The 111,500-nt window shown below is 70.9% G+C and carries 105 protein-coding genes, 1 rRNA gene and 3 pseudogenes (1 of these 109 running past the window's edge); 59 read left to right on the forward strand and 50 right to left on the reverse strand.

Features of this window, described 5'->3' with window-relative positions; genetic code table 11:
• The first annotated feature begins 156 nt into the window (after positions 1 to 156).
• The 10 genes from rrf to ACZ4UV_RS14095 all read left to right on the forward strand — a co-directional run bounded on the left by rrf (position 157) and on the right by ACZ4UV_RS14095 (position 8,400).
• A 5S ribosomal RNA gene (gene rrf, locus ACZ4UV_RS14050) occupies positions 157 to 273 on the forward strand.
• A gap of 72 nt (positions 274 to 345) precedes the next feature.
• The gene (locus ACZ4UV_RS14055) at positions 346 to 990 is read left to right on the forward strand and encodes an HAD family hydrolase (RefSeq protein WP_390042986.1); all 645 of its coding nucleotides are present in this window, start codon (positions 346 to 348) and stop codon (positions 988 to 990) included.
• Between the two features lie 93 nt (positions 991 to 1,083).
• Positions 1,084 to 1,815 (forward strand): VC0807 family protein, encoded by a 732-nt coding sequence (locus ACZ4UV_RS14060; RefSeq protein WP_390042988.1) that lies wholly within the window; start codon positions 1,084 to 1,086, stop codon positions 1,813 to 1,815.
• A gap of 81 nt (positions 1,816 to 1,896) precedes the next feature.
• A complete protein-coding gene (locus ACZ4UV_RS14065; RefSeq protein WP_351502863.1) occupies positions 1,897 to 3,117 on the forward strand; it encodes an MFS transporter in 1,221 nt (406 codons plus the stop codon).
• The gene (locus ACZ4UV_RS14070; RefSeq protein ID WP_467837983.1) at positions 3,068 to 4,240 is read left to right on the forward strand and encodes an acetoin utilization protein AcuC; all 1,173 of its coding nucleotides are present in this window, start codon (positions 3,068 to 3,070) and stop codon (positions 4,238 to 4,240) included. The genes ACZ4UV_RS14065 and ACZ4UV_RS14070 overlap by 50 nt, the downstream gene beginning before the upstream one ends.
• Positions 4,241 to 4,641: 401 nt before the next feature.
• Entirely contained in the window at positions 4,642 to 5,457 is an 816-nt protein-coding gene (locus ACZ4UV_RS14075) for a phosphatase (protein ID WP_451022664.1), read from the forward strand.
• Between the two features lie 130 nt (positions 5,458 to 5,587).
• Positions 5,588 to 5,797 (forward strand): helix-turn-helix domain-containing protein, encoded by a 210-nt coding sequence (locus ACZ4UV_RS14080; protein ID WP_067299677.1) that lies wholly within the window; start codon positions 5,588 to 5,590, stop codon positions 5,795 to 5,797.
• A gap of 130 nt (positions 5,798 to 5,927) precedes the next feature.
• Positions 5,928 to 6,026: a 30S ribosomal protein bS22 gene (locus tag ACZ4UV_RS14085; RefSeq protein WP_003948845.1), complete on the forward strand. Its 99-nt coding sequence runs from the start codon at positions 5,928 to 5,930 to the stop codon at positions 6,024 to 6,026.
• 170 nt (positions 6,027 to 6,196) lie between these two features.
• Complete coding sequence (locus ACZ4UV_RS14090; RefSeq protein WP_451022663.1) at positions 6,197 to 7,282, forward strand: NAD-dependent epimerase/dehydratase family protein; 1,086 nt, start codon at positions 6,197 to 6,199, stop codon at positions 7,280 to 7,282.
• 14 nt (positions 7,283 to 7,296) lie between these two features.
• Entirely contained in the window at positions 7,297 to 8,400 is a 1,104-nt protein-coding gene (locus ACZ4UV_RS14095; RefSeq protein ID WP_467837987.1) for a lysophospholipid acyltransferase family protein, read from the forward strand.
• 131 nt (positions 8,401 to 8,531) lie between these two features.
• Here the strand turns inward: ACZ4UV_RS14095 and ACZ4UV_RS14100 are convergent, their stop codons facing one another.
• From ACZ4UV_RS14100 to ACZ4UV_RS14110, 3 genes are all read right to left on the reverse strand, one after another.
• Complete coding sequence (locus ACZ4UV_RS14100) at positions 8,532 to 9,776, reverse strand: DUF5667 domain-containing protein (RefSeq protein WP_467837989.1); 1,245 nt, start codon at positions 9,774 to 9,776, stop codon at positions 8,532 to 8,534.
• A 234-nt stretch (positions 9,777 to 10,010) separates the two neighbouring features.
• The gene (locus tag ACZ4UV_RS14105; RefSeq protein ID WP_390043002.1) at positions 10,011 to 10,856 is read right to left on the reverse strand and encodes an ECF subfamily RNA polymerase sigma factor, BldN family; all 846 of its coding nucleotides are present in this window, start codon (positions 10,854 to 10,856) and stop codon (positions 10,011 to 10,013) included.
• 421 nt (positions 10,857 to 11,277) lie between these two features.
• Complete coding sequence (locus ACZ4UV_RS14110; RefSeq protein ID WP_351486201.1) at positions 11,278 to 12,201, reverse strand: HAD family hydrolase; 924 nt, start codon at positions 12,199 to 12,201, stop codon at positions 11,278 to 11,280.
• 148 nt (positions 12,202 to 12,349) lie between these two features.
• Between ACZ4UV_RS14110 and ACZ4UV_RS14115 the strand changes: the two genes are divergently transcribed.
• The 5 genes from ACZ4UV_RS14115 (at position 12,350) to ACZ4UV_RS14135 (ending at position 18,017) form a co-directional block, all read left to right on the forward strand.
• Positions 12,350 to 12,625 carry a glutaredoxin family protein gene (locus ACZ4UV_RS14115; protein ID WP_390043003.1) on the forward strand — a complete coding sequence of 92 codons (276 nt, stop codon included), beginning with the start codon at positions 12,350 to 12,352 and terminating at the stop codon, positions 12,623 to 12,625.
• A gap of 280 nt (positions 12,626 to 12,905) precedes the next feature.
• On the forward strand, positions 12,906 to 13,661 hold the full coding sequence (locus ACZ4UV_RS14120; protein ID WP_390043005.1) for a redox-sensing transcriptional repressor Rex: 756 nt from the start codon (positions 12,906 to 12,908) through the stop codon (positions 13,659 to 13,661).
• Positions 13,658 to 15,358: a glutamyl-tRNA reductase gene (locus ACZ4UV_RS14125; RefSeq protein WP_390043006.1), complete on the forward strand. Its 1,701-nt coding sequence runs from the start codon at positions 13,658 to 13,660 to the stop codon at positions 15,356 to 15,358. The genes ACZ4UV_RS14120 and ACZ4UV_RS14125 overlap by 4 nt, the downstream gene beginning before the upstream one ends.
• Positions 15,355 to 16,314 carry a hydroxymethylbilane synthase gene (hemC, locus tag ACZ4UV_RS14130; RefSeq protein WP_390043007.1) on the forward strand — a complete coding sequence of 320 codons (960 nt, stop codon included), beginning with the start codon at positions 15,355 to 15,357 and terminating at the stop codon, positions 16,312 to 16,314. Before ACZ4UV_RS14125 ends, hemC begins: the two co-directional genes overlap by 4 nt.
• On the forward strand, positions 16,311 to 18,017 hold the full coding sequence (locus ACZ4UV_RS14135) for a bifunctional uroporphyrinogen-III C-methyltransferase/uroporphyrinogen-III synthase (RefSeq protein WP_351486209.1): 1,707 nt from the start codon (positions 16,311 to 16,313) through the stop codon (positions 18,015 to 18,017). The genes hemC and ACZ4UV_RS14135 overlap by 4 nt, the downstream gene beginning before the upstream one ends.
• A 100-nt stretch (positions 18,018 to 18,117) precedes the next feature.
• On the opposite strand, the gene ACZ4UV_RS14140 is transcribed toward ACZ4UV_RS14135, so the two are convergent.
• Genes ACZ4UV_RS14140 through ACZ4UV_RS14150 form a run of 3 tightly spaced genes read right to left on the reverse strand, consistent with a single transcriptional unit; the run spans position 18,118 to position 19,691 of the window.
• Positions 18,118 to 18,492 (reverse strand): roadblock/LC7 domain-containing protein, encoded by a 375-nt coding sequence (locus ACZ4UV_RS14140; RefSeq protein ID WP_451022292.1) that lies wholly within the window; start codon positions 18,490 to 18,492, stop codon positions 18,118 to 18,120.
• A 57-nt stretch (positions 18,493 to 18,549) separates the two neighbouring features.
• Positions 18,550 to 19,344: a hypothetical protein gene (locus tag ACZ4UV_RS14145; protein ID WP_451022293.1), complete on the reverse strand. Its 795-nt coding sequence runs from the start codon at positions 19,342 to 19,344 to the stop codon at positions 18,550 to 18,552.
• Positions 19,341 to 19,691, reverse strand: a complete 351-nt coding sequence (locus tag ACZ4UV_RS14150) for a hypothetical protein (RefSeq protein ID WP_451022294.1) — start codon at positions 19,689 to 19,691, stop codon at positions 19,341 to 19,343. The genes ACZ4UV_RS14145 and ACZ4UV_RS14150 overlap by 4 nt, the downstream gene beginning before the upstream one ends.
• A gap of 162 nt (positions 19,692 to 19,853) precedes the next feature.
• On the opposite strand from ACZ4UV_RS14150, the gene ACZ4UV_RS14155 reads away from it, so the two are divergent.
• Positions 19,854 to 20,219, forward strand: a complete 366-nt coding sequence (locus ACZ4UV_RS14155; RefSeq protein WP_451022295.1) for a hypothetical protein — start codon at positions 19,854 to 19,856, stop codon at positions 20,217 to 20,219.
• Between the two features lie 110 nt (positions 20,220 to 20,329).
• On the forward strand, positions 20,330 to 21,322 hold the full coding sequence (gene hemB, locus ACZ4UV_RS14160; RefSeq protein ID WP_451022296.1) for a porphobilinogen synthase: 993 nt from the start codon (positions 20,330 to 20,332) through the stop codon (positions 21,320 to 21,322).
• Positions 21,323 to 21,381: 59 nt separating this feature from the next.
• Here the strand turns inward: hemB and ACZ4UV_RS14165 are convergent, their stop codons facing one another.
• Entirely contained in the window at positions 21,382 to 21,600 is a 219-nt protein-coding gene (locus ACZ4UV_RS14165) for a hypothetical protein (RefSeq protein ID WP_467837999.1), read from the reverse strand.
• A gap of 333 nt (positions 21,601 to 21,933) precedes the next feature.
• Between ACZ4UV_RS14165 and ACZ4UV_RS14170 the strand changes: the two genes are divergently transcribed.
• The gene (locus ACZ4UV_RS14170; protein WP_467838002.1) at positions 21,934 to 23,127 is read left to right on the forward strand and encodes an aminotransferase-like domain-containing protein; all 1,194 of its coding nucleotides are present in this window, start codon (positions 21,934 to 21,936) and stop codon (positions 23,125 to 23,127) included.
• A gap of 109 nt (positions 23,128 to 23,236) precedes the next feature.
• Here the strand turns inward: ACZ4UV_RS14170 and ACZ4UV_RS14175 are convergent, their stop codons facing one another.
• Both ACZ4UV_RS14175 and ACZ4UV_RS14180 read right to left on the reverse strand, forming a co-directional pair.
• Entirely contained in the window at positions 23,237 to 24,010 is a 774-nt protein-coding gene (locus tag ACZ4UV_RS14175; protein ID WP_390043023.1) for a DUF4253 domain-containing protein, read from the reverse strand.
• Positions 24,011 to 24,138: 128 nt separating this feature from the next.
• Positions 24,139 to 24,990 (reverse strand): helix-turn-helix transcriptional regulator, encoded by an 852-nt coding sequence (locus tag ACZ4UV_RS14180; protein WP_467838005.1) that lies wholly within the window; start codon positions 24,988 to 24,990, stop codon positions 24,139 to 24,141.
• Between the two features lie 85 nt (positions 24,991 to 25,075).
• Between ACZ4UV_RS14180 and ACZ4UV_RS14185 the strand changes: the two genes are divergently transcribed.
• Positions 25,076 to 25,867 carry an SDR family NAD(P)-dependent oxidoreductase gene (locus ACZ4UV_RS14185; protein ID WP_467838008.1) on the forward strand — a complete coding sequence of 264 codons (792 nt, stop codon included), beginning with the start codon at positions 25,076 to 25,078 and terminating at the stop codon, positions 25,865 to 25,867.
• Between the two features lie 166 nt (positions 25,868 to 26,033).
• On the opposite strand, the gene argS is transcribed toward ACZ4UV_RS14185, so the two are convergent.
• A complete protein-coding gene (gene argS / locus ACZ4UV_RS14190) occupies positions 26,034 to 27,791 on the reverse strand; it encodes an arginine--tRNA ligase (protein ID WP_467838011.1) in 1,758 nt (585 codons plus the stop codon).
• Between the two features lie 360 nt (positions 27,792 to 28,151).
• Between argS and lysS the strand changes: the two genes are divergently transcribed.
• On the forward strand, positions 28,152 to 29,891 hold the full coding sequence (gene lysS, locus ACZ4UV_RS14195) for a lysine--tRNA ligase (RefSeq protein WP_451023314.1): 1,740 nt from the start codon (positions 28,152 to 28,154) through the stop codon (positions 29,889 to 29,891).
• A 69-nt stretch (positions 29,892 to 29,960) separates the two neighbouring features.
• Here the strand turns inward: lysS and ACZ4UV_RS14200 are convergent, their stop codons facing one another.
• The 3 genes from ACZ4UV_RS14200 to ACZ4UV_RS14210 all read right to left on the reverse strand — a co-directional run bounded on the left by ACZ4UV_RS14200 (position 29,961) and on the right by ACZ4UV_RS14210 (position 33,272).
• Positions 29,961 to 31,304, reverse strand: coding sequence for a DUF2637 domain-containing protein (locus ACZ4UV_RS14200; RefSeq protein WP_451021411.1), 1,344 nt, complete (start codon positions 31,302 to 31,304; stop codon positions 29,961 to 29,963).
• Between the two features lie 99 nt (positions 31,305 to 31,403).
• A complete protein-coding gene (locus ACZ4UV_RS14205) occupies positions 31,404 to 32,303 on the reverse strand; it encodes a DUF3558 domain-containing protein (protein ID WP_451021412.1) in 900 nt (299 codons plus the stop codon).
• A gap of 132 nt (positions 32,304 to 32,435) precedes the next feature.
• The gene (locus ACZ4UV_RS14210) at positions 32,436 to 33,272 is read right to left on the reverse strand and encodes a DUF3558 domain-containing protein (protein WP_467838018.1); all 837 of its coding nucleotides are present in this window, start codon (positions 33,270 to 33,272) and stop codon (positions 32,436 to 32,438) included.
• Between the two features lie 228 nt (positions 33,273 to 33,500).
• Between ACZ4UV_RS14210 and ACZ4UV_RS14215 the strand changes: the two genes are divergently transcribed.
• The gene (locus ACZ4UV_RS14215; RefSeq protein WP_451021414.1) at positions 33,501 to 34,694 is read left to right on the forward strand and encodes an RtcB family protein; all 1,194 of its coding nucleotides are present in this window, start codon (positions 33,501 to 33,503) and stop codon (positions 34,692 to 34,694) included.
• 214 nt (positions 34,695 to 34,908) lie between these two features.
• On the opposite strand, the gene ACZ4UV_RS14220 is transcribed toward ACZ4UV_RS14215, so the two are convergent.
• From ACZ4UV_RS14220 to ACZ4UV_RS14230, 3 genes are all read right to left on the reverse strand, one after another.
• Positions 34,909 to 35,079 (reverse strand): hypothetical protein, encoded by a 171-nt coding sequence (locus ACZ4UV_RS14220; protein WP_451021415.1) that lies wholly within the window; start codon positions 35,077 to 35,079, stop codon positions 34,909 to 34,911.
• Positions 35,079 to 35,837, reverse strand: coding sequence for an SDR family NAD(P)-dependent oxidoreductase (locus ACZ4UV_RS14225; RefSeq protein WP_467838022.1), 759 nt, complete (start codon positions 35,835 to 35,837; stop codon positions 35,079 to 35,081). Before ACZ4UV_RS14225 ends, ACZ4UV_RS14220 begins: the two co-directional genes overlap by 1 nt.
• 174 nt (positions 35,838 to 36,011) lie before the next feature.
• Positions 36,012 to 36,344 carry a YnfA family protein gene (locus ACZ4UV_RS14230; RefSeq protein WP_451021416.1) on the reverse strand — a complete coding sequence of 111 codons (333 nt, stop codon included), beginning with the start codon at positions 36,342 to 36,344 and terminating at the stop codon, positions 36,012 to 36,014.
• 113 nt (positions 36,345 to 36,457) lie between these two features.
• On the opposite strand from ACZ4UV_RS14230, the gene ACZ4UV_RS14235 reads away from it, so the two are divergent.
• Positions 36,458 to 36,940 carry a hypothetical protein gene (locus tag ACZ4UV_RS14235; protein ID WP_467838026.1) on the forward strand — a complete coding sequence of 161 codons (483 nt, stop codon included), beginning with the start codon at positions 36,458 to 36,460 and terminating at the stop codon, positions 36,938 to 36,940.
• Positions 36,941 to 37,246: 306 nt separating this feature from the next.
• Here ACZ4UV_RS14235 and ACZ4UV_RS14240 read toward each other — a convergent pair whose 3' ends face one another.
• The gene (locus tag ACZ4UV_RS14240) at positions 37,247 to 38,104 is read right to left on the reverse strand and encodes an alpha/beta fold hydrolase (protein ID WP_451021418.1); all 858 of its coding nucleotides are present in this window, start codon (positions 38,102 to 38,104) and stop codon (positions 37,247 to 37,249) included.
• Positions 38,105 to 38,250: 146 nt separating this feature from the next.
• Positions 38,251 to 39,273 (reverse strand): thaumatin family protein, encoded by a 1,023-nt coding sequence (locus tag ACZ4UV_RS14245; RefSeq protein ID WP_467838030.1) that lies wholly within the window; start codon positions 39,271 to 39,273, stop codon positions 38,251 to 38,253.
• Between the two features lie 274 nt (positions 39,274 to 39,547).
• Here ACZ4UV_RS14245 and ACZ4UV_RS14250 point away from each other — a divergent pair, with 274 nt between their 5' ends.
• The 5 genes from ACZ4UV_RS14250 (at position 39,548) to ACZ4UV_RS14270 (ending at position 44,537) form a co-directional block, all read left to right on the forward strand.
• The gene (locus ACZ4UV_RS14250) at positions 39,548 to 40,228 is read left to right on the forward strand and encodes a glycosyl hydrolase (RefSeq protein WP_451021420.1); all 681 of its coding nucleotides are present in this window, start codon (positions 39,548 to 39,550) and stop codon (positions 40,226 to 40,228) included.
• A 95-nt stretch (positions 40,229 to 40,323) separates the two neighbouring features.
• Positions 40,324 to 41,445, forward strand: coding sequence for an LLM class flavin-dependent oxidoreductase (locus ACZ4UV_RS14255; protein ID WP_451021421.1), 1,122 nt, complete (start codon positions 40,324 to 40,326; stop codon positions 41,443 to 41,445).
• Complete coding sequence (locus ACZ4UV_RS14260; protein WP_451021422.1) at positions 41,442 to 42,032, forward strand: FMN reductase; 591 nt, start codon at positions 41,442 to 41,444, stop codon at positions 42,030 to 42,032. The genes ACZ4UV_RS14255 and ACZ4UV_RS14260 overlap by 4 nt, the downstream gene beginning before the upstream one ends.
• Positions 42,033 to 42,326: 294 nt before the next feature.
• Positions 42,327 to 43,079 (forward strand): response regulator transcription factor, encoded by a 753-nt coding sequence (locus ACZ4UV_RS14265; RefSeq protein ID WP_451017172.1) that lies wholly within the window; start codon positions 42,327 to 42,329, stop codon positions 43,077 to 43,079.
• Complete coding sequence (locus ACZ4UV_RS14270) at positions 43,080 to 44,537, forward strand: sensor histidine kinase (protein WP_451017173.1); 1,458 nt, start codon at positions 43,080 to 43,082, stop codon at positions 44,535 to 44,537.
• 96 nt (positions 44,538 to 44,633) lie between these two features.
• Here the strand turns inward: ACZ4UV_RS14270 and ACZ4UV_RS14275 are convergent, their stop codons facing one another.
• Positions 44,634 to 44,771 (reverse strand): hypothetical protein, encoded by a 138-nt coding sequence (locus tag ACZ4UV_RS14275; RefSeq protein ID WP_451017174.1) that lies wholly within the window; start codon positions 44,769 to 44,771, stop codon positions 44,634 to 44,636.
• A 254-nt stretch (positions 44,772 to 45,025) separates the two neighbouring features.
• Between ACZ4UV_RS14275 and ACZ4UV_RS14280 the strand changes: the two genes are divergently transcribed.
• On the forward strand, positions 45,026 to 50,200 hold the full coding sequence (locus ACZ4UV_RS14280; protein ID WP_451017187.1) for a DUF6531 domain-containing protein: 5,175 nt from the start codon (positions 45,026 to 45,028) through the stop codon (positions 50,198 to 50,200).
• Positions 50,172 to 50,609 (forward strand): hypothetical protein, encoded by a 438-nt coding sequence (locus ACZ4UV_RS14285; protein ID WP_451017175.1) that lies wholly within the window; start codon positions 50,172 to 50,174, stop codon positions 50,607 to 50,609. The genes ACZ4UV_RS14280 and ACZ4UV_RS14285 overlap by 29 nt, the downstream gene beginning before the upstream one ends.
• Positions 50,610 to 50,702: 93 nt before the next feature.
• Here the strand turns inward: ACZ4UV_RS14285 and ACZ4UV_RS14290 are convergent, their stop codons facing one another.
• Both ACZ4UV_RS14290 and ACZ4UV_RS14295 read right to left on the reverse strand, forming a co-directional pair.
• Positions 50,703 to 52,502: a phosphatidylglycerol lysyltransferase domain-containing protein gene (locus tag ACZ4UV_RS14290; RefSeq protein WP_467838037.1), complete on the reverse strand. Its 1,800-nt coding sequence runs from the start codon at positions 52,500 to 52,502 to the stop codon at positions 50,703 to 50,705.
• Between the two features lie 130 nt (positions 52,503 to 52,632).
• Complete coding sequence (locus tag ACZ4UV_RS14295) at positions 52,633 to 52,914, reverse strand: hypothetical protein (protein ID WP_351486265.1); 282 nt, start codon at positions 52,912 to 52,914, stop codon at positions 52,633 to 52,635.
• 77 nt (positions 52,915 to 52,991) lie between these two features.
• Here ACZ4UV_RS14295 and ACZ4UV_RS14300 point away from each other — a divergent pair, with 77 nt between their 5' ends.
• On the forward strand, positions 52,992 to 53,822 hold the full coding sequence (locus ACZ4UV_RS14300; protein ID WP_451017177.1) for a M55 family metallopeptidase: 831 nt from the start codon (positions 52,992 to 52,994) through the stop codon (positions 53,820 to 53,822).
• Positions 53,823 to 53,837: 15 nt separating this feature from the next.
• Here the strand turns inward: ACZ4UV_RS14300 and pstB are convergent, their stop codons facing one another.
• The 9 genes from pstB to ACZ4UV_RS14345 form a co-directional block, all read right to left on the reverse strand.
• The gene (pstB, locus tag ACZ4UV_RS14305; protein WP_467839353.1) at positions 53,838 to 54,665 is read right to left on the reverse strand and encodes a phosphate ABC transporter ATP-binding protein PstB; all 828 of its coding nucleotides are present in this window, start codon (positions 54,663 to 54,665) and stop codon (positions 53,838 to 53,840) included.
• A 95-nt stretch (positions 54,666 to 54,760) separates the two neighbouring features.
• A complete protein-coding gene (locus ACZ4UV_RS14310) occupies positions 54,761 to 55,675 on the reverse strand; it encodes a sortase (RefSeq protein ID WP_451017178.1) in 915 nt (304 codons plus the stop codon).
• A gap of 77 nt (positions 55,676 to 55,752) precedes the next feature.
• Positions 55,753 to 57,750: an Ig-like domain repeat protein gene (locus ACZ4UV_RS14315; protein WP_467838041.1), complete on the reverse strand. Its 1,998-nt coding sequence runs from the start codon at positions 57,748 to 57,750 to the stop codon at positions 55,753 to 55,755.
• A gap of 159 nt (positions 57,751 to 57,909) precedes the next feature.
• A complete protein-coding gene (locus tag ACZ4UV_RS14320; RefSeq protein WP_467838044.1) occupies positions 57,910 to 60,522 on the reverse strand; it encodes a hypothetical protein in 2,613 nt (870 codons plus the stop codon).
• Positions 60,519 to 62,222, reverse strand: a complete 1,704-nt coding sequence (gene pstS, locus ACZ4UV_RS14325) for a phosphate ABC transporter substrate-binding protein PstS (protein WP_451017180.1) — start codon at positions 62,220 to 62,222, stop codon at positions 60,519 to 60,521. Before pstS ends, ACZ4UV_RS14320 begins: the two co-directional genes overlap by 4 nt.
• Positions 62,222 to 63,784, reverse strand: coding sequence for a phosphate ABC transporter permease PstA (pstA, locus tag ACZ4UV_RS14330; RefSeq protein ID WP_467838048.1), 1,563 nt, complete (start codon positions 63,782 to 63,784; stop codon positions 62,222 to 62,224). Before pstA ends, pstS begins: the two co-directional genes overlap by 1 nt.
• A gap of 2 nt (positions 63,785 to 63,786) precedes the next feature.
• A complete protein-coding gene (pstC, locus tag ACZ4UV_RS14335; RefSeq protein WP_351486277.1) occupies positions 63,787 to 64,761 on the reverse strand; it encodes a phosphate ABC transporter permease subunit PstC in 975 nt (324 codons plus the stop codon).
• 403 nt (positions 64,762 to 65,164) lie between these two features.
• Entirely contained in the window at positions 65,165 to 65,827 is a 663-nt protein-coding gene (locus ACZ4UV_RS14340) for a hypothetical protein (RefSeq protein WP_451017182.1), read from the reverse strand.
• Between the two features lie 187 nt (positions 65,828 to 66,014).
• Positions 66,015 to 66,533 carry a hypothetical protein gene (locus ACZ4UV_RS14345; RefSeq protein ID WP_451017183.1) on the reverse strand — a complete coding sequence of 173 codons (519 nt, stop codon included), beginning with the start codon at positions 66,531 to 66,533 and terminating at the stop codon, positions 66,015 to 66,017.
• Positions 66,534 to 66,686: 153 nt separating this feature from the next.
• Between ACZ4UV_RS14345 and ACZ4UV_RS14350 the strand changes: the two genes are divergently transcribed.
• Complete coding sequence (locus tag ACZ4UV_RS14350) at positions 66,687 to 67,685, forward strand: cytochrome c oxidase assembly protein (RefSeq protein WP_451017184.1); 999 nt, start codon at positions 66,687 to 66,689, stop codon at positions 67,683 to 67,685.
• A 42-nt stretch (positions 67,686 to 67,727) separates the two neighbouring features.
• On the opposite strand, the gene ACZ4UV_RS14355 is transcribed toward ACZ4UV_RS14350, so the two are convergent.
• Positions 67,728 to 68,150 (reverse strand): TOBE domain-containing protein, encoded by a 423-nt coding sequence (locus tag ACZ4UV_RS14355; protein WP_451017185.1) that lies wholly within the window; start codon positions 68,148 to 68,150, stop codon positions 67,728 to 67,730.
• 95 nt (positions 68,151 to 68,245) lie between these two features.
• Positions 68,246 to 68,602 carry a MarR family transcriptional regulator gene (locus tag ACZ4UV_RS14360; RefSeq protein ID WP_451017186.1) on the reverse strand — a complete coding sequence of 119 codons (357 nt, stop codon included), beginning with the start codon at positions 68,600 to 68,602 and terminating at the stop codon, positions 68,246 to 68,248.
• A 211-nt stretch (positions 68,603 to 68,813) separates the two neighbouring features.
• Here ACZ4UV_RS14360 and ACZ4UV_RS14365 point away from each other — a divergent pair, with 211 nt between their 5' ends.
• On the forward strand, positions 68,814 to 69,935 hold the full coding sequence (locus ACZ4UV_RS14365; protein ID WP_467839356.1) for a Ppx/GppA family phosphatase: 1,122 nt from the start codon (positions 68,814 to 68,816) through the stop codon (positions 69,933 to 69,935).
• A gap of 76 nt (positions 69,936 to 70,011) precedes the next feature.
• Here the strand turns inward: ACZ4UV_RS14365 and eno are convergent.
• Positions 70,012 to 70,452 (reverse strand): annotated as a pseudogene (eno, locus tag ACZ4UV_RS14370) (phosphopyruvate hydratase); the annotation flags it as partial.
• Here eno and ACZ4UV_RS14375 point away from each other — a divergent pair.
• From ACZ4UV_RS14375 to ACZ4UV_RS14400, 6 genes and pseudogenes are all read left to right on the forward strand, one after another.
• Positions 70,453 to 70,669: pseudogene (locus ACZ4UV_RS14375) on the forward strand (hypothetical protein); the annotation flags it as partial.
• Positions 70,659 to 71,348 (forward strand): M24 family metallopeptidase, encoded by a 690-nt coding sequence (locus tag ACZ4UV_RS14380; protein ID WP_467838055.1) that lies wholly within the window; start codon positions 70,659 to 70,661, stop codon positions 71,346 to 71,348. The pseudogene ACZ4UV_RS14375 and the gene ACZ4UV_RS14380, both read left to right, overlap by 11 nt.
• A gap of 116 nt (positions 71,349 to 71,464) precedes the next feature.
• Complete coding sequence (locus ACZ4UV_RS14385) at positions 71,465 to 72,253, forward strand: SAM-dependent methyltransferase (protein WP_467838057.1); 789 nt, start codon at positions 71,465 to 71,467, stop codon at positions 72,251 to 72,253.
• A 173-nt stretch (positions 72,254 to 72,426) separates the two neighbouring features.
• Positions 72,427 to 72,825 (forward strand): (2Fe-2S) ferredoxin domain-containing protein, encoded by a 399-nt coding sequence (locus tag ACZ4UV_RS14390; RefSeq protein WP_467839359.1) that lies wholly within the window; start codon positions 72,427 to 72,429, stop codon positions 72,823 to 72,825.
• A 50-nt stretch (positions 72,826 to 72,875) separates the two neighbouring features.
• Complete coding sequence (locus tag ACZ4UV_RS14395; RefSeq protein WP_467838060.1) at positions 72,876 to 73,535, forward strand: MSMEG_1061 family FMN-dependent PPOX-type flavoprotein; 660 nt, start codon at positions 72,876 to 72,878, stop codon at positions 73,533 to 73,535.
• Positions 73,532 to 73,663, forward strand: a complete 132-nt coding sequence (locus tag ACZ4UV_RS14400; protein ID WP_467838062.1) for a hypothetical protein — start codon at positions 73,532 to 73,534, stop codon at positions 73,661 to 73,663. The genes ACZ4UV_RS14395 and ACZ4UV_RS14400 overlap by 4 nt, the downstream gene beginning before the upstream one ends.
• A gap of 106 nt (positions 73,664 to 73,769) precedes the next feature.
• On the opposite strand, the gene ACZ4UV_RS14405 is transcribed toward ACZ4UV_RS14400, so the two are convergent.
• From ACZ4UV_RS14405 to ACZ4UV_RS14430, 6 genes and pseudogenes are all read right to left on the reverse strand, one after another.
• A complete protein-coding gene (locus ACZ4UV_RS14405; protein WP_467838065.1) occupies positions 73,770 to 74,882 on the reverse strand; it encodes a S8 family peptidase in 1,113 nt (370 codons plus the stop codon).
• Positions 74,883 to 75,236: 354 nt separating this feature from the next.
• Positions 75,237 to 76,364 (reverse strand): catalase family protein, encoded by a 1,128-nt coding sequence (locus ACZ4UV_RS14410; protein WP_451021208.1) that lies wholly within the window; start codon positions 76,362 to 76,364, stop codon positions 75,237 to 75,239.
• 57 nt (positions 76,365 to 76,421) lie between these two features.
• Positions 76,422 to 77,774: a Dyp-type peroxidase gene (locus tag ACZ4UV_RS14415; protein ID WP_451021215.1), complete on the reverse strand. Its 1,353-nt coding sequence runs from the start codon at positions 77,772 to 77,774 to the stop codon at positions 76,422 to 76,424.
• 121 nt (positions 77,775 to 77,895) lie between these two features.
• A complete protein-coding gene (locus ACZ4UV_RS14420; RefSeq protein WP_467838068.1) occupies positions 77,896 to 78,483 on the reverse strand; it encodes a hypothetical protein in 588 nt (195 codons plus the stop codon).
• Between the two features lie 262 nt (positions 78,484 to 78,745).
• Positions 78,746 to 78,871 (reverse strand): annotated as a pseudogene (locus ACZ4UV_RS14425) (GNAT family N-acetyltransferase); the annotation flags it as partial.
• A 47-nt stretch (positions 78,872 to 78,918) separates the two neighbouring features.
• Entirely contained in the window at positions 78,919 to 79,602 is a 684-nt protein-coding gene (locus ACZ4UV_RS14430; RefSeq protein WP_390043120.1) for a hypothetical protein, read from the reverse strand.
• A gap of 536 nt (positions 79,603 to 80,138) precedes the next feature.
• Between ACZ4UV_RS14430 and hemL the strand changes: the two genes are divergently transcribed.
• The 8 genes from hemL (at position 80,139) to ACZ4UV_RS14470 (ending at position 88,225) form a co-directional block, all read left to right on the forward strand.
• Complete coding sequence (gene hemL, locus ACZ4UV_RS14435; RefSeq protein ID WP_451021207.1) at positions 80,139 to 81,467, forward strand: glutamate-1-semialdehyde 2,1-aminomutase; 1,329 nt, start codon at positions 80,139 to 80,141, stop codon at positions 81,465 to 81,467.
• Complete coding sequence (locus ACZ4UV_RS14440; protein WP_390043124.1) at positions 81,464 to 82,165, forward strand: histidine phosphatase family protein; 702 nt, start codon at positions 81,464 to 81,466, stop codon at positions 82,163 to 82,165. Before hemL ends, ACZ4UV_RS14440 begins: the two co-directional genes overlap by 4 nt.
• A gap of 142 nt (positions 82,166 to 82,307) precedes the next feature.
• Positions 82,308 to 83,561 carry a polysaccharide deacetylase family protein gene (locus ACZ4UV_RS14445; protein WP_467838072.1) on the forward strand — a complete coding sequence of 418 codons (1,254 nt, stop codon included), beginning with the start codon at positions 82,308 to 82,310 and terminating at the stop codon, positions 83,559 to 83,561.
• A gap of 67 nt (positions 83,562 to 83,628) precedes the next feature.
• Positions 83,629 to 84,219, forward strand: a complete 591-nt coding sequence (locus ACZ4UV_RS14450; protein WP_451018619.1) for a TlpA family protein disulfide reductase — start codon at positions 83,629 to 83,631, stop codon at positions 84,217 to 84,219.
• Position 84,220: 1 nt separating this feature from the next.
• On the forward strand, positions 84,221 to 84,994 hold the full coding sequence (locus ACZ4UV_RS14455; RefSeq protein ID WP_351486316.1) for a cytochrome c biogenesis CcdA family protein: 774 nt from the start codon (positions 84,221 to 84,223) through the stop codon (positions 84,992 to 84,994).
• Between the two features lie 3 nt (positions 84,995 to 84,997).
• On the forward strand, positions 84,998 to 86,710 hold the full coding sequence (gene resB / locus ACZ4UV_RS14460; RefSeq protein WP_467838077.1) for a cytochrome c biogenesis protein ResB: 1,713 nt from the start codon (positions 84,998 to 85,000) through the stop codon (positions 86,708 to 86,710).
• On the forward strand, positions 86,707 to 87,801 hold the full coding sequence (gene ccsB / locus ACZ4UV_RS14465; RefSeq protein WP_390043131.1) for a c-type cytochrome biogenesis protein CcsB: 1,095 nt from the start codon (positions 86,707 to 86,709) through the stop codon (positions 87,799 to 87,801). The genes resB and ccsB overlap by 4 nt, the downstream gene beginning before the upstream one ends.
• A 25-nt stretch (positions 87,802 to 87,826) precedes the next feature.
• A complete protein-coding gene (locus ACZ4UV_RS14470; protein WP_390043133.1) occupies positions 87,827 to 88,225 on the forward strand; it encodes an SRPBCC family protein in 399 nt (132 codons plus the stop codon).
• A gap of 99 nt (positions 88,226 to 88,324) precedes the next feature.
• Here the strand turns inward: ACZ4UV_RS14470 and ACZ4UV_RS14475 are convergent, their stop codons facing one another.
• The 4 genes from ACZ4UV_RS14475 to ACZ4UV_RS14490 all read right to left on the reverse strand — a co-directional run bounded on the left by ACZ4UV_RS14475 (position 88,325) and on the right by ACZ4UV_RS14490 (position 93,476).
• Positions 88,325 to 89,872 carry a type 1 periplasmic-binding domain-containing protein gene (locus tag ACZ4UV_RS14475; protein WP_467838081.1) on the reverse strand — a complete coding sequence of 516 codons (1,548 nt, stop codon included), beginning with the start codon at positions 89,870 to 89,872 and terminating at the stop codon, positions 88,325 to 88,327.
• A complete protein-coding gene (locus ACZ4UV_RS14480; protein ID WP_467838084.1) occupies positions 89,872 to 91,968 on the reverse strand; it encodes a hypothetical protein in 2,097 nt (698 codons plus the stop codon). Before ACZ4UV_RS14480 ends, ACZ4UV_RS14475 begins: the two co-directional genes overlap by 1 nt.
• Positions 91,969 to 92,062: 94 nt before the next feature.
• Positions 92,063 to 93,031: an isopenicillin N synthase family dioxygenase gene (locus ACZ4UV_RS14485; protein WP_451018623.1), complete on the reverse strand. Its 969-nt coding sequence runs from the start codon at positions 93,029 to 93,031 to the stop codon at positions 92,063 to 92,065.
• A complete protein-coding gene (locus tag ACZ4UV_RS14490; RefSeq protein ID WP_390043141.1) occupies positions 93,024 to 93,476 on the reverse strand; it encodes a nucleoside deaminase in 453 nt (150 codons plus the stop codon). The genes ACZ4UV_RS14485 and ACZ4UV_RS14490 overlap by 8 nt, the downstream gene beginning before the upstream one ends.
• Before the next feature lie 111 nt (positions 93,477 to 93,587).
• Between ACZ4UV_RS14490 and ACZ4UV_RS14495 the strand changes: the two genes are divergently transcribed.
• Together ACZ4UV_RS14495 and ACZ4UV_RS14500 are read left to right on the forward strand one after the other, a co-directional pair.
• Complete coding sequence (locus ACZ4UV_RS14495) at positions 93,588 to 94,928, forward strand: PucR family transcriptional regulator (protein WP_451018624.1); 1,341 nt, start codon at positions 93,588 to 93,590, stop codon at positions 94,926 to 94,928.
• A 121-nt stretch (positions 94,929 to 95,049) separates the two neighbouring features.
• On the forward strand, positions 95,050 to 96,027 hold the full coding sequence (locus ACZ4UV_RS14500) for a magnesium transporter CorA family protein (protein ID WP_451018625.1): 978 nt from the start codon (positions 95,050 to 95,052) through the stop codon (positions 96,025 to 96,027).
• Positions 96,028 to 96,142: 115 nt separating this feature from the next.
• On the opposite strand, the gene ACZ4UV_RS14505 is transcribed toward ACZ4UV_RS14500, so the two are convergent.
• The 3 genes from ACZ4UV_RS14505 to ACZ4UV_RS14515 form a co-directional block, all read right to left on the reverse strand.
• Positions 96,143 to 97,534: a purine-cytosine permease family protein gene (locus ACZ4UV_RS14505; RefSeq protein WP_467838089.1), complete on the reverse strand. Its 1,392-nt coding sequence runs from the start codon at positions 97,532 to 97,534 to the stop codon at positions 96,143 to 96,145.
• 153 nt (positions 97,535 to 97,687) lie between these two features.
• Positions 97,688 to 97,930, reverse strand: a complete 243-nt coding sequence (locus ACZ4UV_RS14510) for a chaplin (protein WP_390043147.1) — start codon at positions 97,928 to 97,930, stop codon at positions 97,688 to 97,690.
• Positions 97,931 to 98,056: 126 nt separating this feature from the next.
• Positions 98,057 to 98,707, reverse strand: a complete 651-nt coding sequence (locus ACZ4UV_RS14515) for an FMN-dependent NADH-azoreductase (RefSeq protein ID WP_351486342.1) — start codon at positions 98,705 to 98,707, stop codon at positions 98,057 to 98,059.
• Positions 98,708 to 98,835: 128 nt separating this feature from the next.
• On the opposite strand from ACZ4UV_RS14515, the gene ACZ4UV_RS14520 reads away from it, so the two are divergent.
• Positions 98,836 to 99,186, forward strand: coding sequence for a winged helix-turn-helix transcriptional regulator (locus ACZ4UV_RS14520; RefSeq protein WP_351486343.1), 351 nt, complete (start codon positions 98,836 to 98,838; stop codon positions 99,184 to 99,186).
• Positions 99,187 to 99,351: 165 nt separating this feature from the next.
• Complete coding sequence (locus ACZ4UV_RS14525) at positions 99,352 to 101,049, forward strand: protein kinase domain-containing protein (protein ID WP_467838094.1); 1,698 nt, start codon at positions 99,352 to 99,354, stop codon at positions 101,047 to 101,049.
• 6 nt (positions 101,050 to 101,055) lie between these two features.
• On the opposite strand, the gene ACZ4UV_RS14530 is transcribed toward ACZ4UV_RS14525, so the two are convergent.
• On the reverse strand, positions 101,056 to 101,322 hold the full coding sequence (locus tag ACZ4UV_RS14530) for a PLD nuclease N-terminal domain-containing protein (protein ID WP_390043152.1): 267 nt from the start codon (positions 101,320 to 101,322) through the stop codon (positions 101,056 to 101,058).
• Between the two features lie 107 nt (positions 101,323 to 101,429).
• Here ACZ4UV_RS14530 and ACZ4UV_RS14535 point away from each other — a divergent pair, with 107 nt between their 5' ends.
• Positions 101,430 to 101,894: a DUF3515 family protein gene (locus ACZ4UV_RS14535; protein WP_390043154.1), complete on the forward strand. Its 465-nt coding sequence runs from the start codon at positions 101,430 to 101,432 to the stop codon at positions 101,892 to 101,894.
• A 15-nt stretch (positions 101,895 to 101,909) separates the two neighbouring features.
• On the opposite strand, the gene ACZ4UV_RS14540 is transcribed toward ACZ4UV_RS14535, so the two are convergent.
• Positions 101,910 to 102,470 (reverse strand): TlpA family protein disulfide reductase, encoded by a 561-nt coding sequence (locus ACZ4UV_RS14540; protein WP_451018628.1) that lies wholly within the window; start codon positions 102,468 to 102,470, stop codon positions 101,910 to 101,912.
• 63 nt (positions 102,471 to 102,533) lie between these two features.
• Here ACZ4UV_RS14540 and ACZ4UV_RS14545 point away from each other — a divergent pair, with 63 nt between their 5' ends.
• The 8 genes from ACZ4UV_RS14545 (at position 102,534) to ACZ4UV_RS14580 (ending at position 109,142) form a co-directional block, all read left to right on the forward strand.
• The gene (locus ACZ4UV_RS14545; RefSeq protein WP_467838098.1) at positions 102,534 to 103,991 is read left to right on the forward strand and encodes a menaquinone biosynthesis decarboxylase; all 1,458 of its coding nucleotides are present in this window, start codon (positions 102,534 to 102,536) and stop codon (positions 103,989 to 103,991) included.
• On the forward strand, positions 103,988 to 104,890 hold the full coding sequence (gene mqnP / locus ACZ4UV_RS14550) for a menaquinone biosynthesis prenyltransferase MqnP (protein ID WP_390043160.1): 903 nt from the start codon (positions 103,988 to 103,990) through the stop codon (positions 104,888 to 104,890). Before ACZ4UV_RS14545 ends, mqnP begins: the two co-directional genes overlap by 4 nt.
• Before the next feature lie 85 nt (positions 104,891 to 104,975).
• The gene (locus tag ACZ4UV_RS14555; protein ID WP_467838102.1) at positions 104,976 to 105,620 is read left to right on the forward strand and encodes a UbiX family flavin prenyltransferase; all 645 of its coding nucleotides are present in this window, start codon (positions 104,976 to 104,978) and stop codon (positions 105,618 to 105,620) included.
• An 83-nt stretch (positions 105,621 to 105,703) separates the two neighbouring features.
• Positions 105,704 to 106,159, forward strand: coding sequence for an Lrp/AsnC family transcriptional regulator (locus ACZ4UV_RS14560; protein WP_093499807.1), 456 nt, complete (start codon positions 105,704 to 105,706; stop codon positions 106,157 to 106,159).
• Positions 106,160 to 106,197: 38 nt separating this feature from the next.
• Positions 106,198 to 107,361, forward strand: a complete 1,164-nt coding sequence (gene mqnE, locus ACZ4UV_RS14565; RefSeq protein ID WP_451018629.1) for an aminofutalosine synthase MqnE — start codon at positions 106,198 to 106,200, stop codon at positions 107,359 to 107,361.
• 188 nt (positions 107,362 to 107,549) lie between these two features.
• Positions 107,550 to 108,074 (forward strand): GNAT family N-acetyltransferase, encoded by a 525-nt coding sequence (locus tag ACZ4UV_RS14570; protein WP_467838106.1) that lies wholly within the window; start codon positions 107,550 to 107,552, stop codon positions 108,072 to 108,074.
• Positions 108,075 to 108,164: 90 nt separating this feature from the next.
• Positions 108,165 to 108,464: a DUF4229 domain-containing protein gene (locus ACZ4UV_RS14575; protein ID WP_390043167.1), complete on the forward strand. Its 300-nt coding sequence runs from the start codon at positions 108,165 to 108,167 to the stop codon at positions 108,462 to 108,464.
• Positions 108,465 to 108,503: 39 nt separating this feature from the next.
• Complete coding sequence (locus ACZ4UV_RS14580; RefSeq protein WP_351502763.1) at positions 108,504 to 109,142, forward strand: TetR/AcrR family transcriptional regulator; 639 nt, start codon at positions 108,504 to 108,506, stop codon at positions 109,140 to 109,142.
• A gap of 13 nt (positions 109,143 to 109,155) precedes the next feature.
• On the opposite strand, the gene ACZ4UV_RS14585 is transcribed toward ACZ4UV_RS14580, so the two are convergent.
• Positions 109,156 to 110,448 carry a DUF6716 putative glycosyltransferase gene (locus tag ACZ4UV_RS14585; protein ID WP_467838109.1) on the reverse strand — a complete coding sequence of 431 codons (1,293 nt, stop codon included), beginning with the start codon at positions 110,446 to 110,448 and terminating at the stop codon, positions 109,156 to 109,158.
• Positions 110,449 to 110,661: 213 nt separating this feature from the next.
• Positions 110,662 to 111,500, reverse strand: the 3' portion of a protein-coding gene (locus tag ACZ4UV_RS14590; protein WP_467838112.1) for a MaoC family dehydratase. 1 nt of this gene lie beyond the right edge of the window; 839 of the gene's 840 nt are visible here — the last part of the coding sequence; only part of the start codon is in view: it crosses the right edge, with 2 bases visible at positions 111,499 to 111,500; it ends in the stop codon at positions 110,662 to 110,664.

The raw sequence follows: 111,500 nt of genomic DNA on the forward strand, positions 1-111,500 counted from the left end.
GTTGATAGGCCGGATCTGGAAGCCAGGTAACTGGTGGAGGTGACCGGTACTAATAGGCCGAGGGCTTGTCCTCAGTTGCTCGCGTCCACTGTGTTGGTTCTGAAACCACGAACAGCCCCGCTGTTGAAAGCGGTTCGGTTGTCTGTTTCATAGTGTTTCGGTGGTCATAGCGTGAGGGAAACGCCCGGTTACATTCCGAACCCGGAAGCTAAGCCTCACAGCGCCGATGGTACTGCAGGGGGGACCCTGTGGGAGAGTAGGACACCGCCGAACAAATATTGGGAAAGGCCCACGCCGTCACGGCGTGGGCCTTTCTGCGTTTACGGGTTCGTTTAGGCTCAGGACATGCGCTACGACCTGGTTATCTTCGACAACGACGGCGTCCTTGTCGACAGTGAGCCCATCTCCAACCGGCTCCTGGCCGGCTATCTCACCGAGTTGGGGCACCCGACCTCCTACGAGGACTCCATACGGGACTACATGGGGTCCGCGATGCACCGGGTCCACGACCTGGTCCTGGAGCGTACCGGGCAGCGGCTGCCGGACGACTTCGACGACGTCTTCCACGCGCGGGTGTTCGCCGCCTTCGAGGAGGAGTTGAAGCCCGTGGCGGGGGCCGCGGGGGTGCTGGAACAGCTGGCGGCGGACGGGGTGCCGTACTGCGTGGCGTCGTCGGGCAGCCATGAGCGGATTCGGGTGGGGCATCGGACGACCGGCCTCGACCGGTGGTTCGACGAGTCGCGGATCTTCAGCTCGCAGGATGTGGGGCGGGGCAAGCCGGCACCGGATCTGTTTCTCTACGCGGCCGAGCGGATGGGGATCGCGCCGGGGCGGTGTGCCGTGGTGGAGGACAGTCCGCTGGGGGTCCGGGCGGCTGTGGCGGCCGGGATGGACGTGTACGGGTTCACCGCCATGACGCCGGCCGAGCGGCTGCGGGGTGCCACCCAACTCTTCTCGGACCTGGGGCAGTTGGCTGACCTGCTGGAATGACCGGGGGCATGACGGCGGCGCTGACAATTGTCATGCCGAGCTCCGGACGTTCGTTTCTACTGGGGGACCCCGGCCGGACGCGAAGCTGGGGGCATGACGAAGACGACGAACACCGGGTCCCAGAGCAAGCAGCAGCCCAGCGTGCTGGAGAACCTCCGGCCGCTGATCGTGGACGTGGCGGTGCCCCTCGGGTCGTACTACTTCTTCAAGGGGGCCTTCGGGATGAGCACCTTCGCGGCGCTCGCCTGGAGCAGCGTGGTGCCGGCCGTGCGGACGGTCTGGAGTGTGGTGAAGGAGCGCCAGGTCAACGGGCTGGCAACGCTGATCCTGGTCGTGAACGTGGTCGGACTGGCGCTCAGCTTCGTCTCCGGTGACCCGCGGCTCATGCTCGCCAAGGACGGTGCGGTCAGCAGCACCGTCGGGATCGGGATCCTGGTGTCGGTGGCGCTGGGCAGGCCGATGATGACGGCGGGGCTGAGGCCGTTCCTCCTCAAGGGGGACGCGGCCCGGGAGGCCGCCTGGGAGCGGCTGGCGTCCGGGACCGCGGCCAGGTCGGCGGAGTTCCTGCACAAGGAGCGGGTCTTCTCCGTGATCTGGGGGCTGGTCCTGGTGGTGGAGTGCGTCGTCCGGGTCGTCGGCGCCTACACGATCCCCGTGGACACCATGGTCTGGCTGAGCTCGCTGCTGCTGGTCGTCGCGATCACCCTCGGGATGGTGGTCTGCGGAGGTGCCGCCGCCGAGCCGATGGCGTGCCTGATCACCGACGAGGTGAAGCGCCAGGAGGCCGCGCAGAAGCAGGAACAGGAGCTCGCGGTCGCCGCCTGAGCGGCCGGAAGGTAAAGCTGAAGGAAATTCATCTTTGGCTGGATCTACCCACGAGTACGCCGGGGCCCTACGCTCGCCGCCATGACAGATGTGCTGCGGCGCGGTAGGGCCTCACTGGCGTTCAGCTTCTTCACTCAGGGTGCCACCTTCGCGCTGCTGGTGACGCGCATCCCCGCCATCCAGGACCGGTACGGCGTCTCCGACGCGCTGCTGCCGGTCTTTCTGGCTGCCGTGCCCATCCTGGCCGGTGTCGGCAGTGTCACCACCGAGCAGCTGGTGAAGCGAATACGGCCCAGCCGGCTGCTGCGCTGGTCCCAGCCCGTGGTGATGCTGGCGCTGCTCGGGGTCGGGTCCGGCGGGGTGATGGCCGAGCTGGCGGTGGCGCTGGCCGCGTTCGGCCTGGCCGTCGGCGCGCTGGACGCCTCGATGAACATGCTCGGGGTGAGCCTGCAGCGGACGTACGGGCGCAGCATCATGCTCAGCTTCCACGCGGCGTACAGCCTGGGCGGGATCCTCGGGGCCTCGCTGGCCTGGGTGGGGGCGCACTGGCATCTCGCGCTGTGGGTGTCGTACCTGCCGGTGGTCGCGGTGCTGCTGCCGGCCGCGCTGGTGGGGAGCCGGTGGTACGTGGACGGTGACTCCGCGCCCGTGGAGGAAGAGGCGGCCGGTGGTGGCGCGGGCGGTGGTGTCGTCTTCAAGGTGCTGTTGCCGCTGTGCCTGGTGATGACCTTCGCCTACATCGGGGACTCGACCGTCTCCAACTGGAGTGCGAAGTACCTGAAGGACGTGCTGGGCAGCAGTGAGCAGCTCGCCACCGTGCCGTACAACGTGTACATGGTGACCACGCTGGTCGGGCGGGGCATCGGGGACTTCGGGGTACGGCGGTTCGGTGCCGTACCCGTCGTACGGCTGGGGGCGGTGGTGGCGGCCGCCGGGTTCGCGGTGGTGGCGGGGGCGCCGGGGGCGTGGGTCGGCATGGTCGGGTTCACTCTGCTGGGGCTGGGGTTGTGCGTGCTGGTGCCGCAGACCTTCGCGGCGGCGGGGCGGCTGTTTCCGGGGGCTTCGGATGCGGCCATCGCGCGGCTGAATGTCTTCAACTACGTCGGGTTCTTGATCGGTTCGCCGTTGGTGGGGGCGCTCGGCGATGCGTGGAGCTATCGCGGGGCGATGCTGGTGCCGATGGTGTTGGTGCTGGTGACGTTGGTGTATGCCCGTTCGTTCGCGACCAGGTCGGACCGATACGGTGGCGGGCATGAGCGGCCGCGCACAGCTGATGTGGGACGAGGCAGTAACGAGCTATGACTTCGGTCCGGGGCATCCGATGGACCCGGTCCGGCTGGCGTTGACCCGGAGTCTGGTCGGTGCCTTCGGGCTCGACCGGGCGGTGGACGTCGTGGCGGCGAAGCCGGCCGGGGAGTCGACGCTGCGGCTGGTGCACCGGGAGGACTACATCGAGGCCGTGAAGGCGGCCTCGGCGGATCCGTCGGCGGCCGACCAGTCGTACGGGCTGGGGACGATGGACGATCCCGCCTTCGCCGGGATGCACGAGGCGTCGGCGCTGATCGCCGGGCAGTCGGTGGGGGCCGCCGAGGCGGTGTGGCGGGGGGATGCCGATCACGCCGTGAACTTCGCGGGCGGGTTGCACCATGCGATGCCGGGGGCCGCGTCCGGGTTCTGCATCTACAACGACGCCTCGCTCGCCATCGCGCGGTTGCTGGAGCTGGGGGCCGAGCGGGTCGCGTACGTGGATGTGGACGTGCATCACGGGGACGGGGTGCAGGCCGCGTTCTGGGAGGACCCGCGGGTTCTGACGATCTCGCTGCACGAGCATCCCCGTACGTTGTTCCCGCAGACCGGGTGGCCGGAGGAGGTCGGTGCCGGGGCGGGGGAGGGGGCCGCGGTGAATGTGGCGCTGCCGGCGGGGACCGGGGACGCGGGGTGGCTGCGGGCGTTTCACGCCGTCGTGCCGGAGCTGGTCGCGGACTTTCGGCCGCAGGTGCTGGTGACGCAGCACGGTGCCGATACGCACTTCGAGGATCCGCTGGCTCATCTGGCGGTTTCGCTGGATGCGCAGCGGGCGGTGCAGGTGGCGTGTCATGAGCTGGCGCACGAGTTCGCCGGGGGGAAGTGGGTCGCGTTGGGTGGGGGCGGGTACGAGGTGGTGGATGTCGTGCCTCGGTCGTGGACGCATCTGGTGGGGGTTGCGGCGGGGCGGGAGGTTGCGCCTGAGGCGCTGGTGCCTGAGGGGTGGCGGCAGGAAGTGTTTGCTCGGACTCGGCAGTTGGGGCCTGGGCGGATGACGGACGGGCGGTGGCCGGTGGGGTGGGCGCGGTGGGACGCGGGGTACGACCCCGCTGATCGCTTGGATCAGGCGGTGCTGGCGACTCGGCGCGCCGTGTTTCCGCTGCGGGGGTTGCTGGCGTAGGGGTTTTCTCGCCCCCGCCGCCCCTACCCGTCCCGTCCTTCCAGGGGGTGGGCCCCCTTCGACCGCCCGTTTCGGGGGCTGCCGCCCCCGGACCCCCGCTTCGGCCTGAACGGCCTCGTCCTCAAACGCCGGACGGGCTGGAGGGGGTGCGGGCCGGCTGTCGTCCTCAAACGCCGGACGGGCTGGAGGGGGTGCGGGCCGGCTGTCGTCCTCAAACGCCGGACGGGCTGGTGGGGGTGCGGACCGGCTCTCGTCCTCAGTGCGGGCCGGCTCTCGTCCTCGAACGCCGGACGATGAGAGGTGGTATCGGTCGGCCTTCGTCATCGGGTGCATTACGCCGACTGTGCGGTTTTTGTCTGTTCTGGGGGTCTGGTGGGGGTTGGGGCCTCAGGATCTCTGGTGTGGCGAGTGGTGGTGGGCTTCGGGACTATTTGGTGGCTGCCGGGCTGGCGGGGGTGGTGGGGACCTCGCGGGAGCGGAGTCTTCGGAGTTATCGGTTGTTCGCGGCTCGGGATCCTCGGGTGTTGATCGGGATTGATCCGCAAGGGGGGTGGGGAGAGGCGGAGTTGATTCGGTTGATGGCCGCCAAGTGCGGGGTTTCGGACGATCCTCGGCGTGTTTCAGGGCATGATGTGATCGATCCCGACTTGACGGTCGCGGGGCTGGACGCGTTCGCCGAGCGGGTGGGGGCGGTGGCCCGGCGGCGGGCTGCCGTGTTGTTCGGGACCGGGCATCCGCACCGGCTGATCGGGTTCTACGCCGGTCTCGCGGACGCGCTGTCGGCGGCGGGGTGTGAGGTCCTCACCCCCGCGCAGGGTCACTGTGTCGACATAACGACCCGGTTCGGTCTACGTACGTGCAAGCTCGATTACGTACGAGGCGTCGGGTTCGTGAGAGAAGTGGGCCGTGAACGCCCCGGTTGTGCGCCGGGTGCGCACACGCATTCGCCGCTGCCGGTTCGGGTGGCGCTGGATGCGGCGGCGGAGGGCGGCGGGCCCCTGCCGGAGCTGGTGGTCGGGGACCATGGGTGGGTCTGCGGTGCAGGTCAGCTCGGGTTTGAGGCCATTGGGCTCGCGGATACGGATGACCCTGCGCTCTTCGTGGGGGAGGCCGAGGGGGCGGTGTCCGTGGCCGTTCCGGTTGATGACGGCGTGCGGTCTGATTGCTACACGCCGCTCACCCGCTACGTACTCAATCGAGCGTGTCTGTCACAGTAGGCCGCCGGTGGGTGCACCTCTTCCCCACTCGCATCACCCGCCCCTACATTGGGGAGTGAGCACGCAACGACGAAGAGTCACCGGAAGGGGAAGCCGGTGGCCCGTCGAGTGCGGAAGGTTCAGGTGTGTCATGGCAGCTGGCGAGAGGCCTCTGAACGAGGTTGTGTTCCTGACCGTGGCGGAGGTCGCCGCGGTGATGCGAGTGTCGAAGATGACCGTGTACCGGCTGGTGCACAGCGGTCATCTGCCCGCGATCCGGGTGGGGCGGTCCTTCCGCGTCCCCGAGCAAGCGGTACACGAGTACCTTCGCGAGAGCTATGTGGGGGTGGAGACCGCCTGACGACGGTTTCGGGATAACCCGGAGCACCTCGATTACGAGCTCAGCGCTCGGGCGGGTAGGCTAGCCCCTCGTAGGTCGTATGGGCCCATGATGCCCAGCACCGAGTGATGAGAAGTGAGCGAGGGTAGTCGTGGGCTCTGTTATCAAGAAGCGGCGCAAGCGGATGGCCAAGAAGAAGCACCGCAAGCTGCTCAAGCGCACGCGTGTTCAGCGTCGTAACAAGAAGTAATTACGGCGCCGAGCCGCGAGAGCTTGTGTGTGGCCCCCCACCAGTACGGTGGGGGGCCACTGCATTTTCCGGCCGTTGCGGCTTGTCGTGGCCTGCTGGGGGTCATGCCAGCGCAACATCGACCCGCTAAGTTGGCCCGCATACGGGAACACGGAAGAAAGGCGCTGATCTTGGGGAAGGTCGTGCTCGTGACCGGAGTGGCCCGTCAACTCGGAGGCCGGTTCGTACGGCGCATTCAGCGTGACCCCGAGGTGGACCGGGTGGTCGCCGTGGACGCGGTGCCGCCGGAGCATCATCTGGGCGGGGCGGACTTCATCCAGACCGACATCCGGCAGCCCACCATCGCCCGGGTGCTGGCCGAGAGCGGCGCCGACACCGTCGTCCACATGGACGTGACCGGGACACCGCTCGGCAGCGGGAGCCGGGCCACCGTCAAAGAGACCAACGTCATCGGGACCATGCAGCTGCTCGGCGCCTGCCAGAAGTCGCCGAACGTCAAGCGGCTGGTGATCAAGTCCAGTACGAACGTGTACGGCTCGGCGCCGAAGGATCCGGCCGTCTTCACCGAGACCACCCCGCCGAAGTCCCTGCCCAGTGGGGGGTTCGCGAAGGACACGGTGGAGGTGGAGGGGTACGTGCGGGGGTTCGCCAGGAGGCGGCCCGACGTGGCGGTGTGCGTGCTGCGGTTCGCCAACATCCTCGGGCCGACCGCGGACACCCCGCTCGCCTCCTATTTCTCGCTGCCGGTGCTGCCCACCGTCCTCGGGTACGACCCGCGGCTGCAGTTCGTGCACGAGGACGACGTGATCGACGTGCTGCGGATCGCCTCGCACGAGCCGGAGCGGGGCACGCTGAACAGCGGCACGTTCAACATCGCGGGTGACGGGGTGCTGTTGCTCTCGCAGTGCTCGCGGCGGCTGGGACGGCCCACCGTGCCGCTGCTGCTGCCCGCGGTCACCTGGGCCGGGTCCCTGGTGCGGACGCTCGGCATGAGCGACTTCTCGCCCGAGCAGATCCGGCTGCTGACGCACGGCCGGGTGGTGGACACGGTCCAGATGCGCGAGACGCTGGGATTCCGGCCGAAGTACACGACGGCGGAGACCTTCGCGGACTTCGTGCGCGCCCAGGTCCCGGGGCTGCTGCCGCCCCAGGCCGTGGCCGCGGCCGTCGACCGGATCGCCGCGCTGCCCGCCCTGAGCGGCGGGCGGACGCCGGCGGGGACCCCGACGCAGAACCCGACCCAGAGCGCCAACTGAGGAGCGCAGCAACGATGGCGGACGCCAAGGTCATTCCGTTCGACGACGACCGGTCCCGCGGGGCTGCCGTGCAGCGGCCGGCCGCCCGGCGCCGGGGTGCGGGAAGCCGGCGCAAGGGCGGCGGCGAGCAGGCCGCGGTGCGTGAGCCTGCGGCGGGGCGCGAGTCCGCGGTGGTGCGTGAGGTCCAGCCTCTCGCCGGGCGGATCCCCGCGCAGGAGGATGTGCATGTGACCCGGGAGAACCCTGAGACGGGCGTGAAGCAGCCGCCGCACGACGAGGCCGGCCTGGAGCAGCGTGTCGCACGCGGACTCGCGTTTCTGCGGCGGCGGCTGACCGGGGAGTACGAGGTCGACGACTTCGGGTACGACGAGGAGCTGACCGACCAGGTCCTGATGTCCCTGCTGCGGCCGGTGTACGAGAAGTACTTCCGCGTCGACGTGAAGGGCATCGAGAACATCCCGGCCCACGGTGGTGCGCTGATCGTCGCCAACCACTCCGGGACGCTGCCGCTGGACGGGCTGATGATGCAGGTCGCCGTGCACGACCGGCATCCGGCGAATCGTCACCTCAGGCTGCTGGCGGCGGATCTGGTCTTCGTGCTGCCGGTGGTGAACGAGCTGGCGCGGAAGCTGGGGCACACGCTTGCGTGCGCGGAGGACGCCGAACGGCTGCTGGCCCAGGGTGAGCTGGTCGGGGTGATGCCGGAAGGGTTCAAGGGCATCGGGAAGCCGTTCGGCGAGCGGTACAAGCTCCAGCGGTTCGGGCGGGGTGGGTTCGTGTCCACGGCGCTGCGGCAGGGGGTGCCGATCATTCCCTGCTCGATCGTGGGGGCCGAGGAGATCTACCCGATGATCGGCAACGCGAAGACGCTGGCGCGGGTGCTGGGGATTCCGTATTTTCCGCTGACGCCGACGTTTCCGTGGCTGGGGCCGCTGGGGGCGGTGCCGTTGCCGACGAAGTGGACGATCCAGTTCGGGGAGCCGATCCCTACGGACGGGTATCCGCCGGAGGCGGCCGAGGATCCGATGCTGATGTTCAACCTGACGGATCAGGTGCGGGAGCAGATTCAGCACACGCTGTACAAGTTGCTTGTGCAGCGGCGGTCGGTCTTTTTCTGAGTCGCGATGCGTTGAGTGGTGCGTGCGGGTGCGTGGGGGCTGGTCGCGCCCACGCGGCGGCAGCCGCACATCGAATACAGCCCCGCGCCCCCAGACGGCGGCTTCGCCGCCGCCCCGGGGGCGCGGAGTCCTTAGTTGCTCGTGTCCTCGCTGTCGATGCCCAGGCCCGGGAGCAGGCCCGGCAGGAGCGGGGGCAGAGTCACGTCCGGGGCGCTGGATGCGCTCTTGGACGGAGAGGGGCTGGTCGAACCGGTCTTCGGCGGGTCCAGGAGGCCGCCCGTGGTGCCGCCGAGCAGGCCGTTGTCGGCGCTGCCGGAGGCGGAGCCGCTGGGGCCGCCGGTGCCGGTGTCGTGGCCCGAGGAGGAGCTTCCGGAGGAGGACGGGGCCGTCGACCGGTGCCTGCCGGAGGAGCCGGTGGACGCCGTGCCGGAGTCCTTGCTGCCGGTGCCGCCGCCGGTGTTCTGGGACGGCTGGGGGAGCAGGGACTGCAGCGGGGCGACCTCTTGGTCTATGGCGTCGAAGACCGACGACACCTGCTGACTGACGTCCCCGAGCTGGACCGGGAGCCTGCTGCGCAGGGCGCCCCAGGCCTCGCGGTGGGACTGGGCGAAGGCGGACAGGGCCTGGATGGGGCCCAGGGAGTTCGGGTCGCGCTCGTACGCCTCGTGGAGCAGGCGGTGGCCCTCGGTGACGTCGTGCTGCATCCCGGACAGGGTGCGGCGGATCTCGCCGATCGACTCGTGGTCGAGGTGGCCGCCGCGGTCCCGCTCCATGAGCCGGCGGGCCTCCATCAGCCTGGTCGAGGCCTGGTCGAGGTAGGTCTGGCCGCGCTGGTCGTCACCGTCGGACAGATAGTTGAGCTTGAAGTCCTCGATGCCGCGTTTGAGGCCGTACAGGGAGTCGCCGGGCAGGGCGTCGGAGCTGGCGGCGGCTACCCCGCCGAAGGCTCCGGCGGCCACGCCGACGCTCAGGCCGCCCGCGGCGAGCCCCTTGGTGAGCCGGGAACGCGGACGCAACTTGCCCAGCGGGCCGGCCCGGTGCGCGCCCTTGGCACGGGACGCACGCTGCTCGGGTACCGAAGCGTCCGCCGCCCCGCCCAGGGTGCCCTCCGCCAGCATGGCCTCCATCGCGGCCACCAGCTGGGCCCGCTGGACGACCTTGACCTCCGGGTCGAGCTCCGGTTTGGGCAGCGCGGCGAGCCCTGTCGCCAGGGCCAACAGCTCGCCTTGCTCGGTCCGTTCGGCCCGGTCAGGGGCGGCCGGTGGATCGCCCGTGGGTCCTCCGGACGGCTCGGCCGCCGGGTCCCGGTCGGGCTGCTCCTCCAGAGCCTGGGCGAAGGCGTTCGCCCGCCGGTGGGCCGATACGTTCGCGATCACTGGCGGCACCTCCTCTCGTCATGACGGTCGACTCCCCAGGGGGTCCTGAGGGTTGCACGCCCCCGACCAGTCCACACGATCGGGTGACCGGGGTCTGGTCGGACGTGACCACAGGGAGCCTGTATCCCGCACAACGAGCGGCTCGGCACTTGGGTTACGGACGGCCGGGGATCGGCTGAGAAAGGCAACGTGCTTTGACGGAGCGTGAGTTGAGCGTCGCCCAGGGTGGCCGGTTCAGCGGGCGTCGTCGGGGAGGAGCCGGGCGAGAGTGCGCACGGCCCGGTACTGGAGGGTCTTGATGGCGCCCTCGTTCTTGCCCATCACGCGGGCCGTCTCGGCGACCGAGAGGCCCTGGAGGAAGCGGAGCGTCACGCACTCCTGCTGCTGGGGGTTGAGGCGTCGTACGGCGTCGAGCAGGGCCGCGTTGGAGAGGGACTCCAGGACGGAGTCCTCGGGGGAGCGCTCGACCTCGTTGGCGTCGAGCATCTCGCCGGTGGTGACCTCCAGGCGGAAGCGGCTCGACTTGAAGTGGTCGGCGACCAGGTTGCGGGCGATCGTGACCAGCCAGGCGCCGAAGTCGCGGCCCTGCCAGGTGAAGGTGCCGATCCTTCGCAGCGCCCGCAGGAACGTCTCGCTGGTCAGGTCCTCGGCGGTCGCCTTGCCGCCGACGCGGTAGTAGATGTAGCGGTACACGGTGTCGCTGTACTGGTCGTAGAGGCGGCCGAAGGCGTCGGCCTCGCCGGCCTGGGCGCGCTCCACGAGGTCCATCATCCGGGCGCTGTCACTGTCTGCGGCCGGGCGGCGGGCGGTGGTGGCACCGGTGCCGGTGCCGGTGGTGCGGCCGCGTCTGCCCACGCCGCGTCCGTCGCCGGAGCGGCGGCCCTCGACGACGGCGCTGCGCGCCGGCGCCTGTTCCATGCCGTCGGCCAGTGCGTAGCACGGGCCGACGGGGGCGGCGGTGGCGAAGGCGGGGACGGCGTACGCGGTCGGGACAAGGCCGCGCAGCGTCTCTTTGACCGTCGCGACTGTTGCGCGCAGCGTAGCCAGGCCCGAGGCGTCAACCCCGACGTGTGGGTACACGGGACTCCCAGAGGCAGAGCTTCCATCACGTGCAGTACGGAACCTTTCACCCGTCGTAGCGACGGAGGGGTACCGGTTTGCGTCTGAGGAGAATAACGCTTCGTGCAGGCACTGCTACACCGAGTTGCTCAAATCATCGATTGCGTCGCTTCTGTAACCGTTTGGCGGTCGCTCAAGAGCCTTAGGCTGACCGGTTGTTGAACGAAAACGTGCGGGTTTCGGCGATGTGCGGGGCGTGTTGGGGTGACCGAGCGATAATTCGGGGCGCGCGGCGGGTGGGGACCGGGGTGGGGACGCTCACTGGCGCTGGGGGTGCCCCGGCCGAAGGCTGGGGGAGGAACTGCGCGACCGGCCACGACGTGCCGGCGGCTGAGAACCGGCCCGCGGTGCTGCGGCGATGTCCTGCCCGGCCGACGCCGGACTATCGACGCCGTCGGCTCAACGCGATCGCGGCCGCGGTGCCACCGGCCACCGCGCCGACGCCGGCCGCCGCCGGGATGCCCACCTTCGCCGCCTTGCGCCCCGTCCGGTAGTCGCGCAGGCGCCAGTCCAGCTCGCGGGCGTGTTTGCGCAGCTTCGTGTCCGGGTTGATGGCGTAGGGGTGGCCGACCAGGGAGAGCATCGGGATGTCGTTGTGGGAGTCGCTGTAGGCCGCGCAGCGGGAGAGGTCGAGGCCCTCGGCGGCGGCCAGGGCGCGTACCGCCTCCGCCTTGGCGGGGCCGTGCAGGGGCTCGCCGACCAGTTTGCCCGTGTAGACGCCGTCCACCGACTCGGCGACCGTGCCCAGCGCGCCCGTCAGGCCCAGTCGGCGGGCGATCACGCCGGCGATCTCCACCGGGGCCGCTGTGACGAGCCACACCTTCTGGCCCGCGTCCAGGTGGGCCTGGGCGAGGGCGCGGGTGCCGGGCCAGATGCGCTCGGCCATGTACTCGTCGTAGATCTCCTCGCCGATGGTCTGGAGCTCGGCGACGCGGTGGCCCTTGACGATGGAGAGGGCCGAGTCGCGGGCGTCCTGCATGTGCTCGGGGTCCTCGACGCCGGCCAGCCGGAACCACGCCTGCTGCCAGGCGAACCGGGCCAGGTCGCGGGTCTCGAAGAACTTCCGTTTGTACAGGCCACGGCCGAAGTGGAAGATGGCGGCGCCCTGCATGACGGTGTTGTCCAGGTCGAAGAACGCGGCGGCCTTGTCGTCGCCGAGCACCGGGAAGTCCGGCTCCGCTGCCTCGTCGAGCGGCGCCGTCGCTTCCTGGTTCTTGCGCGCGGCCTCCGCCGAGGCCTCGCCTGCCAACACGCTCCGCGCCGTGGCGGAGCGCCTACGGGGAGTGAGCCATCCGAGAGCGGCCATGTCGTGAGCATAGCCAGTTTGTTCGGGAGTTCCGGAGTCACGGGAGTTGGCTCGGTGTGAACTCTCCGCGACCGGGTCGTTAAACAAAGCGAAGAACCCGTGCAGAAGACGGCGGACATGCCCTCCCAGGGGCGGGACAATGGACGTCATGAGTCCCCTCTTTGGCCGGAAGGCGCCCGCGCCGAGTGCGCGATCGGTCACCCTCATCCGTAAACCCGGCTGCCATCTGTGTGATGACGCACAGGTCGTGGTCGAGAAGGTGTGCGGCGATCTCGGAGTGCCCTGGGAGCAGAAGGACATCACCCAGGATGCCCGGCTTCACGATCTCTACTGGGAACAGATCCCGGTGGTACTCGTCGACGGCGAACAGCACACCTTCTGGCGCGTGAACGAGGAACGGCTCCGCAAGGCACTGACCGACTAGTCCAAACCGGCTGGAAAAGTCGCTTAGGATCGAGCCGGCTTGGTCTCGGGGGCGGGATTCGTGAGGAGTGTGTACGGTTTTGCCCCCATCGGAGAGGGAGCGCGGGCGCTTGTGCGCCGGTTCCGCACGACTGCGCCGGGGGTGCGTGACCCCGGTCACGTTGGCCGGGCAAATCGGACACCATCTTTGTGCACGCGTTCACAAAGACATAGCCTGCTGTCGACGGGGCGGTCTGGGTACGTGTGACCGTCCGCAGCCCCGCTCAACCCGTTGGAGCACCGTGGCAACTGGCCGAACTCACCGACCGGCGACCCGCAGCCGAGGGATCCCCGAGGCCACCGTCGCCCGGCTTCCGCTGTACCTCCGCGCTCTGACCGCACTGTCGGAGCGCTCGGTCCCCACGGTCTCCTCGGAGGAGCTGGCCGCGGCCGCGGGGGTCAACTCCGCGAAGCTGCGCAAGGACTTCTCCTACCTGGGTTCGTACGGAACGCGCGGTGTCGGCTACGACGTCGAGTATCTCGTCTACCAGATCTCCCGCGAGCTGGGCCTGACCCAGGACTGGCCGGTCGTGATCGTCGGTATCGGAAATCTGGGCGCCGCCCTCGCCAACTACGGCGGGTTCGCCTCCAGGGGTTTCCGGGTCGCCGCCCTCATCGACGCCGACCCGGCGATGACCGGACGGCAGGTCGCCGGGATCGCCGTGCAGCACAGCGACGACCTGGAGAAGATCATCTCCGACAACGGCGTCTCCATCGGCGTGATCACCACCCCGCCGGGCGTCGCCCAGCAGGTCTGCGACCGCCTGGTGGCCGCCGGGGTCACCTCCATCCTGAACTTCGCGCCGACCGTGCTGTCCGTCCCGGACGGCGTCGACGTACGCAAGGTCGACCTCTCCATCGAGCTGCAGATCCTCGCCTTCCACGAGCAGCGCAAGGCGGGCGAGGAGCACGAGGGCGTGGCCGCGCCCGTCACCGCGCACCAGGAGGCCGGCGAGCAGGGGCCCGACGGGGACGTACCCGCCGTGATGCCGGCATGAGTCTCCTCGTCGTCGGGCTGAGCCACCGCAGCGCACCGGTCAGCGTCCTGGAGCGGGCCGCGCTCGGCGCGGACGCCCAGGTCAAGCTGGTCCAGGACACGGTCGCCGCCGAACCGGCCACCGAGGCAGCGGTCCTCGCCACCTGCAACCGCATCGAGCTCTACGCCGACGTGGACAAGTTCCACGCCGGGGTCGCCGAGCTGTCCACGCTGCTCGCCCAGCACAGCGGGGTCGGGCTGGACGAGCTCACCCCCTATCTCTACGTGCACTACGAGGACCGCGCCGTCCACCACCTGTTCTCGGTGGCCTGCGGGCTCGACTCGATGGTGGTCGGCGAGGGGCAGATCCTCGGGCAGATCAAGGACTCGCTGGCCCGCGCGCAGGAGCTGCACAGTGCCGGTCGGCTGATGAACGACCTGTTCCAGCAGGGGCTCCGGGTCGGCAAGCGTGCCCACTCCGAGACCGGGATCGACCGGGCCGGACAGTCCCTGGTCACCTTCGGCCTGGAGCAGCTGGCCGCCGGCACCGACGTCGAGGCCTGGGCCAAGGGCAAGAAGGCGCTGGTCATCGGCGCCGGATCGATGTCCTCGCTGGCCGCTGCCACGCTGGCGCGGGCGGGGGTCTCGGAGATCGTCGTCGCGAACCGCACGTACGACCGTGCGGAGCGGCTCGCGCAGATCCTGAACGACGCCGACGACACGGACGTGACGGCCCGCGCGGTACCGATGGATGCGGTGCCGGGCGAGCTGACACGTGCCGACGTCGCCGTCTCCTGCACGGGCGCGACCGGACTGGTGCTGGGCGCGGAGGCGGTTGCGGCGGCGGTCGAGGGCCGTACGGGTGAGCCGGTCGCCGAGATCGACGCACCGACGGCGCCGAAGCAGCCGCCGGCCGTCACCGGCCCCGGTGGCGGACTCGGCGCCGACGACAACTGCCCGCTCGACCGCACCGCCGAGCAGAGCGGCTTCTCGGTCATGGGGGAGGCCGCCGTCGCCGGGATGGCCGCGGCCGAGCTGGAGCAGCACGCGGCCTGGGTGGACAACGGGACCGTCGACCGACGGGACGCGGCCCGCCGTACGCCGGAGGCCGAGGCCGAGCTGATCGGGGCGCTGGCCGAGGCCGCCGCCCGGGTCGGCCGGATCCCGGAGCGGCGCAGGCCGGAGCCGGTCGCCGGGTTCGTCCGGCCCGCCCCCGCGCTCTTCCTCCTCGACCTCGCCATGCCCCGCGACATCGACGCGGCCGTGCACCGGCTGGCCGGGGTGCGGCTGGTGGACATCGAGTCGCTGGCGGAGGCGTCCGCGGACGCGCCGATGGCGGCCGACGTCGACCAGGTGCGGCGGATCGTTTCGGACGAGGTCGCCGCCTTCGGCGCGGCCCAGCGGGCGGCGCACATCACGCCTACCGTGGTAGCCCTGCGGACGATGGCCGCCGACGTCGTCGCGAGCGAGATCGCGCGGCTCGACGGGCGCCTGCCCGACCTGGACGAACGGCAGCGCGGGGAGATCCGGCAGGCCGTGCACCGGGTCGTCGACAAGCTGCTGCACGCGCCGACCGTACGGGTCAAGCAGCTCGCGGCCGAGCCCGGCGGCGCCGGGTACGCGGACGCGCTGCGGACCCTGTTCGACCTCGACCCCGAGACGGTGGCCGCCGTCTCCCGGGCCGTGGACAGCACAGACAAGAAGGACCGACCGGCATGAGTGACATTCCACTGCGACTGGGGACCAGGCGATCCAGACTCGCCATGGCCCAGTCCGGACAGGTGGCGGAAGCCGTGAGCCGGGTGACCGGGCGGCCCGTCGAGCTGGTCGAGATCACCACCTACGGCGACACCTCCCGCGAGCACCTCGCACAGATCGGCGGCACGGGCGTCTTCGTGACCGCCCTGCGGGACGCGCTGCTGCGCGGCGAGGTCGACTTCGCGGTTCACTCGCTGAAGGACCTCCCGACCACCCAGCCCGCCGACCTGGTCCTGGCCGCCGTACCGGTGCGCGAGGACCCGCGGGACGTGATCGTCGCCCGGGACGCGCTGAAGTTCACCGACCTGCCGCGCGGGGCCCGCATCGGCACCGGTGCGCCGCGCCGGGCGGCGCAGCTGAACGCGTACGCGCGCTCGCACGGGCTGGACATCGAGACCGTGCCGATCCGGGGGAACGTCGACACCCGGATCGGATACATACACGACGGCGAGCTCGATGCCGTGGTGCTGGCGGCGGCCGGCCTGAGCCGTATCGGCCGCATCGACGAGGTGACCGACTTCCTGTCGGTCGACACGGTTCTGCCCGCCCCCGGCCAGGGGGCACTGGCGATCGAGTGCGCCGCGGACAACGCGTCGCTGATCGCCGCGCTCGGGGAACTCGACGACCCGCTCACGCGGGCCGCCGTGACCGCCGAGCGATCACTGCTCGCCGCCCTGGAGGCCGGCTGCTCCGCCCCTGTGGGCGCGCTTGCCGACCTGCTGGCCGACGGGCAGATTGTCAAGGAAATGCGCCTGCGGGCAGTCGTCGGCACGACCGACGGCACCCGGACGGTGCAGATGTCCACCACCGGTCCCGTGCCCGAGACATACGACCAGGCGACGGCGCTCGGTCGCGAACTCGCCACCGAGATGCTTGCCCAGGGCGCGGCCGGTCTGATGGGGGAGCGAGCACATTGAGCCCCACCAACCTTCCCGCCGGCCTGGAACACGGGCACGTCACCTTCCTGGGTGCCGGACCCGGGGATCCGGGACTGCTGACCTTGCGTGCCGTGGAGGCACTGTCCAGCGCGGACGTCCTGGTCGCCGAGCACGACGTGCTCGACGTGATCAGAAGCCACGCCAGGCAGGGCGTCTCCGTCGTGGCCACGAATCCGGATCCGTCGTCGGACCCGTATCCGGGCACGGGCACGCCTCAACTCACGGTTGTTGACGGCGCGTCAACAACCGCTTCCCTCCCGCCCGTGCGGGATGCGGCTCATCTTGTCATGGAGGCCGCGCGGGGTGGCAGGCGGGTCGTCCGTGCGGTGTCCGGGGACCCGGGACTTGATACGTACGCGACCGAGGAAATGCTCGCCTGCGTGGCCGCGGGTGTGCCGTTCGAGGTCGTGCCGGGTGTCGCGGCCGCGGTGGGTGTGCCGGCGTACGCCGGTGTGCCGCTGCGGGACGCGCAGGGCGCGGACGTCCGCTTCGTGGACGCCCGTACCGCCTCGGACCGGTGCTGGACCGAGGTCGGCGCCTCGGACGGCACCGTGGTCGTGTCGACGACCCTCGACTCGGTGGCCGCGGCCGCCGGGGAACTGGTCGCCGCCGGCCGCAAGCCGGACACCCCGCTGACGGTCACCGTCGCCGGTACGACGACCCGGCAGCGCACCTGGACCGCCACCCTCGGCACCATCGCGCAGACCCTGAAACAGGCGAAGGTGCTGCCCTCGCCGGACGGCGGCCGGCCGGTGATAGCCGTGGTCGGTGAGCGGTCCGCCGCCGCCCAGCGCGACCAGTTGTCGTGGTTCGAGTCCAAGCCGCTGTTCGGCTGGAAGGTGCTCGTGCCGCGCACGAAGGAGCAGGCGGCGTCCCTCTCCGACCAGCTGCGGTCGTACGGCGCCGTGCCGCACGAGGTGCCGACGATCGCCGTCGAGCCGCCGCGCACGCCCCAGCAGATGGAGCGGGCCGTGAAGGGGCTCGTCACCGGGCGCTACGAGTGGATCGCGTTCACCTCGGTCAACGCGGTGAAGGCGGTCCGGGAGAAGTTCGAGGAGTACGGGCTCGACGCCCGGGCCTTTGCGGGCATCAAGGTCGCGGCGGTCGGGGAGCAGACCGCGAAGGCGCTGGTCGCCTTCGGCGTGAAGCCGGACCTGGTGCCGTCGGGCGAGCAGTCGGCCGCGGGGCTCCTCGAGGACTGGCCGCCGTACGACCCCGTCTTCGACCCGATCGACCGGGTGTTCCTGCCGCGGGCCGACATCGCCACCGAGACGCTGGTCGCCGGGCTCATCGAGCTCGGGTGGGAGGTGGACGACGTGACCGCCTACCGGACCGTGCGGGCGTCGCCGCCACCGGCCGACACCCGGGAGGCGATCAAGGGCGGCGGCTTCGACGCGGTGCTCTTCACGTCGTCGTCCACCGTGCGGAACCTGGTGGGTATCGCCGGGAAGCCGCACAACGTGACGGTGATCGCCTGTATCGGGCCGGCCACGGCCAAGACGGCCGAGGAGCACGGGCTTCGGGTGGACGTGATGGCTCCGGAGCCGTCGGCCGCGAAGCTGGCGGAGGCGCTGGCGGAGTTCGGTCTGCGGAGGCGCGCGAGCGCGCTGGAGGCCGGGGATCCGGTGACTCGGCCGAGTGAGCGGCGGCCGGGGGCGCGCAGGAGGCGTACCACTACGTGAGGTGAGGTGAGAGGGGGTCTGGGGCTGCGCCCCAGGCCCCCTCTCCCGTGCGTGGATGTCCGCGGGTGCGTGGGGGCTGGTCGCGCAGTTCCCCGCGCCCCTATCGGGGCGTGTCGTTGGCGAGGATCTTCTTCAGGTTTTCGACCACTGTCGGGATCTCGCGGTCGAAGGCCAGGCCGTCCACGCCCTCGTCGGTGACGACGGCCAGGAGGGCTCGGGTGCCCACCGCCGTGACGATGACGTGGCCCGCGCTGCACTGGGCCGTGAGCTGGCGGAGGGTGCCGGTGTCGCCCTGGTCGGCGAGGCGGTGGCCGAGGGAGAGGGCGGCGGAGGCCACGGCGGCCATGGACTCGGGTTGGGTCTTGTCGGTGTCGCTGGCCACCACCAGTCCGTCCACGGTGGCCAGGGTGGTCTCACGGACGCCCATCACCCGGTCGCGCAAGGAGACGAGGATGTCCTGCACGGGATCGTTCATGGTGGCTTCTTCCTGTGCTGTCGTGCTCGGCGGTGCGTGGGTCACCGCTGCCCGGGACTAGCGCTTGCGGCGGGGGAGGGGGGTCGACGACGGGCGCGGTGCTGCCGTGGGGGGAGCGGGTGGGGTGCGCGGGGCCGTGCTCGGGCGGCCGGCGGGGGTCGCGGACGGGGGCTGGAGGAGGCCCAGGGCCAGGAGGTCGCGGAGGTCCAGCATGACGGCGAACAGGCCGCGGCCGAGGGTGAAGGCGATGTCCCGGGGGGTCCTGCGGCCGTCGGCCACCGCCATGAGGTTCCGATGGCGGGGCGAGAGACGGGCGGTCTGGCGCGGGTCGCGGGCGGCCGGGGCCGGTTCCAGGCGGTCGCGGGCGAAGCGCGCGGTGGCGCCGCGTTCGTTCGCCAGCAGGCGGATGCGGCGGGTGTTCTCGGTGACCAGGCGGTCGGGCGGTACCGCGACGCCCGTGTCGAGCAGGGGGCGGGGATCGGTCACCTCCCAGCCGTCCGGGGTGGTCAGGGCGAGGGCGAAGGCCGCGTCGAACAGGGCCGCCTGGCCGGTGATCTCCAGTTCGGCGGCGCCCAGCAGGCCCTCGGCGACCAGTTCCAGGGCCAGGCGTGCGGGGTCGGCGCCGGTGGCGCGGGCGGCCGTCCAGTCGTCCTCGGTGATCCGGTGCGACTTGAGGAGGAGTACCTCGACGCCGGGGGCGCCGGGGGTCTCCATGCCGACGACCATGCCGTCGCGGACGTGGATGACACCGCCCGGGGCGCCGGAGACCAGCACCGCGCAGGAGCGCCGCTCGGCGTGCAGGCCGGCCAGCAGGGCAGGGACGTTGCGGGCGGTCGGTGTCTCCTGCGTCATGCGAGCAGTCGGCCCGTGTGCTCGGCCAGGTCCCGCAGCGCCCACGTGATGTTCGTACGGTCCCGGTCCACCAGGGCGAACAGCAGGAGCGGGTCGCCCTGCCGGTCGACGCGGGTCGTCACATGGTGGTGGGCGGCGGTGGTGACGACGATGCTCTCCAGATCGCCGGTGAAACCCGCCCTGTTGAGGTGCATGGTCGCCAAGTGGACGGTCTGCTGGGCGTCCTGGGCCGATTCCTGGGCGCCGTACTCGGCGTAGGAGAGGCCGGTCACGCCGTCCAGGAGGGCGGCCGCGGTGACGCCGGGCGTCCGTCCGACGTCGCGCAGGACGGTGTCGAGCAAAGCCATGAGTTCCCCCTCCCGACCCCTCGGTCGCACAGTACTTTATTGCCAACTGTTGCAACACTGGCCAAAGATGACGCTTATTCGGACTCGGAGAGGTCAGGGAGCAACCTCCGTCGAACTGCTTGCGTCCGAGTCGACCCATGTAAGGAAATCGAGGGCACCAGCGTGAACATCGAGACAGCGCTCAAGGAAGCCATGAGCATCGACGGGGCCGTCGGGGTCGCCCTGGTCGACTACGAAAGCGGTATGTCGCTCGGCGTGCTGGGCGGCGGACCGCACCTGGACCTGGAGTTGGCGGCCGCCGGGAACACCGAGGTCGTCCGCGCCAAGCAGCGCACGCTGAAGTCCATCGGCGTCGACGACGAGATCGAGGACATCCTGATCACGCTCGGCGGCCAGTACCACCTGATCCGTCCCCTGACGAAGGCCGGCGGCTCGCTCTTCCTCTACCTCGCGCTCGACCGCGGCCGGAGCAACCTCGCGCTGGCCCGGCACAGCCTCAGGAAGCTGGAGGGCGAGCTGGAGGTCTGACCTCCCGGTGCCGTGGCGTCCCCGCCCACCCGTGCGCGGGTCGGGCGCCGACGTAGAGTCCGACGCCGAGTCGGCAAGCGCGCTCTTGTGACGGGCGTAGCGTAGAGGGCATGACGACGTACGGCTCCTTCCCCGGCACGCGGCCGCGACGGCTGCGGACCACCCCCGTCATGCGGCGCATGGTCGCCGAGACCCGGTTGCACCCCGCGGACTTCATCCTCCCGGCGTTCGTCAGGGAGGGCGTGAGCGAGCCGGTGCCGATCGCCGCCATGCCCGGCGTCGTGCAGCACACCCGGGACAGCCTGAAGAAGGCGGCCGCGGAGGCGGTCGAGGCGGGCATCTCCGGGATCATGCTGTTCGGGGTGCCCGAGGAGAGCAAGAAGGACGCCCTCGGCACGCCCGGCACCGACCCGGACGGGATCCTCCAGGTCGCGTTGCGCGACGTGCGCGCCGAGGTCGGCGACGACCTGCTGGTGATGTCCGACCTGTGCCTCGACGAGACGACCGACCACGGGCACTGCGGGGTGATGGACGCCGAGGGCCGTGTCGACAACGACGCCACCCTGGAGCGGTACGCCGAGATGGCCCAGGTACAGGCCGACGCGGGCGCCCATGTCGTCGGGCCCAGCGGGATGATGGACGGGCAGATCGGCGTCGTGCGCGACGCGCTCGACCAGATCGGGCGCGAGGACGTCGCGATCCTCGCCTACACCGCGAAGTACGCCTCCGCCTTCTACGGCCCCTTCCGCGAGGCCGTCGGGTCCTCGCTGAAGGGCGACCGCAAGACCTACCAGCAGGACCCCGCCAACGTGCGGGAGTCGCTGCGCGAACTCGCCCTCGACCTGGAGGAGGGGGCCGACATGGTGATGGTCAAGCCGGCCGGGCCCTACCTCGACATCCTCGCGCGGGTCGCCGACTCGGTGGACGTGCCGGTCGCCGCCTACCAGATCTCCGGCGAGTACTCGATGGTCGAGGCCGCCGCCGAGAAGGGCTGGATCGACCGCGAGCGCGCGATCCTGGAGACCCTGACCGGCATCAAGCGGGCCGGCGCGCAGAACATCCTCACCTACTGGGCGGTGGAGGCCGCCCGGATGCTGGGCTGAGCGCGGACACCGGCGCCCCTCTCCTGCGCCCCGGCGGACGAGATTCCGCCGGGGCACTTTCACGACGTCTGCGCGGGCGTCCGTGCGGGCGTCGACGCCGGGGCCTGAGCAGGGCTGACGGCGGGCCGGACGCGGGCCGCGGAGGAGGACGGGCCCTCGTCGCGTACGCCCTGGCCGTCCCGGCATCCGCTCAGTGCGGTCGCGGCGACTAGCGCCAGGGCGGCCGCCGCCAGGAGACGGCGGCGGCCGGGGGCCGGGGTGCGGTGCGGGACGGACATGCGAGGGCTCCCTTGGCGATCTCGGCTCGGGCGGCGTTGAGGGTGGGGGGTGAGCGGTGGTGTTGACGTGCCCTCAGCCTGTGGGGCGGCCCGCCCCGACCGCCAGAGCCGACGGGAGATTCGGGACGCCCGAGCCCGGTCCGCCCCTGTGAGCTGCGCGGATCCCGTCCCGCGGGACGGCGGAACGGGACGTCCGAAGCCCGCGGAAGGCCGCGCCGGGGGTCCCGGCCCGCTGCCCCTGCCCCGCCCGTCCGGATCGCGGAATTACGGGTGTAGGCGGCACGTACCTCTCTAGGCTCCCGCCAAGACGAGGATCAGCCCAAGGAGCCGTCCATGACCCTCACCCCTGCCCCCGCCCCGCTTCCCCCGCTCGCGGACCGGGCCCGGACCGTCGGCGGGTCACCCGTGCGGGAGATTCTCGCGGTGACCGCCCGGCCCGAGGTGATCAACTTCGCGGGCGGGCTGCCGGCCCCCGAGCTCTTCGACCGGGAGGGCATCGCGGCCGCCTTCCGCACGGTGCTGGAGGAGGCGCCGGAGCGGGCGCTGCAGTACTCGACGACCGAGGGCGAGCCGGCACTGCGGCAGCGGCTGGCGGCGCGCATCGCCACGCGGGGCCTGCCCACCGCGGCCGACGACCTCCTCGTCACCACCGGCTCCCAGCAGGCGCTCTCCCTCCTCGCGAGCGCCCTGATCGACCCCGGGGACACGATCCTCGTCGAAAGCCCCTGCTATCTCGCGGCACTTCAGGTGTTCGGGCTGGCCGGAGCACGCGTGCTGCCCGTGCCCGGGGACGCGGACGGCGTGGACCCGGCCGCCCTGGAGGAGCTGATCCGCGCCGAACGGCCCAAGCTCCTCTACCTCGTCCCGACCTTCCAGAACCCCACCGGCCGCACCGTGCCCGCCGCCCGCCGGGCCGCCCTGGCCACGGTCGCCGCCCGGCACGGCCTGTGGGTCATAGAGGACGACCCCTACGGCGAGCTCCGCTACGACGGCGACCACGTCCCCTGGATCGCGTCCTTCCCCGGCGCCGAGGACCGCACGGTCCTGCTCGGCTCCTTCTCCAAGGTCATGGCCCCCGGCCTGCGGCTCGGCTGGCTCCGCGCCCCCGCCGCCCTGCGCCGCGCCTGCGCGGTGGCCAAACAGGCCGCCGACCTGCACACCCCGACCCTCAACCAGCTCGCCGCCGCCCGCTACCTGGACGTGCTGGACGCCCACGTCGCCAAGGTGCGCGCGGTGTACGGCGAACGCCGCGACGCCATGCTCGCCGGACTCCCCGACGCCCTCCCGGCCGGCTCCACCTGGAACCGGCCCGAGGGCGGCATGTTCCTCTGGGCCAGGCTCCCGTCGTCGTACGACACCACCGCGCTGCTCCGCCAAGTGGTGGACCACAACGTCGCCTACGTCCCCGGCGAGCCCTTCTACGCCGCCGACCCCGACCGCTCGACGCTGCGGCTGTGCTTCGTGACGCAGACGCCGGAGGAGATCGGGGAGGGGTTGCGGAGGCTGGCCAAGGGCTTGGGCGGCTGAGCGTTCCGCGGGTTACGCGGTTCGTTCTCTGCGGGCCGGTGGGGGCTGGTCGCGCAGCTCCTCCCCCAGCCTTCGGCCGGGGGGCACCCTCAGCGCCCCTTACGGGGCGCTAGTCCCACCAGAAGTGCCACAGCCGCTCGCCGACCAGCTGCTCGGCGTACGACGAGAGGGTGTCGTCGGCGCCGGGCAGCACGGTGTACGGGCAGAACGCGAAGTGCTCGGCGGCGACCGCCTCCGCCGCGTCGAGGTCGGCGGGCGGCGCGGCGACGGACAGCGCGAGGTGGTCGAAGCCGAGCGCCACCACCCGTATGCCGAACCGGTCCTCCCAGGAGCGCAGCACCGCGCACAGCCGGGCCACGTCCTCCTCGTAGTTCACCGGGCCGCTCCAGCCGATGGCCGCGGGTATGTCCGCGCTGCGCCGGGCGGACACCAGCGCCAGATGCGGCTCCTTCAGCCAGGGCCGTCCCTGGCTCAGCGCGTCGGCGACGTCCGCGGCCCGCGAGTCCGGGTCGGCGACCAGTGCCGGAGAGGGGGCGAGCCCCGGCCACTCCTCGCCCTCCGGCGGGTCCTCCTCCCAGTAGTCCTCCAGCACCTCGTCGGCGTCGTGGTCCCCCGGGTACGACGTCTCCCCGGGCGCGAAGTCCCAGTCGTCGACCTCGGACACGTCGATGAGCACCGGCAGCAGCCCCGCACGCGCGGCCGGCGCGCCGAGCGCGGTCCAGGTCCCGGGCCCGGCGGGCTGCCCGGCGTACCACAGCAACGGCGCGTGCCACGGGCCGTCGAGCGTGTCGTCGAGCAGTGTCCCGGGCGGGAGTTGGAGCCCAAGTGACCGACCACTGGGGTCGGTCGCCAACTTGGGCAGCGGGTTGGGAAGAGTCGCCATGGCGATGACTGTAAGGGGCGTCACTGACAACGCCGGACGCGGTTGTCCCACGGACACTCGGCAAGGTGGTCTGGGCCGAGTTCGAGCGCTCGGTCGTGACGGGCGTACGGCGGTGACCTGCCGGGGCGCTACGGCAGATACTGACCGGCCCCTGTTCCCAGGACGTTCAGCAGGGCCAGGGCCTCGGCGTCGGGGGATCCCGGCGGTGCGCTGAACAGCACGAGGTACTGGTCGCGGTCGGTGAGGGCGAGGGTGTCGCAGTCGACGGTGACCTCGCCGACGGCCGGGTGGCGGAAGGTCTTCGTGAGCATCGGCGCGGCCTGCACGTCGTGCCGCTCCCAGAGCCGGGCGAAGTCGGGGCTGGTGTCGCGGAGTTCGTCGACGAGTCGGGTCACGGCGGGATCGGTGGGGTAGCGGGCGAGGGTGGTGCGGAGCTGCATCACGACGCCGAGGCGGAAGTCGGCGGCGTCGGAGATCCCGTACAGCGGAGCTTCGGTGCGCTCCGGTCCGGGAAAGGCCCGGCGGGCGAGGTTGCGGTCCGCGGGGGCGAGCGGGGCGAAGTCCTCCATGAGCGCGGCGGCGAGGTCGTTCCAGGCGAGGACCTCGCACGCGGCGGACATCACGAAGCCGGCGGTCTGCGGCAGCCGTTCCAGGAGCGTGAGGATGCTGGGGCGGACGTCGCGCCGGTGCAGTCCCGTACGGTTCGGGGCGGTGCCCGCGAGGACGTGGAGGTGGTCCGACTCCGCGTCGGTGAGCCGCAGCGCTCCCGCGATCGCCGCCAGGACGTCGCCCGAGGGGCGTGGCGCCCGGCCCTGTTCGAGGCGGATGTAGTACTCGGTGGAGATGTGCGCGAGGACCGCCACCTCCTCGCGGCGAAGCCCTGGCGTGCGGCGGCGCGGGCCGGAGGGAAGGCCGACGTCCTGCGGGTGGAGTCGCTCGCGGCGGCTGCGGAGGAACGCCCCAAGTTCCTGTCTGTCCATACGCCCAGTGTGCGCGCCGCCCGGCGGCGGATCCTGGTACAGCCTGTGCCTGTATCCGGCCGACGGCCGACCGGACGCTGTTGCCATGACGAACAACACGAACACCACCGAAATCGGACCCGCCGGCCTGCTCGACGGCAAGGTCGTCTTCGTCACCGGCGCCAGCCGCGGGATCGGCGCGGCCGCGGCCCGGCTCTTCGCCGCCGAGGGCGCCGCCGTCGTGCTCGCCGCCCGCAGCACCGACGCCCTCGACCGCATCGTGAAGGAGATCCGCGCCGACGGCGGCACCGCCGACGCCGCCACCCTGGACCTCGCCGACAGCGCGAGTATCCGCGCCGCCGTCGATCGCGTCGAGGAACTGCACGGACGGCTCGACGGTGCCTTCAACAACGGTGCGGTGATCCAGCGGCCCGGCCCGGTCGACACCACCTCCGACGAGGACATCGACAAGCAGTTCGCCGTGAACTTCCGCGCGCACTGGACCGCCATGAACGCCGAGACCGCCCTCATGCGCCGCACCGGTGGCGGGGCCATCGTCAACACCTCCAGCATCGGCAGCCGGCGCGCCAACCCCGGCCTGCCCGCCTACGGGGCCATGAAGCGCGCGCTCAACAGCCTCACCGAGACCACCGCGGTCGACCTGGCCCCCGCCGGCATCCGGGTGAACGGCATCACCCCCGGCGGCACCGCCACCGAAATGATCGACGAATGGGAGGCGGCGACCCCCGGCATCATCGAGGGGATGAGCGCGAGGATCCCGATGGGCCGGATGGGCGAGCCCCGGGAGATCGCCGAGGCGGCCGCCTGGCTGCTCAGCGACCGCGCCTCGTACGTGACCGGCGCGATCGTCCCGGTCGACGGCGGCGCCGGCGCCTGAACAGGAGCGGCCCGGGTTCCGGGCCGCTCCTCGCCGTCGGTCCCGCCCGACGTCGCGGACGCGGTCGAGTTCCTCACCGGCGAGCCGGCCCGCTGGATCAGCGGACAGCAGCTGCTCGTCAGCGGCGGCGCGCTGAGCTGATCACGCGCCACCGCCGGCGGACCGGTCAGAGCTTCTCCGGCGTCCGGATCCCCAGCAGCGCCATGCCCTGGTGCAGGGTCCGGGCCGTGATGTCGCACAGGAAGAGGCGGTTCTCCACCTGCTCCGGGGTCTCGGCCTTCAGGACCGGGCACTTGTCGTAGAACGACGTGTACAGGGACGCCAACTGGTACAGGTACGCGGCCAGCTTGTGCGGGGCGTACTCCGCCGCCGCCTCGAAGACCGTGTCGCCGAATGCGTCCACGTGCAGGCCCAACGCCCGCTCCGCCGCGTGCAGTTCCAGCTCCGGGTGCGCGGCCGGCCGGACCTCTCCCGCCTTGCGGAGGATCGACCGGATACGGGCGTACGCGTACTGGAGGTACACCGACGTGTCGCCGTTGAGCGAGACCATCTGGTCCAGGTCGAACTTGTAGTCCCGGTTCGGCGACGTCGACAGGTCCGCGTACTTCACGGCGCCGATGCCGACCTGCTGGGCCCGCTCCTGGATCTCGTCCTCGGTCAGGTCCTGCGCCTTCTCCCGGACCACCTCGGCGGCCCGCTGCACCGCCTCGTCCAGCAGGTCCTCCAGCCGGACGGTCTCGCCCTCACGCGTCTTGAACGGCTTGCCGTCCGCGCCCAGCACCGTGCCGTAGCCCATGTTGTGCGCCGTGACGTCGTCGGTGAGCCAGCCCGCCCGCCGCGCCGTCTCGAAGACCATCTTGAAGTGCAGCGACTGGCGGACGTCCACGACGTAGATCAGGGACGTGGCCTGCAGGTCCTGGACCCGGTTGCGGATCGCCGTCAGGTCGGAGGCCGCGTAGCCGAAGCCGCCGTCCGCCTTCTGCACGATCAGCGGGACCGGCTGGTCGTCCTTGCCCCGGATGTCGTCGAAGAAGACGACCAGTGCGCCTTCGGAGCGGACCGCGACGCCCATCTCCTCCAGGAGCCGGGCGGTCTCGGGCATGCCGTCGTTGTACGCCGACTCGCCGACGATCTCGTCGTCCCGGATCTCCATGTCCAGCTTCTCGAAGACCGAGTAGAAGTAGACCTTCGACTCGTCCACGAACCGCTGCCACAGGTCGAGGGTCTCCTTGTCGCCGGACTGCAGGGCGACCACCCGCTTCCGCGCCCGCTCCTTGAAGGCCTCGTCCGCATCGAAGACCGCCCGGGACGCCTTGTAGACCCGGTTCAGGTTCGACATCGCCTGCTCGCCGTCCGTGTCGGTCTCCGCGGACAGCTCGTCCGGGTTCTCGATCAGGTGCTGGATGAGCATGCCGAACTGGGTGCCCCAGTCGCCGATGTGGTGCCGGCCGATCGTCTTCTCGCCGGTGAAGTCGAGCATGCCGCGCAGGGCGTCGCCGATCACCGCGGAGCGCAGGTGGCCGACGTGCATCTCCTTGGCGACGTTCGGCTGCGCGTAGTCGATCACCGTGATGCCCGGCTCCGCCTTCGCGGGCACGCCGAGCCGGTCGCCGTCCGCGTACCGAGCGGCCAGGTTCCCGGTGATCGCCCGGTCGGAGAGGGTGATGTTCAGGAAGCCGGGTCCGGAGACCTCGACGTCCTGGATCAGGTCCGCGCCGGTGGTGAGGTGGGAGACGACCTGCGTCGCCAGCTCCCGCGGGTTCGCCTTGGCCTTCTTGGCGGCGGCGAGGATGCCGTTCGCCTGGTAGTCGGCCCGGTCGCTGCGTCGCAGCAGCGGGTCGACGGAGGCCTCCGGCAAGGTTGCCGAGAGGGCGTCGGTGAGCTGCTGATTGACGGAGGCGCTGAGGGACGTGACCGGGGCCATGGGGTGGGAGCCGTTCTCCTCGGGGGGCTTGGTAGACGGGTCCAGTATTTCACGGGGGGTAAAGGGGTTTTTGCGGCTACGAACTCGGGGGGTCCGGTGCGTGGCCGGGCGCGGGTGCGTTGTGGCTTGTCGCGCAGTTCCTCCCCCAGCCTTCGGCCGGGGGTACCCCCAGCGCCCCCAGAACGGCGGCTGCGCCGCCGATCCGGAGGCGTGCCGCAGTTCCCCGCATCCGCAGAAGGGCGGTTGCGCCGCCGCTCAGGAGGGTCTCGATAACCCGTTTTCGTGGATTCGACCTCGGCTGGGACAATGGAGCGGTCAGCCGTGCGACCGTACCGGCTGTCCCGTGCCAGAAAGAAGGACGTGCCGATCGTGGCTCAGAGCACCGAGACCACCGACTGGGTCTCCCGTTTCGCGGATGAGGTCATCGAGGAGTCGGAGCGTCGGGCCCCGGGCAAACCGGTCGTCGTCGCGTCCGGGCTCTCGCCGTCCGGGCCCATCCACCTCGGCAACCTCCGCGAGGTCATGACCCCGCACCTGGTCGCCGACGAGGTCCGGCGGCGCGGGCACCAGGTTCGGCACCTGATCTCCTGGGACGACTACGACCGCTACCGCAAGGTGCCCGCCGGTATCGCCGGGGTCGACGAGAGCTGGGCCGAGCACATCGGCAAGCCGCTGACCTCCGTGCCCGCGCCGAAGGGCTCCGCGTTCCCGAACTGGGCCGAGCACTTCAAGGCCGCGATGGTCGAGTCGCTGGCCGAGCTCGGTGTGGAGTTCGACGGGATCAGCCAGACCGCGCAGTACACGTCCGGTGTGTACCGGGAGCAGGTGCTGCACGCCATGAAGCACCGGGGTGACATCGACGCGATCCTGGAGCAGTACCGGACGAAGAAGGCCCCCAAGAAGCAGCAGCAGAAGGCCGTCGACGAGGCCGAGCTGGAGGCCGAGGAGGGCTCGGGCGCGGCGAGCGAGGACGACGGCTCGTCCGGCACCGCCGGGTACTTCCCGTACAAGCCGTACTGCGGCGGGTGCGGGAAGGACCTGACCACCGTCACCGCGTACGACGACGACACCACCGAGCTGACGTACACCTGCAACGAGTGCGGCTTCTCCGAGACCGTCCGGCTCAGCGAGTTCAACCGCGGCAAGCTGGTCTGGAAGGTCGACTGGCCCATGCGGTGGGCCTACGAGGGCGTGATCTTCGAGCCCAGCGGTGTCGACCACTCGTCGCCGGGGTCCAGCTTCCAGGTCGGCGGGCAGATCGTCGGGATCTTCGGCGGGAAGCAGCCCATCGGGCCCATGTACGCCTTCGTGGGCATCAGCGGCATGGCCAAGATGTCCTCCTCCCGGGGCGGGGTGCCCACCCCGGCCGACGCGCTGAAGATCATGGAGCCCCAGATCCTGCGCTGGCTGTACGCCCGGCGCCGGCCCAACCAGTCCTTCAAGATCGCCTTCGACCAGGAGATCCAGCGGCTCTACGACGAGTGGGACAAGCTGGACGCCAAGGTCGCGGACGGGTCCGCGCTGCCCGGCGACATCGCCGCGCACGCGCGTGCCGTCCGCACGGCCGGCGGCGAGCTGCCCCGGACGCCGCGCCCGCTGCCCTACCGGACCCTCGCCTCCGTCGCCGACATCACCGCCGGGCACGAGGACCAGGCGCTGCGCATCCTCAGCGAACTGGACCCCGCGAACCCGCTGGGATCGGTGGACGAGGCCCGGCCGCGGTACGACAAGGCCGAGGCCTGGATCAACACCCAGGTGCCCGCCGACCAGCGCACCATCGTCCGCGACGAGCCCGACGCCGAACTGCTGAAGTCCCTCGACGAGGCGTCCCAGCAGTCCGTACGGCTCCTGCTCGACGGGCTCGCCGAACACTGGTCGCTGGACGGGCTCACCCACCTCGTCTACGGCGTCCCCAAGGTCCAGGCCGGCTTCTCCGCCGACGCCACGCCGAAGGAGCTGCCGCCGGAGATCAAGACCGCCCAGCGGACGTTCTTCGCCCTGCTCTACCACCTGCTGGTCGGGCGGGACACCGGCCCGCGGCTTCCCACGCTGCTGCTCGCCGTGGGACAGGACCGGGTACGGGCCCTGCTCGGGGCGTGACACCGACGCCGGCATGAAGAAGGGGCCCTCCGCAGAGGAGGGCCCCTTCTTCATGCCCCACGGGCTCGCCTACGCGATGTGGTCCTCCTGGAGCTCCGCCGTGTGACGGTTGGTGAAGCGGTTGACCATGCGCTCCGCGTCACGCTGCGCCAGCGTCATACCGTAGGTCGCCTCCACGTCACCCCTGAACTGGCTCGAACTCGGGTAGCCGCCGTCGATCGACTTCTTGAAGACCAGGTAGAAGTCCTCCTCCGTCGGCTCCGGCGGGCCACCGCCCTCGCCGAGCTCACGCGTACGGCCCGGGCCGGAGGGGATGGGGAAGCTGCCCGTCGTCTCCGACGGGGACTCCTCGGGAAGAGGCTGCTGCTCCTGGGGCACCTGCTCCGGCGGGAACTGCTGCTGGAGCTGCGCCTGCTCGTACTCCCGCAGCTGGCGCTGGTACTGCTCCTGCTCCTGCTGGTACTGCCAGGCCGCGTACTGCTCCTCGGAGAACTGGGGCTCGTACGTCGGGTCGTAGTCACCGTGGTACTCGATCTGCTGCGGGTTCCTGGCATGCAGCCAGGGGTTGACCTCCGGGTCGGGCGGCAGCGGCGGCTCCGGCTCGGACGCGTACACAGGCTGCTCGGGACGGGGGCCCGGGACCAGCTCCGGGCGCTGCCCGCCGGCAGGCGCCGCCTGCTGCGGGGCGGGCGCCGCGACGGCGGCACGAGCGCCCGCGGCCGACTCGGCAGCGGGCAGCAGCGCCGGAAGGTCGATGCCCGCCGCCGCCAGACCGTCCGGGGCCGTGTCCGCCAGCGGGACGCCGTACTTGGCCAGCCGCAGTGGCATCAGGGACTCCACCGGAGCCTTCCTGCGCCAGGCCCGCCCGAAGCGGGACCGGAGCCTCGCCTGATAGACGAGACGTTCCTGCTCCAGCTTGATCACCTGGTCGTAGGAGCGCAGCTCCCACAGCTTCATCCGGCGCCACAGGAGGAAGGTCGGCACCGGGGAGAGCAGCCAGCGGGTCAGGCGCACCCCCTCCATGTGCTTGTCCGCCGTGATGTCCGCGATCCGGCCGATCGCGTGCCGGGCGGCCTCGACCGCCACCACGAACAGCACCGGGATCACCGCGTGCATGCCCACACCCAGCGGGTCCGGCCAGGCCGCCGCGCCGTTGAAGGCGATCGTCGCGATGGTCAGCAGCCAGGCCGTCTGCCGCAGCAGCGGGAAGGGGATGCGGATCCAGGTCAGCAGCAGGTCAAGGGCGAGCAGGACGCAGATACCCGCGTCGATGCCGATCGGGAAGACATAGGCGAAGTTCCCGAAACCCTTCTTGATGGCCAGCTCACGGACGGCCGCGTACGAGCCGGCGAAGCCGATGCCGGCGATGATCATCGCGCCGGTCACGACCACGCCGATGAGAACGCGGTGCATCCGAGTCAGCTGCATTGGCGCGGCCACCGGTACTCCCCTCCCCTTGCGTGTTGTTGCGCGCAACAGGGTGGCACATCAGTGCGGCGCACGTATGGCCGGTCAGCTCTTCTTGGCTGACGACTTGGAGGGCGACGCGGACGGCGAGGCCGACTTGGAAGCCGACTTCGAGGGCGTCGCCGCAGGTGAACTCGGCGCAGAACCCGACCCGTTGGCCGTCCCCACCGACACCACGGCCTCCTTCGCCGCCTGCTCCGCCGCCTTCGTCAGAGTGCCCGCGTCCGGCGCCTTCCCGCCCGCCAGACCCGCACCGTTGTAGTCGAGGGTGACGACGACGTTCGCGACACGCGCCACGACCGTCTGCTGCTTGAAGGCACCCTCCTTCTTCTTCAGGTCGTAGCGCACGGCCGTCGCCTGGTCTCCGGCCCCGGCCACCGGCTCCGACTTGGTGTTCTTGGCACCCGCCACGGACTGCGCACCCTGCACCTGGCTCGCGTAGTACGCCTCCGCCTGCTTCTCCCCCGAACCACGGCTGGAGTCCGAGTCGAACCGCAGGAAGGAGATGTTGAGCCAGCGGAACTGGGAACCCTTCACCCCGTTGCTGTCCAGGCTGCTCCAGGAGCAACTGCCCCGCGTGGCCACGTCGTCCGACGTGCCCTCCTTGCCTGACTTCGCGCCCTTCGGCACCAGCGCGGTGAGCGTCTTCTTCGACAGCACCGCGCACGGCTCCGGCAGCTTCGCGTACTTGGCCGCCTGAACGGTCGGGGTCGGAGAAGCAGCCGTGGAGCCGCCGGCGTCCGCGGACCCGGCAGTGGAACCCGACCCACCGCCCGTCCCCTGCGCGGCGGCGTCCGAGTCCGAGGAACAGGCCGTCGCGAACAGCGCCACGACGGGGACGGCGGCCGCACAGACGAGGCCTCGGCGCAGGCGCCCCGCCCGTCGCCGTGCGTTCCGCCCGTTCCGGGCGCGCTGGTCGTCTGACTGGACTGCTACTCGCTGCATGGTTCCTTCACTCACACGTTCGGGGTTCCTGCGGTCGGATCGGGTCCGAGGGGCCACGGTACGCGGTGAGGGAGCTGTGCGGTTTCGGTTCGCGCCCTTTGCGGGCGGGGTGCGCAGGGCGTGCCGGAGCCCTCAGCCGTTGAGTGCCTCGGCCAGCTGCCCGGCCAGATTCTGCGCCCTGTCCTGCATTTCCTTGCTGTCCGGCACGGTCCCGGTGGCCATCGGCTGCTCCTCGTACACGATGGTCACGACGACGTTGGACGTGCGGAACACCACAGTCACCGTCCGCTGTTCGGCCGTCGAACCCGAGCCGGTGAGCTGGTCGTCGAGATACGCCTCGTCGCCGAGATCGGAGAGAGTGCGCGGCTGGAGACCGGCCGGGGTGGCGGAGGACGAGGCGGAGGCGGAAGTCGAGGAGGACGGGTCGGCGGATCCGGTGGGCGACGCGGAGCCCGACGCCGACGCCGACGGGGAGTCCGACGCCGACGGCGATTCCGTCTCGGCCGGGCTCGGGGGCGCGGACTCGGGGATGTCCGCCGCAGCCTTCAGCTGCGTGTAGATCGTCTGCGCCTCGCTGTCGTCGCTGACCGCGTTGTCGTACGACACCACGCGCTCGAAATCGACGGACAGCCGGTCCGTGGCGTCGGTGGACTCGATCTTCCAGTGGCAGCCGACCTTGCGGTCGGTGTCGTAGGTGAGCGCTGCCTCGCCCGCGTACGCCTTCTCGCGCTGCTCCTCGTCGGTGATCTGGGCGATGCCCGGCAGCAGGGAGTCGAGGGTGTCGTGACTGACCGCGCCGCAGGCCTCCGGGAGGGTGCGGTACTTGCCGGGCTGGGCGGCGACGGTGGCGGTGCTGGTGTCCGCGTTCTTGTCGGTGGCGTCGTCGCCACCGCTGGAACCGCTCGTGCAGCCGGCCAGCAGGGCCGCGAGGAGGGCGGCGATGCCGGTTACGTACGCCTTCCGCTGCACGGTCAGGCTCCTTCCGTTCGCTGGTCCGCTGGGTCCTGCTCCGGTGTCCCCGCTGGTTAATCGCTTGCCGCAGTGGGGCGCCCGCTGGAGACAATGTCTACCGCACGCACTGCTGTGAACGCCGGTCCCCTGTCTGGTTCGTGGATCTCTGGCGCCGCATTTGCGTTTTGTTTGATTTAAAGCTTTTTGTCCTTTTTGATGTGCTGTCCGCGGGGGAATGAGGAAGACATGTCGTACGTGGAGATGCCGGGCGCGAAGGTACCGATCCGGATGTGGACCGACCCGGCGACCGTCGAGGACGTGGCACTCCAGCAGCTGCGCAACGTCGCGACCCTGCCGTGGATCAAGGGCCTGGCGGTGATGCCGGACGTCCACTACGGGAAGGGCGCGACGGTGGGGTCGGTCATCGCCATGCGGGGTGCGGTGTGCCCGGCGGCGGTGGGGGTCGACATCGGCTGCGGGATGTCCGCGGTGAAGACGTCCCTCACGGCGAACGACCTGCCGGGGGACCTGTCGCGGCTCCGCTCGAAGATCGAGCAGGCGATTCCGGTGGGGCGGGGGATGCATGCGGATCCGGTGGAGCCGGGGGACTTCCATGGGCTGGCTGCGGCCGGGTGGGGGGAGTTCTGGGGGCGGTTCGACGGGGTTGCGGATTCGGTCAAATTCCGTCGGGAACGGGCTCATCGGCAGATGGGAACACTCGGATCCGGAAATCATTTTACCGAGGTGTGCCTTGATACGTCCGGTTCGGTGTGGCTCATGCTGCACTCCGGTTCCCGGAATATCGGCAAGGAACTCGCCGAGCACCACATCGGCGTGGCACAGAAGCTTCCGCACAACCAGGGCCTGGTCGACCGCGACCTCGCCGTCTTCATCGCCGACACCCCGCAGATGGCGGCCTACGAGCACGATCTCTACTGGGCTCAGGAGTACGCGAAGTACAACCGGGCGATCATGATGGCCCTCCTCAAAGACGTGATCCGTAAGGAGTTCAAGAAGGCCAGGGTCACCTTCGAACCCGAAGTGAGCTGCCATCACAACTACGTGAGCCGCGAGCGCTACGAAGGCGTGGACCTGCTCGTGACCCGCAAAGGCGCGATCAGCGCCCGAACCGGGGAATACGGCATCATCCCCGGCTCCATGGGCACCGGGTCGTACATCGTGAAGGGTCTCGGCAACGAGATGTCCTTCAATTCCGCTTCGCATGGTGCGGGTCGGCGTATGAGCCGGAACGCGGCCAAGCGGCGCTTTTCGACGAAGGACCTGGAGGACCAGACGCGGGGCGTGGAGTGCCGAAAGGACTCCGGGGTCGTGGACGAGATCCCCGGCGCCTACAAGTCGATCGACCAGGTCATCGACCAGCAGCGGGACTTGGTGGAGGTCGTGGCGAAGCTGAAGCAGGTCGTCTGTGTGAAGGGCTAGGACGGTGAGGGGCGCGACGATTGCGCGCCGCGCCCCTCATGCGCCGCTCAGTCCGGCAGCGGTACTACGCCGTGCAACGGCTTCCGGCGGCGGTTCTGGCGACGAGGCTCGCATTCAGCCACAGGGAAGCTCCACTCCCTGCCGGTCAGGCCCTCGGCTGGGCTGCATTCCTGCCGAGGGCCGTCGAGTTGATGATGTGGTGTCCCGTGCGGGGTTACTTCGCGTGCCGGACCGCGTAGATCATCACGAAGGCGATGATGTGGATGCCGAAGAGGAAGTAGGCGAGGAAGTACCAGACCTGGCGTTCGTTCTTCTTCTCCTGCTCCAGGCGGCTTTTTTCGAGGTGCCTTTCCCAGGCGGCCGCGGGGTCGTTGTCGTCCGGCATCACAGGTCCCGGTGGACCTTGGTGTTGGAGGCCTGGGCGCGGGGACGGACGACCAGGAGGTCGATGTTGACGTGGCTGGGGCGGGTCACCGTCCAGGTGATGGTGTCGGCGACGTCCTCCGCGGTGAGGGGCTCCGCGACGCCCTGGTAGACCTTCGCCGCCTTCTCCTCGTCGCCGCCGAAGCGGGTCAGCGCGAACTCGTCGGTCTTGACCATGCCGGGGGCGATCTCGATGACCCGGACCGGCCTGCCGACGATCTCCAGGCGGAGGGTCTCGGCGAGGACGTGGGCGCCGTGCTTGGCGGCGACGTAGCCGGCGCCGCCCTCGTAGGTGCCGTGGCCGGCGGTGGAGGAGACCACGACCACCGTGCCGTCGCCGCTCGCCTCCAGCTTGGGGAGCAGGGCCTGGGTGAGGTTCAGGGTGCCGATGACGTTCGTCTCGTACATCGTGCGCCAGTCGGCCGGGTCGCCGGTGGCGACCGGGTCGGCGCCGAGGGCTCCGCCGGCGTTGTTGACGAGGACGGCGACCGTGTTGAAGGCCGTCGCGAACTCGTCCACCGCCGCGCGGTCCGTCACGTCGAGGGGGTAGGCGGTGGCCTGGTGGCCCGCGTCGTTGATCTCCTTGGCCAGGGCCTCGATACGGTCCTCCCGGCGGGCGGTGAGGACGACGCGGTAGCCGGCCTCGGCGAGTCGGCGGGCGGTGGCGGCGCCGATGCCGCTGCTGGCGCCGGTGACGACCGCGATGGGGGAGGGGGCCATGGGGGTGTGCTCCTCAGCGGGGGGTATTCGTGCGGCTTGCTCTGGTGAGTCTAGGCGCCGTGGTTGGTGCGGAATCGGGCGGCTGCGGGCCGGTGGGGGTTGTTCGCGCAGTTCCCCCCAGCCGTCGGCCGGGGGTACCCCCAGCCCCCGCCCTTTTGCCTCGGCACGATCACGTCAGTTTCTGGGTGCCCACATGATCACGGCCATTCCCGCCAGGCATACCGCCGCGCCCGTGAGGTCCCAGCGGTCCGGGCGGTAGCCGTCGGCGACGACGCCCCACAGGATCGAGCCCGCGACGAAGATGCCGCCGTACGCGGCGAGGATGCGGCCGAAGTGGGCGTCCGGCTGGAAGGTGGCGACGAAGCCGTAGGCGCCGAGGGAGAGGATGCCGCCGGCGATCCAGAGCCAGCCGCGGTGTTCGCGCAGGCCCTGCCAGACCAGCCAGGCGCCGCCGATCTCGAAGAACGCGGCCACGACGAACAGGGCGGCGGAGCGGAGGATCAGCATGCGTGCAGCGTGTCACGTCCGGCGGGTGTCACCTGATGGGGGGCGCCTGCGGCGGGGCCGGGGTGGCATACATCCGTACGAGTGCGAACCGACGGACGGACGGGACGGGTGGCATGGCGATGCGTCGTGGTGGGCCGGCGGTGGCCGGTGCGGTGGCGGTGGCGGTGGCGGTGGGTGTGCTGGTCGTGGGCGGCGGTGGTGCCGCCTGGGCCGGGAGCGCGGATCTGGAGGTGCACGGGTCCGCGGTGCTGAGCGGGGACTCGGTCGAGGTCCGGGTGACTCCGCGCAACCACGGGCCGGACGGCGTGACCGGGGCCAGCGTGCGGCTGGTCTCGTCGGCGCCGCTGGCGGACTCGCAGCAGCTGCCGGGCGGGTGTGCGCGCACCGGTGACCGGGAGGTGGTGTGCGACACCGGGCCGCTGGCCGTCGAGGTGCCCGGCGAGCAGCTGGTGGTTCCGGTGCGGCTGCGGGAGCGGCCGGCCGAGGTGACGCTGTCGGTGGACGTGGTGTGGGGCGGGGGCGCGGTGGACCAGGACCGTACGAACGACAAGCAGCGGGTGCTGGTGCTGGCGACGGGGGATCCGTACGCGTTCTGATCCGGGGCGTCCGGGGCGTCCGGGGCGTCCGGGGCGTCTGGAGCGGCCCGGGCGTGCGGGGCGTCCCGGTCGTCCGGGCATGCGGGGTCGGTAATTCACGCATGCGCACCATCAGTTGGGTACGGCGGCACCGGATGCACGGCACGCACGGGCGAGCGACCACGATGGGGTCCGAAGCGGCGGCCGCGGTGACCGGCGCCGGGACCCTTTCACTGCCCGCGCTCCCCGGGCCGCTTTTCCGCCGGTCGGCGAGAGCGGGGCACCCATGACGCGGCGCCCTGGGTGCCCCGCCCCCATGCCGCCGCCCTAATGCCACATGTAGTTCTCGGCGGCGTCGACGATCAGGTCCTTCACCGCCTGGGGGTGGGAGACGAGGGAGACGTGCGAGGAGTCGATCTCCACCGTCTTGCGGGCGTTGGCGCGTTTCGCCTCGAACAGTTCCAGGGCTGGGTTGATCGCTCGGTCCTGCCTGCCGACCAGGGCGTACACGGGCTTGGTGTGCCAGGCGGCGCCGGTGAGTCTGTCCGCGAACGCCGACATCGCGATCGGGCGCTGGGTGACTCCCATGAGGGTGGTCTGGCTACTGGGCAGGTCCGCGGCGAAGACCTGGCGCAGTTTGTCCGGCTGGATGTACACGTCCGTGCCGGTGGTGCCGTCAGCGCCGCGGAAGGGCACCAGCTTCAGGGCCTTGGTGAGAGGGGCGGGAGCGAACTTCGCGGCGAGGGTGGCCTGCGACTCTCCCTTGTCCGGCATGATCGCGTTGATGTAGACGAGGGCCTTGACGTTGTCGTTTCCGACGGCGGCCTGCGAGATCACCTCTCCGGCGTAGGAGTGTCCGACCAGGACGATCGGTCCCTTGACGGACTTCAGGAAACTCGCGAGGTAGGCCGAGTCCTGGGCGACACCGCGCAGCGGGTTGGCCGGTGCGTCCACCGTGTAGCCGTTCTGCTGGAGCCGCTGCACGACGCCGTTCCAGCTCGACGCGTCGGCGAAGGCGCCGTGCACGAGCACGATGGTGGGCTTCTGCCGGCCGGGATCTCCGCTCGGGCCGCCGGCCAGTGCCGTCATGGGGGCGAGGACGGCGGTGGTTCCCGACAGTGCCAGGAGTGCTGCGCCCCAGCGGGCGCCGTTCACGGTGCGGCGGGCTTCGCGCGGTATTCGCATGCTGCTCCGGTCCTTCGGTGCGAGGCGTCGGCGACGCCCGGGATTCCAGCGTCGAGGACGCCCGTCGGCGTGTCCCCGTGCGCGGGCCGTCCGGGTGAACGGGTGACCGCGCCCCGGGGCCCGCGCTCCGCCGCCGCCCGCGGTGATCAGGTGGCGCCGGCCGTCGTCCCGAAGGTCACCCGGTAGTAGCAGGCGCCCTTGCAGGGCATGGTCGCGCCGTCGTCGAAGGCGTAGGAGTAGGCGTAAGGTTCGGCGCGTTTGAAGACCTGGGTGTAGTCGACCGGCCACTTGGCGGGGACGCAGTTGTCGCGGGCCGCCCAGGCGCCGCGGCAGTAGTACGTGTCGCCGCCGAACGCCGCGCACGGCGGTTCGCAGCCGATCTCCCGGCCGCCGGAGAGGGCCTGCATGGCCTTGGGGCAGGTGACGTCCGTGGTGCAGGTGCCCTGGTAGCAGCCGGAGGCGCTGACCGGGTCGGTGGTCGTGGTGTGGGAGATGTTGATGTACATGGGCAGGTTGGAGCCGTCGACCATGCTCACGTCGTAGAAGTCCATGCCCGCGTAGGCGTCGAAGGTGAACTCGCCGAGGGTGGTGGGCGGGTTGCCGCCGGTGCAGACGCTGGTGCAGTCGCCGGAGGCGCAGGGGCCGGCCGCCGTTCCGTCGGCGCAGCCGGTACGGCCCCAGATGCGGCCGCCCCAGTTGTTCGCGACGGTCACCGAGAGGCTCTGGCCGGGGGCGAGTTCGCGGCCCGCCGGGTAGGCGGAGGTGCCGGTGACGACCGCCCACACCGTCTGCGGGGTCTTGTTGACGACGGTGATCAGGCGTCGGCCGGCGGGGGCGGTGGTGGGCTGCGCGGCCTTGGGGGTCTGGTGGGATGCGGCGGTCGCCGGCGTACGCGTGGTCTTCGCCGATGCCGACGCCTTGGCACTCGCCGGGGCTGAGGGGGACGGGGAGATGCCGGGGCTCGCTGGCGGGGAGAGCGGGGTGCCGGACGGCGCGGACGGGAGGGCCGCGGCCGTCTGCCGGTCCGGGGCCGCGGTGTGGGTTCCGGCGGGTGTCCACATGCCGTAGGTGACGATCACGGTGGCGGTCGTCGCGAGGGCGGCCGCGCCGGCGAACCACCAGCGGCGTCGCGGTGGTCTCGCGCCGTGTCTCCTGCGTCCTCGTGCCATCCTGGTGCCTTCCTCGGGCGGTGCCTGATGTGTGCCTGCCTTTCGGTGACCTCCGCGACGAGGGCCGCACAACACAAATCGCGAAGCCGACTCGCCGGTTTTTCTGTTGTCCCCGCGTCGTCGGCGGGGTCTCCGTACCGACAGCCGGATCAGCCGGACTCTGCGCGGAGGAACAGACCCACATGACCGAGAACCATCGGAGCGGACCCGACCCCGGCGTGGTGACGGCCGCCCGCGCGGGGGACAGAGCGGCCCTGGAACACCTCGTGACCGCGTGTCTGCCAGGGCAAGCCGGTACTACACCTGGAACACCCAGCACCAGGGCGTGACGACCCCGTCCTCGGCCTCCTTCGTGCCGATGATCTGGGGTGCCGCCTCCGTCACCGACCCGGCGCTGGCACAGGCGCGGGCCGAGGGGCCGTACCTCCTGGGCTTCAACGAACCCGACATGGCGCGGCAGTCGAACATGACCGTCGACCAGGCGCTGGGGCTGTGGCCCAAGCTGATGGCGGCGGGCAAGGTGCTGGGCAGCCCGGCGGTGGCGTACGGCGCGGACACGGCCGGCGGCTGGCTGGACCGGTTCATGTCGGGGGCGCAGGCGAAGGGGTACCGGGTCGACTTCATCACGCTGCACTGGTACGGCGGCGACTTCCGCACCCCGCAGGCCGTGCAGCAGCTGACCTCGTACCTGGCGGCGGTGTACGCGCGGTACCACAAGCCGATCTGGCTCACGGAGTACGCGCTGATCGACTTCTCGCAGGGGACCCGGTTCCCGTCGGCGCGGCAGCAGGCGGACTTCGTCACCGCGTCCACGAAGGCGCTCGACGCGCTGCCGTACGTGCAGCGGTACGCGTGGTTCGGGCTCGGTGCCGACCCGGCGAAGCCGGGCAGCGGGCTCTTCACGAGCGGTACGGCGGCCACGGCGGCGGGCCGGGCCTTCCAGGCGGCGCGCTGAGCGGTGGGGTCGCTCCGGGTGCGGGGAATAGGTGGCGGTGGGGTCTCGTTCTGCGGGTATAGTTGAATCGTAAACAACCTGGAGGGTGAGCGAGCATGCAGTTCGGGATCTTCACGGTCGGCGACGTCACGCCGGACCCCACCACGGGCCGGACGCCGAGCGAGCGGGAGCGCATCAAGGCGATGGTCGCGATCGCGCTGAAGGCCGAGGAGGTCGGCCTGGACGTGTTCGCGACGGGTGAGCACCACAACCCGCCGTTCGTGCCGTCGTCGCCGACCACCATGCTCGGTTACGTCGCCGCGCAGACGGAGAAGCTGATCCTCTCCACCTCCACCACCCTCATCACCACCAACGATCCGGTGAAGATCGCCGAGGACTTCGCGATGCTCCAGCACCTGGCCGACGGCCGGGTGGACCTGATGATGGGCCGCGGCAACACCGGGCCGGTCTACCCCTGGTTCGGGCAGGACATCCGCGAGGGCATCAACCTCGCCATCGAGAACTACGCCCTGCTGCGCCGGCTGTGGCGCGAGGACGTCGTCGACTGGGAGGGCAAGTTCCGCACGCCGCTGCAGGGCTTCACCTCCACCCCGCGGCCGATGGACGACGTGCCGCCGTTCGTCTGGCACGGCTCGATCCGCTCGCCCGAGATAGCGGAGCAGGCCGCCTACTACGGTGACGGCTTCTTCCACAACAACATCTTCTGGCCCGCCGACCACACCAAGCGGATGGTCGAGTTCTACCGGAAGCGGTTCGCGCACTACGGGCACGGCACGCCCGAGCAGGCGATCGTCGGCCTCGGCGGCCAGGTGTTCATGCGGAAGAACTCGCAGGACGCGGTGCGCGAGTTCCGGCCGTACTTCGACAACGCGCCGGTCTACGGGCACGGGCCGTCCCTGGAGGACTTCACCGACCAGACCCCGCTGACGGTGGGCTCGCCGCAGCAGGTGATCGAGAAGACGCTGGGCTTCCGCGAGTACGCGGGCGACTACCAGCGCCAGCTGTTTTTGATGGACCACGCGGGGCTGCCGCTGAAGACGGTCCTGGAGCAGCTCGACATCCTCGGCGAGGAGGTCGTGCCGGTGCTGCGCAAGGAGTTCGCGAAGGGCCGTCCGGCGGACGTCCCGGAGGCGCCGACGCACGCGTCGCTGCTGGCCGCCGCCGCGGAGGAGAAGAAGGCCGACAAGGCTTCGGACAAGAAGGAGGTCGGGGCATGAAGCTCGTCGTCGTCTCGGCGGGGCTGAGCGTGCCGTCGTCCACGCGGCTGCTGGCCGACCGGCTGGCGGCGGCCGTCGGCCGGCAGGCCGAGGTCGAGCTGGAGGTGGTGGAGCTGCGCGACCTCGCGGTCGAGATCGCGCACAACTTCACCAACGGGTTCCCCGGGCGCAAGCTCGCGGCGGCCCTGGAGGCGGTGACCGAGGCGGACGGCCTGATCGCGGTCACGCCGGTGTTCACGGCCTCCTACAGCGGACTGTTCAAGTCGTTCTTCGACGTGCTCGACAAGGACGCGCTGGCGGGCAAGCCGGTGCTGATCGCGGCGACCGGGGGTACGGCACGGCACTCGCTGGTGCTGGAGCACGCGCTGCGCCCGATGTTCGCGTACCTGCGGGCGGTGGTCGTGCCAACGGGCGTGTACGCGGCGTCGGAGGACTGGGGAGCGGAGGGCCTGGAGGGGCGCGTCGAGCGGGCGGCGGGGGAGCTGGCGGCGCTGATGCAGGGGCTTCGCCGGGCCGTGCGTGAGGAGCCCGAGGCGCTGCCGGTCGTGCCGTTCGCGGAGCAGCTGGCGAGGTTGGCCGCGGGCTGAGGGGGGCCGGGGCGGGGGGCTTCACTCGCCCGCGTTGGCGGGGTGCAGCTGCGCCCACCCGTGCCGCCCTGCGGCACGCCTGCCCGCAGCCATGTAGCTGACAGCGCCCCGTAAGGGGCGCTGGGGGTACCCCCGGCCGAAGGCTGGGGGAGGAACTGCGCGAGCAACCCCCACCGGCCCGCAGTCGAATCGCGACGCCCGGTTGCCTCTGTGACGGTGAGAGGCAGGTAAAAAGGGTGATCGTAGGCCCGCTCGCCACGGCAGAACCGCCGGAAGCCTTGGCAGACTGGGGAGGTGCCCCAGACTGTGCTGCTCGCCGAAGACGACCGCGCCATCCGCCACGCCCTGGAGCGGGCCCTCACCCTGGAGGGTTATGAGGTGACTGCGGTCGCGGACGGTGTGGAGGCCTTGGCGCACGCCCACCGCACCAGCCCCGACGTCCTCGTCCTGGACGTGATGATGCCCGGCATCGACGGCCTCCAGGTCTGCCGCGTCCTGCGGGCGGAAGGGGACCGCACCCCGATCCTCATGCTGACCGCGCTGGTGGAGACCGCCGACCGGATCGCGGGACTGGACGCCGGCGCCGACGACTACGTCGTCAAGCCCTTCGACGTCGAAGAGGTCTTCGCCCGGCTGCGGGCGCTGCTGCGCCGGACCCTGCCCGTGACCACCGGCGGCGGCAGCAGCGGTGGCGGTGGTGGTGGCGGTGTGCCCGCCGAGTCCGGCCGGGAGCCGCAGGTCTCCGACCGGCAGATCGAGGCGGCCGGACTGCGGATGGACCTCCAGGCCCGCCGGGCCTGGCGCGGCGGGCGCGAGCTGGAGCTGACCCGCACCGAGTTCGAGCTGCTGGAGCTCCTCGCGCGCAACGCGGGCATCGTCCTCGACCACTCCACGATCTACGACCGCATCTGGGGCTACGACTTCGGGCCCGGTTCCAAGAACCTCGCCGTCTACGTCGGCTACCTGCGCCGCAAGCTCGACGAGCCGGGCGCCCCGCAGCTGATCCACACCGTCCGGGGCGTGGGTTACGTGCTGCGGGAGGACTGAGTGGGCCCGCTCCGGCGCCTGGAGCGGCTCACACGGGTACTGGCCCGGCGCCGGCCGGGCCTCGTCTCCCTGCGGACCACCTTCGTCGTCTCCTTCGCGGCGGTCACGGCCGCCGTCACGATCGTCGTCGGCATCCTGTCGTACAACGCCGCCGCCCGGCTGGTCCGCGTCGACCAGCAGTCGGTGTTCACGCAGGTCGTCTCCGACGTCCAGGACGAGGTCAAGCAGCACAAGATGGTGCCGGCGGACTTCTCCTCCTCCCAGCCCGGCCATGACCTGGTCCGTCCCGCGCGCACCGACGTCCAGGTGCTCGGCGCGCGGGGCGAGATCATCGACCGCGGCAGTCCGGTGCTGCCCGTCACCGCCGCGGACCGGGCGGCCGCCACCGCCGCGGCGGCCGGGAAGACGGTCCAGCACAAGGACGTCCAGGCCGGCGAGGACCTGTTCCGGATCGCCACGGTCGCGCTCGGCGGCGGGCGGGGCGCGGTGCAGGTGGCGCAGGAGTTCAGCGACACCGAGGACCTGCTCAACGCGCTCCAGCAGCGGACCCTGCTGCTGATGTCGGCCGTGGTGGTGGCCGCCGGGCTGTTCGGCTGGTGGCTGGCGAGGCGGATCACCCGCCGGCTCGTGATCCTCACCTCCGCGGCGGAGAACGTGGCCCGCACCCGGCAGCTCGGCATCCAGGTGCCGGTGACGGGACTGGACGAGGTGGGCAGGCTGGGCCGCGCCTTCGACCGGATGCTGGGCCGCCTCGCCCAGTCCGAGGAGGACCAGCGGCGCCTGGTCCAGGACGCGGGTCACGAGCTGCGCACCCCGCTGACCTCGCTCCGTACGAACATCTCCCTGCTCCGCCGGATCGACGAACTCCCGCCCGCGACCCGTGACGAGCTCGTCGCCGACCTCGGTCAGGAGGCGCGCGAACTGACCGACCTGGTCAACGAGCTGGTCGACCTCGCGGCCGGGCAGTCCGACACCGAGCCCCCGCAGCGCGTGGACCTGGCCGACATCGCGGAGGACGTGGCGGGGCTGGCCCGGCGCCGTACCGGACGCGAGATCGTGCTGCGCGCGGCCGGCGACACCACGACCGACGGCCGCCCCGGCATGCTCCAGCGGGCCGTCTCCAACCTCGTGGAGAACGCGGCCAAGTTCGACCGGGACGGCAAGGCCCCCATCGAGATCAGCGTCACCGGCCCCGCCCGGCCGGGCACTGTCCGCGTCGAGGTCCTCGACCGCGGCCCCGGTATCGCCGAGGGCGACCTGATCCGCATCTTCGACCGCTTCTACCGGGCCGCCGACGCCCGCTCCCTCCCCGGCTCCGGCCTCGGCCTCTCCATCGTCCGCGAGGTCGCCATGGCCCACGGCGGCGCCCCCTTCGCCTTCCGCAGGGAGGGCGGCGGGGCGGTGATCGGGTTCACGGTGGGCGGGGGGATCGTGGGCGGCGGGCTGCCGCGCGCGTGAACCACCTGCCGTGAACAGCCGGTCGGCCCTCCGCGCTGTCCGTCACCCGATCAGCGGCCCTCGGAAGAAGTCCGGCAGACGAGGGACTTCTGTCCTTCATTTCCTGTCGATGCGCAATTCACTCACTTCCATGGAAAGAATCAGGCCATTTCCTGGAGTGGCGAGTTCATGGGCTCTCATCTGAACAGGCATTACGTCGCCGAAAGTCTCGACGTGCTGGTTCGGTTCAGCCATATAAGTAATCCATAAGTTATTTCATGCGTTCGTTGATCAAGGATCCCTGCGCACGACGTTCACTGTCACCACGCAAGGGATGCACTGTGCGCACACGATCACGAAGACCCCTCATAGTGGTCCTGGCCCTGGCTCTGATAGCCATCGCGGGCGTGGTTCCGGCCTGGGCTCTCCCGGCCCGTCCCGCCGCCGTGTCCGCGGCTGCTCCGGCCAAGGTCCGGACAGCCGCGGACCTGCCCAAGCCGCCCAAGGCCATGACGCTGGCCGAGCGGCGCAAGCAGGTGAAGCAGTCCCGGAACGACCTGTCGCCGATGGGGAAGTTCCGGAATTCTCACGACAAGGGTCTGGGGAAGCCGACCCAGAAGCCGCACAGCAGACCGCAGAAGCTCCCGAAGCAGGGGCCCGCTGCCAAGCCCTCCGCCAGGAGTGGAGCCGCGACCCTGGCCGCCGCGGCCACCGCCGACCCGGCCTGGGTGTCCTCCACCGCCATCGCCTATCCGGATTACCTGTCGATCGGCGGATATCTGCAGTTCGCCGCGGGCACCACCGCCTCCTCGTACTCAGGGCTGTGGTTGTACCTCCTGGACGAGAACGGCAACTACGTCTACCAGCACGAGGTCAAGAAGGCCACCGACAATCCGGTGGGCAACACCCCGGACAACGGCGCCTGGTGCTACGGCTGGTGGCCGGCCGACTCCCACCCGGCCGACCAGTGCTTCTGGTGGATATCCAACAAACTCGGCGGTCTTCTCCAGGACGGCAAGAAGTACTACGCCTATGTCTTCATGACAGGCGCGGACGGTACCTACAGTCCGAGGGGGACCACCTCCCCGCCGGTGACGGCCTTCTACACACCGGGCATTCCCGGCGCGCAGGCGGGCATCTGCTCCTGCTACGGGCAGGCCCACCGGGCCGACCCGGTCAACACAGCCACCGGCATGTTCTACGAGCAGCTCACGGACGCCAAGATGGTCGGCGTCGGTACCCAGGTGTCCCTGGACCGCACCTACCGCTCCGACTCCGCCACGAGCGGACTGCTCGGCCCCGGCTGGGCGACACCGTTCGACTCGAGGCTGACGGTCTCCTCCGGCTCAGTGACCTACCAGGCCGACGACGGGGCGAGCTTCGTCTTCACCCAGGCCAGCGACGGCACGTACACCACACCGGCTGCGTCGACGGCGAAGCTCACCAAGAGCGGTAGCACCTACACACTCACCACTCCGGACCAGACCAAACGCACGTTCAGCGGTTCCGGTCAGCTGACGTCCGTGGTCGACAAGGCCGGCCAGGGCCTGACCCTGACCTACAGCTCCGGCAAGCTGTCCTCGGTCAAGGACGCGGCGGGCCGCACCACCGGCTTCACCTTCAACGCCGACGGCCTGCTGAGCGAGGTGGACCTCCCCGACACCACGTCGGTCTCCTACGGCTACGACGGCGGCCTGCTGACCTCGGTCACGGATCCGGCGGGCCGGACCTCCCACTACGCCTACAACGCGGACAAGAGGCTGTCCTCGTACACCGACCCCGCGGGCGGCACGGTCTCCAACACGTACTACCCGGACGGGCGGATCAAGACCCAGACCGACCAGAACAACAAGACCACCAACTTCACCTGGGACGACACCGACGACAACAGCCGCGAGTCGTACACCACCGCGCCCGACGGGGGCCTCTGGACCGACCTGTACTCCGGCAACGTGCTGATGCAGAGCATCGACCCCTACGGCAAGACCGTCTCCTACGACTACGACCAGAAGCTGCGCCCGGTCGACATCACCGACCAGCGCGGCAACACCACGTCGATGACGTACGACAGCGCCGGGCACATGCTCTCCCGGAGCTCCCCCAGCTCGCTCGGGTACTCCGAGAGCTGGACCTACGACAGCGCGGGCAATGTCAAGAGCCACACCGACGGCCGCACCTACACGACCTCGTACGGCTACAACACCTCCAACCAGCTGACCTCCAGCACCGATCCGCTGGGCGGGAAGACGTCGTACACGTACACGGCGCAGGGCGCTCTGCACACCGTCACCTCCCCGCGCGGGAACCAGACGACGTACGACTACGACAGCGCCGGCAACCGGACGTCGGTGACCACTCCGCTGGGTGAGAAGACCACCTTCACCTACGACGCCGCGGGCCGCGTCCTGACCATGACCAGCCCGCGCGGCAACGTCTCCGGCGGTCACCCGGACTGGTACACCACTCACTACACCTACGACGGACGCGGTCTGCTGAAGTCCGTGACCGATCCGCTGGGCCACACCACCGGCTACGAGTACAACGGCGCCGAACAGCTCACGTCCGTCAAGGACAACCGGGGCAACGTCACCCGCTACGAGTACGACGACGCCGGCAACCTCACCAAGACCACGGACGCGCTCAACAAGTCGATCATCCGGACCTACGACACGTACGGCAACGTCACCTCGGAGACCGACCCACTCAAGAACAAGACGGTCTGGAACTACGACAAGCTGGGCCGTCTGAGCAGCGCCGTCTCCGCGCGCGGCAATCTGCCTGGCGCCAACCCGGCCGTCTACACGACGAGTTACGAGTACGACGACGCCGGCAACCGCACGAAGGTCACGGACCCGACCGGCGCGTACGTGACCACCGAGTACGACGCCGTGAACCGGCCCGTCAAGGTCACCGACGCGCTGAAGAAGTCGACCCTCTACGAGTACGACGCCGACGACAACGTCACGAAGGTCACCGACCCGTACACCAAGACCGTCATCTCGGCCTACGACAAGAACAACCGGCTCCACACCACCACCGACCAGCTGACCAAGACCACCACCTACGACTACGACGCCGACGGCAACATGCTCAGCACTACCTCGCCGCTGGGCAACAAGCAGAGCTGGACCTACGACGCCGACGGCCGCCTCTACTCGTCCACCGAACCCCGCGGTAACGTCGCCGGTGCCACAGCAGACAACTACACGACCTGGTACGACTACGACGCCAACGGCAACCCGAAGACCGTCTGGAACTTGGCCGGTGAGACCGACACCACCTACGACGCGAACGGGAACCTCGCATGGCAGCGTGACCCCGACGGCGCCACCGCTTCCTACTACTACGACGACCTCGACCGGCTGACCAGGCTGGACGCCATCGCCCAGGGCACCACGCTGTACGAGTACGACGAGGTCGGCGACCTCAAGACACGCACCGACGCGAACAACCACGTCACCGCCTACGGCTACGACGACGACCACCGCCTGAACTCGGTCACCGATCCGCTGAACCGGACGACCACCTACTCCTACGACCCCGACGGAAACCAGAACGGCACAACCACCCCGCGCGGCACCACCACTCTCACCTACGACGCCCGCAACCTGCTGAGCAAGACCGACTACTCCGACTCCACCCCTGACGTCAGCTACGGCTACGACGCCGCCGGCCGGCTCACCTCCCGCGGCAACAGCTCCCTCACCGAGGACTTCGGCTACGACTTCGTCGGCCGGCTCACCAAGAACCGCGGCTTCTCCTACACCTACGACGCCGCCGGCCACATGCTCAGCCGCACCCTCGGCGACGGCAACACCGTCGGCTACACCTACGACGACGACGGCCGCACCAAGACCATGACGGCCGACTCCAAGACCACCAGCTACGCCTACGATCCGGCGGGCAACCTCACCACCACCACCCTGCCCAACACCGAGACCGAGACCCGCGCCTACGACTATGGCGGGCGGCTGTACAACGTCACCTCCGCGAAGGCCGGCACCACCGTCACCAGCACCTCCCTCAGCCTGTCGCCCGGCGGCCTCCCGATCCACGTGAACGTCTCACGCGCGGGCGTCGGCAGCGGCGGCTGGGACCAGACCTACGACGAAGCCGGCCGCCTGACCTCCGGCTGCGCCCCGCAACCCACCGACGTGGGCTGCCCGGCAGCTCGTGCCACCACCTACACCTACGACCAGGTCGGCAACCGCCTCACCTCGACGCTCGGCACGACGAGTACCAGCTACGGCTACGACGCGGCCGACGAGCTGATGTCCAGCACGACCGGCTCCACGACCACCGCCTACGCCTACGACACCGAGGGCAACCAGACCAAGGCCGGCGCCAACACCTACACCTACGACCTCGCCGGACAGATCGCCGCCGCCACCATCGCCGGCACCAACTACACCTACACCCACGACGGTGCCGGCAACCAGCTCACCACCAGCAGATCAGGCACCGTCCAGGGCCGCCTCGACTGGGACCTCAACGCCTCGGTCCCGCAGCTGGCCACCGAGTACGACAGCGCCGGAGCGATCAAGCAGTCCTACCGTTACGACCCCCTGGGCCAGCCCGCCGCCACCGAGACCACGTCGGGCGCGCTCTTCTACTACCACCACGACACCCAGGGCTCCCCGGTCGACGTCACAGGCAGCACCGGCACCCTCTACCAGCGGTGGACCTACGACCCCTACGGCACCCGCACCCTCAACACCGTCACCAGCGGCGCCCCTGCCAGCACCCCGGCCTACACCGGCGCCCGCTACGAGACCACCACCGGCAACCTCGACCTCCACGCCCGCCAGTACACCACCACAACGGGCCGCTTCAACCGCCCGGACCCCGCCGCCCCCGACCACAACAACGCCTACACTTCGGCCTACGCCTACGCCAACGACGCACCCACCCTCTACACCGACCCCAGCGGACTGACTCCTCGTGACCCCGACGACGGGCACGTCCACAGCCTCAGCGAGGGCCTGAAGGTCTTCGGCGACGGCTTCCTGCAGGGTCTCAAGTCGCCCTTCGACTTCATCGGTGACACCTACGACGCCCTCACTGGAGCGAACGGCGGCGCCGGCACCTACCTCGACAAGTACCTCCCCGTCCGCCCCGCCTACCGCCTCTACCGCGCCGCGGACATGCTCCGCCAACAGGGCTGCGACGCACTCGCCGACCAGTATGAGGCTGCTGCGGACGAACTCGCCCAGCAAGTAGGCGTGACGGTCATCGGCGGACTGAGCGGATGGCGGCGGGGGGCGTACGAATCCGAGACGTCGATTTTGGGATCCGAAGGGCTACCGAAAAAGTCTACCGGTGGTGGGTTGTTCTACCACGGATCCGAGGTGCCGGCGTTGATCGACATCCTCAACAAGGGCTTGGACGCAACTGCGGCAGCCGCAGGTCACACCGACGGGCCAGGAGGCTTCTTCGTCGCCACCCATTACGGCGACGCAGAATTCTTCGCCGCCCGGACTGGGAAACAGCATGGGGTCATCGCGGTCAAGATCACAGATGACGCGATGGGTAAGCTGGAGGAGGCGGGAGCAGTGACCCGGAAGATTCCCGAATCGAAGAAGTCGCCGAAATTCGAAGGCTACGAGTTCCACATCCCCGAATCCGCCTTCAATCTATTCAATAAGCTCAGGCGAGATGGTGAAATTGACATACGGCCCCTCTGACTTTACCCCGATCGACGTGATGGATTACCTGCGCGGGAATGAGGGCATGTTCTTTCGCTCGGGCACCTACGACCCTGTCGAGCTTGCCGGTATGATCGCCACCGAAGCTCTGATCCTGGGTGCGGAGAACATCCAGATCCGGTCCGACGGGGACTGGCTGACTGTGAGTGCGGATCGAGATTGGCTGGAACGTTACGAGCACGACGCGTTTCAGTCGATCATGTCCTTCCCGGAAGCCGGTGCCAACAGCATGCTCGCCGAGATTCTCGCGGTCGCTTTTTCGGCTGGCGTGACGACTGCCGCGCGCGGCACGCTCAAGGTGGTCAGAGGGGAATTCGCCTTCCCCGCCCGCCCGGTCGACCAGAATACGGCGAGGGCGGTTTCCTTCATGCGTCGGCGAAACTCATAGCCCACTCATGAGTGCCACGCGGCCGCACGCACCGCACACAGCGCGTGCGGCCGCTCGCCGATCCAGTGCACACGCTGGGGTTTTCCGGCCCCCTCATGGCCCCCAGGGCAGCGAGAGGAACCCCTCCGCTCGCGCGCTCGCCAGGCCGATCCTCGGGAGGTCGCTGGTCTTGGTGAAGAGGATGTAGCGGGGCTCCCACACCGGGCGGTACTTGGCGTTCGCGCGGTACAGGGACTCGATCTGCCACCAGCGGGAGAAGAACGTGAGGGTGGCGTGCCACAGGCGCAGGACCGGGCCGGCGCCGAGGCGGGAGCCGCGTTCGAAGACCGAGCGGAACATGGCGAAGTTGAGGGAGACGCGTTCGACCTTCAGCTCGGCCGCACGGAGGAGGAGTTCGACGACCATGAACTCCATCAGGCCGTTCTCGCAGCCGCGGTCGCGGCGCATCAGGTCCAGGGAGAGGCCCTGCTCGCCCCAGGGGACGAAGCTGAGGAGGGCGCGGGGGGTGTCGTTGGCGTCCCGGCACTCCAGCATCACGCAGCGGCCGTCCGCCGGGTCGCCGAGGCGGCCGAGGGCCATGGAGAAGCCGCGTTCGGTGGCGCCGTCGCGCCAGTGGTCGGCGCGTTCCATGAGCAGGGCCATCTCGTCCGCCGGGATGTCCTCGTGGCGCCGGATGCGGACCGTGTAACCGGCGCGGCGGACCCGGTTGTGGGCCTGGCGGACGACGCGCATCGCGCGGCCCTCCAGGGTGAAGTCGGCGATGTCGACGATCGCCTCGTCGCCCAGTTCCAGGGCGTCCAGGCCGTGCCGGGCGTAGACGGTGCCCGCCTCCTCGCTCGCGCCCATGACGGCGGGCGTCCAGGCGTGGCGCCGCGCCTCCGTCAGCCACGCGTCGATCGCACCGGGCCAGGCCTCGGGGTCGCCGATCGGGTCGCCGGAGGCGAGGCTGACGCCGCCGACGACGCGGTAGGTGACCGCCGACTTGCCGGTGGGGGAGAAGATCGCCATCTTGTCGCGGCGCAGGGCGAAGTAGCCGAGGGAGTCGCGGGCGCCGTGCTTGGCCAGCAGGCCGCGCAGCCGGGTCTCGTCCTCGGGGCTGAGCAGGCGGCGGCCGCGCGGGGAGCGGAAGCCGGCGTAGAGGACCAGGCAGAAGGCGGCGGCGAGGAGGATGTTGATGATGATGTCGGTCCAGCGCGGGGCGTGCACCGCGGTGACGTGGTCGGCGAGCGGGCCGACGCTGACGCCTCTCAGGAGGGTGTAGGCGATCTCGTCGGTGAGGGTGGCGCCGGGGAGCTTGTTCGTGGCGTGCACGAGGAGCGTGCCCAGCCCGCCGGTCACCAGGACGCCGCCGGCGCCCACCGCCAGCGCCGTCTTCGGGTTCGACGGGTCGCCCACCGCGCTGAACTCCCGGCGGCTGATCAGCAGTGCGGCCACGAAGAGGCCGGTGACGGCCGCCGAGACCCAGTTGAAGAAGTGGGCGCGGTACTCGTGCTGGGTGAGGGCGAGGACGTAGAGGGCGAAGAGCGGGGCGGACAGGAGTAGGTTGACCACCCAGGCCGCGCGCTTGCGGCGGCGCATCACCAGGACGAAGAAGATGGCGAGCGCGGCCGAGACCAGGCCCGCCGTGGCCAGGTACGGGGTGAAGAACTGGCCGGAGTGGTGCGCGTGCTGCCGGTGCAGGTGCAGAGTGATACGGCCGTTGTTGTGCTCGTCGACCTCCTGGCGGAAGGGGAGCGACATCACCGCCACTATGTTCAGTACGGCGATCACACGCAGGTACCAGACGGTGAAGTCGGCGGCCCGCCTGTGCAGTGCGCCGCCGGACGCGCCGGTGGGGGCGCGCAGGGCGGCGGAGACGCGGGGCGGGATCAGGGCCGACAGCTGTGCGGGCATGGGGACCGGTCACCTTGGGGACGGGGTGCGGGTTGACGGAGGGCTGACCCTACAGTCTGTAGGGTAACTGTGGGAGACGCGGGAGCGGTCCAGCGTCGTACGGAATACGGTGTGAAAGGGCGTTCTGTTCTTACGGACGTGCGGGAGCCTGAGCCCGTTCCCGTTCCGCCCGCCGCCGGGCCGCCAGCATCCATGCCAGGTTGCCGATCGCCGCCCCCGCCAGCACCGCGGCGACGATCACCCCGCCGGTCGCCAGCCCGTCGCTGAACAGGTGCGGGCGCCGGTCGAGAGCCTGCAGGCCGAAGCCGGACAGCTCGTACACGCCGACCGCGGCGACCAGCAGGCTCGCCACCAGCACCGCCACCGTGGGGGCGAGGCTGCGCCGTGCCTCCTGTGTGTCCGTGCCCTGCATGAGTACCCCCGTGAGCTGACGAGCCGCCGTGGCCGATGGGGAACCTACAATACGTAGGGTCCGGATAGCCTCAGGACGTGCGTATTTACATCAGCGTGGACATGGAAGGCATCACCGGGCTGGTCGACCGGGACGATGTGCAGCCGGGCGGCCGGGACTACGAGCGCGGCCGGTCGATGATGGCCGAGGACGTGAACGCGGCGGTCCGCGGGGCGGTGGCCGCCGGTGCGACCGAGGTGCTCGTCAACGACGCCCACGGGCCGATGCGGAACCTGCTCCCCGAACACCTGCACCCCGCCGCCCGCCTGGTGCGCGGCAAGCCGAAGAAGATGATGATGCTGGAGGGGCTCACGGCGGAGCACGACGCGGCGATATGTGTCGGATACCACTCCCGGGCCGGTGCCCTCGGTGTGCTGAGTCACAGCTTCATGGGCCACGAGATCGAGGACATCTGGCTGGACGGGAGGCCCGCCGGGGAGATCGGGCTCGCGCACGCCACTGCCGCGGCCCTCGGCGTTCCGGTCGTGGCACTCACGGGTGACGACGCGGCGTGCGCCGAGATGACGGCCTGGGACGAATCGGTGGTCACCGTGCCCGTGAAGTACGCCCGGGACCGGTTCGCCGCCGAGCTGCGCCCGGCGGAGGAGGCTCGCCGGGCGATCGAGGAGGCGGCCGTGGCGGCCCTGGCGCCCGTGCCGAAGCGGCCCGCCGCGCCCGAGGGCGAGTCGGTCCTCGCCGTGCGCTGGCAGTCCGCCTCCGTGCCCGCCGTCCTCCTCGGTATCCCCGGGGTGACGGCCGTGGACAGCCGTACCGTCCAGGCCCGTGGCCCGCTTCCGGCCCTCTACCGCCAGTTCGGCGTCTGGATGCGGGTCGCCTCCTCGCTCACCAACCAGCCGCCGTACTGCTGACCCCGTACCGCGGGCTCAGCCGAACCGGCCGGCCACGTAGTCGGCCGTGCGCTGGTCCTGCGGCGAGTTGAAGACGGCCTCCGTGGCGCCGTGCTCGACGATGCCGCCCGGGGTGCCCTGCTCGGCCAGGAAGAACGCGCACTGCTGGGAGACGCGCGCCGCCTGCTGCATGTTGTGCGTGACGATGACGATGGTCACCTGGCCGGCCAGGTCCTGGATGGTCTCCTCGACGCGGCGGGTGGAGGTGGGGTCCAGGGCCGAGCACGGCTCGTCCATGAGGAGGACCCGGGGACGGACCGCCAGGGCCCGCGCGATGCACAGGCGCTGCTGCTGGCCGCCGGAGAGGGCGCCGCCGGGCTGGCGGAGCCGGTCGCGGACCTCCTTCCACAGGCCGGCGCGGGTCAGGGACTCCTCGACCAGCACGTCCTTCTCCCGGCGGGTCGCCTTCATGCCGGTCAGCTTCAGGCCCGCCACCACGTTGTCGTAGATCGACATCGCCGGGAACGGGTTCGGCTTCTGGAAGACCATGCCGATCCTGCGGCGGGCGTCGGTCAGCCGCCAGGACGGGTCGTAGATGTCCTCGCCCTCGAAGAGCACCTCGCCGCCGAACTGCGCCGACGGGATCAGCTCGTGCATCCGGTTGAGGGTGCGCAGGAACGTCGACTTGCCGCAGCCGGACGGGCCGATCAGCGCGGTCACCTCGCCCGCGGGCATGGTCAGCGACACCTGGCTGAGCACCTGGTGGGAGCCGAACCAGGCGGAGACCGCACGGGCTTCGAGCGTGGCGGGCGCGGGGCCGTCCACCACGGCGGTGGCGGTGGGGAGTACGGCGGTGTCGGTCATCTCGGCGTTCTCGGCGGTAACAGCAGTCACGGCGATCTCGGCAGTCTCGGTTGTTTCAGTCACTTGGGTTGCTTCAGACACTTCACTCACCTCGGTCACAGCAGGTTCGGCAGCAGTTCGGTGGTCCGCGTCGCGACCTGGAGGCCGAGCACCGCGACGACCGGGGCGAAGACGATCCACGTCTGGTGGCGGCCCCAGCGGTGCCAGGTCCAGACGGCGGCCACGGCGGTGAGGAGCAGCGCCTGCAGCCACATCACGAGCGGCCACGGCACCCCGGAGGGCCGGGCCAGCGGTTCCTCGGAGCTCGGCAGGGTGCCGGCCCGGATCACGGCCGACGGGGTCTGGAACGGCGCGGAGACCAGGTCGGCGTCGACGCGCAGGACCCCGGAGGGCATGTACCTGGCACCGGTGGCGGTGATGAGGACGATCCGGCTCTTGCCCGAGGCCAGCGCCGTCGGCGCCGGGTCGCCGGCCCGCCGTACGTCGATGACCTGGAACTTCGCCTTGCCCTGGCCGGTGGTGACGGAGAACGTGTCACCGGTGGCGAGCTGGGAGAGCTTGCCGAACGGGCCGCCGTACGCCGCCGCCCGGCCCATCAGCACGCTGGTGCCGGCCTGGCCGGGCATCGGGGTGTCCCGGCGGTGACCGGGGCCGTCCGTCGTCACGGAGGAGTCGGTGCCCTCCAGGACGACCTGGCTCAGGCCCAGCTTCGGTATGTCGACGATCGCGACCGGCGTGCCGGGCGCCAGGAGCTTGCCGTCCTGCCCGGTCTGCGCCACCGGGGCGGTGCCGAGGGCCAGTTGCTCGCGCAGCTGGTCGAAGTCGGCGTGCTGGGCGGAGTGTTCCTGGGCGCCGCTGAACACCAGCAGCTGGGCGGTGATGCCGAGCAGCAGGGCGGCGAGGCTGAGCAGTCCGCCGCGCGAGAGGTGGCGGACGAAGGTGAGGCTGCGGACGGGCCTGCGGGGCACGGCCGGAGCCAGGGTTTTCGGTGTCGGTACGGCGACGGTCATGGCGGCCCGCCTCCTTCGAAGAATGAGTGAGGGGCCGCCGGGAGCCGAACGAGGCTCCCGGCGGGCCCGTCAGACGGTCACTTGCTGGTGATGGTGAAGTTGGCGCCGGTCTTCGAGTTCACGGTCGAGGAACCGACGTAGAAGGCGTGCAGGGTGTGCTTGCCCTTGGCCAGCTTCGGCAGGGTGATGGTGACCTTGCCGCTGCTCAGGGTGCCGGTCGCGATGACCTTGGTGCCCTGGTAGATGCGGACGGTGCCGGTCGGGGTGGTGCCGGTCGCGGTGACCTTGACGGTGACCTTGGCCTTGGCGGTGTGGCTCACCGAGGTCGGGGCGGAGGTGGAGACCGACGCCGTGGCCTTGGTGATCTTCAGGGAGACGGTCGTCGAGGACGAGTTCAGCGAGGAGCTGCCGCCGTAGGAGACCGACAGGGAGTGCGTGGCGACCTTGAGGTGGTTCGACAGGCCGATGGTGACCTTGCCGGACGAGTCCAGGGTGCCGGTGCCGAGGACGGTGGTGCCGTCCTTGACGGTGACCTTGCCGGTCGGCTTCACGCTGTGCGTGTCGGTGACCGTGACGGAGACCTTCGGGGTCTTGCCGTAGGCGGTGGTGGCGGCGGTGGCGGCCGTCTTGCTGGTGTACTTGACCGCGCCGGTCGAGGTGGCCTCCGCGCCCGTGCCGCTGAGGTTGTTGGCGGTGACCGTGGCGGTGTAGGTGCCGTTGGCCAGGCCGGTGAAGGAGTACGACGTGGTGGAGGCCGCGAGGTCCTTGGAGGCGACGACGGCGCCGTCCGCGTCCTTCAGCGTGACGCGGTAGTCGGTGACCGGCAGGGCCGGGACGATGGCGCTCGGGGTCCAGCTCAGCTTCAGGCTCGCGTCACCCGCGGTGGTCTTCAGGGTGGGCGCGGCGGGCACGCTCGTGTCGATGCCCGACCCTTCCAGGCCACCCTGCTTGACGTGCTTGTTGGCGAGGTTGATGAAGCCGTTGTAGGGCTCGTTGACGAAGCCGAAGGAGGCGATGACCTTCTCGGCGTCGTCGGAGGCCAGCGCGGCGGTGTGGCTGCCGCTGGTGACGAAGATGTCGTACAGGTCCTGGTCGAAGAAGATGCTGGTGGTGTCGACCTCGCGGGTCGGGACGACGTTGTAGACGTCGCGGCCGAAGGTGGGGTCCTCGTAGTAGTCGGTGACGGGCTTGAGCTTGCCGTTGACCGTCGTCACCGGGCTGGTGCCGCCGGCGCCGCCGTCGAACTGGATCGCGGCCAGGTGACCGCCGTTGGCCACGGAGGTCTTGGTGTAGTCGGGGGCGACGCCGTTGTTCTGGGCGATCCAGCTGCCGACCGAGAACGGGGTGAGGGCGCCGTCCTCGGTGAGCGCGGCGTTGCCCTGGTTCTCCTGGACGATCTGGACGCTCGAGGTGAGCTGGTCGTCCTTCAGGCCGATCGCGTTGAGGAAGAAGTTGCGGGTGCCCGAGTTCAGCTGCGGGAGCTTCGGGTGCACGGTCTGGCCGTTCACCGTGGTGAGCGTGCCGTTGTAGATGTCGTGCAGCTGCTTCACCGTCAGCGTGTCCAGCCCCGAGCCGCGCACCGCCACGCCGATGGCGTCCCGCGCCATGGGGATGAAGGTGAGCGCGGTGCCAAAGCCGGAGGGGGCGCCGGAGGAGCGGCCGAAGTCGATCTGGTTCGTGATGGCGACACCGGTACCGTCCGGCCACGACTCGCCGGTCAGCGACTTGGTCAGGGCCTTACGGCCGGCGCCGGAGCCGTTCGGGCGCGCGAAGGAGGGGCCACCCGTGCGGGTGGTGATCTTCGACGTGGTGGAGCCGGTGCCGGGCTCGATCGCGTCGTAGGAGGCGATGCGGGCACCGGAGGTCGCCTTCACGGCGGTGGTGGCGTAGCTGATGCCGTTGACGGTGTCGCCGGCGAGGGCGTTGAGGACGTCCTGGGTGGTGTCCGAGCCGACGCCGACCAGCTGGCGGAAGGCACCGGCGTCCGGGTCGGCGACCGCCGGGGTGGCGAGGGCGAGGCCGCCGGCCACCACGGCCGCGGCGACGAACGCCGCCGAAGAGCGCAGATTGCGCATCGAGAGTCTCCTGACGAGAGCTAGCTAGCTGGGTGTTGCCAGAGGATCTGGCAGGGTGGTACTGGCCGTCCGCCCCGACTGCCTTTCGGGGCGGGCGGCCGTCTGCGGGAGCACCGGGTGGTACTCCGGTCTGTGGGGAGCGCCGGGGGCGCCCGGGGGTTACGGGAGCAGTCGCCGCAGTCGGCGCGACAGCTCCGGCAGTTCGGGTACGACGGTCACGCTCCGCCCGCCGGGCAGCGGGAGGCGCAGCGGCAGCCGCAGCCGGTTGCCGCCCGCGTAGGGCGCACCCACCCCGGCGACCGCCCCGAGCGCGGCCCCGACCGGGACGGCGTACTGCAGCGGATTCGCCGGGTCGGCGGGGGTGTTGCCGGCCGCGGTGGTCTGCAGGGCCTTGCCGCCGTCGAACGACGCCGACGCGCTGGGCGAGGCGCTCGCGCCGGCGCCTCCGGCGCCCGTACCGGCGCCGCCACTCGTGCCGCCGTCGGCCCCGGTGGCGCCGGAGGGGCCGCCGCCCGAGGTGTCGGTGCCGCCGCCGTCGGCCGAGCCGCCGGAAGCGTCGGAGGTCGGCCCGGTGTAGTGGAGCAGCGCCTGGACCGCCTTGAGGGTCTGGGTACGGAGCTTCTTGGACAGCGGCGCGTAACCGGCCGGCAGGCGGCCCGGGTCGGCGCCGCTGACCTGCCCGGTGCCGGCCGCGTACTGCAGCAGGGCCGCGTAGTCCGTGCGGGCGGCGGACTTGATCTTGGCCGGCCGGACGGCCGCGTAGACCAGCTGGGCCAGCGGGTAGGCGTCCTTCGCCGTGGCGCCGGACGGGGTGATCTCGGCGACGTTCTTGCCGGCGGCGCTGTTCGCGGCGGCGGTCAGGGAGGCGGTGGTCGGCGCCACGAACTTGCCCGCGGCGTTGCGGAGACTGGCCGTCTGCAGGCCGTAGCGGGCCGCCGAGGCCGCGTCCGCGATCGTGATGACGAAGCGGGAACCGACCGTCTGCGGGCCGGTGCTCTTGAAGGCCGGCGGGCTGGCGAGCGAGTCCCAGCTCGACTTCCACAGGGTGTCGGCACGCCGGGCGTGCAGGGCGCCGGCGTGCATGTCCTCGACGTACGGGTGGAAGTCGGTCATGCACTGCTTCTGCGTGGCGCCGCTGCCGGGCGGGATCGTGCACCACGGGTCGCTCTTCGGGTACTCGTCGAGGTTGGACGGGTCGAAGGCGAAGCCCGTCGGGTTCAGGTCGGCGTTGGTGCTGTAGTACGGGTTGACCCGCATCCCGTCGTCGTCGGGGACGCCGGCGAGGAACTGCCGGGCGTCCTTGTCGGCGAAGATCCACTGCCAGACGGCGCGGGCGGTGTCGGAGTGGCCGAGCGCGGTCATCAGATCGGTGTCGGTGGACGGCGTCTCGGAGACCGAGAAGTACGCGAACTCCGGGTTGAGCGCGACGAACTCGGGGTCGCTCGCCAGACCCGCCGGGTTGTTCCTCGCCCAGCCGTAGCCCTTGGCGGCGGTGCCGCTGATCACGGCTCCCCAGGGCGAGCTGCGGTACGACTCGGTGAGCAGCTTGGCGACCAGGCGGGGTGTCAGCTTGATCGACCCGACCTTGGTGCCGGCGAGTCTGTCGACCGACTCCGGTGCGCCGGCCTTCGGTCTGCGCTCGATGGTGAAGCCGATCACGGCACCGGAGAGGGCGACCGGCGCGTACGTCGTGGTGTCCGAGGGGGCGGCCGAGCTCGCGTCGGCCCCCAGCGCGCGGGTGGTGAAGGCGAGTCCGGAGGAGCCGTCGTTGCTCAGCCGGGACCGGGCGTCGGGCTCGCCGAGCTCGGTGTAGCCGAAGACCTTGCCGGACGAGCACAGCCGGGCCTGCCAGCTGGTCATCGCGTCGGCGACCAGCTCGCTGCCGGTGGTGGGACGTTCGTCGGCACCGAGGGCGCAGTTGGTGCCCACGCTGTTGAAGTCCAGCTTGATCGCGACCCGGTTCGCCCAGTTGGTGGAGGAGACCGGGGAGCCCGCGTTGACCTGGCTCTGGTCCGCGTACGGCTTGCCGTCCAGGTCCAGGTGGCCCTGCGGGACGATCACCAGCCAGCATGAGCGGGGCTTGGTGACGCCGCCGGTGGTGACGGGCTCGCCGCAGCCGAGGTGGGGCGCCTCGTTGGCGGTCTGCACCTCGAAGTACTCCTGGCCCGTGCCGTTGGCGCTGGTGCGGGCGAAATCGATCTCGTTGGTGGTGTTGTAGTTGAAGAACTGGTTGTTCTGGGTGTGGGTGGTGACGGTGGTGCCGTCGACCGGCTTGAAGGGGACCTCGCCCGGCGCGTTCGGGTTGGCTGCGCCGTACCGGTTGTCCTGGCCGTAGTTGGTGGGGTCGGCGCTGTAGAAGACCTGGCGGGTGTCGTCGTAGGCGTTGCCGGGCCAGCTGGTGCGGTCGGTGGTCGGGGAGCCGCCGTACTGGCACTGGGTTCGCGCCGGGCCCGGGTTGGACGGGACCGTGCCGTCGTCGTCGCCCCAGCACTGCATGATCTGCACGAAGTCGGTGTTGAACTGGGTGCCCGCGAACCTGGTCGGGGTGCCGCCGGTCCAGCTGACCGTGACGGCCTGGCTGGTGAGGTCCTTGGTCTGCGAGACCGTGAACTTCATGTCCTTGAACTCGCCGCGCCCGGAGACGGTCACGGCGGAGTCGGTGGCCGCGGCGGCGGTGGGAGCGGTCTGGGCGACCGCGAGTCCGGCGAGGGCGCCGACCGTGGCGCCGGCGAGCAGGCGTATCAGCGCGTTGCGTACACGGGTGCGTCTCATCGCGAACTCCCGTCCTCGGAGCGACCGTTGCCGTTGTGGGTTCCGTTGCCGTCGGCCCTGCTGCCGACCAGGCGGGAGATCACCGAGGGCAGCAGGAGCAGGCCGAAGACCAGGACCGCGGCCAGCAGCATCAGCGTCTGGGTGCCGGTCCAGCCGTGTGCGGTGGCCACGGCGACGGGCTGGGCCAGGGCCACCGTTCCATTGGCGCCCGCGCCGGTCCCGCCGGAGGCCGAACCGGTGGTGCCGCCGGGGGAGATGGTCTGACCGGTGTCGGGATCGACGGAGGGCTGGCCGCTGTTGCCGCCGGCCGAGCCGGTGCCGCCGCCGGTGGAGCCGCCGGCGGTGCCGGTGCCGGTGGCGCCGGTCGATCCGCCGGAGGAACCGCCGCTGCCGTTGCCGGAGCTGGTGGTTGCGCCGCCGCTGCCGGTGGTGCAGGGGGCCGCACCCTTCTTGTCACAGGCGGCCGGGTAGGGCGCGGTCTGCGCGAGTCTGTTCTGGCCGGTGGTGGTGAAGGTCGGGTTGTTGCAGTTCTTGATGTTGATGTTCTGCGCATGCACGCCCGGAATCCGGCGGATCTGGTCGAAGCCGGCCTGGACGAGGTTGATCGGGAGCGGCGAGTAGCCGAGGTTCGGCGCCTGCTGCTGGCCCTGGCACATGAAGTAGTACGAGAACGCGCCGAGCGTCTTGCCCTTGGCCTCGGTGAAGGTGCCCTGCACCTTCAGCGGCAGGATCATGTACGAGTAGCTGGACAGCGGGTAGTTGCGCTTGTCGGAGTCGTTGTAGACGCCGTCGAGCTGCTGGGTGAGGTAGTCCGCCGAGTTCTTGTCGGTGTTGATCCTCGCCTTGAGAAGGGAGACCGCCACGTTCTGCGGGGTCGGCTCGGTGTAGTAGCCCGCGTGGTTCAGGACCTTGGCGACCGGGTAGTGCGCGTTGCGCGCGTACGAGTAGTTGACGTACCCGATCGCGCCCTCGCCGTAGTTCTGGGCGACGTAGCCGGCGACACCGAGGTCACCGGACTGGGCGATCATGCCGGAGACGGTGGGGTAGTACGACGTCTGCCCGCAGGATCCCGCGCGGCCGACCTTGGCGCAGTAGGCGTTCCACAGGTCCCGGTGCTGGTTCACCATCCACATCGTGAACTGGGCGGTGGAGCCGGAGCCGTCGGAGCGGACGACGGGGACAATGGTGCGGTGGGGGAGCTGCAACCCCGGGTTGTCGGCCTTGATGACCGGGTCGTCCCAGGTCTTGACGACCCCGGTGAAGATCTTGGTGACCACGTCGCCGGAGAGCCGGAGGTTGGTGACCCTCTTGCCGTTGACCGTGAGGTGGTACATGAACACCGTGCCGCCGGCCACGATCGGCATGTAGGCGTACGAACCCTTCGCGGGGCGTTCGGCCGCGCTGCCGTCGGTGGGGTGCGTCTGGAACGGGATGTCGGAGACGGCGAAGTCGACCGTGCCGGAGAGGAACTGGCGACGGCCGTCCGACGAACCGCCACCGGCGTAGCTGATGCGCATGCCGTTCTTGTTGACGTCGCGCCGCCACTGGTCGATGGCGTTCTCGGCCCAGGTGGAGCCGGCGCCGGCGATGGGGGTGTAGCTGTCGGCGACGGCCGGGGTACCGGCGAGGGTGCCGAGGATGCCTATCAGTGCGGCCAGGATGCCCAGCCGTCGGAGGGCGTTGATGACTTGGCTGGACATCAGTGACTGTCTCCTGTAGCAGGATCTGTGTTCCCACCCGCACCACCCGTGCGGGTTTCGTTGTCGGGTGCGGGTGGCCCCTGTGGGGGGCCTTCGCCGTCGGCGGGTGCGGGTGCGTTGTCTTGGGGGGACTGCTCGCCGTCGTCGGCTGCGGGTGCGTCGGGGCTGGGCGCGCTCCGCGGCGGAGCCGCTGATTGATGCAGCCCCGCGTCCCTTTCGGGGCGCTCGGTGTGGCCGTGGCCTTCAGAAGAACCGGTCTGTGCGCTGCTTTCGGGGCGCTCGGTCCCGCCGTCGCCCTCAGAAGAACCGGTCTCGAACAACTCCAGTCCCGGCGTGTGGAGTTCCGCGAACCTCGTCACGTCCCGGCGGGAGGCGCGGGCCGCCCGCCTCGCCTGGCGCTTGTTCTGGTGGCCGGGGCCGCGGCCGCCGATCACGCGGGCGATCACGAAGAGGATCAGGACCAGCGCCATCAGGACCGCCGCCGCGCCGAAGCCGCGCGCGATCATCGTGGGCTCGGGGGACTTGACGAAGTTGAAGACGGCCAGCGGAAGGGAGATCATCGGGTCGTTCGTCGGATCGGTGTTGAGCGCTGCCGTGAAGCCTGCCGTGAGCAGGACCGGGGAGGTCTCGCCGATGCCGCGGGCGGTGCCGAGGATGACGGCGGTGGCGAGGCCCGAGCGGGCGGTGGGCAGGACCACGTGCCAGACCGTCCGCCAGCGTGGGGCGCCGAGCGCCTCGGACGCCTCCGTGAGGGTGCCGGGGACCAGACGCAGCACGACGTCCGCCGCGCGGATCACGATCGGCAGCATCATCACGCTGATCGCGAAGCCCGCCGCCAGACCCGACTTCTGCATCCCGAGGTTGAGGATCCAGACGGCGTAGACCATCAGGCCGGCCACGATGGACGGCAGCGCGGTCATCGCCTCGACGATCGTGCGGACGAACCGCGAGAAGCTGCCGGGAATCTGGTTGAGGTACACCGCGCAGGCCAGGCCCAGTGGCACCGTGATCGCCAGTGCGATGGTGATCATCTCGAGCGTGCCGAGCATGGCGTGCGCGATGCCGCCGTTGGTCAGCGGGTCGAGCGGGCCGGCCGCCTGCATGTCCTGGGTGAAGAAGTTGGCGTGCGGCAGGGCCTCCCGGCCGCGCCACGCGGTGAAGCCCACGACCATGGTGAGCGCGGCGAACATCAGGCCGCCCGCCGACCACAGGACGACGGTCATCACCCGGTCCCGTACCGCCTGCCCGTCCTCCTCAAGGCCTGTCAACACCGCGTAGATACCCAGGAAAGACAGGTAGGCGGTGACGAAGAACCCCAATGCGCCGGAGAACGGCGCGAGCTCGCCGAAGAGGAGGACGGCCACGCACAGCCCGGAGGCGGCGGCGCCGAACACCGACAGCACACCGGAGCGGGTGACCCCGCCGATCCGGCGCGGCAGGTCGGGAAGCGCGGCGACCGCGGTGTCCGGAGCGGTGTCCGCGCCAGTGCCCTCGGCGGCCTTCCCGGGGGTGTCCTGCGGGGCGTCCTGGGGAGCGCCCTTCTCAAGGTCTACGACGGTCATCGTCAGGCCTCGCTCTGTGCGCCGGACCGTGACCGCGCCACGATCGAGGAAGCGGTGAAGTTGACCGCCAGGGTGAGCAGGAACAGCGCCAGGCCCGCCGCCATCAGCGCCGACATGCCGAAGGTCGAGGCATCGCCGTAGTGCAGGGCGATGAGGGAGGAGACGGAGTTCGAGCCCGTCTGCAGGATGTGCGGCTGGATGGTGAAGACCGGGGAGATGATCAGGTAGACCGCGATGGTCTCGCCGAGCGCCCGGCCCAGGCCCAGCATCGTGCCGCCGATGATCCCGCCCATGCCGTACGGCAGTACGACCGCGCGGATCATGCCCCAGCGGGTGGCGCCGAGCGCGTAGGCACCCTCCCGTTCACCCGCCGGCGCCTGCGCGAACACCTCGCGCATCACCGAGCACTGGATCGGCGCGACCATCAGGGCCACGACGATGCCGGCCACGAACGTGGAGGCGGTGTAGACGCTCTGGGAGGCCAGCGGCTCGCCCGGCTGGGTGCCGTCGACGTGCAGGAACGGGATCCACCCGAACCAGTCCGACAGCCAGCGGGAGAGGCCGATGACGTGCTGCTGGAGGAAGAACAGGCCCCACAGGCCGTAGACCACGGACGGCACGGCGGCCATCAGGTCGACCATGGAGACGAGCGTGCGGCGCAGCGGGCGGGGTGCGATGTCCGAGATGAACAGCGCGGTCCCGAGGGCCAGCGGCACGCTGATCGTGACGGCCACGGCGGCGATGAGCAGGGTGCCGGTGAGCACGGCCGCGATGCCGAAGCGGTGCACGTCCGGCTGCCATTCGGCGGTGGTGAGGAAGCCCCAGACCCCTCTGGTTCGCAGCGCCTGTCCGGCCCGGAGCAGCAGGAACAGCCCTACGGCAGCCATGATGGCGAGGACGATGACGCCGGAGGCCGTCAACTGGACCCGGAAGATCCGGTCCCCGAGCCCCCGGGCGGCCGACAGCTGCCTGGGCACGGGTCTTTCGGATTCCGCCCCTGCGGAACCCTTGAGCGCGGACACCACTGTGCCCCCCCTATACGGAAACGAATTGCCCCCTACACGGCTCCAACGGGTTGCCGCGCGGGTTGAGTCAATGGCCGGTTCCTTGCGCACCAACGCGTCGAAGATGGAGAGCAGGTGAACTGTTCATGCCATTTCAGTGGGGGAGATGTGGGTGCCTGTGTACTGGAGGGTCAGGCGGGACGAGATCCTTCCGGCACCCGTGCCGCCCAGGAGGCGGGCGGGCAGGGCGAGTTCGGTCAGGTCGTCGTTCGTCCGGGTGGGACGGGGACAGTCGTACCACCCCTGTGGCCGGGCGTGGCCGGGCGTGGCCGGATGTGGCCGGATGTCGCCGGGCGTGAAGAACCGGGGACGGGGTTCAGTCGCGGGCCGCGCGGTCCAGGGCGCTCTTGGCGGCCTGCTCGTCCTGTCCGAGCAGCGCCTTCTCCAGGCTGTGGTCGTCGTGCCGGGAGAAGCGCTCGCCCTCGGCGACGTCCTCCTTGCTCAGCACCCGCCCGCACCACTCGCCCTGGTCGCCGGTGTGGTCGTCGAAGGGCACGGCCCCGCCCTCGCCCAGGACCGCCCAGCCGCCCTCGTGCCAGCGCAGGGCCAGCAGATAGGTGTGGCCGACCTGGAGGCGTGGCGCGTCGGTGGCCATCTCGGCGACGCGGGTGCCGCTGGACCGGTAGACCTCCCAGCCGGGGGCGACCAGGTCGAAGGCGGAGCCGAGGGTGTGCCGGGGCGAGGCGTGCGACCACAGTGTGCTGTCGGTCCGGAAGCTCACCAGCCGGTCCGTCGCGTACGCCACGGCCCCCTTGGCGTACGTCCGCCGGTTCGTCTCCCGCTCCCCGGTCGGGCTGGCGACCACGACGTGGTCGGCGTACGACACCCAGTCCTTCGCGGTCTGCGACGGATACAGGTCCCCGGAGGTCCCGCACCCCGTCACCGACTCCAGCCCCGGCCGGCCGACCAGCACCCCCGCGACGACGCCGACGGCGGCCAGCAGCGCGGCGAGCGGCCGCACCGGCCCGCGCCGAGGCATGGCGAATCGTTCCCTCATGATGGCGAAGCCCCCCGTGTTCCCCGTCTCCCCTGTGCGGCGGCGGAGGTGGTCGGCGCCCGCCGGCCGCGTTGATCACTTTAAGCACGACCGAACGAAAGTGAACAAGGATCACCTTGGCCCGGCACAGAACTGTGACGCAGGCCCGGGGCGAGGGCGGGCGGGCGGCTCAGCAGCCCTCGCGGGTCGCGGCGAACTCCAGCCGGGCGTGGTCGTCCGCGGCCAGGGCCTCGCCGTAGACCGAGCTGCTGACCTGGTACCAGACGTCGTCGCGCCGCTTGTCGCCGTTCACGTCGTCCAGCTCCACGCACCACTTCTCGGTGCGGACGGTCCTCCGGTAGGTTTCGGTGCCGCGGTGCACCTTGGTGCAGGACCGGTACCGCTCGGTCGTGTACCAGGTCCTGGTCTTCCGTCTGCTGCCGGTCCCGCTGCTGGAGGTGTGCCGGACCCGGTGCGTAGTGGTGGCGCACGTCCTGACCAGGCGGGGGCGGGTGGCCCGGGTGGTCTTCGCGGTGATGTGCCGGACGGTGTCCTTCAGCCCGTGGACGGTGTCGTCCTGGGCGGACGCGGTGCCGTTGCCGACCCCGTTCCCGTTGTTCCCGTTTCCGTTCCCGCCCCCGGAGCACGCGCCGAGCGTGCCGATCAGAATCGCGATGGCTCCGCTCACCATGAGCTGCTTTCCGAACATGAATCCCCACCCTTGAGAACCGTGCCGATCACCGCCTGGTGATCGCGCCGATTCTGCACGAGCCCCGGTGCGGGGGCGGGGCGGGACAGGTATAGCGTCGCGCAGTGGACTGACCTGACCCGTTTCGTCCCCGACCGAAGGAGGGTGAGCCGGATGGCCGAGCTGACTGTGGGCCGGCTGCTGACGTCGTGGCAGCCGGACGTGCCCGCGCTGCTGCTGGTCGTGGCCCTGGGCGGGCTGTACGGCTGGGGTGTGCGGCGCGTGCGCGCCGGGGGCGGCTCCTGGTCGCCGGCCCGGTCCGCGGCCTTCGCGGTGCTGGGCCTGGGGGCGCTGGTCGTCGCGACGATGTCCGGCCTCGCCGTCTACGACCATGTGCTGTTCTGGCCCGCGGCCGTGCAGAACATCCTGCTCGACCTCCTGGCCCCGCTCGGCCTGGCCCTCGGCGACCCGCTGCGGCTGGCGGTGGAGGCGCTGCCGGCGGGCGGGGCGGCGCGGGTCCGCCGCGCGATGACCGGGCGCGTGGTCCGCCTCCTGACCTTCCCCCTGGTCAGCACGGCCCTCGTCCTCGCCACCGAGCTGACGGTCTACTTCACCCCGTACTTCGCCACCGCGCTGCGCGTGGGCTGGCTGCACGAGCTGATGTACCTGCACCTGCTGGTGGCGGGCTGCCTCTTCGTCGTACCGGTCCTGACCCGCGAGGAGACCCTGCCGGCCTGGTGCACCCATCCGGTGCGGGCGGGCCTCGTCTTCCTGGACGGTGTGATCGACGCGGTCCCCGGGGTCGTCGTGATGACGCACGGCACGCTGATCGCCGGGGCGTGGTACCTGCACCACCACCCGTCCTGGGCCCCTGATGTCCGGCACGACCAGCAGATCGGCGGCGGCGCGATGCTGAGCATCGCCGAGCTGGTCGCCCTGCCGTTCCTGCTGGCGCTCCTGTTCCAGTGGGCGCGGGCGGAACGCGTCCAGACGGCGGCCCTCGACCGCCGCCTGGACGAGCAGCTCGCGGTGGTCCCCGCGGCCTCCCCCGCACCCACGGCCGGCACGGCTGCCGGCCCCGCCGCCCCCGCCGCCGAACGGGTCCGGCCCTGGTGGGAGACGGAGGAGAACGAGGTGGCCTCCAGGATCCGGCGGCAGCACGGCGAGAAGTGACGACCGGGCGCCTCCTCTCCGCCGGTGCCGACCCGCGCGGGGTCAGGCGGTCGCGAGGGACACCTCGGTCGCCTTGATCAGCGCCACCACCGGCGCGCCGGCCGTCAGGCCGAGATCGCCGGCCGCGTCCCTGGTGATCGCCGCGGTGAGGTCCTGGCCTCCGTCCACGGTGACCTTGACCGTGGCCATCGCCCCGCCGGTGGCCACGTCGCTGACCGTGCCGGGCAGCTGGTTGCGGATGGACACGCCCGGCACCCGGCCGGTGGCGAGCGCGACCTCGGTGGACTTGACCATCGCGCGTACGGCCGAACCCTCGGTGAGCCCCAGCTCCCGGACCGCCTCCAGGGTGATCGCGGCGGTGAGCTCCTGGCCGCCGTCGAGCCGGACCTTCACGGTCGCCATCACCTCGCCCGGGGTGACGGCGGTGACGGTGCCGGGGATCTGGTTGCGGATGCTCAGGCTCATGGCGGACCGCCTAACAAAGGGGGGGAAAGAGGTGGATGGTCGGGATTGTCCTGACGTCGACTCCACAAGTTAGCCGTTCGGGAGCGACGCGCCCGTCAGGAACCGCCCCCGGCCTGTTCGCCCGTCCCCCGGCGGTCCGCCTCGTCCCTGACCAGCAGGGTGAGCAGGGAGGCGACGGTGAGGCCGGCGCCGGCTTCGGCCGGGTGGCGGAGCACCCTGTCCGGGTCGATGCGGTACTGGTTGGTGCGGCCGTTGCGGGTGTGGGAGAGGTAGCCGTCCTGTTCCAGGTCCGCGATGATCTTCTGGACGGCGCGTTCGGTGAGCCGGCAGCGGGCCGCGATGTCGCGGATGCGGGTGTTGTGGTCGTCGGCGATGCTGGCCAGGACGCGTGCGTGACTGGTCAGGAACGTCCAGCCGGTGTGCGGCTCGGGAACTCCGTCGACTCCCACCATGGCGCACATCGTACGACTGTAGGTTCCCGCACACAAAAACACGAAAGATGATTCGCGTATGTGCTGACGGGTCCTGGCGGGTTCCGACGGGTCCGTGGGCATCCACCGGCGGGCCGGAGGCCGCCGTGCTGCGCACACCTCTGCGCACCTCCTCGCCCACCCTTCCGTGTACGCACCGCATCACCCCGGCTGCGCTGGGTACGTGAAGCGCATGAGAGTGGGCCTGGTGGACGCGGGATCGAACACGGTTCGGCTGGTGGTGACCGACGCGACGGGCGGGGTGCCGCTGCCGGTGCACACCGCCAAGTGGAAGCTCCGCCTGTCCGAACAGGTCGGAGCCGACGGGCACTTCGGGAAGGAGGCCACCGAGCAGCTGGTCGAGGCGCTCCGCAAGGCCGCCGAGATCGCCCGCCGGTGGGGCGCCCCGGAACCGCTGGCGTTCGCCACCGCCGTCGTACGCAACGCACCCGACCGCGTCGCCGTCCTGCGGGCCGTGGCGCAGGACACCGGGGTACGGCTGTGCGTGCTGCCCGGCGAGGTGGAGGCCGAGCTCACCTTTCTCGGCGTCCGGCGCTGGATGGGCTGGCGGGCCGGGCCCCTGGCCGTCTTCGACATCGGGGGCGGCTCCTTCGAAGTGGCCTTCGGGCGCGGCCGGATGCCGGAGTTCGCGGTCTCCCTGCCGCTCGGTGCAGGCCGGCTGACCAACGAGTTCCTCGGCCACGACGGTCCGCCGACGGCGGACGAACTGCGCGACCTGCGCCGCCGGGCCCGCCATCAGCTGCGCGACGCCACCGCCCGCATCCGCTGGGAGCACCCGCGCACCGTCGTCGCCACCTCCCGCACCTTCCAGCAGCTGGCCCGGCTGTGCGGCGCGGCCCCGGGACGGAGCGGCCCGTTCGCCGAGCGGATCCTGTGCCGGGGCGACCTGCGCCGCGCGATCGACCGGCTGGCCGCCCTGCCGGTGACCGAGCGCTCCGGCCTGCCCGGCATCTCCGCGCCGCGGGCCCGGCAGAGCCTCGCGGGAGCGGTCGTCGGCCACACCGCGATGAAACTGAGCGGCGTGAAGTCGCTCGCGATCTGCCCCTGGGCCCTCCGCGAGGGCATCCTGCTGCGCTACCTGGAGGACGGCGCCGACTGGTGGGCCGACATCGAGGCGGCACACGACGCGAACCCGGACGGGGAGCGGGGCAGCGGGGACCGGGATGGTGGGGATCGCGGCGGCGACCGGTACGGAGACCGGGACAGAGACCGGTGCGGAGGCCGGGACGGGTCGGCCGCGAAGCCGGTCAGCCTGCTGCCGCTCCGGAGCTCCCCGCCGACCCCGACCGCCTGATCCCGACCGCTTGCCCCGACCGCTTGCCGCGACCGACTGACCCGACCGTCTGACCCCGCCCGACGCTTCCCTCTGCTCAGCGGCGCAGCCCCAGGGCCTCGGCGCCCGCGTAGCGGGCCTGAGGGCCCAGTTCCCGTTCGATGCGGACGAGTTGGTTGTACTTGGCGGTGCGGTCGGCGCGGGACAGCGAGCCGGTCTTGATCTGGCCGCATCCGGTCGCGACGGCGAGGTCGGCGATGGTGGTGTCCTCGGTCTCGCCGGCGCGGTGGGCGGTGGCGACGGTGGCCAGGGTCTCGGTGAGGGTGCCGATCTGGTTGACCTTCACCAGGACGGAGTTGGCGATGCCGTCGCGGATGCCGGCCCGCAGCAGGGTCTCGTTGGTGCAGAAGACGTCGTCGCCGGTGAGCCGGCAGCGGTCGCCGAGCCGGGCGGTCAGGTCGCGCCAGCCGTCGTGGTCGTCCTCGGCCATCGGGTCCTCGATCGACCCGACCGGGTAGCGGTCGACCAGCGCGGCCAGGCCGCGGCCCTGCGCCTGCCGGTCTTCCGCGGCGCCGGCCGCCTGCGGCACAAGCGCCTCATCCTGGTCGTCGACGCCGAACGGACCGTACGGCACACGCTCTTCCCGGTCACCGACATCCCGCGCCGTCGAGGAGAGCCTCCGGCTGGCCACGGCCCTGCGGAACCCCGTTGCCGGGGACGACCGGGGCTGGCTAGGTTCGGCCCATGGCGGATGACGAACCCACGCGCGCGGCGCGCCTGCTCGAGGCCCAGGGCAAGGCCGTGCGGCTGTTCGCGGAGATCGAGGAGCGCGGGCTCGTCGTACCCGGCGAGGGGGAGCGGGCGGTCAGCGACCGGATCCGGGACCTGGCGGACGAGTTGTTCGGGACGACCCGGCACTGGCACAAGCGGATCGTGCGCTCCGGGCCGAACACCGTGCTGCCGTACCGGGAGAACCCGCCGGACCGGGTGATCGGCACGGACGACATCGTCTTCGCCGACTTCGGGCCGATCTTCGAGGAGTACGAGGCCGATTTCGGCCGCACCTTCGTCCTCGGCGACGACCCGGTCAAGCACCGGCTCCGCGCCGACCTCCCCCGGGTGTTCGCCGCCGGCCGGCGCTTCTTCGAGGCCGACGGGGAGATCACCGGCGCGCGGCTGTACGCCGAGGTGGAGCGGCTCGCCGAGGAAGCGGGGTGGGGGCTGGGCGGCTGGCACGCCGGGCACCTGGTCGGCGAGTTCCCGCACGAGACGATCGACGGCGCCGACGTCGAGTCGTACATCACGCCCGCCAACGACACCCCGCTGCGCCGCACCGACAAGGCGGGCCGCACCTGCCACTGGATCCTGGAGATCCATCTCCTCGCTCCGGAGCGGCGGTTCGGCGGCTTCCACGAGGAACTGCTCACCCTCTGAGGGCCGGACCGGCCCCGTGGGCCCAAGTCGCCCTGCGGGCAAGGCGGATGAGGCGCCCGAGTACGATCATCGCGACCTCGGTCCCTCACCGTCTCCCCCGGCGCGATGGAGTTGCCATGACGACCAACCCACAGCCGTCTCTGCCGATAGACACCAGCAGGGCCCACCCCGCCCGGGTCTACGACTGGCTGCTCGGCGGCAAGGACAACTACCCGGTCGACGAGGCGGTCGGTGAGAAGCTGCCGGCCGAGGCGAGGGACGCCGCCCGGCAGAACCGTCAGTTCATGCACCGGGCGGCCGCGTGGCTCGCCCGGCAGGGCGTCGACCAGTTCCTGGACATCGGCACCGGAATCCCCACCGAGCCGAACCTCCACCAGATCGTGCAGAACGTCGTGCCGTCGGCCAAGGTCGTCTACACCGACAACGACCCGATCGTCCTCCGGCACGCCGAGGCGCTGCTGATCAGCCGCCCCGAGGGAGCGACCGACTACATCCAGGCCGACGTGCGCGACCCGGAGGCGATCGTCCGGCACGCCCGGCACGTCCTGGACTTCGACCGCCCGGTCGCTCTCTCCCTCATCGCCCTGATGCACTTCATCAGCGACGAGCAGGGCGCCCACGGTATCGTCCGCGCCCTGGTCGACACCCTGCCGTCGGGCAGCTACCTGATCCTCTCGCACGCCGCGTCCGACCTGTACCCGGAACTCGTCGAACAGGTCGTCGCCGAGTACGCCAGGGGCGGCATCCGCCTCGCCTTCCGCACCCGCCCCGAAGTGGAGCGCTTCTTCGACGGCCTGGACCTGGTCGCCCCCGGCCTGGTCACGGCGACGGAGTGGTTCGCCGGCACCCCGGCCCCGGAACCGGAGGGCAGCGGCATCTACTCGGGGGTGGCCCGAATCCGCTGACCGGCCTCCCGGGGCGGCGCGGCCGGCCCGCCCGCCCGCTCGCGGGGAACGGTTCAGTTCACCTCGGCCACGGTGTGCGCCGCGACCGGGGTGTCGCGCAGGCCGAGGCGCAGGTGCTCGACGTGGTACAGGGCCTGCTCCAGAAGCACCGGTGTCGCGATGGGCCGGGCGGGATCGGACCTGGCGCTGGAGACCGCGGACGCGGTCGTCGTCCGGGACGAACTCGCCACCGTCCCGGCCGTGATCTCGCTGTCCCGGCGGGCCCGCGGGCTCGTCGTCCAGAACCTGGTGATCGCGGGAGTGTTCAGTTGGCCGGTGTCGCGCAGATCCGGGTGGTGAACTGCCTGGACGCCTGTGAGCAGGCCGACGTCATCGTCGTCCAGCCGTCCCCGGCCGGTCGCGCGGCGGGCGGCCGGCCGGTGTGGCTCGGTCTGGTCAACGACCCCGACGCGACGGCCGACATCGCCACCTGGGTCCGCGCCGGGGGGCCGGGGCCGAGCGAGCCGCCGGACATCCTGGACCTGTACGAGTTCAGCCCCTCGCGGCGGGAACGGCGCGGCGTCGAGGGCTGAGCAGCGGCACGACGTCCTCGGGCGCGGGCCCGCCCCTTAGGGTCGGCGGCATGACGACACCCCTTGCCGGCAGTGCCTTCGACTCGCTCCGCCTCGACGCCGTGCCCGACCAGGAGGCGCTGCGCCGGGTCTACGCCCTCCCCGGTGACGCGGCCGTGCGCAAGCAGATGACCGAACTCACCGAGCAGACCCGCCGGTTGATCGGCTGCTCGGCGCTGGTCCTGGTCGCCAGCGCGGACGCCGAGGGCAACTGTGACGTCTCCCCGCGTGGCGGTCCCCCCGGGTTCGTCGCCGTCCTGGACGCACGGACGGTGGCGATACCGGACGCGACCGGCAACAAGCGTCTGGACACCCTGCAGAATGTCGTCGCCACCGGACGGGCCGGGCTGCTGTTCGTCATTCCGGGGCGCACCACGACGCTCAGGGTCAACGGCCGGGCCTGTGTCTCCACCCGCCCGGAGCTGCTGTCCCAGCTGACCGCCGTGGGCAAGCCGCCGGCCAGTGCGCTGGTGGTGGGCATCGAGGAGGTCTACCCCCACTGCCCCAAGTCGCTGCTGCGCAGCGGGGCCTGGAAGCCGGAGCAGTGGCTGCCGGCGGACACCCAGCCGACCTCGGCCGAGGTGACGCTGGCCCAGCTGCGGATGCCGGAGCTGACGATCGCCGACATCGAGCAGGCGGAGGCGGATTCGCTGAAGTACCGGTACGAGTGACGGACCGGCAGCGGATCGCCGATGTGATCGACAGCGAGCTGGAGAAGCTCGCCCGCGGCCAGGCCACCGTCGCCCGGGCCCGGCAGAACCTCCAGGCCAAGGCCACCGGCATCGGCACCGGCCGCTGAACCGCGGACGCCCGCACGCTCGTACGGGCGGATGCCGATCACGCCCACCGGCGCCGGGCGGACGAGGCAGGAGGCCGGCGCTAGGCGGGCGCGGTGCCGGGGCAGGTCAGAGGCCGCCGGTGTTGAGCAGCCGGTTGGGGGTGTCGGATCGGATGCCGTGCAGGGCACCGCGGGTGGCCGTGTGGTCGAGCCAGACATGGACCTGGTCGGCCGTGGCGTGGGGGTGTGCCGACAGGTACAGGGCGATCACGCCGGTTGCGTGCGGCGCGGCCCAGGACGTGGCGCCGTCGTTCTCCGTGGTCGTACCGCCGCCGGCGAGGGCGGCGGTCACCTTCTGGCCGGGGGCGTACAGGTCCACGCACCGTCCGTACCCCGATCCGTAGGAGCCGCCGTCGCTCCATGCGCGGTCGTTCGGGGTGGAGGCCGCGACGACGATCGTGCCGGGGACACCGGCCGGCGAGTGCTTGCAGGCGTCGTCATGGAAGTTGCCGGCCGACACCACCGTCGGGATCCCCGCGTCGACCATGTGCTTCACGGCGCTCTCCAGGGCCGCCGACCGGTGGTCGAGGTTGAGCGACATGTTCACCACCGCGGGCTTCTGTGCGTGCACGGTGACCCACTTGACCGACTTCACCAGGGCCGCCTCGGCCGCCGCCGGGGAGCCGCCGCCCTCGCTCTCGCACAGGATGCCCTGCACCCGTACGAGCTCCGCCTTGGGCGCCACCCCGTACTTCGCCCCGCCGATGATTCCCGCGACGAACGTGCCGTGGCTGACGCCCGCCTCGCTGAAGCAGTCTCCGGAGTCCTTCGGGCCCACGAAGTCGGCACCCAGGTGGGCACGTCCACCGAACTCCTTGTGGCCGATGTCCATCCCGGTATCGATCACGTAGACGTGCACACCCTTGCCCGTGGCGGTGGTCGTGAACGTCCCGTTCAGGGGCCGCGACCGCTGGTCCAGAATGTCCAGGTTCCATGGCGCGTGCCGGGTGATGGACGACGCCGCGGCCTGCGCGATTCCGGCCGGCGTCCCCACGGTGCCGGGGGGTGTCGGAGCCGAGCTGGACGACGTCCTGTCTCCAGAAGGCGCCACGGACTCCGTCGTCCCGTGCGCGGGGAGCGATCCGCCGCTGCTCCCGGCGGCCGCGCCGGCTTCCCCGCCGCAGGCCGAGGCCCCGAGCACTGTCGCCATGGCCACCACCACGAGACCGGCCTTCGTCACGTTCCGCGCCATTACGTCCCCCACAGTCCTGCTTCGTACACAGTCAGCGCACAAGACGACCACAGGGGGCGGGCGGTTCCGGCGGGGCGTGCGAATGGGGCGGTCCACACGCTCGACGGAATCCTGTCCGGCCGCGCACCGGTGAAGGCCGCCGGGGTCGGCACCGGCGGCCTGCGCGGTCGTGGCAGGTCCGTCCACCTCCCCCGGCACAAAGAAGGGCGAGGCCCGAGGACCCCGCCCACCCCGTAAGAAACCTAGGCCGTACGGCTGATGCCCCGCCTCATGCAGGCGGTGGCTGAAGTCCTGCCACTCGTGCGGCGAATGGGGAGCCGTTTCACCAGAGGGCGCCTTCTATCAGGCCGGGCCAAGTACTTCGTCGGCGCTGCGCGGCTCGGTGCGTGGCTGTTGGTTGAGCTTGTGGCGCGCGATGGAGGATTGCCGGTAGACCTCCTTGCGGGCCCGCATGATGTTGCCCAGGGGCGCGTGCTCGGCGGTGACCCGCCAGGGTGTGAAGGACAGTGCGTCCATCTTCTCCAGGTTCTCCGGGCTGGAGATGTCCTGCTGCGGCAGCCGCAGCTTGGCCACGGTGACGGACGGCGAGAGCTGTTCGGGCCACTCCACGGTGGTGTCCTCCACCGGCATGCGTTGCAGGTCGGTGCAGAGCTGGACCTGGATGTCGAAGGCGTAGGGCCGTTCCTGCAACTCGCCTTGCAGGGCCGGTCGGAAGACCTCCGCTGCCGAGGTCGGGTCGATGGTGCGCCGGACCACCGCGGCGGCGGAGGACGGGTCGGGGGTGAAGCGCACTTTGGCGATGTAGTCACCGTGGCGGACCGCGCCCATGGTCCAGTAGCTCGACAGCAGCACGTTTGCCGGAGGAGTCTTTGCCAGGCGCAGGAAGGCCAGGAACTCGTCCCACGCCCAGTTGTCCTGGTCCAGGGTTCCCTTTCCGGTCACGAAATCGGCGTAGAAGCGATGGGCGCCGGGGCGGCCCTGGGAGAAGTAGGCCGGTGCGTCCAGGAACAGTTCCTGGATGAACAGGTAGTGCTCGACCGTGTTGCAGAAGAAGATCGGTCCGTTGATGTTGGCGTAGTCGAAGGTGCCCGTGTCCGGTTCGTCGTCCAACAGGGTCGGGCCGGGGATGTCGAACATCTTCAGGGCCAGTCCGGTGGCGGCGCCCAGGCGCGCGTCGGCTCCGGCGTGGGGCGAGCCGTTGGAGAAGCGGATGAGCGCGTCGTGGGTTCCCGGGGTGGCGTAGATTCCCTGGGCGTACTCGGGGGGCAGCCCGGCCAGGATCTCCACTTCCCCGCGGACCAGCCCGTAGCCCTTGGCGTGGGCGTCGCGGAGGGCCTGTCCGGTGCCGCCGGCCTCGACCGACTCGGCGATGTAGTTCTTGGTCTTCTCGATCACCGTCTGCACGTTGCGTTCGAAGTCCGGGTCGGCGTCCTCGACGTCGGGCGTGTAGCGGACGAACTCTGCTGCCATGACTCCGACCTCTCCTCTCAGAGACCGTGATCGCGCTCCAGGGGCCTGGAACCGTCCTCAGCCCTCGAGTTCGGCGAGCCAGCGCAATGCGCGCAGCCCCGGAACGAAGCAGTACTCGCCGCCGCGGGTGGCCACGAAGCTGGGCAGGTTCTGGAGACGGCGCCGGACCGGTTTCTCCGGGATGGTGAGGCTGCCGGTTCCGCCGTGGTGCCCGGCGACCGGATCCTGCTCGCCGGGGTAGCCGATGAAGTTGCCGTCGTTGACCCATTCGGCCTTGATGAACTCGAACTGTCGCTCCAGGTGGGCTCCGAGGAAGACGCCGACCAGGCCGCGGTCGGCGCCGTCGTCCTCCAGCACGCCCTCGGGCAGCGGCGGCCCGTAGGTGGTGCCGCGGCGGATGAGCCGGTGCATCCGCGCGTCGCCGATGATCGTGGAATCGCGGGGGTTGGTGCGCCGGATGTGCGCACCGGCGGGGCACCGGTAGCCGCGGTCGTCGTTCTCCCGGTAGAGGAAGGCGTTGACGCGGTGCGGATCGGCCGCGAGCTCCGGATCATCGTGCTCCGGCGCCAGCGCCAGCGGCGCCCCGCTGGGCCAGCGCCCGACCATCTTCGCCGCCAGGAGCGCCTCCTCCTCGGCGTCGGCGCTGTTCGCGCGCAGGTATCGGCGCCAGGCCGCCACGTTGGTGTGGATCTTGCGGACGGCGGCGTAGGTGCCGTTGCGCCCCAGCACGTCGGGTTGGGGCATGGGGGGCAGACTGCCGGTTTCGTCGGGGTAGCCGAGGATGAACTCGCCGGCCTTGATCGGGGCTTCCTGCGGGTTGGAGCCGGGCAGCCCGACACCCTCGATGTTCGGATGACTGATGCCGTCCCGGAACCCGAAGGTGGTGCGTCCGGTCGGCAGTTGGTGGACGTCCTGCTGCCAGATCACCCGGACACCAGGGGTGTCCTCGTAGGCGGCACGGGCCCGCTCCAGCTCCTTGCCGAGCTGTCCCGTGTCGGAGGACAGGGCGCTCAGGGCGATGTGGACGTCACCGGTTCCGAACGGTGCCTCCCAGTGGGCCGGCGCACTCTCACCCACGTCGCCGATCCGCTCCGCCCGGGCGGCCATGCCCTCACGAAACGCCTGGGGAAAGCTGTCCAGCGACTCCTGCGGCACCCCCAGGGCCCTCAGCCCCTGATAGGTGAAGGCCACGGAAACCCAGGCATCCTGGCTCCGGTCTGCGCCTGGCAGACCACCCGAGGTCACCGGTAGGAGCCGCCGCAGCAGGGCGCGCCCGGCGTGGCGGTCCTCGACGTGCAGGAAGACGAACTTTCCCTCGTACGGAACGGGCCTCGGCCGCAGGGCCCCGCTCTGGACGTCGTCGATCTCGACGCTCGTGCCGGCCGCGCTGTCGCTGTCCGCTGTGTTCATGGTCACTTGTGCCTCCGCGTCGGTCTCTGCCTGGACAGCCCGGCAGCGGCTGGTGCGCGCCTGTCGACGCGGTCCACCGATGGCGGTGGGTGGGAGTCCGGGGGCCGGCTGCGTCCGGGTTCTAGGCCGAGGCTTCCTCCAGCAGCTTCTGGAAGGCCGGCGTGGCCAGCAACTCGGCGTTCGCGGGGTTGTCCAGTGCCTCCCGGAACTGGGGGGTGTCCAGCACCTCCTGGAACGCTTCGTCCACGCGGTGGTCCTTGTAGATCTGCTGAACGGTCAGGTCGGGATAGGCGCTGACGAAGACCCCTGCGGGCTCCTGGTGGGCGAGGAACCAGTCCTTGACCCCTGGATCCTTGATGCCGGGGAACCCTTCGCTGTGCGCGAAGACCTTGTCGAAGCGTTCCCCGACCACCGTCTTGGCGAAGTCGTCGATGTAGGTGTCCCAGGAGCCGTCGAAGACGCTGGCGAACATGAACCTGGTGTCGTTGTCGAAAATGACGTGCCGTGCGTCATGCAGCGTGCCGATCTGGCGCAGCGCCGCATGGACGTTCTCGTCATTCGCCGCGTCGCCGAGCCAGGTGAGATCCGCGCGCAACGCATCGGCCTCGCCCGGCTTGATCTTGGTGAAAACGGTGAACTCGTTGGAGACGCCATCCGTCCTGCCCGGGTGCTCAGGGTGAGCCGACGGGGTTGCACCTGTCGCAGTCATCGCGAAGCTCTCCTGTCGCGGATCGGTGCGAGAGTCGCCAAGCGCTCGGACATGAGGCGCCATCGCCCTCACGCCTTCAATCCTCACTGCGGCTGAGCTGCCTCGCATCTCGGCCCGTGGGCGTCGTGGTCACCTGGGGTGGTACCTCGAGAAGCTCCGGCAATTGCGGGATCGCCCGCCGGTGCGGCAGGCCGACGCCGGGGTCCTGGCGTCCCGAGAAGCTCCCGAGGACAGATCCGGCCAGGCGCAGGAGGGTGGAGTCGAGGTCCTTGATCATGACCGCGTACACCGGTGAGTCGGCAAAGGGCTGTTGCTCACCGGCCTTTGCGTGGGCCCACGTCCCGTAGAGGGCCTGCACCTTCGGGTGGGCTACGTCGACCAGGAACAAAAAGGGCGAGGCCCGAAGACCCCGCCCACCCCGTGAGAAACCTCAGCTCACGGCCACACCAGGCAGTACGGCTGATGCCCCGCCTCATGCAGGCGGTGGCTGAAGTCCTGCCACTCGTGCAGCAGCTGGTACACGTTGAACGCGTCCCGTGGGCCGCCCCGGTCCGGGACCGTCGACCAGATGAAGGCGGCCGCGCCGACCGCTTCCTCGCCTATGCCGCGCAGCGGGTCGACCACCGTCATGGGGAGTTTCACCACCGCGTAGTCGGGGTGCAGGACGACCAGTTCCAGTGGCGGCACCTTGTGCAGGGGCACGCCTTCGATGCCCGTCAGCACCATCGCGGCCATCGTCTCCGGCTTGATCTTCGTGAACATGCCGTTCATGCCGAGCTCGTCGCCGCCGAGTTCCTCGGGGCGCATCGAGATCGGGACCCGGGCCGCGGTCGCGCCGTCCGGTGCGCCGAAGTATTTGTACGTCACCCCCACCCGACCACCATTCCTGCTACCGGTCTGCAGACGGTCGATCCGCCGATCGCTCCGCTGGCCCCGATCCCTCTGATCGCGGTCCCGCTGATCGATACGTCGGTCGCGCCGCTCCGACTCACCCGGTACGCCCTGTTCCTGCCGTGCTGCTTCGGTCGATTCCTCCGCGTCGCGCCGGTGCCTTCCCCGTTGGGCACGTCGAGGACCCAGGTCATCGGTCCCCTCGCCCACTCCGCCACCGCGATGCATATCTCCACCCGACTGCTTTTCTAGGACGCGTGGCCCCCGCCGCGCAACCCGATCATCGTGTCAGTGACCTCCCCCACGGCCGCCCGCCGAAACGTGCGTCGAAACATCAGTCCGCAGGATCTTTACAGCCTCCGGCCGCCTGCGTACCGGATGAGCTGGGTGTATCGGATCACAGTCTCGCAGATGCCCCGGGCGCTGTGCGGGGACCGCGGTCCTCCGCTGCGAGGAGAGCGCCGCCTTCCGCCGAAGGGCCTGCCCTCCGGCTCACTCACAGACGCGGGGGGTGGCACGCACTCCCCCAGTGAGGGTGCCCCCAGCGGCGTTGTCGGCGGTCGCCGACATCACCCGGCCTTCGGCCGGGAGGTGCCCGCACCGCCGTCGACTCCCTCCTCCGCCTTGCAGCTGCACGCACCACCCCCCGCTCACCGGCACTCGTCAGTCACCGCAGCTGCCCTGTGAGTGATCCGGAAGGCAGGCCCTACCCTGAGGAGGTCACCAAGCATCCGGAGTCCGAGAAGTCGGAGAAGTCGCACGTCATGAGTGCCCAGAGCGAAACGCCCTATCCCTACGACGCGCCCGTCTCACAGGCGCTCTTCGACCGCGCCTCCGCCGTCACGCCCGGCGGCGTGAACTCCCCGGTGCGCGCCTTCCGCGCCGTCGGCGGCACCCCCCGTTTCATGGTCTCCGGCAAGGGGGCCTACCTGACGGACGCCGACGGGCGCGAGTACGTCGACCTCGTGTGTTCGTGGGGGCCGATGATCCTCGGGCACTCGCACCCCGAGGTCATCGCCGCCGTCCAGGAGGCCGTCTCCCGCGGCACCTCCTTCGGTACCCCCGGCGAGGGCGAGGTCGCCCTCGCGGAGGAGATGGTCGCCCGGATCGAGCCCCTGGAGCAGGTGCGGCTGGTCAGCAGCGGGACGGAGGCGACCATGTCCGCCATCCGGCTCGCCCGCGGGTTCACCCGGCGCACCAAGGTGATCAAGTTCGCCGGGTGTTATCACGGACACGTCGACAGTCTCCTGGCCGCCGCCGGGTCCGGCGTCGCCACCTTCGCGCTGCCCGACACCCCCGGTGTCACCGGTGCCCAGGCCGGGGACACGATCGTGCTGCCGTACAACGATCTGGAGGCGGTGCAGGAGGCCTTCCACCGGCACCCGGGGGAGATCGCCTGCGTGATCACCGAGGCCTCGCCGGGCAACATGGGCGTCGTCCCGCCCGCGCCCGGGTTCAACCAGGGGCTGAAGAACGCCTGCCGCGAGAACGGCGCGCTGTACATCTCCGACGAGGTCATGACCGGGTTCCGGACGAGCCGGGCCGGGTGGTTCGGGATCGACGGCGTGGTGCCCGACCTGATGACCTTCGGGAAGGTCATGGGGGGTGGCTTCCCGGCCGCGGCCTTCGGTGGGCGGGCGGACGTCATGGCGCACCTCGCCCCGGCCGGGCCCGTCTACCAGGCCGGCACCCTCTCCGGGAACCCCGTCGCCACCGCCGCCGGGCTCGCTCAGCTGCGGCTGCTCGACGACGCGGCGTACGACAAGGTCAACGCCGTGTCGGCGCAGATCCAGGGGCTCGTCGCCGAAGCGCTGAACAAGGAGGGCGTCGCGCACCAGGTGCAGACAGCCTCCAACATGTTCTCCGTCTTCTTCACCAACCGTCCGGTGCGCAACTACGAGGACGCGCGAGGCCAGGAGTCCTTCCGGTTCACCGCCTTCTTCCACTCACTCCTCTCCGACGGCGTCTACCTGCCGCCGTCGTCCTTCGAGTCCTGGTTCGTCTCCACGGCCCACGACGAGCGGGCCATCCAGAAGATCGCCGACGCCCTTCCGGCGGCGGCCCGAGCGGCCGCGGAGGCCACGGCAGCATGAGCCAGCAGAGTGAGCAGAGCGAGCAGCAGGGCATCACCGTCGTGCACGTGATGCGGCACGGGGAGGTGGCCAATCCGCAGGGGGTGCTGTACGGGAGGCTTCCCGGCTACCACCTGTCCGAGCTGGGCCGGCAGATGGCCGACCGGGTCGCCGAGCACCTCGCCTCGCGGGACGTGACCTACGTCGTCGCCTCGCCGCTGGAGCGCGCGCAGGAGACCGCCACCCCGATCGCCAAGGCGCACGGGCTCGACCTCGCCACCGACGAGCGGCTCATCGAGGCCGAGAACATCTTCCAGGGCAAGACCTTCGGCGTCGGCGACGGAGCGCTGAAGAAGCCCGCCAACTGGAAGTACCTCGTCAACCCGTTCCGGCCGTCCTGGGGCGAGCCGTACGTCGACCAGGTCGTGCGGATGAAGAGCGCGCTGGACACGGCCAGGGACCGCGCGCGCGGGCACGAGGCCGTGCTGGTCAGCCATCAGCTGCCGATCTGGATCCTGCGGTCGTACGTCGAGAACCGCCGGCTCTGGCACGACCCGCGCAAGCGGCAGTGCACCCTCGCCTCCCTGACGACTTTCACGTACGAGGGCGACAGGATCGTTTCCGTGGGCTATTCCGAGCCCGCCATCGACCTCGTCCCGGTCCATCTCCGCGCCGGCGCCAAGCCGGTGAAGGGGAAGGAGAAGGCCTTCGGGGCGTGAGCCGTCGACAGCGCCTGCGCCGCGCCACTTAAACCCCGCTTCATGAAATTAGTCTGAAAATATGCGGTTCCTTGCGGAACCTCCCCGTTCGTCCCGCCCTCTGAGTGGGTGACCACCAGAGGACGTGACGAATCGGGGAACCATGCGGACCTTCACCCGAAGGGGACTACTCGGCGTCGGCGCGGGCGCCGCGGCCGGACTCGGCCTCGCCGGCTGCGGCACGCACACACCGTCGGACGGTACGGACCACGCCGGCGGTTCCACCCGGCAGCCCTCGAAGAAGCCAACGGCGAGCGCCCGCCCCCTCGGTGACGGCTCCACCTCCCGCACCGGCAGGCAGCCCCACCAGCCCGTCGCTCCCGAGCCGTTGGAGCCCGGACAGACCCCGCCGCAGTTCGTGATCTTCTCCTGGGACGGCGCCGGCGAGGTCGGCACCGGCCTCTTCCCGCGCTTCCTCGACCTGGCGAAGGAACACGGCGCGTCCATGACCTTCTTCCTCTCGGGGCTGTACCTCCTCCCCGAGTCCAAGAAGCGGCTCTACAACCCCCCGAACAACCCCCGCGGCGCCTCCGACATCGGCTACCTCACCGACGAACACATCAGGGCGACGCTCGCCAACGTCCGCCGGGCCTGGCTCGAAGGGCACGAGATCGGCACCCACTTCAACGGCCACTTCTGCGGCGGCTACGGCACCGTCGGCAACTGGACACCCAAGCAGTGGCGCAGCGAGATAGACCAGGCCAAGGCGTTCGTGAAGGAGTGGCGGACCAACTCCGGCTGGAGCGACCTGCCCCCGCTCCCCTTCGACTACGACAAGGAGCTGGTCGGCGGCCGTACCCCCTGCCTCCTCGGCCAGAACAACCTGCTGCCCACCGCCCGCGAGCTCGGCTGGCGCTACGACGCCTCCTCGCCCGGCGGCCGCCAGGTCTGGCCGGAGAAGAAGCTGGGCATCTGGGACCTGCCGCTGCAGCAGATACCGTTCCCGGGCCGCTCCTTCGAGGTCCTGTCCATGGACTACAACATGCTCGCCAACCAGTCGGTCAACTCGACCAAGGCCCCCGCCTACAACTACCCGGGCTGGCGGACGCAGTCGGCGCAGGCGTACATAGCGGGATTCTGGCGGGCATACACGACAAACCGTGCACCGTTCTTCATAGGCAACCACTTCGAGCAGTGGAACGGCGGCATCTACATGGACGCCGTCGAGCAGGCCTTCAAGCACATCGCCCGGGAGAAGGAGAAGGGCGCCGACGTCCGGCTGGTCTCCTTCCGGCAGTTCGTGGACTGGATGGACGTACAGAAGCCGGCGGTGCTCGCGAAGCTGCGCACCCTGGACGTCGGACAGCGCCCGGCGGGCGGCTGGAAGGGCTTCCTCAAGCAGGGCGCGGCGGCCTGAAAAGGGGTACATCCCGGACCGAGGGGGGTGCGCAAGATCCTCAGAACGGGCATGCGAAACTTTTCACATGAGTACCCGTAGCCGCGCCCTCCTGCTCGGCGCCACGGCCGCCGCGGCAGCCCTGACCCTGTCCGCGTGCGGCAACGGCGGCACTTCCGGCGGAGGCGGCAACACCAACTTCGTCACCGGCAAGGACGGCATCGACACGGTCGCTCAGGGCCACCGCGCGGCGGCCCCCGACCTGTCCGGCAAGACCATCGACGGCAGCACCCTGGACGTCGCGGACTACAAGGGCAAGGTCGTCGTCATCAACGTCTGGGGCTCCTGGTGCAGCCCCTGCCGGGCCGAGGCGCCCAACTTCGCCTCCGTCTCCAAGGAGTACGCGAGCAAGGGCGTCCAGTTCGTCGGCATCAACACCCGCGACACCAGCACCGGTTCCGCGGTCGCCTTCGAGAAGCAGAACGGCATCGACTACCCGAGCCTGTACGACCCGACGGGCAAGCTGATGCTCCGCTTCAAGAAGGGCACGCTGAACCCGCAGGCCATCCCCTCCACCCTGGTACTCGACCGGCAGGGGAAGATCGCGGCGCGCTCGCTGGCGGCGCTCAGCGAGGAGAGCCTGCTGAAGATGATCAAGCCGGTCGTCGCGGAGAAGTGACGTGAGCGCACTCCTGACGCTCGCCGCGGAGACGGGCAAGAACGAGACGGTCTTCAGCGGCGCCCTGCTGGTCGCCCTGCCGATCGCGCTGTTCGGCGGTCTGGTCTCCTTCTTCTCTCCGTGCGTGCTGCCCCTCGTGCCCGGATACCTGTCGTACGTCACCGGGGTCGCGGGTACCGACCTGGCCGACGCCCGGCGCGGGCGGATGGCGGCCGGCGCTTCTCTCTTCGTGCTCGGTTTCACCGCCGTGTTCGTCTCCGGCGGGGCGCTGTTCGGCTACTTCGGCCAGAACCTCCAGGAGCAGTCCGGCACCCTCAGCAAGGTGCTCGGCGTGCTGATGATCGCCATGGGCGTGTTCTTCATGGGCCTGATGCCCTGGTTCACCCAGCGCGAGTTCCGCTTCCACAGGCGGCCGGTGGCCGGGCTGATAGGGGCACCGGTGCTGGGCGCGCTGTTCGGCATCGGCTGGACGCCGTGCATCGGCCCGACCCTGGCCTCCGTCACGGCCCTGTCCTTCAACCAGGCGAGCGCGGGCCGTGGCGCCATACTGACGGTCGCCTACTGCCTGGGCCTCGGCGTGCCCTTCGTGGTGGCCGCGGTCGCCTTCCGCAAGGCCCTCGGTGCCTTCGGCTGGGTCAAGCGCCACTATGTCTGGGTCATGCGCATCGGCGGCACGATGATGATCGTGACCGGTGTGCTGCTGCTGACCGGCGCCTGGGACAGCCTCGTGCAGGAGATGCAGGGCTGGTCCAACGGCTTCACTGTGGGGATCTGATCGATGAGCAAGACCGAAACCGACAACAGCGAGCCGGACCTCGGCGCGGCGGGCTCGCAGCTCTCCACCGCCCCCGTGGAGCCGCCGGTCGCCCCGGGGCTCGGGGTCGTCGGCTGGGCCCGCTGGTTCTGGCGGCAGCTCACCTCGATGCGGGTCGCGCTGCTGCTGCTCCTGCTGCTGTCGCTGGGCGCGATCCCCGGCTCGCTGATCCCGCAGTCCGGCGCCGACATCTCCAAGGTCGCCGACTTCCGCAAGGCCCACAAGACGCTGTCGCCCCTCTATGACAAGCTCGGCCTGTTCCACGTCTACAGCTCGGTGTGGTTCTCGGCGATCTACATCCTGCTGTTCGTCTCGCTCGTCGGCTGCATCATCCCGCGCGCCTGGCAGTTCGTGGGCCAGCTGCGCGGACGCCCGCCGGGCGCCCCGAAGCGGCTGGACCGGCTCCCCGCGTACACGGCCTGGCGGACCACGGCCGAGCCCGAGGAGGTCCGTGCGGCGGCGCTGAAGCTGCTGAAGAAGCGGCGCTTCCGCGCGCACCTCGCCGGGGACGCGGTCGCCGCCGAGAAGGGCTACGTCCGCGAGTTCGGCAACCTGGTCTTCCACATCGCGCTGATCGTGCTGCTGATCGCCTTCGCCTCCGGCCAGATGTACAAGTCGGACGGCACCAAGCTGGTCGTCGAGGGCGGCGGGTTCGCCAACTCGATCCTCCAGTACGACGACTTCAAGTCCGGCTCCATGTTCAGCACCGACGACCTGGTGCCGTTCAGCTTCGACCTGACGAACTTCTCCGCGAGCTACCAGACCAGCGGCCCCAGCAAGGGCACCCCGGTCACCTTCAAGGCGGACATCGACTACATCGGGGGGGCCTACGGCAAGCCGAAGCGGACCACCATCAAGGTGAACGAGCCGCTGCACATCGACGACGCCAAGGTCTACCTCGTCAGCCACGGCTACGCGCCCGTCATCACGGTCCGCGACAGCAAGGGCGAGGTCGTCTACCACGACGCCGTCCCGCTGCTCCCGCTCGACGCCAACATCACCTCCCAGGGCGTGGTGAAGGTGATGGACGGCTACACGAACGCCAAGGGCGTCAGCGAGCAGCTCGGCATCTCGCTGTTCTTCCTGCCGACGTACGCCGGCGGTTCCTCGGTGCTCTCCAGCTTCCCGGCGCTCGACAACCCGGTGCTGAACCTGACGCCCTACCACGGTGACCTGGGCGTCAACTCGGGCATCCCGCAGAGCGTGTACCAGCTCGACAAGACCCACATGAAGGAGTTCAAGGACTCCAAGGGCGCGCAGTTCCGGGACAACCTCAAGCCGGGCCAGACCATGCAGCTGCCGAACGGCGCCGGGTCCGTGACGTTCGAGAAGGACGTCAAGGAATGGGCCGGCTTCGAGATCGTCCAGGAGCCCGGCAGCGGCTGGGCGCTGGGCGGCGCGCTCGCCGCGATCTTCGGCCTGGCCGCCTCGCTGTTCATCCAGCGCCGCCGCGTGTGGGTGCGCGCGGTGCAGGGTCCCGACGGCGTCACGGTGGTCGAGATGGCCGGGCTGGGCCGCAGCGAGTCCGCGAAGGTGCCCGAGGAACTGGGCGACCTCGCCGGAATCCTCTACGACCAGGCGTCGGGCGCCCCCGACCCCGACGACACCACTGACGACGACCCCGCAGAATCCCCCGACCCCGAAGTCGTACCTGCCGAAGGGGCTGAGAAGCGATGACTTCCGCCGCCGCAACGACCCTCGCCGCGACCAACGAGCATCTGGCGAGCATGAGCAACACGCTCGTCTACTCCTCGATGGCCGTCTACACGCTGGCGTTCTTCGCCTACATCTTCGAGTGGCTGCTCGGCAGCCGCAGCCGGGTGGCGCGCACCGCCAACGCGCTCACCGCGAAGGGCGAGGCGAAGAAGGCGCCCGCCGTGACGGTCAAGAAGGCCGGCGGCACCGCCGTACTGGAGCGTCCACAGGTGGTCGTCCGGTCCGCGGCGGGCTCGCGGGACGTGCCGGACGGGCCCGGCGCGCACGGCGGCGACGAGCAGGGCGACCTCTACGGGCGGATCGCGATCTCCCTCACGGTCCTCGCCTTCCTCGTAGAGCTGGCGGGCGTGGTCACCCGCGCGGCCTCCGTGCAGCGGGCGCCGTGGGGCAACATGTACGAGTTCAACATCACGTTCTCCACGGTCGCGGTCGCCGTCTACCTGACGCTCCTCGCCCTGAAGAAGAACGTCCGCTGGCTCGGGCTCTTCCTGATCACCACGGTCCTGCTGGACCTCGGCCTCGCGGTCACCGTCCTCTACACGGCGAGCGAGCCGCTGGTCCCGGCCCTGCACTCGTACTGGCTGTACATCCACGTCTCGACGGCGATCTTCTGCGGCGCGGTCTTCTACGTCGGCGCGGTGGCCACCATCCTCTACCTCTTCAAGGACGCCTACGAGAGCAAGCTGGAGAACGGCGGCAAGCCCGGCAGCTTCGCCACCTCGGTCCTGGAGCGCCTGCCCGCCTCGGCCTCCCTCGACAAGTTCGCCTACCGCGTCAACGCGGCGGTCTTCCCGCTGTGGACCTTCACGATCATCGCGGGCGCGATCTGGGCGGGCAGCGCTTGGGGCCGCTACTGGAACTGGGACCCCAAGGAGACCTGGTCCTTCATCACCTGGGTCGCCTACGCCTGCTACCTGCACGCCCGCGCCACCGCCGGCTGGAAGGGCCGCAAGGCCGCCTACCTGGCGATGATCGCCTTCGGCTGCTGGCTGTTCAACTACTACGGCGTCAACATCTTCGTCACCGGCAAGCACTCCTACGCGGGCGTCTGAGCCGACAAGGGGCGACACTGGTGCCATGGCCGGTTCCATCGAACAGGGCACCAGTCAGACCCACGGGAGGACGCACATCCTCCACTTCCTGGTACGACTGCCGAAGCCGACGGACCAGGTCTGGCCGAGCCTGTCCACCCCGGAGGGCCTGGCCGCCTGGTTCACTCCGGTCGACGTCCTGCAACCGAGACTGGGCGGCACGGTCACCCTCGGTGACCTGGGCACCGGTACGGTGACCGCCTGGGACGTCGACCGCGTCGCGGAGTACACGGTGGAGAGCGGCGGCAGAATCCGCTTCCACCTGGAGCGCGCCGGAACCACCGCCAGCACCCTGCGCTTCACGCACGAGTTCAAGGGCGAGGGCGAGACGGAGCCGGCGTGGCGCGCCAGATTCGAGCGTCTGATCGACTCCCTGAACTCTTGAGGCGCCTCGCTGAAGCGCCCCCGAAGGGGCGCTGGGGGTACCCCCGGCCGGAGGCTGGGGGAGGAACCGCGTGACCAGCCCCCACCCACCCGCACCCGCCTACGACGGCGGCAGACACTCCCCACCCGGCGGCTTCCCCTCCGGCCACGCAATGGTCACGAACCTGGACCCACCCTCCGGCCGCAGCTCCACGATCGGCACCGCCTTGTCGTACGGGTTCCCGTGCGCGTCCAGGCAGATCCACCCACTCGCCCCGTCCACCCGCAGCGACCCCTTCACCTGCGGCCACTGCAACCCCACGTCGGCCGGCGCCGGCACGGACCTCCCCTCCGGCACCGCCTCGCGAATCCCGTGCACCGCGAGCCGCATCGCGTCGTAGGCGATGATCAGCTGTCCGTCCTCCAGGGCCACCGACCCGATCGGGCCGACCGGCGCCTTCCGCGCACTCGTCAGCAGCCCGGTCAGCGTCGCCATGTCCGCCGCCGAACCGCCCGTCCTCGGGCTGCCCTTGCCCCACGCGTCCGGATGGGCGAGGGCGGTGTAGCGGACGGAGAGGTTGTGCCGCAGGGCACTGCGGTCCAGCTTCGTCTCGCCGGTCAGGTACGACCCCTCGTCCCCGGTCAGCACCGTGAACTTCCGGTCCTGGCAGCCCCGTCCGCCCAGCGCGTTGATGAACTGCCGCAGCTGGGTGTGGCGGCCGGCGAAGAGGATCGTGTCCGTGGACCGCGAGGTGTCGCAGACCAGGTTGGTGATCTGCCGGAAGGTGTTCGCGGTCGTCCCCTCCTTGCTGCGGTCGGCCGGCGGCGTGAACGGCTGCGGCTCGTACGGCGAGCCCTTGATCAGCGCCGCGAACGACGTCTGGAGCGTCCGCGTGTACGGGTCGCCCGGCTTGTCGTAGACGAGCAGCGCCCGGCCCGCGCCGACCTTCGCGAAGGAGGCGAGGGCGCGGGCCTCGTCGGTGTTGGTGGGGGAGACCCGGGCCAGCCCGGGGTAGGGGTCCTTGCCGCCCTGCCCGTTGGCGAGATCGTCGGCGGTGATCGACGAGCCGACCACCGGGATGCCCAGCCGGGTCAGCTCCTTGACGGCCTTCTTGTTGTCGTCGGTGCTCTGCCCGACCCCGGCGACCGCCCGCAGCCGGTCCGTGCCGCCGGTCATGCCCGCGAGCTGCGTGACCATCCGCTGCCAGTACTGGCTGGTCGCCCCGGGGTTGGCCAGCACCAGCCGGATCGCCGGGGACTGGCCGTTGGAGTCGTGGTTGGCCTGGTACTGGGCGAGGTACGCGCCCTGGAGCTCGTGCTGGATGTCGGCGAGGCTGGCCGTCGCCGTCGCGGTGTACGGCAGCATCACCGCGACCGTCACATAACCCCCGGGCTTCAGGCGGGCGTTCTCCCGGGCGATCGCCTGGACGGTGTTCCGCAGCTGCGGATGCCCGAAGTCGTACGCGGACGTCGCCACGCCCACGCACTCGTCGCTGCCCTCGGGCCGGGCCACTCCCGGCGCGCAGGACCGGTCGTCGTGGACGACCGCCAGCACCCCGACGACCAGTCCGGCGACCACCACGGCCGTGACCAGCAGGGCCAGATAGCGGCGGAGCGGAATCTCCCAGACGCCCTCACGCAACCACGTGCCCACGCCCCGCCCCGCCATCACGCCACCCCGCTCCGCTCGTCGTCGCCCGCGTCACCCTCGTCGTCGTCCCCGTCCTCCGGCGGGCGTCCCGCCAGCGCGGCCGACGGCCAGTCCCGGGAGGCCCGCCACAGCAGCGCGTTGCCGGCCGGCCGCAGGTTGGACAGCTGCTCCAGCTCGAAGCGCAGCCGGTCGACGACCTTCGGGTCGGGCAGCACCAGGGGATCGGTCAGCAACCACACCGCGTGCAGCAACCGCCGTATCCGCAGGTGCAGTACGCCGTCCACGCCGTCCGGCACCCGCTGCTGGGCGTCGGTGCGGCCGAGCGCCACCGCCGCCCGCCGGTCGCCGTGGCCGGTGAAGTCACGGCCCTCGGCGTCATGGGCGTGGAAGTAGGGCGCGGCGGCGATGAACCGCAGCGTGTGCAGCCAGCTGCGGGTGTCCAGGACCGGGAAGCCGTCGCGCAGGTGGGCGACGGCCGGTCCGGTCTGTCCCAGGGCCAGTTGGTGGTGGAGCCGAAAGCGGTCCTGCCCGTCCGGCCGGTCCTCGGTGTAGTACGCGATCAGCGTCTCGTGGGCGGTGCGCCAGCCGCTGTGGTCGGCGTCCCGCAGGTGCAGCCGGAGCAGCAGCAGGGTCCGTACGAAGGGGTCCCCGACGAACTGGCCGGGCGCGGCGGGCAGCCCTTCCCGGGCGAGCCGGTTCTGCAGCGCGCGTACGTCGGCCGGGCCGAAGTCGTCCGGGAGCAGCGCGGCGGCCAGCGCGCACGCCGAGTCGTGGTCGTGGGCGGCGGCGAGGACGGTCAGCTCGTCGAGGCGGTCGGCGGGGACCAGCCGGTCCAGGAGCTGGAGGTAGGCGGGGGCGGCGGGACCGTCCTCGACGGGCCGCACGTCGGCGGTCAGCAGCTCGCCGAGCGATCCGGCCCGCTCGGGATGCTGGGCCGCGGACTCGGCGAGCAGGGCGATGCCCAGCGGGTTGCCGCCGGTCAGCCGGTGCACGGCGTGCGGGAGCTGGGGCGCGGCCGGGGCGCCGGTCAGGTGCAGGGTGTCGTCGGGGGTCAGCGGCGGGAGCGCGACCAGCAGCGCCCGCGAGGAGGGTACGGCCGGGTCCGGCGTCCACCCGCTGCGCCGGGCGACCCCGGCAAGCTCCCGCCGTACCCCGCCGCGCAGCAGCTCCCGGCCGTCGCCGCGCAGCCCGGCGACGAAGGCCACCTGGTCGGCGACGCCCTCGGCGCGGTCCCTGAGCACCGCTTCCAGGAGGCCCGGCCCCGGCCCGGTCTGGACGTTGTCGACGAGCACCAGCGGCCGGCCGAGCCGCTGCATCCGGGGCAGCACGCCCGCGTACGCCTCGGTCAGGTCGGCGAGCAGGGCCCGTACGAGATACCGCTCGGCGTGCTCGCGGGAGGTGCCGCCGGCGCGGAAGTGCCCGGAGAGCAGGATCAGCCCGCGCTGCGCGTGCCCGCCCGCGTTGGGGTACGTCCGGTACCAGACCGACGCTTTCTGGTGGCGGCGGCTGGTGAAGCCCTCGGCGACCGATTCCAGGGTGGCCTCGATGGCCCCGGAGACCAGCGGCCCGGTCCCGGTCGCGGCGGCGACCACCTTCGCCGCCACCTTCCCGGCCCACCGCCCGGCGAAGCCGCTGATCCACGAGCCGCTCTCGTTCAGCAGCAGGATCCGCTCCACCTCGCGCCGGATCCGCTCCGAGTCCGCGTCGCCCCAGCCACCGGCGGCCACCGCGACCAGACCGGACATCAGCCGGGGGAACGTGATCCGCCCGGCGCCGGTCACCGGCTCGGCGAGCTGCTCGGCGACGACCAGCAGCGCCTGCGCGACCGGCGACCAGGACTCGGCGGGCCGCTCCGGCGGCGGGCCCGCGAACTGCGCCTCCGCACAGTCGACGAGCGCGACCGGGGTGTGCCCCTTGTACGCGTCCCGCAACTCGCCGAGCACCGCGCTCTTGCCGAGCCCCCGCGCCCCGGTCAGCACGACGAACGGCAGCTCACCGTGGTGTTCGAAGGGAAGGGCGCGATGCTGGTACGGCCGTAACCCGACGATTCTCGGCACGAGCCCGGCCGGCTCCACGTCGAACAGCGCCCCACGCCCGTGCAACCGTCTGTGCAAGGCAGTCCCCCCTCAACGCAAGTGTAGGAAGGGGGAGTTGCTTCGGGCCAGATCGAGTGATGACTGTTGGGTCACGAATCCTGACGCTGTGAGATCAGCCGACGGTGATGGAGTCCAGCTTCTCCCGCAGATAGACGTGCGAGTCGACCGGCGGGTAGGCGACCCTGCCGACCGGCGCCGGGACGGACTCGACGGTGGTGCCCGGGGTGCACTCCCCGAAGTAGACGAGGGACATCAGCTCCTCGGCGGGCGCGTCGGTGGGCGGCGGCAGCACCCGGTGCCGTCCCGACCGCCACCGGTCGCCGGTCCAACGGGCCATCAGGTCACCGATGTTGATGGTGAAGGCGGCCGGGTCGAAGGGCGCGTCCTCCCAGCCGCCCTCGTCGGTGTACACCTGCAGCCCGCCCTTGCCGGCCTGCCGGTCCAGGATGGTCACCGTCCCGAAGTCGGTGTGCGGCCCGATCCGGAACTGCCCCGGCTCGGGCTCGCCCATGACGTCCGTCCCCGGATACCAGTTGATGTTGAAGCCGTACGTCGGGTGGTCCATGTGCCGGGAGAAGAAGTCGCGTTCGAGCCCGAGCGCGTACCCGAGGAGGGAGAGCAGCTCCTTCTCCAGACCGGCCATCCGGTCCAGGTACTCCTCGCAGCGCGTGCGCAGTTCCGGAACCTCCGCCGGCCACACGTTGGGCGCGTACCACTCCGCGTTGACGACCGGGTCCTCGAACGGCTCGTGGGTCGCGAAGGTCAGCGACTCCTTCAGGTCCGGCGGGGTCTCGGTGCCCTCCGAGTAGCCGTTGGCCTCGGCCTTCGGGCCCAGCCAGCCCCGGCCGCCGACCTTCACCTCGTACGCCGCCTTCGCCTCGGCCGGCAGCGCGAAGAACGCGCGGGCGGCCTCCCGTACGGCGCTCCGCAGCTCCGCGTCGACCCCGTGCCCGGTGACCAGCAGGAAACCGGCGGTCTGCAGCGCGCCGTCGACGGTCCGGGCGATCTCCCGCCGCTCGTCCTCGTCGCCGTCGAGCCAGGGGCGCAGGTCGATGGTGGGGATACGGGGGTTGTCACTCATCACCGATGTCCTCGTTCCACAGGGCCGGATTGTTGCCGATGAAGTCGCGCATCAGGCCGATGCACTCCGGGTCGTCCAGCAGGACGATCTCCACACCGTGCTCGGCGAGCCAGTCGTGGCCGCCGTGGAAGGTGACCGCCTCGCCGATCACGACCCGGGAGATGCCGAACTGGCGGACCAGGCCGGAGCAGTACCAGCACGGCGACAGCGTCGTCACCATGGTGGTGCCCCGGTAGGACCGCTGCCGGCCCGCCGCGCGGAAGGCGGCGGTCTCCGCGTGCACGGAGGGGTCGTCGTCCTGCACCCGCCGGTTGTGCCCGCGGCCGAGCAGTGCGCCGTCGGCGCCGTAGAGCGCGGCGCCGATCGGGATGCCCCCCTCGGCGAGCCCGGCGCGGGCCTCGGCGACGGCGGTGGCGAGCCAGGCCCGCGCTTGCGACTGATCCATGTCTTCACTCTCCTGTGGCCGAAACACGAGGGCAACGTGCGGAAAGTACCCTCCGGGCAACCCCCGGCCGGACGAAATGTCAGCGGCCGTGCCCGTCCCCTGGAGGTCGCCGTGCCCGCACTCACCCTCCGCGAAGTCCTGGCCCTCGACCCGGTGCGGGCGGCCCGCCCCGAACTGCTCGCGGGCGAAGGCGCCCTGGACCGTCCCGTCCGCTGGGTCCACTCCAGCGAGGTCTACGAGGGCGCGAACTTCCTCGACGGCGGCGAACTCCTCCTCACCAACGGCTTCGGACTGACCGACGCAGGCGACGAGGTCCGCCGCCGGTACGTGCGGGAGCTGGCGGCGCGCGGTGCGGCCGGGCTCGCGGTGGAGGTCGGGCGCGCCCTGCCCGGCATGCCGCCCGAGGTGACCGACGAGGCCTGCCGTCTCGGCCTGCCGCTGCTCGCCCTGCACCGGGTGGTGCCCTTCGTGCGGATCACCGAGGCCGCCAACCGGGCGATCGTGGCCCGGGGCCTGTCCGGCCGCCGTACGGTCGTCCGGCCCTGGGGCGACGACCACGCGGCGGCGCTCCTGGCCGACCTGGCCGACGGCCAGGCCCTCAACCAGCCCGAGGTGGAGGCGCGGGCCGCCCTCGCCGGGTTCCACCCCGGCCCCGGCGCCCGGCTGCTCGGCGTCTCGCTGCACGGCAGCCGGGACGTGGGCGCGGTGGACCGGGCGGTACGGGCGCTGGGCGGGGCCGGAGTGCTGCGGGCCGCGTTCCCGGGGGACGTCCTGGCGCTGCTCGCGGTACCGGCCGTGGTCCCCGGCGATCCCGTGCGGGCCGTGCAGGAGGCGTTCCGGGGCGCCGCCGAGGCGGGGGCCACGGTCGCCGTCGGCCACGCGGTCGGCCCCGGCGGCTGGCTGCACTGGAGCGAGACGCTGCGCGCGGCCCGCACCACCCTCGAACTCGCGCTGACCGTGCCGCCCGCCGAACCGGCCGTGCCCGAGGGCCCGTCGGTGACCTCGGCCCGCGCCCTCGCCCTGGAGCGGGAGCTGACCCGGGGCGGGGTCGCCGCCAACCGCGACCGGCTCGCCGCGCTCGTCCAGCACACCCTCGGCCCGCTGCTGGCCTGGGAGGCCGCCCACCCCAGCGACCTGGTCCGCACCCTCGAGGTGCACCTGCGGCACGGCTGCTCCCCGACCCGCACGGCCGCCCTCCTGCACATCGGCCGCCAGTCCCTCTACCAGCGCCTGGAACGCATCGAGTCCCTGCTCGGCCTGGAGATCGACGACCCGGACCTGCTGGGCGAACTCCTGACGGCGGCCTGCGCGCACCGGGTGGTGCGGGGGACGCGCCCTGAAGGTGCGCGGGACCCTGTCCGATCTGCGGCTACCGCCGCGTGCGCGCGACCAGCCACGACGGCGCAGCAGTCGGCAGACGACAGGGCGCGGCACTTCCGGCGGAGCGCCTAGGCGCGGGGCCGCCGCCTCGCCCGGACGGCCCGCACCTGGTCGGGGCGGCAGCGGGTGCGCGTACCGCCCGTCGCACGCAGGCTGGGAGCGTGGGCGACGGGATCAGCGGCGAGGGCGATCGATGATCGTGACGGTGGTGTCGGTGCCGGACGGGGGCACGACGACGCTCTCCGTGCCGGAGGCGCGTCGGCGGCTCGCCACGGATCCGTTCCTGCTCCTCGGCGTCGAACTGCCCGAGACGGAGGACCCGGCGGAGGAGCCGGTGGTCCGGCGGCTCGGGCTGGACGACGGGGACCTGGAGTGGTTCGGCCGGCAGGACGCGTCCCCGCGCGCCGAGTTCCTCGGCGACACCGCCGGGTTCGTGGTGCCGGTGGTCCACGAGGGCCGCATCGCCCATGTGCACGCCCTGGCCTCCGAGCGCTTCCTGGTGGTCGTCCACTGGGGCCGCCGGGCCGGTCTGGCGGGCGTCATCCAGGCCCAGGTGCGGCGGGAGCGGCCGCACGACCCCGTGGCCACCCTGTTCCTGCTGCTCCAGGAGGCCCTCTCGACGTTCCGCCGGGCCGCGGTGGACGCCCTGCTCCAGGTGGAGGAGCTGGAGGACGACATGTTCGAGGGGCGGCGCCCCGAGCAGGTCTACCGGCTCTCCCAGCTGCGCCGCCACTCCGCCGTCCTGCACCACGCGCTGCTGCCCTACCTCCAGGGGCTCGACGAGGTGATCACCCGCAGGATGATGAGCCGCGACTTCCCGGTGGAACGGCAGCGGCTCGCCCAGGAGTTCCAGCGGGCGGCGCGCCTGGTGCTCGCGGACATCGAGTCGCTCCAGGACGCCACCCGCCGCGCCTTCGCCAGCTACGGCTCGCTGGTCGCGGGCGAGCAGAACGGGGTGATCAACCGGCTGGCCATCGTGTCGGTGATCTTCCTGCCGCTGTCGTTCCTGACCGGGTTCTTCGGCATGAACTTCGAGTTCCTGACGAACCGGCTGGAGACCCGCGACGAGTTCTGGCTGCTCGCCGTGGGTCTCCAGCTGGTCGCCGTGGTCGGCTCGCTCTTCCTGCTGCACCGCAGCCGGATCTGGCGGCGGCTGCGGGACGATGACTGAGGACGCCGACGGGGGGCTTTGGGTCGTCGGTCGGCTGCGGCTTTCGTCGTGACTGGTCGCTCAGTTCCTCCCCCAGCCTCCGGCCGGGGGTACCCCCAGCGCCCCTTACGGGGCGCTAGCTGCGCGGGCGCTTTCGAAGGGCCGTGTAGAGCAGGGCGCTGACCGCGAAGCCGACGAGGGGGGTGATGTCGCCGAAGGACGGCCAGTGCTTCGGGACGTATCCCACGTAGTCCTCCTGGTTGGAGAAGAGCGGGACCGAGACCGCGACGCCGATCAGGAGGGCGGCGAGGCCGGGCCAGTTGGTGAAGGAGCGGTCGGTGAGGCGGGCGGAGAGTTCCTCGTCCGTGGCGGTACGGCGCTGGAGCCACCGCTCGACCAGCACGACTCCCAGCCAGGGCGCCACCCAGTAGGCGATGACGAGCAGGAACGCCTCGTAGGCCGCGCCCGCGTCGTCCAGCGAGGCCCAGGCGGCCGCCGTACCGGCGATGCCCGACACCACGACCAGGGCGCTGCGGCTCAGCCAGGTGGGGAGCTTCAGGCCGAAGGAGGCGATGGAGATCGCGCCGGAGTACACGTTGAGGGCGTTCGCCGAGACCCCGCCGAGCATGATGGCGAGCAGGACGAGGTCACCGAGCCAGCCGGGGAGGTGGCCGGTGAAGGCGGCCGTCGGGGTGGCGTCCTTCGGGGCGACGATGGTCGCCGAGGCCGCGCCGATGACGGCGACGATCGAGACCGACACGAACAGGCCGACGGCCGGCCACAGGACCGTCTTCACCTTGTTCGCGGTGCGCGGCAGGTAGCGGGAGTAGTCGGTGGCGTAGGGGTTCCAGCCGGCCGCGTAGCCCCAGGCCGCGCTGAACGCGAGCAGGAAGCCGCCGACGCCGCCGCCCGAGCCGCCCCCGCCGAGGTCCGCGTCCTTGAAGGTCCACACCCCGGCCAGCAGGAAGACCACCGCGAGCGCCGGGAACGCGTACTTCTCGAAGGTGTGCACGAAGTTGTGGCCGATGAAGCCGATCAGGATCTCGGCGACCACGACGAGGAGGAGGGAGGGCAGGGGGCGCAGTCCGGTCAGGGTGTTGAGGGCGAAGGCGGCGCTCACGCTGTTCACCGCGAACCAGCCGACGCCCGCGAGCAGGCCGTTGGCGGCGGAGGGCAGGATGTTGCCGAGGAAGCCGAAGGAGAAGCGGCCGATCACCATCTGCGGGACGCCGAACCGGGGCCCGTCCAGCGACAGCACGCCCTGGGTGACCGCGCCGATCGCGGTGCCCAGCAGGATCGCGGCGGTCGCCGTCCAGAAGTCCAGGCCGAAGAAGAGGACCGCGATCACGCCGATGTAGACGGTCGCGAACTCGATGTTGGGGGACGCCCAGGTCCAGAGCAACTGGAGCGGGCTGCCGTGCCGTTCGGCGTCGGGGATCGGTTCCGAGCCCGCCGCCTCCACGGCGATGACCCGGTCGCCGTACTCGGGCGCGATGCTGGTGGTGGAACCGGCGGGAGCAGTCGTCATACGAGGTAAGTGTCGGGATCGCTCCCGGTGCGGCCCAGGGGCGCACTGTCCGCTTCGGGCGGCTCATCGGCGTACAACCTGCACGCACACGAGGACTTCCGGAGGTGCGGTGCCTCCGGGAAGTCCTCGGACGATACCCGCGGTGCGGCCGGGTCAGCCGCTGGTGCAGGCGTTGGCGGCCGCCGGGTTCAGCAGGCCGATGACGTCGATGCTGTCGCCGCACACGTTCACCGGGATCTCGACCGGGACCTCGATGACGTTGCCCGACGCCACCCCGGGGCTGTTGGACGCGGAGCCGGTGGCATCGGCGCCGTTGTCGGCGAACGCGGCGGTGGTGCCGCCGAGCGCGAGGGCCGCGGCGACGGCACCGGTGACGGCGAGGGAACGGATGCGCATGACTGCCTCCTGGGCGTCGGGGGTCGGAACGCGTCCATCACAACCGCCCGTCACCGGGCCCGCACGTGCTGCTGGGCCGATCGGCCCAACCGGCCCCGGACCGGGGGCCGGAGGCCGGTGCGTAGGTCAGGCGGCGAGGCGGTCCGCCAGCTCCTTCGCCTTGCTGGCCGCGTCCTGGAGGGCGCGGTCGCGGGAGGCCTCGTAGAGCGGCACGAGCTCGGCCATCGCCGGGTTCTGCGGGGCCATCGTCAGCTCCGGCACGATGAAGTCGACGTCCAGGCCGAGGCCGTCGGAGAGCACCGCGGTCAGGTAGTTCTGGACGTACTCGAACGGCTCCCGCGGGGTGCCCGGCGCGTACGAGCCGCCGCGGCTGGCGACGACGGTGACCGGCGTGCCCTTGGCGGACGGCGTCTCGCCCATCGTGCGGCCGAACAGGACCACGTTGTCCAGCCAGGCCTTCAGCGTCGACGGGATCGTGAAGTTGTACATCGGGGCGCCGATGAGCAGCGCGTCCGCCTGCTCCAGCTCCTCGATCAGCTTCACCCGGGCCGCGAAGGCGTCCGCCTGCTCGGGGCTGTGGGTGGCGGGGTCGGCGAAACCGGCGGTGTGGGCGGCCGCGGTCAGGTGCGGTACGGGGTCCGCCGCCAGGTCGCGGTAGATCACCTGGCCGTCGGGGTGCTGCGCCAGCCAGGCCGTACGGAAGGCGTCGGTGACGGCGCGGGAGGAGGAGGCCCCGCCGGGGAGGAGGGACGAGTCGATGTGGAGAAGCGTGGCCATGAGAGGTCTCCGGATACACGGGCCCAGGGCAGAGCCGCAGGGGCTGAGAATTTGTACTCAGCTATAGATAACACAGGTGCTTACTTTTTTTCAGCCCCTTTCTTTCGGTGGGGCTGTACCCTGATGCCATGGCGGTGGAGCAGGCCCATGACCCGGAAGCGTGCAAAGGTGTCGATGTCGGCATCACGCGCGTCTTCCAAGTGCTCGGCAAGCGCTGGAACGGCCCGATCCTGTCCGTCCTGATGGATCAGCCCGCGCACTTCGCCAGCCTGCGCCGCGCCATCCCCGGCATCAGCGAGCGCATGCTCTCCGACCGGCTCGCCGAACTCGCCACGGCGGGACTCGTGGTCCGCGAGGTCGACGAGGGGCCGCCGCTGCGGGTCTCGTACCGGCTGACCGGGGCGGGGGCGGCGCTGGAGCCGTCGCTGAAGACGCTGGGGGAGTGGGCGCGGGATCACCTTCCCGACTCGCCCTGTTAAGGGCTCTGTTCCGTCGTCGGCGGAGCCGTGGACGCCCGGCCTCCACCTGTCCGCAAGGGCAGACCCGGGGGCAACTTGCCCTGAGGGAACCGAAATCGGCCAACCACCGGTGTCGGCGGTCCTATGCTGACCGGGTCTTCGGGAGTCAGCGGTGCGGGAGGGGTCGTGGCAGCTCTGGAGCCCGGCGATCCACGCTCCGTCGGGGAGTACCAGCTGCTGAGGCGGCTCGGCGCGGGCGGCATGGGCCGGGTCTTCCTCGGCCGTTCCCCGGGCGGCCGCGCGGTTGCCGTGAAAGTGGTCCATGCCGAACTGGTCGCGGGACAGCCGGAGTTCAGGTCACGGTTCCGGCGTGAGGTGGAGGCCGCCCGCAAGGTGAGCGGTGCCTTCACCGCACCGGTCGTGGACGCCGACCCGGACGCCCCGCTGCCCTGGCTGGTCACCAGCTACATCGCCGGGCCCTCGCTCCAGGACGCGGTCGCCGAGCGGGGACCGCTGCCGGCCGCCACCGTTCTCGATCTCGCCGCCGGGCTGGCCGAGGCGCTCACCTCCATCCACGCGGCCCAGCTGGTGCACCGGGACCTCAAGCCGTCGAACGTGCTGCTCGCCGAGGACGGGCCGCGGGTCATCGACTTCGGCATCGCCCGGAGCGTGGAGTCCGCGACCATCACGCAGGCGGGGCTCATGGTCGGCTCGCCCGGTTTCATGTCGCCGGAGCAGGTCGCGGGCAGCGAGGTGACCGGTGCGAGCGACGTGTTCTCGCTCGGTGCGGTGCTGGCGTTCGCGGCCACGGGCGGCAACCCCTTCGGTGCCGGGCCCACCCCGGCCCTGCTCTACCGCGTCGTCCACGACGACCCCGACATCACCGCCGTCACCGACCCGGCCCTCGCCTCCCTCGTCGCCGACTGCCTGGCCAAGGACCCGGCCGGGCGGCCCACCCCGCGCGAGATCCTGGCCCGGATCGGGCCGACCGCCGACGCCACCGCCTTCCTCGCGAGACCCGCCGCCGATCCCCGGGCCGACTTCACGCCGCCGGCTCCGCGGCCCGCTGCCGCGACCCGCCCGGTCACCCGGCTCGGCCCGGCGCCGCCGCAGCAGGCGCCCCACCGGCCGGTCCCGGGCACGAGCCGCCGTACCCTGCTCGTCTCCGGGGGAGCGCTCGCCGTCGCCGCCATCGCGGCCGTACCGGTCGCACACCTCGTCAACCGGGGCGGGGCCGAGAAGAAGTCCCCGCAGCACTCGGGCGGTTCCGTCTCCGTCCCCTCACCGCTCGACGCCTGGCCGCTGGACGAGACCTCGGGCGCGGTGGCCGCCGACGACACCGGCCGGTACGACGGCACGGCCACCGCGGTCGGCTGGGGGCGGGGCAAGGACGGGGCCGCGCTGTTCGACGGCGGCACCAGCCAGATCGTGACCGCCGGGCCGGTGCTCCGGACCGCCAAGGGCCGCAGCTTCACCGTCTCGGCGTGGGTCGCCCTGAGCCACGTGCCGTCGTTCTTCGCCACCGCCGTCAGCCAGGACGCGGGTGCCGTCAGCGGCTTCTACCTCCAGTACTCGGCCGCCGAGAACCGCTGGGCCTTCGCCCGCCCCGACCTGCGCGCCCTGTCCTTCACCGTCCCGAAGCCGGACGTCTGGACCCACCTGGTCGGCGTCTACGAAGGCCTCCGCAACCAGCTTCTCCTCTACGTCGACGGTGTCCAGGAGGCCGGCATCAACGACAGCAACCCCGTCGCCGCACACGGCCCCCTGACGATCGGCCGCGCCACCACCGGCGGCGCCCCCTCCGACTGGTTCCCCGGCTCGATCAAACAGGTCCAGGTGTTCCAGCGGGCGCTGACGGCGGCCCAGGTGAAGGCGCTGCTGTAGCGCCGGTCAGTCCGTGCGCGGATCGTCCGGCTTCAGGGACTTCAGGAACTCCGGGTTGTCGTCCGGGGCGACCCATCGCTCGCGCGGCTGGCGGGTCTTGCCGGCCACCAGCCAGGCCACCGGGCCGACCAGGACCTCGCCGAAGAGCAGGATGACGAACACCCACGCCAGCTTCGGCAGGGCGCGCACCTCGTCCTCGGGGGTGTTCAGGCAGTCCACGAAGGCGTAGATCCACAGGGCGAGGACCAGCAAGTAGGGCAGGTACCTGAGCATGGCGGCCAGACTAGCGGCTGACCGGAGCCGCGGTTCGGCACCCGGGCATCATGGTTTTCCACGGACGGGAGGGAAGTGGCGCGATGCGCTGGGCTCGCAGGAGTCGGGTGGCGGTCGGTCTTGCCGTGGTGGGGCTGGGCGCCGGGGGCGGGCTGGTGGCCGGTGAGCTGGACTCGCCGGTGTTCGGGCTGGCGCAGGGGCCGTTCGCGCAGGACCCGGCGTGTGCGCGGCTCGCCGACCGGTACCCGGACCGGCTGGGGGGCACCACCCGGGACCGGGTGACCTTCGAGGGGCTCGCCGTGTGGGGGCACGGATCGGTGGAGCTTCGGTGCGGCGTGAACCCGCCCGGTCCGACCACGGACGCGTGCGTCAGCGTGGACGGTGTCGACTGGGTGTGGCGGGAGACGGCGGGGGGCGGCCGCAAGAAGCTGGTCACCTATGGCCGAAGCCCCGCCGTGGAGGTCTCGGTCGCCGGTTCCGTGGCGGGTCTCGACGCGGTGCTGGTGGACGTGAGCCATCTCGTGGCGCCGATCCGGGAGGGCGACAAGTGCCTCGCCAGTAGCGGGAGTTGAACCCGGCCTGGCCCGCTACTCCGCCAGCAGCGGCCGGGTGATGGTGCGGACGTCGGCCTCCGTCAGGGGGCTCAGGTACTTCGCGGCGATCTTCCCGTGCCGGTCGATGAAGAGGGTGTACGGCAGCGCCTGCGGCATGTACCCCTTCGGCAGCCGGACGAGCTTGCGGCTGTCCGGGTCGTGCAGGCTCGGGTACACCAGGTCGTGCTCGTCCTGGAACGCCCGCCCCTTGTCCTGCCGGGCGTCCGTGTCCACCCCGAGCACCTGGACCCCCTTCGCCCCCAGCGCCCGCTGCGCCCGCGACAGTTCGGGCGCCTCGGCGCGGCAGGGCCCGCACCAGGACGCCCACACGTTCAGTACGACGACCTTGCCGCGGTAGCCGGCGAGGCTGACCGACTTGCCGTCGAGGCTGCTGCCGGTGAGGTCGGGTGCCGTCTGCCGGTCGGCGGCCGGTATCCGGGTCAGCGGGGAGACCGGCGAGCCGGCGGCCTCCCGCGCGGGCGCACAGGCGGCGGCGAACACGAGCAGCGGGGCGAGGAGCGGGGCGAGCAGCGGCAACCGGCGATGACGTCTCACGCCCGACGAGTATGCAGGGGGCGGTGACCGGGCCCGGACCCCGGGTGGCCGATACTGGGACACATGGCTTACGACGATCTTCGCTCCCTGCTCCGGGCACTGGAGCGCGAGGGAGACCTCAAGCGTGTCAAGGCCGAGGTCGACCCGTATCTGGAGGTCGGGGAGATCGTCGACCGGGTGCAGAAGTCCGGCGGACCGGCGCTGCTCTTCGAGAACGTGAAGGGGTCGAGCATGCCCCTCGCGATGAACGTGTTCGGCACCGACCGGCGGCTGCTGAAGGCCCTCGGCCTGAAGTCGTACGGCGAGATCTCCGAGAAGATCGGCGGGCTGCTGCGCCCGGAGCTCCCGCACGGCTTCGTCGGCGTGCGCGAGGCGTTCGGGAAGCTCGGCGCGATGGCGCACGTGCCGCCGAAGAAGGTGAAGTCCGGGGACGCCCCGGTGCAGGAGGTGGTCCTGACCGGCGACGACGTCGACCTCGACCGGCTCCCGGCGCTCTTCACCTGGCCGCAGGACGGCGGCTCCTTCTTCAATCTGGGGCTCACCCACACCAAGGACCCCGAGACCGGCATCCGCAACCTCGGCCTGTACCGGCTCCAGCGCCACGACCGGCACACCATCGGCATGCACTGGCAGATCCACAAGGACAGCCGCAACCACTACCAGGTGGCGGCGCGGAAGGGGGAGCGGCTCCCGGTCGCGATCGCCTTCGGCTGCCCGCCCGCCGTCACCTACGCCTCCACCGCTCCGCTCCCCGGCGACATCGACGAGTACCTCTTCGCCGGGTTCATCGCGGGCCGGCGGATCGAGATGGTCGACTGCAAGACGGTCCCGCTCCAGGTGCCGGCCAATGCCGAGGTCGTCCTGGAGGGCTGGCTGGAGCCGGGCGAGATGCTCCCCGAGGGCCCCTTCGGCGACCACACCGGCTTCTACACCCCGCAGGAGCCGTTCCCGGCGCTGACCATCGACTGCGTGACGATGCGCAAGCGGCCGCTCCTCCAGTCGATCGTCGTCGGCCGCCCCCCGACGGAGGACGGTCCGCTGGGCCGCGCCACCGAACGCTTCTTCCTGCCCCTCCTGAAGATCATCGTCCCGGACATCGTGGACTACCACCTCCCCGAGGCCGGCGGCTTCCACAACTGCGCGATCGTCTCGATCGACAAGAAGTACCCGAAGCACGCGCAGAAGGTCATGCACGCGATCTGGGGGGCGCACATGATGTCGCTCACCAAGCTGATCGTGGTCGTCGACTCCGACTGCGACGTCCACGACCTGCACGAGGTCGCCTGGCGGGCCCTCGGCAACACCGACTACGCCCGTGACCTCACGGTCGTGGAGGGCCCCGTCGACCACCTCGACCACGCCTCCTACCAGCAGTTCTGGGGCGGCAAGGCGGGCATCGACGCGACGAAGAAGTGGCCCGAGGAGGGCTACACCAGGGACGGGGGCTGGCCGGACATGGTCCTGTCGGACCCGGATACGGCGGCCCTCGTGGACCGCCGATGGAAGGAGTACGGCCTGTGAGCTCCGCCTCCGCAGCCCTCCCGCAGCCGGGACGGACGAAAGCCTTCCTGCGCCTGGTGATGATCGAGCACTCGGTCTTCGCCCTGCCCTTCGCGTACATCGCCGCACTGACCGCGATGTTCGAGCTGGACCGGAACATCCACTGGGGCCGGCTGCTCCTGGTCACGATCTGCATGGTCGGCCTGCGCACCTTCGCCATGGCCGTCAACCGGATCATCGACCGCGAGATCGACGCCCGGAATCCGCGTACCGCCCACCGCGAGCTGGTCACCGGCGCGATGAGCGTGAAGCACGCCTGGACCGGCGCGCTGATCGCGGTCGCGGTCTTCCTGGGCTCCGCGGCCCTCCTGAACCCCCTCTGCCTGGCCCTCGCGCCCGTCGCCGTGATCCCGATGGTGGTCTACCCCTACGGCAAGCGGTTCACGAACTTCCCGCAGGCCATCCTCGGTCTCGCCCAGGCCATGGGCCCGATCGGCGGCTGGCTGGCGATCACCGGCGAGTGGTCCTGGGACGCGGTGATCCTCGGCCTCGCCGTCGGCATCTGGATCGGCGGCTTCGACCTGATCTACGCCTGCCAGGACGTCGAGACCGACCGCGAGATCGGCGTCATGTCGGTCCCGGCCCGCTTCGGCATCCCGGCGGCCATCCGGGGCGCCCGGGTCTGCCACGCGGTGACGACCGGCCTGTTCGTCTGGTACGCGGTCGTCACCGACGCCGGCGCGTTCTTCTGGCTGGGCCTGGTGATCGTGGCGGGCGCGTTCGTGTACGAGCACACCATCGTCCGCCCGCACGACCTCTCCCGCCTCAACCGCGCCTTCTTCAGCGTCAACGGTTTCATCGGCATTGCCCTGTTCGGGTGCGCGCTGCTGGACCTGCTGGTCCGGGGCCTGAGCGTCTGAGTACCGTCGGTCACCGCGGCCCCGTCCTGAACTCGCCGGGTCGCGCCGGTACGCTCAAGATGTGAACGCAGGAGAAACGCAGCGCGTGCCTTGGATCGTGGGGGTGTCCGGGGCGTCCGGAACGCCGTATGCCGCTGCTGTGCTGCGTGCCCTGCTGGACGCGGGGGAGAGCGTCGACCTGGTGGTCAGCCGGGCCTCGCGGCTCACCCTGCTGGACGAGACCGGGATCTCCTTCCGGGACGCGCACTGGCGGGACGACCTGGGGGAATGGCTGGCGCGGGGGGCCGACGGCAAGCTGGACACCTTCGCGGCCGACCTGACCCGGGTGCGGTACTGGAGCGCCGGGGACCTGGCCGCGGGGCCGTCCTCCGGGTCGTACCCGGCGAAGGGCATGCTGATCGTGCCGGCGTCCACCGCCGCCGTCGCCGGGGTCGCGCTCGGGCTCTCCAAGGACCTGCTCCAGCGGTCGGCCAGTGTCACCCTGAAGGAGCGCCGGCCGCTCGTCGTCGCCGTCCGCGAGACCCCGCTGAACGGCCAGACCCTGCGCCACCTGGTCACCCTGGACGATCTCGGGGCGGTCGTCGTCCCCACCTCCCCCGCCTTCTACGCGGGCGCGACCCACATCCAGGACCTGGTCGACTTCGTCGCCGGGCGGGTGCTGGACGCGGCGGGCGTCGGGCACCGGCTCTACCGCCGCTGGGAAGGGGACCTCGGCGGCGGAAGCAAGTAGCACCACCCCGGCACCACCCCCGGCACCACCTCTGCACCACCTCTCATCTACTTCGGGAATCTTCAGCGGAAGGCTTCGATCGCATGGACGCCGTGGACAGGCAGCTCATCCAGGCCCTGAGGGAGAACGGCCGGGCCTCGTACGCGGAGCTGGGCCGCCTCGTCGGACTGTCGGGACCCAGCGTCACCGACCGCATCAACCGGCTGGAGGCGGCCGGGGTCATCACCGGCTACCGCGCCACCGTCAACGCGGCCTCCCTCGGCCTCGGCGTCACCGCCCTCATCGGCATCTCCCTCTCCGACGCGGCCGACCACGAGGACGTGGCGCAGCGGCTGCGGGACCTGCCGGAGATCGAGGACTGCTGGTTCATCGCCGGCGACGACTCCTTCATGCTCAAGGTGCGCTCGTCGGACGTGGACGGCCTGGAGAAGACCATCCGGCGGCTGTCCGGGACGAAGGGCGTCTCCCGGACCCGTACCACGATCGTGCTGTCCACGAAGTGGGAGAACCGGGTCGGGGAACTTCCCGAGGAGGCGTAGAAGTACGGTGGTCGGAGTTGTCGTAGAGAGGTGTGGGCATGGACGTCGGACTCAAGCGTGAGCTGGAGGAGAAGGTCAGGGCCGGTGAGCGGCTGACCCGCGAGGACGGCATCGCGCTGTACGAGTCGGACGACCTGGCCTGGCTGGGCGGCCTCGCCCACGAGGTGCGCACGCGCAAGAACGGTGACGTGGTCCACTTCAACGTCAACCGCCACCTCAACATGACGAACGTGTGCACCGCGTCCTGCGCCTACTGCTCGTTCCAGCGCAAGCCGGGCGAGAAGGACGCGTACACGATGCGCATCGAGGAGGCGGTGAAGCTCGCCAAGGCGATGGAGGGCGAGAACCTCACCGAGCTGCACATCGTCAACGGCCTGCACCCGAACCTTCCCTGGCGCTACTACCCGCGGTCGCTGCGCGAGCTGAAGGCGGCCCTCCCGAACGTCTCGCTGAAGGCCTTCACGGCGACGGAGATCCACCACTTCGAGACGATCAGCGGGCTGTCCGCCTCCGAGATCCTCGACGAGCTGATCGACGCGGGCCTGGAGTCGCTGACCGGCGGTGGCGCGGAGATCTTCGACTGGGAGGTCCGCCGGCACATCGTGGACCACCGCACCCACTGGGAGGACTGGTCCCGGATCCACCGCCTGGCGCACGAGAAGGGCCTCAAGACGCCCTGCACGATGCTCTACGGCCACATCGAGGAGCCCCGCCACCGCGTCGACCACGTCCTGCGCCTGCGTGAACTCCAGGACGAGACGAACGGCTTCCAGGTCTTCATCCCGCTCCGCTACCAGCACGACTTCGTGGACATGAAGGACGGCAAGGTCAGGAACCGGCTCCAGGCCCGGACCCAGATGGCGACCGGCGCGGAGGCCCTGAAGACCTTCGCGGTCTCCCGTCTCCTCTTCGACAACGTCCCGCACGTCAAGGTCTTCTGGGTCATGCACGGCGTGCAGACGGCGCAGCTGGCGCTCCAGCACGGGGCCGACGACATGGACGGCTCGGTCGTCGAGTACAAGATCACTCACGACGCGGACAACTACGGCACGCCGAACAAGCTGACCCGCGAGGACCTGCTGGACCTCATCCGCGACGCGGGCTTCCGCCCGGTGGAGCGCAACACCCGCTACGAGATCATCCGCGAGTACGACGGCCCGGACCCGGCCCGCCGCGAGTCCCCGCAGCCGATGCGGGTGTGAGGCGGCCGACGGTGCGTCGTCGGGTGCGGGTGACCGGGGGCTGATCGCGCAGTTCCCCGCGCCCCTAGAAGAAGGGGCGCGGGAAACTGCGCGACAAGCCACGACGCACCCGCAGCCGCGCAACGGCCGCAGCCCCCACGGCGAAATCGGCTCTACCCACCCTCCGCTGTAATAGATACGATCCGCCCATGCCCCTTACCTTCACCCTCGACCCCGCCATCACCCCCGCCCTCCGCGACGGCATCCTCGACCTGTGGGCCGACGTGTCCAACGCCGGCGGAGCCGTCGGGTTCGTCGCGCCGGTCACGGCGGAGGAGATCCGGCCGGAGCTGGTCCGGCACTTCGTCGCGATGGCCGAGGGCCGCCACCGTCTGCTCGTCGGGCACGACGAGGCCGGCGAGGTCGCCGCCACCGCCTTCTTCTCCTTCAACACGCACCGGCTGATGACGCACTGGGTGTGGCTGTACACGGTGATGGTGCACCCGAGGCACCAGGGGCGGGGCTACGGCCGTGACCTCCTCGCGGCCGCCGCCGACGCCGCCCGCGGCTTCGACGGCATCGACGCGATACGGCTCAGCTGCCGCGGCGGCCTCGGCCTGGAGAACTTCTACGGCTCCTGCGGATACAAGGAGGTCGGCCGGGTCCCCGCCGCGGTCCGCGTCGCACCCGGCGACGACCGCGACGACATCATCATGCTGCTCCCGCTGACCTGACCCGGCCCGACCCGACCCCGGTGAAAGATCGGCCCCACGGCGTGCTTCACTGGACGGTGCCCCTTTTCGTCATCGGAAGACTGGATTGAGATGCTCCGCTACACGCTGATGCGCCTCGGTATCTTCGCGGGCTGCCTCCTCGTCGTCTGGGGCCTCGTCTACGCCGGCGCGTTCCCGCGTGGCTTCGGCGACTCCAACTTCCTGTGGGTCCTGCTGCTCTCCCTCGTCCTGTCGGCGCCGATCAGCTTCGTCGTGCTGCGCAAGGAGCGGGACCGGGCCTCGGTGCAGGTCGCGCAGCGGGTCGAGCGGATGCAGGCCAACATCGAGGCCAGCCGCAGCCAGGAGGACGCGGCGGTCGACGCGGCGGACCAGGCCCAGACCTCCTCCTGAGCGACTCCCGCGTCGCCGGCCCCAACTAGGCTCTGTCCCATGGGGACCGTCAAGACCAAGCGGATGCCGCGCGCGGTACGTGAGCAGCAGATGCTGGACGCCGCCGTGCGGACCTTCGGCCAGCGCGGCTACATGGCCGCGTCGATGGACGAGATCGCCGAACTCGCCGGTGTCTCCAAGCCGTTGGTGTACCTGTACCTCAACTCCAAGGACGACCTGTTCACGGCCTGCATCCGCCGTGAGGCCGGCGCCCTGACCGAGGCCGTCCGCACCGGTGTGGACCGCGAACTGCCCGCCGACCGGCAGCTCTGGGACGGACTGAGGGCGTTCTTCACGTACACCTCCGAACACCCCGACGGCTGGTCGGTGCTGCACCTCCAGGCCCGTACGCACGGCGAGCGGTTCGCCTCCGAGGTCGCGGCGATGCGCGAGGAGATCGTCGCGTTCGTGACCCAGCTGATCGTCGCCGCCGCCCGCGACGCCCACCGGGACCCCGACCTGGGCGAGGGCGAGGTCGCCGGCCTCGCCGAGGCACTGGTGGGCGCCGCCGAGTCCCTGGCGGCCTGGGCCAACGCCACCCCGGGAGTGACGGCACGTCAGGCGGCGGCGACCCTGATGAACTTCGCCTGGGCGGGGCTGGGCAACCTGATGGAGGGCCGGCCCTGGTCCCCGCCGTGACCGGCCCGGTCCGTCACACGGCTCCCCAGCGGCGCAGGGCGGGCGCGAGCCGCTGGTGGCCCACGCGGTACAGCTTCTTGGCGCCCCGCCCGGCGACCCGCCGTACGGCCTTCTTCACCCGCCCCCGGCCGCCGGCGCCCGGGGGTGCGGGCAGCGGGCGGCCCTGCTCGTCGAAGCCGTTGTTCCGGAGGATGCCGCCGAGGTAGATGCCGGCGGTCTGCGGCGTGTAGTACGGGCGCAGCGGCGGCAGCGGGCCGGCGGCGCGCAGCGCGGTGATACGGGCCCGGGCCGCGGCGTACGGGTCGCTCTTGCCGATGCCGTGGGCCGCCGCCCACTCCGGGCCGGGCTGCGGGAGCGCGCCCGCGTCGAGGTCGTCCCAGGACGCGAGGCAGCCGGAGTGCACGAAGTAGTGGTTGCCGTGGGCCTCGCGGACGCCGAAGTCGGTGAGGATCGCGGTGGGTATCCGCCGGTGCATCGACTCCAGGGCGGCTGTCGAACTCACCGTGACCAGCAGGTCGGTGCGGTCCAGCACGTCGGCCATGTTGCCGTAGACGAGCTGGAGGTTCGCGGGCGCGGGTTCGGCGAGGGTCTCGACCAGCTCCTGGTACGGGTCGGACTCCACGTGGGTGGTCTGCTCGCCGGGCAGGCTGCGCAGCTTGACCAGCACGAGCCGCTCCGGATACAGGCGCGCGTGGGCGGCGGCGCGCTCCAGGAGCCGGAACCGGGACGCGCGGTCCCTGGGCACGGACGGCTGGGCCGCGAAGGTGACGGTGAACGGCCGGTCGGCCGCTGGCCGGTAGGGGGTGCCGCCCAGGAAGGGCAGCGCGCACTCGACGACCGAGCCGGTGTCGACGCCGACGCTCGCGAAGACCGAGCGGAAACGGCGGCTGTCGTGGCCGGAGTTGGCGAGCACGAGGTCCGTGCCGGCCCGGGTCATGAGGCCGTCGACCATCTTCTCGTAGACCACGCCGACGTACCCGCTGACCGTGACCGGCCGGTGCAGCCGGCCCTCCCAGGCGCGCCCCAGGCTGTGCACGAGCGCCAGGACCGTGCCGCCGAGGACCGCCAGCACGACGATGTCGGCCCTCGCCAGCTCCTCGTCGTCGACCAGTGCGGCGGCGGGCACCACGCGCCTGCTGTCGGGCTCGATGCCGATCTCGGCGAGCTGCCGTTCGGTGGGGGTGGACCGGCCCCGCAGGAAGTACGCGTCCAGCGCGCAGTCGGGGGCGAGCTGCCGGGCCACCGACGCCCCCCATTTCCAACGGGTGTCAGAGTCGGCTATTACTGCGACGCGTCTGGGAGGCATGCTCAGTGCCCTTCGTGCAATGGATCGCAAAAGTGAGCCGAGATTAAGGACGCGTTCTGAGCGCAGCATGGGGGATTCCTGAACGGATCCTTGGGCAGGCTGGGAATCCCGTGTGAAAAGGACCTTGGGCAAGCTTGTGACCTGCGGGTTCGCCATGACGTGACAGGATTTGCACAGAAAGGCGAAACACACTCTTTGTGCAGGGTTGGCAGATCAAAGGGCAACGCGTGGGCGCACGCTGCCCTCCACGTGCACCCGGTCGCCGCTCCGCAATTGAAAGCGTCCGCCCTCGGCGGCGTATTCGACCGTGCCCGGCAGCAGTACCGGCGCCCGGAACTCCGCCCGCACGTCGGCCGCCGTCGGCACCCCGTGCGCGGCCAGGCACCGGGCCACGGTCCACATGCCGTGCGCGATGGCCCGGGGGAAGCCGAAGAGGCGGGCGGTGAGCGGGTGCAGGTGGATGGGGTTGCGGTCCCCGGAGGCGGCCCCGTACCGCCGGCCGACGTCCCCGGCGATCCGCCACTCCTCGACGACGGGCAGCGGACGGCCGGGCTCGTCCCGGGCCGTCTCGCCCGAGTGCTGCGTCCGGTGCCGTGCCAGATAGGTACTCCGCGACTCCCATACGACGTCCTCGCCGACCCGCACCCCGGTCACGACGGTGGCCTCGGTGCCCCGCCGGTGCGGACGCAACTCCTCGACATGGACGGCTATGTCGTACGTCCCGTCCCCGGGCAGTTCGGCATACCGCTCGATCCCGATGGAGGTGTGCACCAGCCCCAGCAGCGGCAACGGAAACTCCCGCGCACTCATGAGCCGCATCGCCAGCGGAAACCCGAGCACGTGCGGGTAGGTGACCGGCAGCCCGTCGTCACCGGTGGCGAACCCGCAGACGCGTTCGTAGGCGGCGAGTCTTTCGAGGTCGGGGCGGACACCGGGCAGTACGAGGCGGGTGCGGGGGAACGAAGCGTCGGCGCCCGGCTTCTTGAAGGGCGACCGCAGCGCGCCGAGGGCGAGCAGAGGGGCGAGAGCAGGGGCCCGGTCAAGGACGATCA

Source organism: Streptomyces sp. NPDC028289 (genome assembly GCF_055565975.1).

Coding starts and splice junctions, on each gene's coding strand:
- ACZ4UV_RS14055 (WP_390042986.1), top strand. CDS start 346: ATGCGCTACGACCTGGTTATCTTCGACAACGACGGCGTCCTTGTCGAC.
- ACZ4UV_RS14060 (WP_390042988.1), top strand. CDS start 1,084: ATGACGAAGACGACGAACACCGGGTCCCAGAGCAAGCAGCAGCCCAGC.
- ACZ4UV_RS14065 (WP_351502863.1), top strand. CDS start 1,897: ATGACAGATGTGCTGCGGCGCGGTAGGGCCTCACTGGCGTTCAGCTTC.
- ACZ4UV_RS14070 (WP_467837983.1), top strand. CDS start 3,068: ATGAGCGGCCGCGCACAGCTGATGTGGGACGAGGCAGTAACGAGCTAT.
- ACZ4UV_RS14080 (WP_067299677.1), top strand. CDS start 5,588: ATGGCAGCTGGCGAGAGGCCTCTGAACGAGGTTGTGTTCCTGACCGTG.
- ACZ4UV_RS14095 (WP_467837987.1), top strand. CDS start 7,297: ATGGCGGACGCCAAGGTCATTCCGTTCGACGACGACCGGTCCCGCGGG.
- ACZ4UV_RS14110 (WP_351486201.1), bottom strand. CDS start 12,201: ATGGCCGCTCTCGGATGGCTCACTCCCCGTAGGCGCTCCGCCACGGCG.
- ACZ4UV_RS14115 (WP_390043003.1), top strand. CDS start 12,350: ATGAGTCCCCTCTTTGGCCGGAAGGCGCCCGCGCCGAGTGCGCGATCG.
- ACZ4UV_RS14125 (WP_390043006.1), top strand. CDS start 13,658: ATGAGTCTCCTCGTCGTCGGGCTGAGCCACCGCAGCGCACCGGTCAGC.
- hemC (WP_390043007.1), top strand. CDS start 15,355: ATGAGTGACATTCCACTGCGACTGGGGACCAGGCGATCCAGACTCGCC.
- ACZ4UV_RS14140 (WP_451022292.1), bottom strand. CDS start 18,492: ATGAACGATCCCGTGCAGGACATCCTCGTCTCCTTGCGCGACCGGGTG.
- ACZ4UV_RS14145 (WP_451022293.1), bottom strand. CDS start 19,344: ATGACGCAGGAGACACCGACCGCCCGCAACGTCCCTGCCCTGCTGGCC.
- ACZ4UV_RS14150 (WP_451022294.1), bottom strand. CDS start 19,691: ATGGCTTTGCTCGACACCGTCCTGCGCGACGTCGGACGGACGCCCGGC.
- hemB (WP_451022296.1), top strand. CDS start 20,330: ATGACGACGTACGGCTCCTTCCCCGGCACGCGGCCGCGACGGCTGCGG.
- ACZ4UV_RS14165 (WP_467837999.1), bottom strand. CDS start 21,600: ATGTCCGTCCCGCACCGCACCCCGGCCCCCGGCCGCCGCCGTCTCCTG.
- ACZ4UV_RS14170 (WP_467838002.1), top strand. CDS start 21,934: ATGACCCTCACCCCTGCCCCCGCCCCGCTTCCCCCGCTCGCGGACCGG.
- ACZ4UV_RS14175 (WP_390043023.1), bottom strand. CDS start 24,010: ATGGCGACTCTTCCCAACCCGCTGCCCAAGTTGGCGACCGACCCCAGT.
- ACZ4UV_RS14180 (WP_467838005.1), bottom strand. CDS start 24,990: ATGGACAGACAGGAACTTGGGGCGTTCCTCCGCAGCCGCCGCGAGCGA.
- ACZ4UV_RS14185 (WP_467838008.1), top strand. CDS start 25,076: ATGACGAACAACACGAACACCACCGAAATCGGACCCGCCGGCCTGCTC.
- argS (WP_467838011.1), bottom strand. CDS start 27,791: ATGGCCCCGGTCACGTCCCTCAGCGCCTCCGTCAATCAGCAGCTCACC.
- ACZ4UV_RS14200 (WP_451021411.1), bottom strand. CDS start 31,304: ATGCACCGCGTTCTCATCGGCGTGGTCGTGACCGGCGCGATGATCATC.
- ACZ4UV_RS14205 (WP_451021412.1), bottom strand. CDS start 32,303: ATGCAGCGAGTAGCAGTCCAGTCAGACGACCAGCGCGCCCGGAACGGG.
- ACZ4UV_RS14215 (WP_451021414.1), top strand. CDS start 33,501: ATGTCGTACGTGGAGATGCCGGGCGCGAAGGTACCGATCCGGATGTGG.
- ACZ4UV_RS14220 (WP_451021415.1), bottom strand. CDS start 35,079: ATGCCGGACGACAACGACCCCGCGGCCGCCTGGGAAAGGCACCTCGAA.
- ACZ4UV_RS14225 (WP_467838022.1), bottom strand. CDS start 35,837: ATGGCCCCCTCCCCCATCGCGGTCGTCACCGGCGCCAGCAGCGGCATC.
- ACZ4UV_RS14230 (WP_451021416.1), bottom strand. CDS start 36,344: ATGCTGATCCTCCGCTCCGCCGCCCTGTTCGTCGTGGCCGCGTTCTTC.
- ACZ4UV_RS14235 (WP_467838026.1), top strand. CDS start 36,458: ATGGCGATGCGTCGTGGTGGGCCGGCGGTGGCCGGTGCGGTGGCGGTG.
- ACZ4UV_RS14240 (WP_451021418.1), bottom strand. CDS start 38,104: ATGCGAATACCGCGCGAAGCCCGCCGCACCGTGAACGGCGCCCGCTGG.
- ACZ4UV_RS14245 (WP_467838030.1), bottom strand. CDS start 39,273: ATGGCACGAGGACGCAGGAGACACGGCGCGAGACCACCGCGACGCCGC.
- ACZ4UV_RS14255 (WP_451021421.1), top strand. CDS start 40,324: ATGCAGTTCGGGATCTTCACGGTCGGCGACGTCACGCCGGACCCCACC.
- ACZ4UV_RS14260 (WP_451021422.1), top strand. CDS start 41,442: ATGAAGCTCGTCGTCGTCTCGGCGGGGCTGAGCGTGCCGTCGTCCACG.
- ACZ4UV_RS14275 (WP_451017174.1), bottom strand. CDS start 44,771: ATGGCTGAACCGAACCAGCACGTCGAGACTTTCGGCGACGTAATGCCT.
- ACZ4UV_RS14280 (WP_451017187.1), top strand. CDS start 45,026: ATGACGCTGGCCGAGCGGCGCAAGCAGGTGAAGCAGTCCCGGAACGAC.
- ACZ4UV_RS14285 (WP_451017175.1), top strand. CDS start 50,172: ATGGTGAAATTGACATACGGCCCCTCTGACTTTACCCCGATCGACGTG.
- ACZ4UV_RS14290 (WP_467838037.1), bottom strand. CDS start 52,502: ATGCCCGCACAGCTGTCGGCCCTGATCCCGCCCCGCGTCTCCGCCGCC.
- ACZ4UV_RS14295 (WP_351486265.1), bottom strand. CDS start 52,914: ATGCAGGGCACGGACACACAGGAGGCACGGCGCAGCCTCGCCCCCACG.
- pstB (WP_467839353.1), bottom strand. CDS start 54,665: ATGACCGACACCGCCGTACTCCCCACCGCCACCGCCGTGGTGGACGGC.
- ACZ4UV_RS14310 (WP_451017178.1), bottom strand. CDS start 55,675: ATGACCGTCGCCGTACCGACACCGAAAACCCTGGCTCCGGCCGTGCCC.
- ACZ4UV_RS14315 (WP_467838041.1), bottom strand. CDS start 57,750: ATGCGCAATCTGCGCTCTTCGGCGGCGTTCGTCGCCGCGGCCGTGGTG.
- ACZ4UV_RS14320 (WP_467838044.1), bottom strand. CDS start 60,522: ATGAGACGCACCCGTGTACGCAACGCGCTGATACGCCTGCTCGCCGGC.
- pstS (WP_451017180.1), bottom strand. CDS start 62,222: ATGTCCAGCCAAGTCATCAACGCCCTCCGACGGCTGGGCATCCTGGCC.
- pstA (WP_467838048.1), bottom strand. CDS start 63,784: ATGACCGTCGTAGACCTTGAGAAGGGCGCTCCCCAGGACGCCCCGCAG.
- ACZ4UV_RS14340 (WP_451017182.1), bottom strand. CDS start 65,827: ATGCCTCGGCGCGGGCCGGTGCGGCCGCTCGCCGCGCTGCTGGCCGCC.
- ACZ4UV_RS14345 (WP_451017183.1), bottom strand. CDS start 66,533: ATGTTCGGAAAGCAGCTCATGGTGAGCGGAGCCATCGCGATTCTGATC.
- ACZ4UV_RS14350 (WP_451017184.1), top strand. CDS start 66,687: ATGGCCGAGCTGACTGTGGGCCGGCTGCTGACGTCGTGGCAGCCGGAC.
- ACZ4UV_RS14355 (WP_451017185.1), bottom strand. CDS start 68,150: ATGAGCCTGAGCATCCGCAACCAGATCCCCGGCACCGTCACCGCCGTC.
- ACZ4UV_RS14360 (WP_451017186.1), bottom strand. CDS start 68,602: ATGGTGGGAGTCGACGGAGTTCCCGAGCCGCACACCGGCTGGACGTTC.
- ACZ4UV_RS14365 (WP_467839356.1), top strand. CDS start 68,814: ATGAGAGTGGGCCTGGTGGACGCGGGATCGAACACGGTTCGGCTGGTG.
- ACZ4UV_RS14380 (WP_467838055.1), top strand. CDS start 70,659: ATGGCGGATGACGAACCCACGCGCGCGGCGCGCCTGCTCGAGGCCCAG.
- ACZ4UV_RS14385 (WP_467838057.1), top strand. CDS start 71,465: ATGACGACCAACCCACAGCCGTCTCTGCCGATAGACACCAGCAGGGCC.
- ACZ4UV_RS14395 (WP_467838060.1), top strand. CDS start 72,876: ATGACGACACCCCTTGCCGGCAGTGCCTTCGACTCGCTCCGCCTCGAC.
- ACZ4UV_RS14410 (WP_451021208.1), bottom strand. CDS start 76,364: ATGGCAGCAGAGTTCGTCCGCTACACGCCCGACGTCGAGGACGCCGAC.
- ACZ4UV_RS14415 (WP_451021215.1), bottom strand. CDS start 77,774: ATGAACACAGCGGACAGCGACAGCGCGGCCGGCACGAGCGTCGAGATC.
- ACZ4UV_RS14420 (WP_467838068.1), bottom strand. CDS start 78,483: ATGACTGCGACAGGTGCAACCCCGTCGGCTCACCCTGAGCACCCGGGC.
- ACZ4UV_RS14430 (WP_390043120.1), bottom strand. CDS start 79,602: ATGCATCGCGGTGGCGGAGTGGGCGAGGGGACCGATGACCTGGGTCCT.
- hemL (WP_451021207.1), top strand. CDS start 80,139: ATGAGTGCCCAGAGCGAAACGCCCTATCCCTACGACGCGCCCGTCTCA.
- ACZ4UV_RS14440 (WP_390043124.1), top strand. CDS start 81,464: ATGAGCCAGCAGAGTGAGCAGAGCGAGCAGCAGGGCATCACCGTCGTG.
- ACZ4UV_RS14445 (WP_467838072.1), top strand. CDS start 82,308: ATGCGGACCTTCACCCGAAGGGGACTACTCGGCGTCGGCGCGGGCGCC.
- ACZ4UV_RS14450 (WP_451018619.1), top strand. CDS start 83,629: ATGAGTACCCGTAGCCGCGCCCTCCTGCTCGGCGCCACGGCCGCCGCG.
- resB (WP_467838077.1), top strand. CDS start 84,998: ATGAGCAAGACCGAAACCGACAACAGCGAGCCGGACCTCGGCGCGGCG.
- ccsB (WP_390043131.1), top strand. CDS start 86,707: ATGACTTCCGCCGCCGCAACGACCCTCGCCGCGACCAACGAGCATCTG.
- ACZ4UV_RS14470 (WP_390043133.1), top strand. CDS start 87,827: ATGGCCGGTTCCATCGAACAGGGCACCAGTCAGACCCACGGGAGGACG.
- ACZ4UV_RS14475 (WP_467838081.1), bottom strand. CDS start 89,872: ATGGCGGGGCGGGGCGTGGGCACGTGGTTGCGTGAGGGCGTCTGGGAG.
- ACZ4UV_RS14485 (WP_451018623.1), bottom strand. CDS start 93,031: ATGAGTGACAACCCCCGTATCCCCACCATCGACCTGCGCCCCTGGCTC.
- ACZ4UV_RS14490 (WP_390043141.1), bottom strand. CDS start 93,476: ATGGATCAGTCGCAAGCGCGGGCCTGGCTCGCCACCGCCGTCGCCGAG.
- ACZ4UV_RS14500 (WP_451018625.1), top strand. CDS start 95,050: ATGATCGTGACGGTGGTGTCGGTGCCGGACGGGGGCACGACGACGCTC.
- ACZ4UV_RS14505 (WP_467838089.1), bottom strand. CDS start 97,534: ATGACGACTGCTCCCGCCGGTTCCACCACCAGCATCGCGCCCGAGTAC.
- ACZ4UV_RS14510 (WP_390043147.1), bottom strand. CDS start 97,930: ATGCGCATCCGTTCCCTCGCCGTCACCGGTGCCGTCGCCGCGGCCCTC.
- ACZ4UV_RS14515 (WP_351486342.1), bottom strand. CDS start 98,707: ATGGCCACGCTTCTCCACATCGACTCGTCCCTCCTCCCCGGCGGGGCC.
- ACZ4UV_RS14520 (WP_351486343.1), top strand. CDS start 98,836: ATGGCGGTGGAGCAGGCCCATGACCCGGAAGCGTGCAAAGGTGTCGAT.
- ACZ4UV_RS14530 (WP_390043152.1), bottom strand. CDS start 101,322: ATGCTCAGGTACCTGCCCTACTTGCTGGTCCTCGCCCTGTGGATCTAC.
- ACZ4UV_RS14545 (WP_467838098.1), top strand. CDS start 102,534: ATGGCTTACGACGATCTTCGCTCCCTGCTCCGGGCACTGGAGCGCGAG.
- ACZ4UV_RS14560 (WP_093499807.1), top strand. CDS start 105,704: ATGGACGCCGTGGACAGGCAGCTCATCCAGGCCCTGAGGGAGAACGGC.
- mqnE (WP_451018629.1), top strand. CDS start 106,198: ATGGACGTCGGACTCAAGCGTGAGCTGGAGGAGAAGGTCAGGGCCGGT.
- ACZ4UV_RS14570 (WP_467838106.1), top strand. CDS start 107,550: ATGCCCCTTACCTTCACCCTCGACCCCGCCATCACCCCCGCCCTCCGC.
- ACZ4UV_RS14575 (WP_390043167.1), top strand. CDS start 108,165: ATGCTCCGCTACACGCTGATGCGCCTCGGTATCTTCGCGGGCTGCCTC.
- ACZ4UV_RS14580 (WP_351502763.1), top strand. CDS start 108,504: ATGGGGACCGTCAAGACCAAGCGGATGCCGCGCGCGGTACGTGAGCAG.
- ACZ4UV_RS14585 (WP_467838109.1), bottom strand. CDS start 110,448: ATGCCTCCCAGACGCGTCGCAGTAATAGCCGACTCTGACACCCGTTGG.